The sequence below is a fragment of the Geodermatophilus sp. SYSU D01180 genome (assembly GCF_054050415.1).
In genome coordinates this window covers 1-114,258 of record NZ_JBJGZH010000011.1, presented here as the reverse complement: position 1 = coordinate 114,258, position 114,258 = coordinate 1, and the positions used below count along the sequence as shown (strand labels likewise).

Below are 114,258 nucleotides of genomic sequence, written 5' to 3'. Positions count from 1 at the left end.
CACCGCGGCCGGGACGACGCCGGCGCGGACCGCCTCGCGCGGACCGTGGGCGTCGGCGACGAAGGCCTCCAGGGCGCGCAGCCGCTGGGTGACGCCCGCGGCCACCTGCTCCCACTCGGACCGCTCGAGCACCCGCGGCACGGGGTCGACGGTGAACGGGTGCGCCTCCCCGGCGGGCCCGTGCTCCATGCCGAGGTCGGTGACCGCGCGGGCCACGTCCGCGGCCAGCGCGCCGGGGCCGTACGCGCGGACGGCGGCCAGCGCCGGGGCCGCGTGCGGCCGGTCGGAGCCGTCGGGCAGCAGCGCCTCGTCCAGGCCGCCCTCCGGGCTCACGCGGCCGCCGCCGGGCGGTGCGCGGCCGCGCGCTCGGCGACCGCGAGGGCGGCGCGGGCCACCCACCGGCCCTGCTCCGGGTCGGTGACGTCGAAGCCGAAGGGCGCGTTGGCCTCCAACGCGAGCAGCCGGCCGTCCGGCTCGACGAGCACGTCCACGCCCATCAGCCCGCCGCCGAGCGCGGCGACCATCCGCTGCGCCAGCTGCGCCATCTCCGGGGGCGCCTCGTACACCCTCGGGTACACGGTCCCGTGGGTGACCAGGGCGCCCTCCTCCCGGGACTTCTCGTAGACCAGGGAGGTGGTGGTGGGCGTGGCGAAGACCCGCGCGCACGCCGGCTCGGCGATCCACTCCTGCAGCAGCGACGTGCCGCGCCGGTGCCCGCCGGCCGCCTCGTGCTCCCGCCAGCCGGCCTCGACCGCGCGGGCGGCGTCGAGGTCGCCGACCAGCTCGACGTAGCGGGCGCCGTCGCCGAGGGAGGGCTTGAGCACCATCCGCCGTTCCGGCATCGGCCACTCCCGGACCCGGGCGAGGTCCCACGCGGCCGGCTGCGGCACGCCGGCGGCCGCCCACACGGCGTGGGTCACCAGCTTGTCGGCGGAGGCGACCAGGGAGGTGACGGGGTTGAGCAGGGGCACGCCGGCCGCCTCGAGCAGCGTGGCCAGCGCGAAGGTCGGCGCGTAGGCCACGACCTCCTCGACGAGCACGTGCGCGATCGCGAGGTCGTAGCGGCCCGGCGGCGGGCCGGTGACCGGCCAGTCGTCCGGCACCCGGGCCAGCCGCTCGACCTCCGCGCCCTCCGCCTCCAGCGCCCGCACCCACGCCGCCGCGTAGCCGGCGTCCTCGTACCAGTCCTCGTCGGTGATCACCAGCAGCACCCGCACGCCGCCCTGATGCCCGCGCACCCGGCCCGTCGAACCCCACGGACCCGACGCAGCACGGACGCAACACGCGGGACACCCGCCGGGACACCGGGCGGTCCTACGGTGCCGCGCATGACGCAGGTGCTGCCGGGCCGGTCCCGGGAGGGGCGCTCGGCCGCGGCCCGCCGGCGGCGCTACACCGCCGAGCTCGTCGGGGTCCTGCCGCCGAGCGGGCCCTTCGAGGCCTGGCTCGCGGCCGGCGGCGAGCCGGCGCCGGACTTCGCCCGGCTGCCGGCGCGCACCGGCCTGTGGTCGCCGGTCGAGGGCCTCCCCGGCGGCCGCGCCGACGCCGCCGGGTGGCCGGCCCGGCGCGCGGTGCTGCGCGCCCGCTGGCGGCGGTGGCTGACCGGGGACCTGCCGCCCGCGCCCCGCCGCACGCCCGTCCGCGTCGACCGGGCGCGGACGGCGGGCGGCCTGGAGGTCCGCGAGCTCACGGTCGGCGGGGGGCCGGTCGGTGGGGGATCGGTCGGCGGGGACTGGTCGGTGCGGGCCCGGCTGCTGCTGCCCGTGCCCGCCGCCGGCGTGCGCCGCGACGTCCCGGTCTACCTCCTGCAGTCCAGCCACCTGCCGTGGGCGGAGGCGGCGCTGGACCGCGGGTGGGGCGCCTGCCTGGTCTCGGCCGCGGACGGCGACGACGACACCGAGGACGTCGAGCGGGCCTTCCCCGCGGTCGTCGCCGGCCGGCTGGCCTGGCGGGCGTGGGCGCTGTCCCGGGTCCTCGACGCGCTGCAGGACCAGCCCGGCGTCGACGCCCGCCGGGTGCTGGTCGGCGGGCACAGCCGCAACGGCAAGACCGCGCTGCTGGCCGCCGCGTTCGACGACCGCTTCGCCGGCGTGGTGTCCAGCTCCAGCGGCGTGCTCGGCGCCATCCCCGCCCGGCTGTGCACCGACCGGCACTTCGGCGAGGGCGTGGAGCTGCTCACCCGGCACTACCCGGGCTGGTACCACCCGCGGCTGCGCTGGTTCGCCGGGCGGGAGCACCGCCTGCCCACCGACGCCCACGAGCTGCTCGCGCTGGCCGCGCCCCGGCCGGTGCTGGTGTCGGTCGCGGTCGAGGACCCGGTCGAGCGCGTCCCGGCCGCCCGCGCCGCGGTGGACGCCGCGCGGGAGGCCTGGGCGCTGCTCGGCCGGCCCGACGCCCTCGAGCTGGCGCTGCGCCCGGGCGGCCACCGGGCCGACGGGGCCGCGGTCGCCGCGCAGCTGGACTGGGCGCAGTCGGTGCTCGGCGGCCCGCCCCGCCGTCCCGGGCCCGTCCCGCCGGCGCCGGCGCCGGTCCCGTGGCCGGCCGACCGGGTGCGCCCGGGCCCGCGCCCGGTCCGCGGCGCGGAGCTGCGGGCCGCCGTCCGCGCCGCCCTGGGGTCCGCCGAGGCGACCGCCGGTGGCACACCGGCCCCGGGGGAGGGGGACCTGCGGACCCCGGACGGCGTCGCGGTCACCCTGCTGCGCCCGCCGGGCGGGGGGAGGAGCCGCGGGCTGGTGCTCTGGCTCGGCCCGCCGTGCGCGGCGACCGGGTGGCGGGCCGGGTACGAGCAGGCCGAGCCGCTGCCGGCGCTGCTGGCCGCGGCCGGGTGGGCCGTCGCCTGCCACGACCCGGTGGGCAGCGGCTCGCGGCACGGCGAGCGCCCCGGGCCGGGCTCCTCCCCGCTGGGCCGGATGACCGCCGACGCCGCCGCCGTGGCCGCCGTCGCGGCCGCGGCCACCGGGCACGACCGGGCGTGGGTCGCCGCCTACGGCACCGGCGCGCTGGTGGCGCTGCACCTGTCCGCCCTGGCGGACGTGCCGCCGGCGGGGACGGTGCTGGCCGCCCCGAGCTGCGGCGAGCCGCTGCTGCGCGCCCGTCCCGGGTACACGCTCGCCGACCTGCTCGCGACGACGGCGGACCGGCCCGCGGTCGTGCTGGACCCGGCCTGGGACCCCGAGGCGCCGGCCGGCGCGGTGGCCGCCGCCTGCCGGGTCGCCGGAGTGCCGCGGGTGCCGCTGGCCGACTGGCACCGGCTGTCGGCCGCCACCCGGACGGCGATGGTCGACTGGCTGGACCGGCACGGTCCCCGGCAGGCTCCGTGAGCACGGCCCGCTGACCCGCCGAGGAGGTCCCCCGTGATCGACGACGTCGTCGCCCGCTGGCACCGCTACATGGAGAGCAGGGCACCGGGCGCCCTCGACGAGCTGCTCGCCGACGACGTCGTCTTCCTCTCGCCGGTGGTGTTCACGCCGCAGGAGGGGAAGGCGATCACCACGCGGTACCTGGAGGCGGCGGCCGACGCCCTCGCCGGCGAGGGACCCGACGGGGCGTTCCGCTACACGAAGCAGGTCCTCGCGGGGGACACCGCGGTGCTGGAGTTCGAGACGACCGTCGGGGGCAGGTACGTCAACGGGGTCGACATCGTGCGCTGCGACGACGCCGGGCGGATCGTCGAGTTCCGCGTGATGATCCGCCCGCTGCAGGCGATCCAGGCCGTGCACGAGCAGATGGGCCGGCGCCTGGCCGCGGGCTCGTGACGGACCGCCGCGCCGCCCGGGGACGCCCCGGCGGGCACCGGTGAGCGGGTTCGACGTCGCCCTCCCGCGGCGGGTCCTCTTCGGCCCGGGGCGCGCGGAGGAGCTCGCGGACCTGCTGCCCGCCCTCGGACGGCGGGTGCTGCTGTGCACCGGGCGGGACCCCGGACGGCACCGCTCCCTCCTGGGCGGTGTCGATCCGGTCGCCGTCGTCCCGGTCCCGCACGAGCCGACCGTCGATGCGGTGCGGGCGGCGGCCCGCGAGGCCCGGGACGCCGGTGCCGACGTGGTCGTCGCCATCGGCGGCGGCAGCGTCCTGGACACGGGCAAGGCCGTCGCCGCCCTGCTCGGCAACGGCACCGACCCGCTCGACCACCTCGAGGTCGTCGGCCGCGGGCTGCCCGTGGAGCGGCCGGCCCTGCCCTGCGTCGCCGTCCCCACGACCGCGGGCACCGGTGCGGAGGTGACCGCCAACGCGGTGCTCTCCTCACCCGAGCACGGCGTCAAGGCGAGCATCCGCGGGCCGCACCTGCTCGCGACCGTCGCACTCGTCGACCCGATGCTCACGCTCACCTGCCCGCCGGCGGTCACCGCCAGCAGTGGGCTCGACGCGCTCACCCAGTGCCTGGAGCCCTACGTCTCGCCGCAGGCCACCCCGGTGACCGACGCCGTCGCGGCTGCCGGGCTGCGGCGGGGTGCGCGGGCGCTGCGGACCGCCTACGAGGACGGCGGGGACCGGGCGGCCCGCGAGGAGATGGCGCTGTGCAGCCTGTTCGGCGGCATCGCGCTGGCCAACGCCAAGCTGGGGGCGGTGCACGGCGTCGCCGGCGTCGTCGGCGGCCTGGTCTCCGCAGCGCACGGCGCGGTGTGCGCCGCCCTGCTGGCACCGGTGGTCGAGGCGAACGTCCGGGCACTGCGGGAGCGCGGGCCGGCCTCGCCCGCGCTGGGCCGCTACGCCGAGGCCGCCCGGCTGCTGACCGGGCGGGACGACGCGACCGTCGAGGACGCGGTGGCCTGGCTGCGCGGGACGGTGGCCGCGCTCGGCGTGCCGCCCCTCGGGGCGGTCGGCCTCCGCCCGGCCGACCACGCCGAGGTCGCCGCGAAGGCCGCGCGCTCCAGCAGCATGCGCGGCAACCCGGTGGTGCTCACCGACGACGAGATCGGCACGGTGCTGCGCGCGGCGTCCTGACACCCCGCCCCGGCCCGGATCGTCCGCCGCGGACGAGGTGGCGGCGGGCCGGCCGCGCTGGGGTCGACACCGGGCCCACGACACGGGATCCGCACCGACACGGATCCGCACCCCGGAGGAGCACGGATGTCCCTCCCCAGCACAGGCGTCGGCCGGACGGGCCACGGGGCGGACCCCGCGACGGCGCGGCGCCGCGGCCCCGTCGTCCGGATCGAGCTGCCCCCGCGCCCGGCCCACCGGACCCCCGCGAGGGCCGCGGCCGACCTGGTCCCGCAGGTCCTGGCGGTGCTCGGCGACCTGCCCCGGTTCGTCGTCACCCCGCTGCTGCGCCCCTGGCACCGCAGGTGGGGGGCCACCGCGGAGGAGGTCGCCGCGCCGATGCCCGGCGACGACCTGCTGCCCCGTGCCCGGTACCGGTGCACCCGCGCCGTCACCGTCGCCGCGCCACCCGAGGCGGTGTGGCCCTGGCTGGTCCAGGTCGGCTACCGCCGCGGCGGCTGGTACGCCGACGACCTGCTCGACAACCTCGGGTGGCCGAGTGCCCGGGAGGTGCGCCCGGAGCTCCAGGACCTCCACGTCGGCCAGCACCTGGCCTGGGGGCCCCGCGCCTCGGAGCGGTCGTCGTTCCGGGTCGAGGGCTTCCAGGCCCCGGAGTGGCTGCTGTGGCGGTCGCCCAACCGGACGTGGGCGTGGCGGCTGGTCCCGCTGGCCGGCGGCCGGACCCGGCTGGTCAGCCGGATGCACGTCGTGTACGAGTGGTCGCGCCCCGGGTGGGTCCTGGGCACGGTGCTGCTGTGCGAGGTCGCCGACTACCCGATGATGCGGCGGATGCTGCTCGGGATCCGGGACCGCGCCGAGGCCGGCCGGCGGGGCGGGTCGCGCCGGCCGCCCGCGCGGGTCACCCTGGACGGGTGAAGGTCCTGGTCACCGGTGCGTCGGGGTTCGTGGGCGGCCGGCTGGCCACCGCGCTGGAGCGGGAGGGCCACGACGTCCGGGCCATGACCCGCCGGCCCGAGCGGTACGGGGGAGCCGGCAGCCCGGTCGCCGGGGACGTCGGCGACGAGACGTCGCTCGGGGCGGCGCTCGGGGGGTGCGAGGTCGCCTACTACCTCGTGCACTCCCTGGGCGACCCCGACTTCGAGCGCAAGGACGCCGACGCGGCGCGCGCGTTCGCCCGCGCCGCCGCCGCGGCCGGCGTCGGCCGCATCGTCTACCTCGGGGGTCTGGGCCGGGACGCCGACCGGCTGTCGCGGCACCTGCGCAGCCGGCGCGAGGTCGAGCGGCTGCTGGGCGGCACCGGCGTGCCCGTCACCGTGCTGCGCGCGGGCATCGTCGTCGGCCACGGCGGGGTGTCCTGGGAGATGACCCGCCAGCTCGTGGCCCACCTGCCCGCCATGGTCACCCCTCGGTGGGTCAGCACGCGGACCCAGCCGATCGCGGTCGCCGACGTCGTCCGGTACCTGGTCGGCGTCCTCGACGCACCGGAGGCGGAGGGGCGGGTGTTCGAGGTCGGGGGCCCGGAGGTGCTCACCTACCTGCAGATGCTCACCCGCGTCGCCGACGTGCAGAACCGGCACCTGTTCGTCGTCCCCGTGCCGCTGCTCAGCCCGCAGCTGTCCTCGCGCTGGCTGGCCCTCGTCACCGACGTCGACGTCGCCACCGGCCGCTCGCTCATCGACTCGATGAGCAACGAGGTGGTCGTCACCGACGACGCCATCCGCTCGGTCGTCCCCTTCGAGCCGATGGACTACGACCAGATGGTGCTCACCGCCCTGGTCGAGCGGGCGCGGGAACGCCGGCGACAGGTCGGGGAGCGGCGCGGCGGGTGGCTGAGCCGCGGAGCCCGGCGGTGACGCGCCGCCGGTCGGTCCGGGCACTGGAGGCCGGGGTACGGCGGGTGGCCGGGCCGTTGCTGCGGCAGGTGCCGCGGGACCACTGGGAGACCGATGCAGCGTTCCGGCGCCGCCGGCGGGTCACCGGCGCCGTCGCGGTGGCCGGCGCGTCGCTGCTGGGGGTGTCGCTGTCCACGCCGCCGGGCTCCCCGCGGTTCTACGGGCTGACGCTCGGGGTCGCGGGCACCTGGGTGGCCGGGGGGCTGGCGTCCGGGCCGCTGCACCTGGGCCGGATGTTCGGGCCCGGGGACCGGCTGCAGCGGCCGCTGCTCACGCCGGTCGTCTCGGGGGGCGCCGCCTTCGGTGCGTTCTACGCCGCGGCGCTGGTCGCCCGGCGGATCCCGGTGCTGGAGCGGGCGATCGGATCGGTGCTCCGCTACGCCGACCAGGGGTCGGCCCCGCTCGTGGCCGTCACCACGCTGGCCAACGGCGTGGCGGAGGAGGTCTTCTTCCGCGGCGCGCTCTACGCGGCGGCCGGCGCCGAGCGCCCGGTGCTGGTCTCGACGGCGGTCTACGGCCTGGCCACCGTCGCCACCCGCAACCCGGCGCTCGTGCTGGCCAGCCTGCCGATGGGGCTGCTGTTCGGGATCCAGCGCAGGATCACCGGGGGGATCCAGGCGCCGGTGCTCACGCACGTGGTGTGGTCCAGCCTGATGCTGCGCTGGCTCCCGCCGCTGTTCGCCGACCGCCTCGCGGTGGAGGAGCGGTCGCCGTCGGCCTGACGGCGGCGACCCGGGACGCGGGCGCACCCCGGGCGGGGGCGTTCAGGTCTTGGTCCTCCGGGGGTGCATCAGCCGCTCCATCTCCCGGGTGGCCCGCTGCTTCTCCTTGCGCTCGCTGCGCTTGGCCTTGACGGCCTTGCCCGACTTCTTCGCGGAGTGGTCGTCGTGGGGCGACTTGTCGGCCATCGCGGTGCTCCCTCGTCGACTGCGGGACGACCCTCTCTACATCCGGCCGCCCGGCCGCGCCAGGGAGTCCGGCGCGTCCGCTCGACCCGCTCACCGCCGGACCTCCGGGACGCCGCCTGCCGCGTCCTCCACGGCGCCCCGGCCGTGCTCAGCGCGGCCAGCGCACCTCGATCCGGGTGACGGTGACCTCGATCCACGGCCCGGTGGGACGCGCGGACAGCGCCTCCCGGGCCGCCTGCTCCACCACGTGGCGGGCCGCCTCGGCGGCCCGGGCGGTGACGGCCGCCGCGACCGCCCACGCCGAGGCGGTGACCAGCGACCCGGCGGTCGTGCCGCGGGACAGCGCCGGGAGCAGGGACCGCACCGCGGCCGGCAACGTGCCCCGCGGTGCACGGCGACGGGGCACCCGGCTGCCGTCCGCCCGGTAGATCTCGCTCGGCTCGATCGGCTGCTGCGCGTCCACGGCGTCCCCTCCCGTCCCCGACGCCCGATCCTCCCACCGGGTGCCGCCCGCGACGAGCGGTCCCGGGCGGGGAGCGGACGCCACGGCCACGGGACGGGGCGCTGCCCCCGTGGCGCTGTCGGCATCTCGCGGGGACGGAAGACGTCCCGATCCCCGGGACGGGTCCCTACGCTGGTGCCGTGGGCAACATCGGCAAGGAAGTCCGCCGCATCGAGGTCCTGCCCGTGCCCGAGCCGCCCCTCGAGCCGGCCTCGCCCGAGCGACCCGAGCCGCCCCGGGCTCCATCGCCCGTGAAGTAGCGGCGGTGGATCCCTACGGTGGCTTCGAGCCACGTGTGGGACAGATCAGAGCGCTGCGCACCTTCCGGATCGGTCCGGACGGTGCCCTCTACCCCCTGTTCTCCGACGAGCCCTGGCGCGACGGCGCCAACGAGGCACGCTGCCTGAGCAGGGACCGCCCGCCGCACCCCAGCCCCGCCCCGGACTGCACGTGCGGCTTCTACGCCTTCGGCGCCGAGCAGTGGGCCGGTGACCAGCCGCGCAGCCGCCACGTCCTCGCCGTGGTCGCCTGCTGGGGTCACGTCATCGCGGGCACCCGTGGTCTGCGGGCCGAGTACTGCCGGGTCGAGGCCCTGTGGCTGTCGGGCGCCGTCCCCCGGGACCTCACCGAGCGGGTCCGGTGCAAACACCCCTCCGTGGCGGTCTACGCGGACCGCTCCCGGATGGTCGCGGAGCACCCGCCCACCGACCTGGACTGCTACGAGCGGCCGGGCCGGGGGAGCGGCGGCCCGGCCGGACGCCTGTGGTGGTCGGCGGCGATCGCGGCAGCCGTGCTGGCCGTCCTCCCGGCGGACTGGCTCGGGGGTGCCTCCAGCGCCGCACTCCTGTCGGCCGTCCTGGGAGCGGCCTTCGGGATCGGTGCACTGCCCCTCGCCCGGCGCGGCGTCGACGTCGCCGTCTCCGGCCGGCGCCTGCTGTGCCTGGCGACCTCGATGTGGCTGTTCGCCTCCTTCCTGGGTCCCCTCGGCGCGGTGTTCGTGCGGCTGCCCCTGCTGCAGGCGGCGTCGATCGTCGGGCTGCAGCACGTGTGCACGCTGGTCGAGGGCCGCCGCATACCGGCGCAGATCCCCTGACCGCCCGGCGGCGGGCCGGGGCCGCGTCGTCGCGGCGCCCGTCAGGCCTGCTGGTCGGCGGGCTCGCGCGCGGCGGCAGGTGCCGGGGTCCGCGGCCGCGGCGCCGACTCGGTCGTGACCGCCCGTCCCGCCGTCCGCAGGGCCTCCTCGGCCTCGGCGACGAGGCGGGCGACCAGCTCCCGGGCCGGGACGACGTCGTGGACGAGCTGCACCGACTGGCCGGCGAACGGGAGCAGGTCGTGGCCGCCGCCGGCCCGCACGCGGGCGCGCAGCTCGTGCCCCACGCGCTCGGGGTCGACCGTCTCCGGCGCCCGCTCCAGCCGGGAGACCAGCTCGGTCCGCAGCGCCCGTGGCGCGTACGGCTGGCCGACCTGCGGGAGTGTGAACCGGGGCATCACCCGCTCGCTGTGCGGGACCTTGACCGCGTCGGTGGCGTCCGCGGCCACGATCCGGTCCTTCCACTCCTGGTCGACGCCCATCTCGGGAGTGGCGAGGAAGCGCGTGCCGAGGCTCGCGCCCTGCGCCCCGAGTGCGAGCGCGGCAGCCAGGCCCCGACCGTCGGCGATGCCGCCGGCGGCGACCACCGGCACGTCCCCGGCCAGGTCGACGACAGCCGGCACGAGGACCAGGCTGCTGACCCAGCCGGCGTTGCCCCCGGCCTCCGTGCCCTGGGCGACGAGCACGTCGGCACCGGCCTCCAGCGCGGCCTCCGCGGCCCGCACGTCGCCGATGGACTGGATCCAGCGGATCCCGGCGTCGTGCGCGCGGGCGACGAGGTCGGCGGGGACGCCCATGTGGAAGCTGATCGCCGCAGGGGCGAACTCGAGCGTGGCCGCGAAGGCCTCGGGGTCGAACGGCCGCCCGGTGTGGTTGACCGCGAACGGGCGGTCGGTGGCCTCCCGCACCTGCCGCCACTGCGCGCGCAGCTCCGAGGGCCGGCGCAGCGCCGTCCCGAGGCTGCCGAGCGCGCCGGCCCGGCAGGCCTCCACCGCCAGCGCCGTCTCGTCCCAGGGCCCGAACGGCGCGACCACCACCGGCACGGAGATCTCGAGCAGGTCGCACAACCGGGTCCGCAGCATCGCGAGCTCCAGGACGAGGGCGGGACACGGAGTGTGGCCCCCGGCGGTCGACGGGGCCAGGGTGCCGTGCGCGCCGCGGGCCGAGGTGTCCCGGGTGCCCGGCAGAGGGGAACCTTGGGCCCTGTCACGCGGCCGCCACGTCCCGACACTGGTCCCATGACCACCACGGCGGAGCCGGGGAGCGCCCGGCCCACGGCGATCCCGGTCAGCGCCACGGCCGTCGCCGGACTCCGCGCCGCGCTGCACGGCGAGGTCGTGACCGCGGCCGACGTCGGGTACGACGAGCACCGCAGACTGTGGAACGGGTCGATCGACGGACGTCCCGCCGTCATCGCCCGGTGCACGGGCGCGGACGACGTGCGGGCCGCCATCCGGTTCGCCCGCGAGCAGCAGCTGCCGATCGCCGTCCGGAGCGGGGGGCACAGCTTCCCGGGGCTGTCCACCTGCGACGGCGGCCTGGTGATCGACCTCCGGCGGATGAACGGCGTCCGGGTGGACCCGTCCTCACGGGTGGCGGCCGTGCAGGCCGGGGTGCTGCTGGGAGCGCTGGACGAGCGGACCCAGGAACACGGGCTGGTCGTGCCGGCCGGCATCGTCTCCCACACCGGCCTGGCCGGGCTGACCCTCGGGGGTGGCATCGGCTGGGTCATGCGCCGCTACGGCCTCACCGTCGACTCCCTGCTGTCGGCGGACCTGGTGACCGCCGACGGCGAGGTCGTCCGGGCCGGCGAGGACGAGAACGCGGATCTCTTCTGGGGGTTGCGTGGCGGCGGCGGCAACTTCGGGGTGGTCACGGACTTCCGCTTCCGCCTGCACCCCCTGGGGCCGCAGGTGGTGGCCGGGGCGACCTTCTGGTCCATGGACGACGCCGAGCGGGTCCTGCGCCATTACCGCGACTGGGCGGCCGAGGGTCCCGACGAGCTGATGACGATCGTCGTGCAGCGGCTCGCCCCGCCCCTGCCCGTGGTCCCGCCGGAACTGGTCGGCCGTCCGGTGGTGGCGGTCGCCGCCTGCTACGCCGGCGACGTCGACGAGGGGCAGCGGGTCCTGGCGCCGATGCGGGGCTTCGGGTCGCCGGTGCTGGACGTCGTCGCGCCCAAGCCGTTCGTGGCGCACCAGCAGATGTTCGACCCCTCGTTCCGCCACGGCTGCTGGTACTCCGTCCGCTCCTGCGACGTCGCGGCGCTGAGCGACGACGTGATCGACGTCGTCGTCGAGCACGGCCGCCGGATCACGTCCCCGCTGAGCAGCGTGGCACTGTGGCAGATGGGCGGGGCGGTCGCCCGGGTCCCGGACGAGGCCACCGCCTTCAACGGCCGGTCCGCCGGCTTCACCTTCAACATCAACGGGAACACGGCGGGTCCCGACGGGTTCGAGGAGCAACGCCAGTGGGCGCGTGACTACTGGACGGCCCTGGCCCCGTTCCACACCGGCGTCTACGTCAACTTCCTCATGGAGGAGGGGCAGGCCCGCGTGCGTCAGGCGTACGGGGAGGCCAAGCTCCGGCGACTGACCGCGCTGAAGCGGCAGTACGACCCGACGAACGTCTTCCGGCGCAACCAGAACATCGCCCCGGGATGAGGTGGCGCCCTGACCGTCGACGCCGCGGCCGACGCCCCGCCGGGACGTCGACGAGCGTGGACGGTGATCACGCGACGGCCGTCGGGGAGGCGCCTCGTATCCTCCGCCGGCATGCGGACGCCGGCGTCGGTCGACTCGATCCGGAGCTGGGTGACGGTCGCCGCGGCGTTCGCCGGGATGTTCGCCTCGTTCGGGATCGCCTACTCCTTCGGTGCGTTCCTCGAGCCGATGGCGGAGGAGTTCGGCGCAGGTCGGGGCACGACCTCGGTGTTCTTCGCCCTCACCTCGCTCACGTACTTCGGCCTCGGCGCCCTCAGCGGCATCGCGGTGGACCGCTACGGCCCCCGGCGCGTGCTGCTGGTCGGGGGGGTCGCCCTCGGCGCCGGGCTGGCGGCGACGTCACGGGCCGGTGAGCTGTGGATCGGACTGGTCACCTACGGCCTGGGGGTCGGGATCGGGGTGGCCTGCGCCTACGTCCCGATGGTGGCCGTCGTCGGCGGGTGGTTCGAGCGACGCCGGACGCTCGCGATCGGGGTGGCGGTCACCGGGATCGGCCTGGGCACCCTCACCGTCGCACCGCTGGCCGCCGCGCTGATCGGGAAGCTGGGGTGGCGGGACACCCACCTCGTGCTCGGCCTGGCGGGCGCGGCGGTCCTCCTGGCCTGCGCCGCGGTCGTGACCCGCCCTCCGGTGCAGGCCGGCCCCGCGGCGCTGACGCTGGGCGAGGCCGTGCGCAACCGCGACTACCGGCGGCTGTACCTGGCGTCGGGTCTCACGTCCGTCGCGCTGTTCGTGCCGTTCGTGCACCTGCCCGGCTCCGCCGAGCGGACCGGGGTCGACCAGGTCGCGGCGGCGGCGCTGGTCGGGGTCATCGGCGCCGCGAGCACCGCCGGCCGGCTGGTGCTCGGGGCGGTCGCCGCGCGGACCGGTGCGTTGCGGGCGTTCCGGTGGTGCTTCCTGACGATGGGCGCGAGTTTCGCGCTGTGGGGCCTCGGGGGCGGGTACGGCGTGCTCGTCGCCTTCGCCGTCGTGCTGGGGATCGGCTACGGCGGCTTCGTCGCCATCGGGCCCGCGGTCGTCGCCGAGCGGTTCGGCACCACCCGCCTGGGTGGGCTGCTCGGGGTGCTCTACACCAGCGCCGGGATCGGGTCCGCCGTGGGAGCTCCGCTCGCCGGGGCGGTCGTCGACGCCTCCGGGTCCTACACCCTGGTCATCGCCGGGTGCCTCGTCCTCGGGCTCGCCGGCTGGCTGACCACGCTCGCCGTCGGTCGCTGACGAGCGGCGCGCCGCGCCGTCCGTCCCCGCCCTGCGACGGCGCCGGCACGTCGACGTGCCGTTCCTGACGGGCAGTCCCGACCACCTCGTGCGGGACCGGCTCCGGTCCGGCACGGCCTACAGCGCTCCTCCCCACCTGGTCGGACCCCAGGTCCGGGCCGTCGCCCGGCTGGTGCGGGGGCCGGACGACCGCGCCCGATGGGTGCTCCGGTGGCTCGGCACCGGTCTGACGCCGGGCTACCTGAGCGAGCGGTGCAGCCGCGTCCGGGTGCGCCGGGACGGCGTCGAGCGGATCGAGACACCGGTCGTCGTCACGGGGTGGGGGTGTGCGACGGCGACGGCCGTCCTCGCCCGCCGCTGACCGTCCCCGGGTGGACGACGCGCCGTGCGACGAGCGCCGTCACGGGCGCGCTGACAGGGTGGACGGCATGGCTGGCGTCCCTCCCGTCGTCGTGGTGACCGGTGCGAACGGTCTGGTGGGCACCGCGGTGTGCAGGGCGCTGGTCGAGCGGTCGGCGCAGGTGCGCGCCGTGGTCCGCCGCGCCGGCGGCGCGCCCGCGCTCGACGGCGTCACCGAGCACGTCGGCGACTTCGCGGACGAGTCCCTCGCCCGCGCGGTGACCCGGGGCGCCGACGCGGTCGTCACGACGGTCCACCCGATGGGCTCGCCGCGGGAGGCCCAGCACCGGGTGGGCGTCGAGGGCACGGCGGTCCTCGCCCGGGCCGCCCGCGACGCCGGCGTCGCCCGGCTGGTGCACGTCTCCACGGCCGGGGTCTACGACCGCTCGGCCGGCGTCGGGGACGTCGCCGAGGACGGTCCCCTCCTGCCCGAGGGCAGTGGCGCCTACCCCGACACCAAGAACGCCGCCGACGCCGCGCTGGCGCGGGTCGGCGGGCTCACGACCGTGCTGGTCCGCCCGCCGGCCATCGCGGGCCCCGGCGACACCTCGGTCTGGAACACGCTGCGGCCGCAGGAGATCCGCGACGGCGGGGACCGCCGGGCCAACCCGTCGCAGACCTGGCCCTGGGTGCACGTCGAGGACCTGGCGGCCTTCGTCGCGGACGTCGCCACGGGTGCCGTCGCGACGTCCGACGACCCGGAGCGGGGCCCCGTGGCCGGCGGCACGACCCCGGTCATCGTCGCCGGCGAGCCCGCGACCTGGGGGGACTACCTCGGCACGGTGACCGACGCGCTGGGCGTCGCCCCCGAGTGGACCGACGAGCCGGTGTGGACCGGGCAGCTGCGCACCGACCGCGCGCGGCGCTGGGGCTGGGCGCCCCGGGTCGGCCTGGCGCAGGCCCTGGACGAGCTGCGGCGGGGCCTGGCGCCGCGCGGGTGACCGTCAGCGCGTGGCGACGCGGAAGACCGGCCAGCCGATCTCGGTCCGCCAGGCCGACGGGTCGGGGGTGTCGCGCGGGCCGGTCAGGTAGGTCTCCCGCACCGGTCCGGCCACCGCGAGCGCGTTGGCCACCACCCAGGCACCCAGCTCGCCGTAGGTGACGTCGATGTCGTCGTGCTCGCCGACGTGGGTCGCGACGGCCAGCTCGACGGCCGGCAGGGTCACCGGGTGCACGCGACCGCTGCGCGGGGGCCGCGTCGTCGGCCGGTACACGAGCACGTGCCCGCGGCCGGTCTCGAAGAGCGCGTTGTCGTAGAGCCCGCCCGGCGGCCCGGCCGGTTCGTCGACCACCGCGTCCAGCTCGGCCATGGCGCCCGGGTACCAGCCGAGGACGTCGTCGTGGTCGACGTCGTCCTCGACCGCGGCCACCGTCGCCGCCGGGACCGCCCGCAGCTCGACCTCGAGCGGTGGCGGCTCCGGCCGCAGCAGCCGGCGCAGGGAGGCCACCGCGGCACGGGTGCGGTCGAGCTCCGCCTCGAGCCGGCGCAGGTGGTCGGTGACGAGGCCGGCGCGGGCGCGGGGGTCGGGGGAGCGCAGGATGCGCTGGACGTCGGGCAGGGGGACGTCGAGCTCGCGCAGGCGGTGGATGACCTGGGCGGTCGGGATCTGGTCCGCGCTGTAGTAGCGGTAGCCGGTCGCCTCGTCCACGGCCGCCGGCTCCAGCAGGCCCGCGTCGTGGTACCGGCGCAGGGTGCGCACGCTGAGGTGGGTCAGCCGGGAGAACTCGCCGATCGCCAGCACCGGAGCACTGTGCACCCTCCCCCGGGGGGAGGGTCCAGCCGTTGGCCTTCCCGGTGCGGGAGGGCGCACCGTCGGGGCATGACCGCATCGACCCGCATCCCGCCCGACCAGCTGCCCGCGACGATCCGCGGCTACCTCGCCGCCCACCGCGCCCGGGAGACCGACGCCGCGCTGCGCGCCCTCACCCCGGCCGCCGTCGTCGTCGACGACGGCACGACCTACCGGGGGACCGAGGAGATCCGGCGGTTCCTGTCCGAGGCCGGAGCCGGCTCCAGCTACACCACCGAGCTCGTCGGTGCCGAGCGCGTCGACGACGCGCACTGGGTCGCCATCCACCGGCTGGAGGGCGACTTCCCCGGCGGCGTCGTCGACCTCCGCTACCGCTTCACGATGGACGGCGACCTCGTCGCGGAGCTGGTCATCGCCCCGTGACGACCGCCGTCCGGCGATCACGCCCCGGCGCTCGGCAGGCTGTGCCAGGTGTCGTAGGCGACGGCGGCCGCTCCCTCGGCGTCCCCGGCGGCGCAGAGCCGGATCAGCTCGTCGTGCCGGGTGACCGACGCCCGGCCGCGGAGGGAGCCGAACCGCAACCGCTCCGCGCGGCGCACCGTGGGCGTGAACTGCTCGAGGACGGTCGCGAGCGCCCGGTTGCCGGAGATGCGCACCAGGACGCCGTGCAGCTCGTCGTCGACCCGGAGGGCGGAGTCGACGTCGCCGGCGTCGACGGCGGCGGCGAACCGGCGATTGGCGTCGCGCAGGGCGGCGAGGTCCGCCTCGGTGAGGACGGGGACGGCCTCCCGGACCGCGAGCTCGTGCATCGCCGCCACGACGTCGCGGGCGTCCCGGACCGCGCGGACGTCGAGCGGGCTCACGACCGTCGACCGGCCCGGCCGGGCCAGCACCAACCCGCTGTGCGCGAGGCGCAGCAGGGCCTCGCGGACCGGCGTCCGGCTGACGCCGAGCCAGGTGGCGAGCTCCAGGTCCCTGAGCTGCTCGCCGGGGGCGAAGGTGCCGTCGACGATCGCGTCGCGCAGGCGGCGGTAGACGTCGTCCCGCAGCAGCCTGCGGTCGACGCCGGGGTCCGTCGGGGGGATCGGCATGGGCGGACTTCCTGGGGAGCCGGGCGCACGGGCAGGGGACGAGACGGAACGAGGAAGCGCGGAAAGGAGGCTTTCCGCCGTCGACCGGTAAATGCAATATATCGCATACCGGTTGTGTTGACGGGGCCGCGCACGGGACGTGCGACCGGAGGGGCGACGACGGAGCGCCCGCTGACCGAGAGGGAGCAGCCATGACCAGCAGCACGCTCGAGACCCGCGCCGCCGAGCCCACGGTGGTGCTCGTCCACGGGGCCTTCGCCGACTCGTCGAGCTGGAACGGCGTGATCGCCGAGCTCCGGCGGGACGGCCATCCGGTGATCGGGGTGGCCAACCCGCTCCGCTCGCTGGCCGGCGACGCCGCACTCCTGCGCGACGTCCTGGACGGTGTGGACGGGCCGATCGTCCTCGCCGGCCACTCCTACGGCGGCAGCGTGATGAGCGAGGCGGCCGACGGGCACCCGCGGGTGAGGGCGCTGGTGTACGTCGCCAGCTTCCTGCTCGACGAGGGGGAGAGCACCGGCGACCTGGCCGGGAAGTTCCCGGGCAACGAGCTCGGCCCGGCACTGCGCCCCGTGCCCGTCCGCGGTCCCGACGGGCAGACCGCCGACGACCTCTACATCGAGCAGGACGAGTTCCACGCGGTCTTCGCCGCGGACGTGCCGGAGGACGTCGCCGGGCTGATGGCCGTCACCCAGCGGCCCATCGTCGGCGACGCCCTGGCGGCCAGGGCGACGAAGGCGGCCTGGAAGACCATCCCGTCCTGGACCCTGGTCACGCGCCAGGACCTGGCCGTCCCGGCCGAGGCCCAGCGGTTCATGGCCGAGCGGGCGTCGTCGCACACCGTCGAGGTGGACGCCTCCCACGCCGTGACCGTCTCCCGGCCCGACGTCGTCGCGCGGCTGATCGTCGAGGCCGCCCGCGCGACGGCCGCCTGATCCCACCTCCACCGTCGCCGGGCCCGTTCCGCGGCCGGTCGGCACGGGCCCGGCACCGGTCCGGAGCCGGCGGGACCGCTTCCGGGACCGGGCCTACCGACTGCCTTCTGCGGCGATGAGCTCGGCGACGTCGTCGGGCATCTGCGAGCAGTCGTCGTCGGTGTCCGGCTGGTCCTGGGCGAGCCCCTCGACGCCGGCGTCCTCGACCGGCTGGAAGCCCTTCTCGGCGATGTGCCGCGGCACCCGGTCCTGCGCGTTGATGACGTGCGAGCGCGACAGCCAGCCGAGGCCGTCGTCCACGTCGAAGTCGAGCCCGCCGCCCGGGGCTCGCTGGACGTGTCCCGGAGACGGCAGGAGCCCGACCAGCTGGACGGCCTGGTCGACGGACAGCGTGGACGGCGGGGTGTCGAAGTAGTACCAGCTGGCCGAGCAGATGCCGTAGACCTGCGGGCCGAGCTGGGCGTGGTTGACGTACAGCTCGAGCATCCGGCGGTCGTCGAGCACCAGCGCCAGCTCCATCGACAGGCCGGCCTCGACCGCCTTGCGCCAGGCGCTCATCTCCTGGTTCAGGAAGAGGTTCTTGGCCACCTGTTGCGGGATCGTCGACCCGGACGGGTCCTCCTCCCCGCGCAGGTGCGCCTCGGCGCGGCCGAACAGCTCGTCCCAGGTGAAGGCACCGTCGCGGTAGGGGAGCGGCTGGTCCTCGTGCGCGATGACGGCGGCGAGGAAGTTGCGCGACACGTGCTCGACCGGCACCGACTGCTGGATGGCGCCCCGGTCGTTGGCCAGCATGAACGCCGTCGTCGGCGGGTCGATCCAGCGCAGCGACAGCAGGACCAGCGCCTGGAGCAGGAAGACGATCACCAGGACGAGGCCGGTGCGGCGGCGCCGGCGGCGACGCCGTTCACGCCTCGGGTCGTCCTGGGGTGGGACCTCGTCCCCGCGCGGCCGGGTGCCCGGACGACGGCGCTGGTGCGGAGGCGTGCTCCCCGGATCCGGCGGCGGTGGCGGCCATGAGCGGGATGAGGGAGGCGGCGCGCCCCACGGGCCGGGCTGCGGAGGTCCCGCCCAGGGATCGCCGTACGGCGCGGGCCGGTCGTGGTCGGCCACCGGCCGCGGCATGCGCCGGGTGGCCACCCGGTCGGTCCGCTGCCACTCACCCGGCACGTCAGCAGCCGAGCGGCGGCGGCGCGGCGCGAAGGGCATGAGGTGTCGTCCTCCTGTGACCCGCTGACCGGATCTCCAGAGTACCGGGGGACCGGCGGCGGGCCGATGGTCCGAGAGGTGAGCGCGCGCCGGCGCCCGTCAGCGGCAGCCTCTGCCCGAGTCGCCGTCGGCCTCTGGTCCGGTCTCCACGCCCGCGTCGGCGTCTGAGACGTCGCCCGGCTGTGTCCGAGGGGGCTTGGCCGCGTTCTGCTCGTCGTGGTGCCGTCGAGGTCGAGGTGGCGCAGGCGTGAACGGGGCCTCGATCCAGGTCAGCCAGGACCCGCTGGACGTCGACGGAAGATCCGGCGGTCGCCCACCTGCCGGCCGTCACCGAGGTCCGTGGCCTCGGGAGGCCGCAGGCCCGGCCCACGATCACTCCACGGTTGCTGCGACGACCCGGATGGCCACGCGTCCACGCAGGTGACGCGGCTGACCGCTCGCGCGAGTGTTCCTAGCCGGAGGTCGTGCGAACTTCGTAAGCTCCGGCCAGGGGCCCCATCCGTCCGCGACAGGGGAGGAGCGCCCGCATGCTGTCGGACGCGCGGGAGCTTGCCGCCAACCAGCAGGTCGAGGCGGACGTCTGCATCGTCGGGGCCGGTCCGGCCGGGATCAGCATCGCCCGCGAGCTGATCGGCAACGGCGCTCAGGTGTGCCTGCTCGAGAGCGGCGGCAGGGACGTGGAACGCCGTGCGCAGCAGCTGAACCGGGGCCAGAGCGTCGGCTACCCCATCCATCGGCCGCACCAGTCGCGGGTGCGAGCGTTCGGCGGGACGAGCAGGCGCTGGTTCCGGCCCGGCGACGAGAGCTGGGCCGCACGCCCGCTCGACCCGATCGACTTCGAGGTCCGTCCCGGGATCCGCTATTCCGGCTGGCCGTTCGACCGTGCTCACTTGGACCCGTACTACAGACAGGCCCAGGAGGTCTGCCGGCTCGGCCCGTTCGACTACGACCCGGGTCGCTGGGCCGATCAGGAACGGATGTCGCCCCTGCCGCTGCTCCCGGGCGCGATCGAGACCACGGTGTTCCAGCACGGAACCGACGACTTCGGCGACTACTTCCAGGAACTCGTCCGCGCACCGAACGTCACGCTTCTCCTCCACGCCTCGGTGGTCGACCTGGCCACCGACCGCGATCCGGACTGGGTTGACCGGGTCGAGGTGCGGAGGGAGGACGGCTCGCGGTGCTTCGTGCGGGCACGGCTCGTGGTGCTGGCCGCCGGCGGGATCGAGAACCCGCGCCTGCTGCTGCTCAGTCGACGGACCCACCGCAACGGGCTCGGCAACGACCACGACCTGGTCGGCCGGTTCTTCGCCGAGCGGATGTCGGCCCGCAGTGGGTTCGTCGTCGCGAGCTCGCCCGAGCTGATCGGCCGCGCCGGCTTCTACCCGGTCCACGAGACCGCGCACGGGGTGCGGGTGCAGGGGGCGTTGCGGGTCCGCGATGCCGTGCAGCGGGAACGACAGCTCCTCAACTGCGCGTTCTTCCTGCTGGTCCGGGACCGCGCCATGATGGCCGAGGCCGTGCGGTCGGTCGCGACGCTGGCCAAGGCCCCGCGCCGTCGTCCGTTGACCGGGGAGGTGGCAGGGCACCTGCGCAACGTCGTCACCGGTCTCGGAGACCTCGGTGTCTTCGCTCGCGAGCGCCTGCACACCCTCGACGACGCCCGCGGTGTCCTGGTCCTCCGTGTCCAGGGGGAGCAGGCGCCCAACCCGGACTCGCGGGTGATGCTGGGCACCCGGCGCGACCGGTTCGGCCAGCCCGTCGCCCGGATCGACTGGCGTCCGACCCCCGCGGACCGCGCATCGATAAGAGCATCACAGGAGACCATCGACGAGGCGTTGCGGACGGCCGGGGTGGGCCGAGTCGAGTTCATGCTGGGTGACGAGCACCCGCCGACCCTGCTCGAGGGCAACTTCCACCACCTCGGTACGACGCGGATGCACGCCGACCCAGCCATGGGGGTGGTCGACGCCGACTGCCGGGTGCACGGCGTACGGAACCTGTACGTCGCGGGCAGCTCGGTGTTCCCGACCTACGGATGCTCCAACCCGACGCTCACGGTGGTGGCGCTGGCCCTGCGTCTGGCTGATCACATCAAGAAGCAACTGGCCAGTTCGTCCCGTGGCACCCCAGCAGGGCCATCGTGACCCCGCCACCCCGCAGGTCCAGGGGGAGCCGACAGCGCCGCTGGGCCTTGGTCGCCGGGGCACTCGCGCTGGGCGTGGTGGCCGCGGTCGTCCTGACGATCCGAGCGTCGGACCCTGCACCGCGTCCGCCGCTGGCACCCGCACCGGTCTCGGCGACCCATTCCCCGGTGCCCGCCGCGGCCTGCCTCGACGGAGGCGGTGTGCCGATCGGCGTCGGGGACGATGCCCAGAGTCTGGTCAACGGGCACGGACCTGGCACCACCTACATCGTCGAGTCCGGCATCCACCTGCGGAACTTCAGCGTCCAGCCGAAGTCCGGCGACACGTTCTGCGGGGAGCCGGGCGCCGTGCTCGACGGTGGGCGGAGTCTGCCGTGGGCGTTCTCGGGTGGGGCGACCGACGTGACCCTGGACTCGATCACGGTGCAGGACTACGCGAGCGCCCGGCAGGGCGCCGCCATCCATCCCGAGTCCCGGGCCAGCGGTTGGGTGGTCCGCAACGTGTCGGCCCTGCACAACGCCTGGGCAGGCCTCCTGGTGGCCGACGGCATGACGATCCTGGGTGGCCACTACAACGACAACGACCAGTTGGGCATCGGTGGGAACGCGGCGACCGGGATCGTCCTGGACGGGCTGGACGAGGATCCGGGCACTCTGGACGGGCCGGAGCTGGCCCGCAACCACGCGCTCCACGCCCCCTGCGACTACGAGAGCGGGGGCATGAAGTGGGACGTCGGGCAGGTCACCATCCGCAACGCCCACGTCCACGACAACGACTGCAAGGGGATCTGGGGCGACATCAACGCTCACGATGCTCTCATCGAGAACAACCTGGTCGAGGACAACGGGGCGGAGGGGATCCTCTACGAGATCAGCCAGGATGCGACGATCCGCAACAACCGCATCTACCGCAACGGACTCGACTCCTCGGGTTGGTACTGGGGTGGCGGCATCACGCTGGCCTCCAGCTCCGACGTCGAGGTCTACGGCAACATCCTGTCCGGCAACTTCAACGGGATCACCGGTAGCCAGCAGGACCGGTTCGACTCGACCCCGCCTGCACACCTGCTGACCGGCATCCACGTCCACGACAACACGATCTGTGCCACCGGTGACGGGGGACATCCCACGGGCGTGGGAGCCGACAACGGCGCCGATCTCGATGCGCGGGACATCAGCTTCACCGGCAACACGGTCCAGGAGGCCCCCTGCGACTAGCGGCGGTGGGCAGAGGTCTACCGCAGGACCGAGGTGGCCCGGACAGCGATCTGGGCTTCGTCGTCCTCGACGAGGAGCAGCCGGGGGATCGCCGGGTGATCGGTGGGTCACCAGGTCCACTCCGCCGGCTGTCCACGCCGACGCCTCGCCCGCTCCGCCCGGAACGCGCCGGATGCACGGTCTGTGGGTGGCGCGACCTGCGCACGAACGACGTCGCCTGTCGCTGGACCGGCCGGACTCCCGTCCGTTCTCCCCCTCTCCGCGACTCCCCGGGACGCGCACCGCTGCGCAGTACTGCTCCACCTGGCCGAGCCCGACCGGCGGCGGTCCGGCCTCGCCGACCTCCCGAGGGGCAGTGGCGCAGCGCGCAGGGGCAGCGGGCGCACTGCGGAGAGGATCTCCGCCGGCTGCGCGGCGTCCACGGCGACCTGCTCGACGAGCCCTCTCCGCCGACGTCGCCGCCGACCAGTCCGGCCGAGCGACGCTGTCGCTGTCGCTGTCGCTGCTGCTGCCGCCGCCACCGCTCCATGCGATGTGACGGATCTGCGGCTCTCCCTCGGCGTCTCGCGCGCGAACCTCTGGTCGGCTCTGAGAACTCCGGTCTAGCGTCCCGCGCCAACGAACCCGAGGCGCCTCGAGGCGCCCGAGGCGGGGGAGGCCGGGTGGGATTCACGAGGGACCTTCCGGCGATCAGCATCTTCGGATCGGCGTCTTCTGCCTGGCTCGTGACGCACGGGCACCGCGTCATCAGCGTCGGCATCGATGCGCGCAGGCCGGCCCTGCTCCACCCGGGGCGCCCGCGTCGCGGGGACCGCTCGAGCAGCGGCTTGCCGGAGGAGGACACCGCGCGGCGACGCACCCTCGGCTGGAGTTCAGCCGGACGGCTGCTCGCTCGGCCGCACCGAGGCGCGGATGGAGTCCAGCGCCGCCGACAACTGCGCCAGAGGAAGCGCGGTGGCGTCGGAGCGTGACATGGCGCTGACGGAGAGGGGCCACGGGATGGCGAGATGGGGGTCGTCATGAGCGATGGTCAGATCGTCGCGGGGATCGTGCCGCCGGTCGATCCGGTACGCCGTGTCCGCGGGCTCGGTCAGCGCCTGGAACCCGTGGGCACACCCGGCCGGGACGTACACCGAGTTCTGCCGGTCGCCGTCGAGGACGACCGAGAGCCACTCCAGGTAGGTCGAGGAGCCAGGGCGCAGGTCCACGACGACGTCGAAGACGCGGCCCGAGGAGCAGCGCACCAGCTTGCTCTCGCCGTCGCCCACGCGGACGTGCAGGCCGCGGACCACCCCGCGGTGCGAGCGGGACATGCTGTCCTGCACGAAGCCGTCGGGGTCGATGCCGGCCTCGCGCGCCACGTCGGCGTCGAAGGTCCGGCTGAAGAAGCCGCGGTCGTCGGCGTGCGGCTCCGGCGTGAACTCGACGACGCCCGCGATGCGGGTGGGGGCCCAGCGCATGGCCAGCGAGCATGGCACCGGTCCCGCCGGGCGTCGAGGTCCCGGTCGTGAGCGCGCCGCGCTGCCGGCTGTGCGGGGCCGGGCTCACGCACACCTTCGTCGACCTGGGGATGTCGCCCCCCTGCGAGAGCTACCTGACCGCGGACCAGCTCGACGCCGCCGAGGCCTTCTACCCCCTGCACGTGCGCGTCTGCGGGCAGTGCCTGCTGGTCCAGCTCCCCGCGTACGTCGACGCCGGCGACATCTTCAGCCACTACGCCTACTTCTCCTCCTACAGCGACTCGTGGGTGGCGCACGCCAAGGCCTACGTGGAGGAGGCGGCGGAGCGGCTCGCGCTGGGCCCCGACTCGTTCGTCGTCGAGGTGGCGAGCAACGACGGCTACCTCCTGCAGCACGTCGTCCAGCGGGGGATCCGCGCGCTGGGCGTCGAGCCCGCGGCCAACGTCGCCGAGGCCGCCGTCGAGAAGGGGGTCCCGACCGAGGTGACCTTCCTCGGCGAGGCGACCGGCCGTGACGTCGCCGCCCGGCACGGGGCCGCCGACCTCGTGGTGGCCAACAACGTCTTCGCCCACGTGCCCGACATCGTCGACTTCGCGAAGGGGCTGCGGGCGCTGGTGGCCGACGGCGGGACCGTCACCATCGAGATCCCGCACCTCGCGCGGCTCATCGAGGGCAACGAGTACGACACGATCTACCACGAGCACTACTCGTACCTCTCGCTCCTGACCACCCAGCGGGTGCTCGCCGAGGCGGGGCTGACCGTCGTCGACGTCGAGGAGCTGCCGACGCACGGCGGCTCGCTGCGCACCTGGTCGATGCCGGCGGAGCGGGCGCACGCGCCGAGTGACGCCGTCGCCGCCGTGCTGGCCGCCGAGGAGGCCGCGGGCCTGCACACCCTCGAGGGCCACGCCGGGTTCGCGCAGGCGGTCGCCCGGGTCCGCAACGACCTCGTCGAGTTCCTCGTGGAGCGCTCCCGCCGGGGCGAGACGGTGGTCGCCTACGGCGCGCCGGGCAAGGGCAACACCCTGCTCAACCACTGCGGCGTCCGCTCCGACCTGATCGCGTTCGCGGTCGACCGCAACCCCTTCAAGCAGGGCCGGTTCCTGCCGGGGACGCACATCCCGGTCCACCCGCCGGAGCGGCTGGACGACGCCCGGCCCGACTACGTCCTGATCATGCCCTGGAACCTCAGGGACGAGATCTCCGAGCAGCTGCGCCACGTCCGCTCCTGGGGCGGGCGCCTGGTCGTGGCCCTGCCCCGGCTGGAGGTCCTCCGGCCGTCCGAGGGAGGCACCCCGTGAAGGTCGTCATCTTCTGCGGCGGACTGGGCATGCGGATCCGGACCGGACCGGAGTCCCTGCCCAAGCCGATGATGCCCATCGGCAGCCGCCCGGTGCTGTGGCACGTGATGCGCTACTACGCGCACTTCGGGCACACGGAGTTCATCCTGTGCCTGGGCTACGGCGCCGATGCGGTCAAGGACTACTTCCTCGACTACCGCGAGACCAGCTCCAACGACTTCGTGCTGACCAAGGGCGGCCGGCACGTGCAGATGCTGGCCAGCGACATCAGCGACTGGACCATCACGTTCATCGACACGGGCGTGTCCACCGCGATCGGCGAGCGGCTGCGCCGCGTGCGCCCCCACCTGGAGGGCGACGAGGTCTTCCTCGCCAACTACGGCGACGTGCTCACCGACGCCCCGATGAACGACCTCATCGCCGGCTTCGAGTCCAAGGACGCCGTGGCCAGCCTGCTGGCGGTCAAGCCGCAGGACTCCTTCCACGTCGTGCGGCTGGCCGGACAGGACCGGGTGACCGGGCTGACGCCGGTCGCGGACATGTCCATGCGCATCAACGGGGGCTACTTCATCCTCCGGCAGGGCATCTTCGACTACCTCGACGAGGGCGACGACCTGGTGATGGACGGGTTCACGCGCGCCGCGGCCGACGGGAAGCTGTGCGCCACGCCCTACGACGGCTTCTGGGCGCCGATGGACACCCTCAAGGAGCGGTCGGCGCTGGAGGAGCAGTACCGCAACGGCGTCAGCCCCTGGGCCGTGTGGCGGGACCGCCCCGTGGAGCCGGGCCCGGCGGTGGTGCCCGTCCTGATGGGGGAGCCCAGTGTCGGCGCCCGCTGACCCGACCGCCGGACGCCCCCGGCGCGGTCCGGTCGCCCCGTGATCGGTCTGCTCCCGCCGGCGGGCCGGCTCGACGTCCTGTGCCTGGGCGCCCACCCGGACGACGTCGAGATCGGCTGCGGCGGGACCCTCCTGGCCCTCGCGCGCCGGCCCGGGACGACCGTCACCGGGCTGGTCGTGACCGGCACCCCCGACCGCCGGAAGGAGGCCGAGGCGGCCCTGCCCCGGTTCTTCCCCGGCGCCCGCGTCCGCGTGCTCGACCTCCCCGACGGGCGGCTGCCGGCCCACTGGGGCGCGGTGAAGGAGGCGCTGGAGGAGGCCGCGGTGGAGGCGCGCCCGGACGTCGTGCTGGCGCCCCGCGCCGACGACGCCCACCAGGACCACCGCCTGCTGGGCGAGCTCGTGCGCACCGCCTGGCGCGACGCGCTGGTGCTGCACTACGAGATCCCGAAGTGGGACGGCGACTCCCGCTCGCCGGACGTCTACGTGCACCTGACCGACGACGACGTGCGCCGCAAGGTGGAGCTGCTCCAGGAGTGCTTCCCCTCGCAGTCCGGGCGGGACTGGTGGGACGGCGAGCTGTTCACCGGCGTCATGCGGCTGCGCGGCGTGGAGAGCCGGAACCGCTACGCCGAGGGCTTCGTCTGCGACAAGCTGCTGCTCGGCCTCGACGGGGGGAGCGCGCGATGACCTCCGCACCCCAGGGCGACCGGTCCTTCACCCGGTCGACGGCGATGCAGCAGCGCCTGCACGAGCTCGTCCCCGGCGGGGCGCACACCTACGCCCGCGGCTCGGACCAGTACCCGGAGGGCATGGCGCCGGTCATCGCCTCCGGCGAGGGCGCGCACGTGCTCGACGTCGACGGCAACCGGTACGTCGAGTACGGCATGGGGCTGCGGTCGGTGACGCTCGGCCACGCCTACCCGCCCGTCGTCGAGGCCGTGACGGCCGCCGCGCGGGCGGGGGTCAGCTTCAGCCGGCCGTCGGTGGTCGAGCTGCAGGCGGCCGAGCGGTTCCTCGTGCAGGTGCCGGGCGCGGACATGGTCAAGTTCGCCAAGAACGGCTCGGACGCGACGACGGCGGCGGTGAAGCTGGCGCGGGCGGCCACCGGCCGGGACCTGGTGGCGGTGTGCCGGACGCAGCCGTTCTTCTCCACCGACGACTGGTTCATCGGCACTACCGAGATGGACGCCGGCATCCCGGGCGCGCAACGGGACCTCACCGTCGGGTTCGACTACGACGACCTCGGCTCCCTCGGACGCGTGCTGGACGCGTACCCCGGCCGGGTCGCCTGCGTGCTCCTCGAGGCCGCCACCGGCACGGCCGAGCCCTCGCCCGGCTTCCTGGAGGGCCTGCGCGCGCTGGCTGACCACCACGGGTTCGTCCTGGTCTTCGACGAGATCATCACCGGGATGCGCTGGTCGCGCGGCGGCGCGCAGGCGGTCTACGGCGTCACCCCCGACCTGTCCACGTGGGGCAAGGCGCTGGGCAACGGCTTCGCGGTGTCGGCGCTGGCGGGGAAGCGCGAGCTCATGGAGCTCGGCGGGCTGCGCACCGACGCCGCCCGCGCCTTCCTCCTCTCCACCACGCACGGCCCGGAGACCACCGGCCTGGCGGCCTGGCTCGCCGTGGCCGAGGCCTACGAGGAGCGCGACGTCGTGGCCGTCATGGAGCGGCAGGGCCGCCGGCTCGCCGACGGCGCCAACGCCGCGGCGGCCGCGCTGGGGGTCGCGGACGCCTTCGGCGTCGTCGGCCGGCCGTCGTGCCAGGTGTTCGTCACCCGCGACGCCGACGGGCGGCCCTCGCAGGAGTTCCGGACGCTGTTCCTGCAGGAGATGCTGCAGCGCGGCGTCCTGGGGCAGTCGTTCGTCATCTCGGCCGCGCACACCGACGACGACGTGGACCGGACGGTCGAGGCCGTCGGCGAGTCGCTGACCGTGTACGCCAAGGCGCTGGCCGCCGGCTCCACCGAGGGGCTGCTGCGCGGCCGCCCGGTGGCCCCGGCGCTGCGCCGGTACGCCGCCCCCCGGCAGCTGACCGGACCGGCGGCCCGACGACCCGGAGGTGGGTGCTGATGCGTGTCCTGGTGACCGGCGACCGCGGCTACGTCGGGGCGGTGCTGGTGCCGCTCCTCCAGGAGGCGGGGCACGAGGTGCAGGGCCTGGATGCCGGCTGGTACGACGGCTGCGACTTCGGGTCCCCGCCGCAGGGGTACCCGTCCCGCACCGGCGACGTCCGGGACGTCACCCCCGGCGACCTCGCCGGCCTCGACGCGGTGGTCCACCTCGCGGCGATCTCCAACGACCCGGTCGGGCACCTCAACCCGGAGGCGACCTACTCCGTCAACGCCGCAGGTGCCGCCCACGTGGCCCGCGCGGCCAAGGCGGTGGGCGTACCACGGTTCCTGTTCTCCTCGTCCTGCTCTCTCTACGGGGCGGCCGGGGACGGCGCCGTCACCGAGGACAGCCCGTTCAACCCCGTGACCCCCTACGGCGAGAGCAAGGTGCGCGCCGAGCGGGAGATCAGCGCGCTCGCCGACGACGACTTCAGCCCGACCCACCTGCGCAACGCCACCGCCTACGGGTCCTCCCCGCGGCTGCGCGCGGACATCGTCGTCAACAACCTCACCGGCACGGCGTTCACCCGGGGCGAGGTGCGGCTGCAGAGCGACGGCAGCCCGTGGCGGCCGCTGGTGCACGTGCGGGACATCGCCCAGGCGTTCCTCGCGGTGCTCGAGGCGCCGCGGGAGGCCGTCCACGACCAGGCGTTCAACGTCGGCCGCGACGAGGACGTCGTGCAGATCCGCGACGTCGCCACCGCCGTCGCCGAGGTCTTCGACGCGCCGGTCACCTTCGCCGAGGGCGCCGGGGCGGACAGGCGGGACTACCGGGTCGACTTCACCAAGATCAAGGAGCGGCTGCCCGCCTTCCGGCCGCAGTGGACCGTGCCCGACGGCATCGAGGAGCTCGCGGCGGACATGGGCCGGATCGGCCTCACCGCCGAGGACTTCGACGGCGAGCGCTACGTGCGGTTGCACCGCGTGAACCGGCTGCGCGCCGCCGGGGTGCTCGACGACCTGCTCCGCACGAGGGCGCGGTGACCCTCGCGGACGAGGTGGACGCCCTCCGCTCCGGCGAGCGGGACCTCGCCGCGCTGGGGGAGGGCATGCACGCGGCGATCCGCCCGCTGTACCCGATCTGCCGCAGCATCACCGGCGACGGCGTCCGGGCCACCCTCGACGTCCTCGCGGAGTCCCTCGACCTCGAGCGGCACGGCGTCCCGTCGGGCACGCAGGCGTTCGACTGGACCGTCCCCGACGAGTGGAACGTCCGCGACGCCTACGTCGCCGACCGGTCCGGCCGGCGGGTGGTCGACTTCCGCCGGCACAACCTGCACCTGGTCAGCTACAGCGCCCCGGTGCGCGCCACGATGACGCTCGACGAGCTCCGCCCCCACCTGCACACGCTGCCCGACCGGCCGGCCTGGATCCCCTACCGGACCACGTACTACAGCCGGGACTGGGGCTTCTGCCTCGCCGACGACCAGCTGCGGGCGATGGACGACGGCCCGTACGACGTCGTCGTCGACACGACCCTCGCGCCGGGGGAGCTGACCTGGGGCGAGCTGGTCCTGCCGGGGGAGAGCCCCGACGAGGTCGTGCTCAGCGCGCACGTCTGCCACCCCTCGCTGGCCAACGACAACCTCTCCGGGATCGCCGTGGCGACGGAGGTGGCCCGCACGCTCGCGGCCCTGCCCTCCCGCCGGCTCACGTACCGCTTCCTGTTCGCGCCCGGCACGATCGGGTCGATCACCTGGCTCAGCCGCAACGCCGACGTGCTGCCCCGCATCCGGCACGGGCTGGTCCTCACCGGCCTGGGCGGCACCGGCCCCCTGGTCTACAAGCGCACCCGCCGCGGGACGCGCCCCGTCGACCGCGCCGCCGCGCACGTGGTCACCCGGCACGGCGGCGAGGTCCGCGGCTACTCGCCCTACGGCTACGACGAGCGGCAGTACAACGCCGTCGGCTTCGACCTGCCCGTCGGGCGGCTCTCGCGCACCCCGCACGGCGAGTACCCCGAGTACCACACCTCCGCCGACGACCTGGCGTTCGTGCGGCCCGCGGAGCTGGCCGAGTCCTACACGGCCGTGCTCGAGGTCCTCGACGTCCTGGAGAACGACGACTGCTTCGAGAACCTCAGCCCCTACGGCGAGCCGCAGCTGGGCAAGCGGGGCCTGTACCCGAGCACCGGCGGGAGGCAGGCCACCGACGCCGTCATGGCGATGCTGTGGGTGCTCGGCTACGCCGACGGCGCCACGTCGCTGCTCGACGTCGCCTCCGTCGCCGGCACCGACTTCGCGGGGCTGCGCCGCGCCGCCTCCGCCCTCCTCGCCGCCGGCTTGCTGGTGCGCGCCGCGGCTGCGTAGCCGTGAACAGCCCTGTGCCGGGATGGAGACGGCCGACAGGCCCGTGATCAGCGCCTGCTGACCTCGTCAGCACGTGGGCACCAGGGTCCGGTCCCCGTCCCTCGGCCTCGTGTCCCTGGCGGGACGAGACCCCCGACATCGGCGCCTCCGTCCTCCGCCCGGATGTCGGGTCCACCCAGGCGGCACGAGTGCCGGCGAGATGGTGAGCGAGGTGAGCAGGCATCGATGGCTGGGTGGCCGTCAGGTGCTCGCGCTGCCGTCACGCAGTCGTCGTCCCGGACGTCCATCGGGGTATGCGTGGTCACGCGGGGCCACCTGCCTGCCGTCACCATCTCGTCGGCGGTGTGTCGAGAGCCGCTTCTCCCATCCCGGGGTGGACTCCCCTTCGTGGCTTTCCCTGAACTCCCCGGCGACGCCGGAGGTGATGCTCCGGAGCACCTGACGGCGCAGCGGTTCATCGGTGGTGAGTGGCGAGGCGGGTTGATCGTTCTCGCACTCGTCGTTCGACTCGCCAAGAATGGAAGACATCGTGGGGGCCGCTCGCAGGCCTCGAGCACCGCGCGAACGTGGGGAATTGGGTGTGGACGGAGTTCCGGTCCATTCGTCGGGCTCAGAACGGGTCATCGCTCGAGATCGACTTCTGCGAATCGGGTCGGCGCGAAACGTCCGGCCACGGGTGACCTTCATCCCGGTACGTCGGTGGACGTCGTAACGAAGGCGTGTCCGATGGTCCGGCCGTCGGCCGGGGTGGAGCATCACGGTGATGCCGCGGGCCGCCACCATCCGCACGTAGGAAGGCATCCGCCTGCTGCAAGGGTGCGGTAGGGCTGTCACCCACAACGGCCGACCACGCACTGTGCACCTCGGGTCACCGCTCCACGAGGCGCGTCTCCAGGACAAGGGGCTGAAGTCCTGAACTTCCGGAGCTCCCTGCGCCGCCGCAGCTACATTTCCTTTCACTCCCCGTGGTTGATTTCCGACGGTCCGTGAAACATTGGCACTCCGGGCGCGGCGGCAGAACACGTCCCTTTCACTCGCCGTGGTTGATATTCGACGGTCCGTGAGGTTCGTGAAATCCGTTTGAAACAGCGCGGTGCCTATTGAAACGACCTTGAGCGCATGTCATCGTCACTCGCGCCAAAGGCAGAACGGGGCGGTCCGGTGACCAGGGGCGGCGCTGTTCTGCCCGTCGCCGGCGGTCGGCCCTGCGAGGTCGGTCACGCCCCTATGCCACGGGGGATCCATGAGCGCGTTGCGCCAGTTCGCCGCCTCAGGGGCGGAGTCGAGGGCGGCCCGGCGCGGGGCCGGTCGGCTGCGGTCGGGTCAGGGGAGTCCCGGCGCGGTCGTCGGCGAAGCGGGCGCGGACCGATCAGTCCTCAGCCAGCCACTCGTCGTCCGGTCGTCGCGCAGAGCCTGGGAGCGGCGGTACGTCAGGGCGGTGATCCTCGGCGATGCGGTCGCCGCCCTGGTGGCGGGTCTGACCGCCTACGACATCCGTTTCGGTGATCCCTCAGCCGAGGTCCTGGCATGGGACACCTACATGGCGCTGAGCGTCGGCCTCCCCGTGCTGTGGCTCGCGGCGATGGCGGTCGCCCGGGCCTACGAGGCCCGCTTCCTCTCGGTCGGGTTCGAGGAGTTCCGCCGCGTCCTCATGGCCGCGGTGGTCGTCATCGCAACCGTGGCCACCGCCTCGTGGGCCACGAAGGCGCAGATCGCGCGCGGGTACGTCCTCGTCGCTCTGCCCATGGCAACGGCCCTGACGTTGCTGGGACGGTACCTGGTCCGCAAGTGGGTGCATCGCGAGCGACGCCGTGGTCTCTTCATGAGCGACGTCCTCCTGGTCGGGCACGGGCGGACGGGCGCTGAGCTGGTCCGGCAGATGCGTGGCGACCCCCATCACGGCATGCGGATCGTGGGGGCGTGCGTCCCCGAGCGGGGCGGCTCCGTCGAGTTGACGGCGCTGGGTGTGCCGGTCCTGGGCGGCTTCGAGGACGTCGACCTGGCGGTGCGATCGACTTCTGCAGACGCAGTGGCGGTCCTGCCGTGCCCGGAGATGGATGGTCCCGCCCTCCGGATGCTCTCGTGGAGCCTCGCCAAGTCGGGGATCGATCTGCTCGTCGCCCCGGCGTTGATCGACGTCGCCGGTCCCCGTATCGCCATCCGGCCGGTGTGCGGGTTACCGCTGCTGCACGTCGACGAGCCGCAGCTGTCAGGTGGTCGCCGCGTCGCCAAGGCGCTCCTCGACCGGCTCGTGGCACTGGTCATGCTGATCGTGCTCGCACCGATGCTGGTGGCGATCGCGCTGGCCATCCGACTCGGCAGCCCAGGGCCCGCGATCTTCAAGCAGACCCGGACCGGGTGGCGGGGGCGTGAGTTCACGATGTGGAAGTTCCGCACGATGGTCCGTGACGCCGAGCAGCTGAGGTCCAGTCTCGACGAGCTGAATCAGCACCCGACCGGGGAACTGTTCAAGATGTCCGCCGACCCCCGGGTCACCCGTCTCGGCCGTCTGCTGCGTCGAACGTCGCTGGACGAGCTACCCCAGTTGGTCAACGTGTTGCGCGGCGAGATGTCACTGGTGGGCCCGCGTCCCCTGCCGGTGACCGACCGGCCGTACGACGGCGAGGCACGACGACGGTTGTTCGTGAAGCCGGGCCTCACCGGGCTGTGGCAGATCAGCGGCCGCTCCGACCTCGACTGGGAGGAGTCGGTTCGCCTCGATCTGCGCTATGTCGAGCAGTGGTCGCTCGCTCTCGACGCCTTGATCATCTGGAAGACCATCTTCGCGGTCGTGAAACACCGCGGCGCCTACTAGAGCGCCGGATCCCAGGCTCCGACCGTGACGAAACACGGCGGCCGGCGAATCACCCGACCGATTGCCCGGTCGTCGACCCGCCGGTCGACGACCGGGCGCGAGACAGCAGTTCAGGAACAGGCGAGCACGGCATCGGTGATGGAGGGATGACAGCGATGAAGCGAGTGTGTGTCACCGGAGCGGGGGGGTTCATCGGACACCACCTCGTGACCTTGCTGAAGGCGAAGGGTTACTGGGTGCGCGGGGTCGACCTCGTGTACCCGGAGTACACCGAGGTGGACGCCGACGAGTTCGAACTGCTGGACCTCCGCCGGTGGGACGCGGCCCTGCAGGCAACGCGCGGGGTGGATCAGGTGTACGCGCTCGCTGCAGACATGGGAGGTATGGGGTTCATCTCCACGCACCACGCTGAGATCCTGCACAACAACTCGCTCATCAACCTGCACACGCTCGACGCCGCCCGCATCAACGGGGTGCAGCGGTACCTCTACAGCTCCTCCGCCTGCATCTATCCCGAGTACCGGCAGACCGAGACCGACGTGGTGCCGCTGAAGGAGAGCGACGCCTACCCGGCCCAACCCCAAGACGCCTACGGGTGGGAGAAGCTGTTCACCGAACTGCTGTGCTCCTATTACGCCGACGAGTACCCGATGGAGACCCGCACCGTCCGATTCCACAACATCTACGGGCCGTTCGGCACGTACGACGGCGGCCGGGAGAAGGCTCCGGCGGCGCTCTGCCGCAAGGTGGCGCTCGCCGAGGACGGCGGCAGCATCGAGATCTGGGGCGACGGGGAGCAGACGCGGTCGTTCTGCTACATCGACGACTGCGTCGAGGGCATCTACCGGATCATGCAGTCCGACTATGCGCAGCCACTCAACCTCGGTACCGACGAGATGGTGTCCATCAACGAGCTGGCACACCTCGTCGTCGAAGTGGCCGGCAAGCGGGACATCGGCATGGTGCACGTACCGGGTCCGCAGGGAGTACGGGGACGCAACTCCGACAACTCGCTGCTGCGTGAGGTCCTCGGATGGGAACCGAAGACGTCCCTCCGCGACGGACTGGGCCCCACCTATCGATGGATCGAGAAGCAGGTGGCGGGGGCGTGACCACACCCGACCACCACCGCCTACCCGCGACGAACGGTCCGCCGCGGGTCGATGTGCTCGGGGTGCACATCAGTTGCCTGACGCTCGAATCCGCGGTCGAGGAGGTGTCGAACTGGGTGGACCGCGCCGAGCACCGGTACGTGTGCGTGACCGGCGTGCACGGGGTGATGGAGTGCCAGCGCGATCCGCAACTGCTCCGGATCCACAACCAGTCGGGCCTGACCACACCGGACGGCATGCCGATGGTGTGGTCGGCCCGATGGGCCGGCAGGCGCGAGGTCAGCCGCGTCTACGGCCCGGACCTCATGCTGGCGGTCCTCGCCCGGGCGGTCGACCGCGGCTGGTCGTCCTTCTTCTACGGTGGCGGTCCCGGGACGGCGGAACTGCTCGCCGAGCGGCTCACCTCGCGGTTCCCGGGCCTGCAGGTCGCCGGCACTCTGACGCCGCCGTTCCGGTCGCTCACCCAGCAGGAGGACGAGGAGACCGTCGAGGTCATCAACGACTCCGGTGCCGAGCTGGTGTGGGTCGGCCTGAGTACTCCGAAGCAGGAGCGCTGGATGGCCGAGCACGTGGGGCGACTGCGGGCCAACGCCCTGTTCGGCGTCGGTGCCGCGTTCGACCTGCACGCGGGCACGATCCGCCAGGCGCCAGGCTGGATGCAACGCAGCGGACTGGAATGGGCCTACCGGCTGGGCCGAGAACCGCGGCGCTTGTGGCGTCGCTACCTGCGGAACAACCCGGCCTTCGTGGTGAACGTCCTGGCCCGTCCACCGCGGCCGGCGCACACCACGCCCAGACCCTCTGTGACCGTCGAGTCCGGCGGAGTGCGGGGAGTACCGCGATGAGCGTGACCGGTCGACGATCCGACGCTGGACCTGTCCTGGCGATCGGGGACGTCGTCGAGGTGAAGCCGGCGGAGGAGATCCTCGCGGGGCTCGATGAGCGGGGTGAGCTCGACGCCCTGCCGTTCATGCCGGAGATGCTGCAGTTCTGTGGTCGGCGTTTCGTGGTGCACAAGATCGCCTTCAAGACGTGCGACACGGCCACCTGGACCGGGCTGCGGCGGATGACGGACACGGTGCACCTGGCAGGTGTCCGCTGTGACGGTCAGGCACACGGGGGCTGTCAGGCAGGGTGTCTGGTCTTCTGGAAGACCGCCTGGCTCACCAAGGTGTCCGGGCCGAGCCGGAACGGGCGCGGGGCTGAGCCGCGCGGCCAGCAGTCGGGCGCGCCGGACGGGTCGGCGCCTGAGCCGCAGCCAGCCGGGTGCTCCGGGTGCACGCGGGAACGGCTCACCGAGGTGGCCTTGGGTGCCTACCGCCCGCGGGCCGCCGGGGCTGCCTCCGACCGGCCGGTGTACTCGTGCCAGGCCACCGAACTGACCCGGGCAGCGCCTGTGGGGATCCCGTTGTGGGACCTCAGGCAGTACGTGCAGGACGTCCGCACCGGCAATGCTCCCGCCCGTCAGGTGGTCCGGGGCATCGCGATCGGTGCGTTCAACCGGATGCAGGACCTGACGCGTGACAAGTTGCCCGAGAGACTGAGGATCCAGGGGGGTCAGCGTTATCCCTTCATCCAGGGCACGGCGGAGAAGAGTCCCGACGAGAGGCTCGACCTCCAGCCGGGTGAGTGGGTGAGGATCAAGTCCATCGAAGAGATCAGCGCGACTCTCAACCCCGACAACAGCAACCGGGGACTGTCATTCGACCGTGAAATGCTCAAGTACTGCGGCCGGACGGCGCAGGTGCTCCGTCGGGTCGATCACATCATCGACGAGTCGTCCGGTCAGATGTTGACGATGAAGACGCCCTGCATCGTCCTCGCCGACGTCATCTGCACGGCGGACTATCACCGAAGCTGCCCGCGAGGGATCTACCCGTACTGGAGAGAGATCTGGCTGGAACGAGTTCCCGCCCCCCTCGTGGCATCACGAACAGCAGGAGACGGATCATGAGGATTCGACGTGCAGTCGTCACCGGAGGTGCGGGGTTCCTGGGGTCGCACCTGTGCCACCGGCTCTTGCAGGACGGTTACGAGGTCATCTGCCTCGACGACTTCTGCACCGGCAACTCGACCAATGTGGAGCACCTCCTCGAAGATCGTCGATTCCGGCTCGTCCGGGCCGACGTCACGGACTACATCCACGTCTCGGGCCACGTCGACGCAGTGCTGCACCTCGCGTCTCCGGCCTCGCCGATCGACTACCTGCAACTGCCACTGCACACTCTCAAGGTCGGCTCGATCGGCACCTTGCACTCACTGGGTCTCGCCAAGGACAAGAAGGCCCGCTTCCTGCTGGCCTCGACCTCGGAGTCATACGGCGATCCGCTGGTCCATCCCCAGCCCGAGACGTACTGGGGCAACGTCAATCCCGTCGGTCCCCGCGGCGTCTACGACGAGGCCAAACGGTTCGCGGAGGCGGCGACCATGGCATACCGCAGGGCGCGGGGAGTCGACACTGCGATCGCCCGCATCTTCAACACCTTCGGGCCGCGGATGCGGCCCTGGGACGGGCGTGCCATCCCGACGTTCATCGGCCAGGCGTTGCGCGGCGAGCCGCTGACCGTGGCGGGTGACGGGAGCCAGACCCGGTCGGTGTGCTACGTCGACGACCTGATCGAGGGCCTCATGAGGTTGCTGCACTCCGACCTGGAGGGGCCGGTGAACATCGGCAACTGCGGGGAGATGAGCGTCCTGGAGCTCGCACAACTGATCATCCAGCTCACCGACTCGAGTTCGGAGATCGTCTTCGTGGACCGTCCCCAAGACGATCCCACCGTCCGCCGCCCCGACATCACGCTGGCACGTACCGCCCTCGGGTGGGAGCCCGTGGTGGACATCCACGACGGACTGCGGCGGACCATCGACTGGTTCCGCAGCCAGAGCCTCGTCCTCGAGCCGATGGCGGTCCCTGTCCCGGGACAGCCGGCGGTGTTGGCAGAGCCGGCCGTCCAGCAGGCGGGATGAGAGACGAGATCGACGCGGTGACGGGCCGAGCCCGTCGGCAGGCAGGAGTTCTCAGTGGACGGTGACCGTGAGTTCGCGGGGTCCGCGACGTCTTCGGGAACGGACGGGGACGGCGCCTGGGGCGGTGGTCCGGGGCTCGTCGCTTCGCTGTGGCGGTATCGGCTCGTCATCGTGGCCGTAGCGGCGATCGCCGCCGTCGCGGGGTACGCCGCGTCGCTGTTGCTCCCGACCGAGTACTCGGCGCAGGCCAAGCTGTTCCTGCACGATCCGGGAAGTCCCGCGGTCCTCACCCTGGCCGGGACCTCTCAATCCTCCCAGTCGGGCGACCACGCCGTGTTCATGGCCCAACAGGCCGAGTTCGCCGGCTCCGACGTGGTGTACGGGCGGGCGACACAGCTCCTCGAGCAGCAGGGGACGCCCGACCACACCGGGCGCTCAGTGGAGGTGACGCCCTCCGGCGACCTCGCGTTCCTCACCGTCCGCGCCACCTCGAGCGACTCCGCTGATGCCGTGGACCTGGCCAACGCGATCGGCACCGCTTACCAACAACTCAACAGCGAGCGCATAACCGCCGACTCCGAGAACGCGATCGCGGGGCTGCAGCAGGTCGTGGCCCAGCGGCAGGCCGAGTTCGACGCCCTCCAGGTGGAGATCGCGCGGGCGAGCGCTCCGGAGCAGGTCGCGCTCCAGCGCAAGGCGGTGCACGTGAGCGATCTGATCGGCGCCCTGCAGGTCCACCAGAACGAGATCGCTGCCCAGGCCGCGCTGTACGGATCGGGGGTCGAGGCGTTCGAGGAGGCGGTCCCGCCCGCTTCGTCCTCGCAGCTCTCACCCTCGGTGCTCGCCCTGATGGGGGCGGCAGTCGGGTTCGTCACTGCCGGTGGCTGGGCATGGTGGGCAGCGGGGCGGAACCGTCGCGTGGAGGCGGACGACGACGCCGCGGCGATCCTCGGGGTCCCGCTGCTCGGGGGGACCCCGCGGCTCGGCGGAAAGCTGCGTGGACTAGGGGGACCGTCCTCGCCCCCCGACGCGCTGGATCCGGTCGCCGCTGAGGCATACCACTTCGTACTCACGTCGTTGGAGCACGCCCTCTCCAGGAAGGGCGGCAAGGTCGTTGCCGTGGCCAGCGCAAGGCCCGGTGACGGCAAGACCGTGACCGTCCTCAACCTCGCGCTCGCGGCCAAGCGGGAAGGCCGCAACGTGCTCCTGGTGGACGCCGACGAGCGCACGCGACGGCTGACGCAGCTGTGTCGCGACGGCGGGCACTTCGACGTGATCGGCATGAGCCAGAAGGACGCCGAGGGCCCGGACGTCGCCGAGCAGGTGGCGCTCGCCGGCGAGGCGAGCGCAGGTCCCCCCAGCAAGTCCGTTCCGCAGATCGGGCTGAACGAGCGCAACGGGCAGCACCACCCCGCCGGGTTCTTCCGCTCGAGGGCCTTCGGCAAGCTGATCAGCTTCTCGAGTGAGCCAGCCGACCTCGTCCTGATCGACACGCCGGCCCTCCTCGGTGTGTCGGAGGCGGTGACGATCGCCGATCAGGCCGACGCTGTCCTGCTGGTGGTCAACCGAGGCACCCCGTTGGCCGACCTGCGGCGCGCCCGGGAGCGGCTTGCCTTCACCGACACCCCGCTGATCGGCTACATGCTGAACCGTGGGGCGGCAGGTCATGCCTACGGCACCGGCGCCGTCTGGGGCTCGCGGGCCCGCGGCCTGCTGCACCGGCGGGGCGCGGGAGTCCACAGGCGGCGCCGACCGGTTGACCTCCGCACGAGCGCCCGCCCAACGGCTCGGTATGCGGACAAGAGGGTCGGTTGGAATGCCTGAGGCGGTGCCACGACGACGCCATGCCGACGTCCGGCCGCGCTGCGACCGATGCCGGCCGAGCCGCTACCTGCGCGAGTGGCTCGGTCTGCTCCTGCAGCCGACCGGCGTCCGCACCACCGTCCCGGGCATCCGGTGAGGCCGGACACGTGGACGCGCGAGGAGTCGACGCGGCGAGCGACAGCACCCCCACTGTCGCGGGCGCCAGGAATCTGACCGCTCAGGCCGCGTCCGGCCTGAGCTGGTCCGCTCTGTCCAGCGTCGCACTCGTGGTCGCCAACCTCGGCTACACCGCAACGGTCTCCCGTCTGCTCGAGCCAACCGAGTTCGGGCTCATGGCGATGGCCAACCTCGTCGTGCTGTTCGGGCAGTTCTTCGCTCGCATGGGGCTGGCCTCCGCCCTCGTGCAGAAGCCCGAACTGAGCGAGGAGGAGATCCGCGCCGCATCCACGGCCGGTGTCGTGATCGGCCTGGCCTGTCTGGGACTGGTGTGGCTCCTGGCCCCCGCAGTCGGTGACCTGTTCCACACCCCGCAGGTGGCCCCCGTGCTCCGGGGACTCGGGGTGTCGTTCGTGGTCATGGGCTGGTCCATGACCGGGCTCGGCCTGCTCCGTCGCGAGATGCGCTTCCGTGCCCTGTCGGTGATGTCGATCGGGGCGTACCTGGTCGGCTACATCGTGGTGGGCGTGGGGCTGGCCCTGCTCGGGGCAGGGGTCTGGAGCCTGGTGGCGGCTACCGTCACGTCGACGGTGATCCAGGCCGTGTGGCAGTTCGCCATCCTGCGCCACCCGGTGCGGCCCGTGCTGCGCTGGCGGCCGTACCAGTCGGTGTGTGGCTACGGGGCCCGGCTGCAGGTCGCCCACGTGCTGGACTACGTCGGGGGGAACCTCGACACCTTCACCGTCGCCCGCATCGCCAGCCCGGCCGTTCTCGGTCAGTACAGCCGGGCGTATTACCTGGTGTTCCAGCCGCTGGGCAACTACCTGTCCGCGGCACTGACGAATGTCGCGTTCGCCGCCCTGAGCAGGGTCCAGGAAGATCCCACGCGGTTGCGCCGTGGCTATCTCAGCGTGACGTCGCTCGGCACGCTGCTGGTGTTCCCGCTCTGTGCCGGGATGGCAGTTGCGGCGCCCGATCTGGTCGCGGTCGTTCTCGGACCCCAGTGGGGGCCGGCCGCGGTACTGGTGCCGTGGTTCGCGGTCGCCGCAGGCTGTCACGTCGCCGGCCAGCTGTCGCAGTCCTTGGCCGAGGCGCGGGCAGAGCTGAACCGTTCGATCGGCGTGCAGGTCGCGTACGTCCTCGTGCTCGCCGCGTTCATCCTGGTTGCGTTGCCGTTCACGTCGCGCGGCGTGTGGGTGATCGGCGCGGCGGTCGCGGCTGCCGAGTTGCTGCGGTACCTGGGCTACGTCCTCGTGGCCCGGCGGGTTCTCGAGCTGCCCGCGGCGGACGTGTGGCGGGCCCACGTCCCAGCAGCCTTTGCCAGCGCCGGTGTGGCGCTGGCGATCGCGGGAGTGCATCGAGCAGTTGCCGGGACTTCCGCGGTCGCGGCGTTGAGCGTGGAGATCGTGGCCGGGACGATCATGTTGGCGTTGTGCATCAGGGTGTGTCCGGCGCCTGCTGTTCGAGCTGAGTTGCAGGCCCGGTTGACGGCCGCACGTCTGCTCGGTCCTCCCGGTGCTCGGCGACGGCGGGTGGCGTCACTGGTCCTGGGTCGGTCGGACCAGGCGGTCACCGGGGCGCAGTCGTGAACGTGCTGCTGCTCGGCCTTGCCGGGATGATCGCCGCGGGGTTCGGCCTCGCGCTGCTCGACCTGACCATCAGACGAGCGGAGGTCGGGGCAGCGCTGGTGTTCCTCTCGGCGATCGCCCAGGCGGTCTTCATCTTCGCCGTGCCATCCGTCACGGTGGGCGGGACGCGGGTGGGCATCACCGACCTGGTCGCGGTCGTCGTGCTGGCTGCTGCGTTGGCCAGATGCCTGAGGCTGGGCCGGCTCAGCGCCCCCCAGCGGTGGCTGATCATGCTGGGCATCGCGCTCCTGGTGTCGCTGATGCGCGGCGTCGCCGACTACGGACTCCAGGCGAGCGTCAGCGACTCCCGCCAGTACCTGTTCTTCGTCGGGGCTGCCCTCTACATGGCGACCTTCCGACCCGACACCGCTCTCTACGACCGGATCGGCCGGATCTGGCTGATCGCCGCAGTACTGATGGTGCTGCTCGCCTGGGTCCGCTGGCTCGACGTCTTCGCCGGGATCAACCTCGGCGTCCCGGCCGAACGCCACGGCGTGGACACTGCGATCCGGGTCCTGGACGGCCCGTACACGTTCTTCCTCGCCGGGCCACTGCTCCTGACGCTCCCCTCGCTGCTCACGAGGCGGTCCGGGCAGCGGCGATGGGTCCGCTGGCTGGGAGCGGTACTGCTGGTCATGCTCCTCGCGCTCGACCGCAGGACCGTCTGGTTGACGATCCTGGTCGGCGCGGCGGTACTCGTGTTGCGTGGACGCCGGCTGCGGGCGCGCGCGGTGATGCTCATCGTCGGAGCCGCCATCGTCATCGGCCTCGCCTTCGCCGCGGACGGGCATGCACGCGATCAGGCCCCACCCGGAGGAGTCACCAGCACCGGATCGGTCACCTGGCGGGTCGAGGGCTGGTCGGACCTTCTCGACGGCTGGTCAGGAAGTCCGGTGAACTGGCTGGCCGGTCAACCGTTCGGCAGCGGATTCGTACACACGACGCTCGGTGAGGAGATCGACACCGTACCGCACAACTTCTACATCGAGACGATGATCAGGGCAGGCCTCGGAGGCTTGATCGCCCTCATCGTGCTGACGGTCGGTCTGCTCCGGAAGGTGTGGCGGGTCCCGACCGGGGGCCCGGGGCTGTTCGACCCCAGCGTGCTGCCCGCGCTACTGGCCATGCAGCTGGTCTGGTACCTCATGTGGGTCCCCGGTCTCGAACAGGGGGTCGTGACGGGCATGGCGGTCGCCGTTGCGGCCACGGGCGTCCGCAGGAGTCTGGCAGGCCGACGACGCACGCGGGCGATCTCAGGGCCGCCGCACTCCGGCCGATGGGACCAGGTCCGCACCGCCGCAGCCAGCGCCCCGCCGGGACCACCTCCTGCCCGTCGCCGCCCACCGACAGCACGTCGACCATCGCGCGATGTCGTCGTCGCTGGTGCCCCCGCAGCGGACATCGACGGGGGTGACGCATGACCGGCCCAGACCGAGCCCGACCACACCCGATACGAGCGCCGCGCCCGCGGCGAGAAGGTGATCCGGTGATGCCACCCATCACGAAGCTCCCATCGTCGTCCCTGGTCACGCTCTTCACGCTGCCGAAGCCCTTCGTCGGGCACATCGGGATGATCCAGCGCAACGCCATCCAGAGCTGGACGCGCCTGCACCCGGACATCGACATCCTCGTGTTCGGCAGCGAGCCAGGCACCGCGGAGATCGCGGCCGAGTTCGGGCTCCGACACTTCCCGGATGTCGACGTGAACGAGTACGGCACCCCACGGATGAGCGGATACTTCACGCAGGCGGAAGAGGCCGCACGACATCCGCGCATGTGCTACGTGAACGCCGACATCATCCTCTTTCCCGATCTGCTGGAAGCCGTGGCAAGGGTCGACCTCGCCAAGTTCGTCATGGGCGGCCGCCGTACCGACTACGACATGAAGGAACCGATCGACTTCACCCGTCCCGACTGGGCGGAAGCCCTCCGGGAGGAGGTCGAGAACAACGGGAAGCTGCACGACTTCAGTGGCATCGACTACTTCGTCTATCCCCGCGGCATGTTCGGCGAGATCCCCCAGTTCGCCTTGGGCCGGTGGTATTGGGACAATTGGCTCGTGTACCGTGCGCGACGCCTCGGCGGGGCGCTCATCGATGCAAGCGCATGCGTGACGGCGATCCACCAGAACCACGACTACCGGCACATCGTCGACCTGGAATCGAAGGGCGAGACACGCAATCAGGGCGGTATCGAGTCTTTCGGTAATCGCCTGCTCGTCCAGTCGATCCTGATGACGCTGGAGGACGCGGATTGGCAGCTCGACACATCCGGCCTCTCCCGGATCTTCCGCAGGACCCGCTGGCACCTCCTCAACGAGGCAGCACTCCAGGCGGAGATCCACGAGTTCCCCGCGCCGATCCGCAAGCTGCTCGTGTGGATCGCGCGCCAGCAGTGGGACCGGAACTGGAAGCGGCGCTATGAAGGGCTGCTCGCGGAGCAGCCCGCGTTGGTCGTGCAGGGCGAGAGCTACGCAGTCAGGGGATGAACTCATGATCCAGAGCGTTTCCGTGATCGGGTTGGGCAAGTTGGGCGCCAGCATGCTCGCGGGCATGGCTTCGCGCGGCTTCGACGTCATCGGAGTGGACATCGCGGAGAGTTGCGTGCGTGCAGTCAACGAAGGCCGCGCGCCGGTACAGGAGACCGACCTGGAGAAGTTCATCTCCGAGCATCGTGACAGGGTCCGCGCTACCAGTAGCCACGAAGAAGCCGTGCTCGGCAGCGACATCAGCTTCGTCGTCGTGCCCACTCCGAGCGACAGCCGCGGCGCTTTCGAGTTGCAGTACGCCAGGTATGCCTTCGAGCGGTTGGGCCAGGCGCTCGCGAAGAAGGACGGCTACCACGTCGTCGTCCTGACCAGCACCGTCCTCCCAGGCGCGACTCGATACGGCCTGCTCCCCGTGTTGGAGGCCGCGTCCGGCAAAGAGTGCGGTAAGGACTTCGGACTCTGCTACGGCCCGGAGTTCATCGCCCTCGGCAGCGTCATCCGCGACTTCCTCAATCCCGACTTCTGTCTCGTGGGGGAGTTCGACCGGCGCTCCGGCGACGCGTTGGAGGAGGTGAACCGCAAGATCTGCACGAAGGATCCGGTCGTCCGCCGCATGAGCATCGAGAACGCGGAGGTCGCAAAGATCGCGCTCAACAGCTACGTCACCATGAAGATCTCCTTCGCCAACACCCTCGCGGATCTCTGCGAGCGCATCCCCGGTGGCGATGTGGATGTCGTCAGCGACGCCATCGGCTCGGACACGCGCATCGGACGCAAATACCTCACCGGTGGTCTCGGCTTCGCCGGCCCGTGTTTCCCTCGTGACAACGTCGCCCTCGGCTTCCTCTGTGAACAGGTCGGTGCAGACGGCACTCTCCTCGTCGCCAACCATGGCTACAACAAGTCCATCGCCACCCGCATGACCACGAAGATCGCGCCACTGCTCCGGGCGGGACAGACCGCAGCGGTACTGGGTCTGTCGTACAAGCCGCTCTCCCATGTCGTCGAGGAATCCCAGGGCATCGCCCTCGCGCTTGCCATGGCGGAAGCGGGCATGCGAGTGATCGGCTACGACCCACTGGCGTCGGACGGCGCTCGCAGCGCCTTCCGCGACAAGGCTCTCGTCGCCGAATCGGTCGATGCCGCGCTCGCCGATGCAGCACTCGTCGTCGTGACCACGCCGGATGCTCTGTTCCAAGCCCTGACGCCGGACGACTTCCTCGGCGGCAAGGAGTCGATCACGATCGTCGATTGCTGGCGCTGCCTCGACCCCGCCGTAGCGGAGCACCCACAGATCAACTACGTGCCGTTGGGCCGCTGCGGGGACGGCACCCTTGCGGCGAACGTACTCGAAGCGATCTGGACCAGTTGAGCTCTGTCGTGGTCGACCGATCGCGCCCCCCTCCGTCGGCGGCCGCACAAGGCGCCAGGTCGGAGTCCCCGGAGCGAGTTGCGCACCGCAACTCGCTCTCCTCCGCAGATCGAGCCAGTCAGGGATCAGCATGCACACCAGGAGGTCTGCGGTGCAGGCGAGAGGGCGCGACGAGATCCTCTGGGTGACCAGGGACAACACCGCCCCCCATCCGTACCTCGTGGAGGCCTGCCGGCGCGCCGGGGCCCAGGTCCGGGAGATCCACTGGGCCGAGGAGTTCAACGGTGAGCGGCCGATCGGCCGCTTCGTCGAGCTGGGCCGGCGCACGGGCAGGAAGCACCCGATGAGCTTCAAGCTGGTCAGCCCACACCTGCTGGTGAAGTTCGTACGGGCCGGCGAGGACGTCGCCCTCTTCTACGAGCTCGGCCTCGTGGGCCTCTACGCCGGCCTCTCCAAGCTGGTCCGGCGGCGCGGCTTGATCTCGCTGGTGGAAGGGGACTATCGGCACCTCGGGCGGACCGGCACAGCCGGTGCCAAGGTGATCCTGCGGCGGCTGGCAGCGCGCTCGGTCGACGTCTTCATCGCCAACAACGCGCCGGCCAGGGACTACCTGGTCCAGACGCTGAAGGTGCCGGACTCGCGGATCATCACCGGCTGGTGGCTGGCCGGCTTGCCGACCGACCTGCCCGCCCGCACGCCGATCGGAGTGACGCCACCGCCGGACGGCACGGCGCTGTTCGTCTGCGCCGGCCGGCTGATCCCACCCAAGGGCATCGACCTGCTGATCGAAGCGGTTGCCGTCCACCGACGCGAGACCGGCCCCTGCACCCTGTGGATCATCGGCGACGGTCCGGAGCGCGAGCACCTGACCGAGTTGAGCCGCCGGCTCGGGGTGGAGGACTCGGTGATCTTCCTGGGCACGGTCGACCCCGGCGCGGTCAAGGGCGCACTGGAGTTGTGCGATGCGCTGGTGTTCCCGACTCTCCAGGACCTGGTCGGGCGGGTGGTGGTCGAGGCGCTCGCGGTAGGGGTGCCGGTGGTGCTCTCGCCCATGACCGGCGCGGCTGGCACCGTGGTGCGCGACGGCGTGAACGGGCTGATCGTGGACCCACGGGACCCGCGCGAGCTGGCCGCAGCGCTGGCGCGCTTCGCCGATCCGCAGACGCGGTCGGCCCTGCGCGACGGAGCGCGTCGCAGCAGCGCCATGCTGGCGCCCGACGCGGTCGCCGAGCTGATCCTGCGCGCGGTCGCCCTGGTCCGCGAGCGGCGGGCCGCGCCGACGACGAGCGCGCCGACGACGAGCGCGCCGACGACGAGCGCGCCGTGACGCTGCTCCGGGAGCCGGCCGCACGACTTCCGGACTCCCGCGACCCGGTGTGGGGGAGGCCCCGGGCGGTCCCCGCAAGCCAACGATCGGCGACGTCCGCGGAGCTGTCGTGGTCTCACACCGCCGCGTGAGGGTCCGCAGGGCTGGTCCGGACGGCTGCCGTCGGCGCTCGAGCCGACGATCGACCTTGGTCATCGGCGTAGCAGCTTCGATCGTGGTCGCTGGTCTGGCCGCCTTCGTGTGGCACAGTCGCCGGCCGGGTCCGGCAGACGCAGAGATGATGCGCTTGCAGGAGGCCGCCAGGATCCGGGGCGACGCCGTCGCGACGGCGATCGCCGACGCCGTCGGGCCGTCAGTGGTGCTCGTCGGGCTGCTGGGCGTGGCGCTGGCGTGGCGAGCCAAGCAGTGGGACGCCGTCGCACTTGCCCTCGTCGTCCCCCCTGCGACCCTCGTCGTCGAGTTGTTGCTCAAGCAGATCGTCCATCGCCAGCGACCGGAGGGTGTGGCGCTGCTGTACCCGTCGGGCCATGTCGCCGTCGCGACCGCCGCGGCCCTGACCACCGTGCTGGTGGTCAGGGCCACACCGGCATCGTCGCGGGCGAAGGCGCGTGTCGCGTGGGTGGCGGGCTCGGCTGTGGTCGTCGTCGCGGCGGCGCGACTGGTGCAGACGGTCCACTACGTGACCGACGTCGTCGGCGGCGCCGCCCTCGGGCTCGCCGTGACGTGCTGGGCGGTATTGGCGATCACGACCGTGTGGCGGTCCGGTCCCCTCGGGGTGCCACGGTCGCGGCCTCGGGGACGACGCGGCACTCCCGGTCGAGGACGGGGGGCACGAGCTGATCCGGACCGGAGCTGGTCCGGGTGACGGCGGTCGGCCCCTGGGCTCGACGGCCCCCGGTGTTCCTGGACCGAGTCCACCGCGACGAGACGATCGAGGTGTCGGCCGGCTACACGGCTACCGGCTGCCCGGCCGAGCGTTCCGCCCCGCCGAGTGCGGATCCGACCACGTGACGGCGCCGTGCTGGGTCGTACTCGGGAGACGTCCCGGGCCGACCGCCGCCACGGGCCCGTCAGCGGCCTGCCTCGTCGTGCGCCGGCTCGGTGGCGGCGCCAGGTCTCTCTGGCACGTCGTTCACGCAGCAGGACCTCGTGGTGGGCCGGGGGCCGAGGTGCCGTCCCGGCGGCCGGGCCCCCTTCACCGGCCTCGATGAACCGTCATGCAAGGTGCGGATCCGACTTCCACGCGGGATCGGTAGAATCACGAACGGGGGCCCCTCATGAATCCCTATCACCTGGATGTCGTGGCCGGAGAAGAGGACGACGGCTCGGATTGGGATGCCTTCGTCGCGAATTCGCCTCGGGCCCCGTACCAGCAATCCACCAGTTGGGCCGAGGTGAAGGCCGGTCAAGGCTGGCGTTCAGCCCGGGTCACGGTCACCCGCGACGGCTCGATCCACGGCGGCGCTCAGCTTCTCTACAGACCGCTCCCCCTCCTCGGGGGGATCGGCTTCGTCGCGCGCGGCCCCGTTCTCGCGTCCGGGGATCCGGCGCTCGCCGCGGCAACCGCCGAAGGTCTCAGACGGCTCGCGGCCGCCAGCGGCGTGGCTTACCTCATCGTGCAGCCCCCCAGGCAGCAGGCGGAGATCACGGCAGCCCAACTGCTCGGCGACGGGTACCGGGCTGCGCCGGAGACCCTGGCGCCCCACAACACCACGACGGACGTGCTCGACCTGAGCCAGGGCGAGGAGGCAATCCTGGCCTCGATGCGGAAGAGCACCCGGCGAAGGGTCCGGCTGGCGCAACGACGGCACACGGTCGTCCGCGACGTGGGTACGGCTGATCTGCCGCTCCTGCACTCGCTGTTGACCACCACCGCACGGCGCCGCGGCTTCTCGCCTCCCCCGGCCTCGTTCTTCGAAGCCGCCTGGTCCGTCATGGCCCCCGCCGGGATGCTGCGGATGGCGGTTGCGGAGGTCGACGGGGAACCCGTCTCGGCGTTCCTCTGGGTGGCGTTCGGGGACACCATGAACTGCTGGCGTGGCGGGTGGTCGGGCGAGCATTCCCATCGGCAGCCCAACGTGGCGCTGGACTGGGCGGGGATCCGCTGGGCGGTCGAACAGGGGCTGCGGTGGTACGACTTCCACGGCAAGGACATGTACACGCAAGGGTTCGGTGGAAGCAGGGAAACGTCGCCCGGGCCGCTGGAGCGGGTCACGAACCCGCTGTTGCGTCCGCTGTACCCGCCTGCGTTCCACCGCGTGCTGGACAGCCACGGCGTACGCCAGGTGAAGCAGGTCATTCGCTCCCGCGGCTGGCCACCCTCCCGAAAAGACTGCGCGTCGTTCGCGAGAAGGGGCGACCGAGCCGAGATGGCCGGCCAGACCGGCGGCCAGCACTGATCGCCAGCGCGGCCCAGCAGGTCCCGTCAGGACCGATGGCAGCGCCGCCGACGACGTCAGTGACGTCGTCGACCGTCCGCACCAGACGTGCAACGGCGATGCCAGCACGAGGCAGCCTGCCAGCCATGGAGCTCGGAATCGCGATGATGGCGCCACGGCCCTGGATCAAGCAGCCCAGAGCGGGATGGCCGTCGCGGTCGTGAACGCGAGGCGGACGGGCAGCCACTTGGGCGACGGGCCGAGCGCCTTGACCGCCGGCAGGCGGAACAACCGCAGCACGTCCCTGGCCTCGGCGCGTCGCCGCACCCTCAACCGGCGGTAGGCGCCGGCCAGGATGAACTGGTGGACGTAGTCGGCCTGCCACCGGCGCACCTGGCGCTCAGGAACGACGCCGGAGGCGGCGGCCCGGTCGAACACGGTGCCGAGCACCTCGATCGTGCGGGGGTTCCACATCCCCGTCGTCGCGGCGGCCTCGTGGATCGTGTACGCGCAGGTGGCGATGGGCAGGCAGCGGGCGCCGTGGCGGGAGAACAGCTTGACCCACATGTCGAGGTCGGTCACGTCGCCCACCTCGAGCTCGAAGAGGCCCGCCTCGACGAGCGCAGTCCTGCGTACGACCACCATCGGTTCGCGCACGAAGGAGGAGTTGCGCAACAACCGCCGAAGCGCCTGCCCGGGTGACAGGTACTGCTCACGCTCGAAGGTCTGCTCGCGCTGCTTGGCCCCACTGGCGTCCACGATGTGCGCGCCGAAGACCAGCACCTGCTCGTGCGGTGTCGCCCGACGGAGGACGTCGATCATGGGCTGTCCGCACTCGGGCAGCATGAGATCGTCGTCGTCGAGCTGTTGGACCCACTCGCCGGTGGCCAGCTCCGCCGCCCGGTTCATGTTCTCGACGAGCGTCAGGGCGGGACGGTTCCAGACGTAGCGGTGGCCGCCCGGCCAAGCGCCGAGTACGCGCTCCACCACCCGCCCGCTGGCGTCGGCGTCCGAACCGTCGGAGACCGTGATCTCGACGTGCTCCGCCACCGGTGCCATCGCCGTGACGAGCGAGCGCAGTGCTCGCTCGAGCAGCTCGGGACGGTTACGGGTGGGCATGGTGACGGAGAGGACAGGGCGCGCCACGGGCAGACCTCCAAGCGGGGGCTTGGTGACCGGAAGGCGAAGCGTCGGCGGGGGCGACCATATCGCCCCCGCCTGTGTTCAGGATCTCTCCTCGACTCGTGCGGTCCTGCTGCCGCGTCACGGGCGGGACCGCTCGAGACGGTCAGCCCTCTCCGACCTGGCCGAGGACGGGCACGGAGTGCTGCAGCGCGCCTGCGTCGAGATGAGTGGAGCTCCTGGTGAACGGGCGATCGACCAGGTCCACCCGCATCGGCAGGAGCTCCGGGGTGCGTTCCTTCGTGTACTGACCGAAGACGTTGGTCGGGTACGTGTGACCGCGAAGTCTGACTGACGGATCTGGTGGAGGGAGGACCTCCGGACGCGGAGCGGAGCTGCTGGAGGCGAGCACTGCTCGAAACCGGAGGTCCTCGTGCTCCACGCCGATGCCGCACTGACCCCGCGCCAGCGGCTGCGCCCGGCCTGGCGCACCGTCCAGGAGAAGTGGCCGGTGGCGCGGGCCGCTGAGCGTGTCGGGGTCACGGCGACCACTGCCCGGCGCTGGGCCGATCGCTGCCGCACCGAGGGCCCCGCCGGCATGACCGACCGCTCCGGCCAGCCCCACACCAGCCCCACACCAGCCCGACCGAGACCGAGCCGGCGACGACCAACCGAATCGTGTCGCTGCGGTTGCCCAACCGCTGGAGCCCGGGGACCGGCCGCACCGCGCCGGCTCGCCGCGGCGCCCTCGGACCGGAGGGCGCCCTTCGAGGAACGACAGCGGATCAGCGGGAGATTCGTGGGCGGCGGGGTGCTCGGGTGCACCCAGCGGGGAACCTCCCGTGCGGAGCGGTCAGGCCGGGAGGACGGCGGCGTGGGGGCCGGTCCTGGATCCGTCCGTTCGGTTGTCGGTGACCTTCATCCACAGGCGCCCGTCGGCGGCGTCGACGTCGACGGTGAACGGGGAGCCGCCGGCGTGGCGGACGGCGTTGGTGGCCAGTTCGGAGACCAGCACGGCGACCGTCTGACCGAGCTCTTCGGGTAGGTCTGCGACGGCCTCGGTGGCGAAGCGGCGAGCCGCGGACACCGAGGCGGCCACCGCAGGAGAGGTGCGGCGGGGCGTGCTCAGGCCTCCTCGCGCAGGCCCAGCCGGCCGCCGAGGCCGAGGACCTGCAGCACGCGGCGCACCACCGGGGCGGCGTGCACGGTCTCGACCGGGGCGAAGTGGTCGGCGATGCGCAGCAGCACCGCCACCCCCGACGAGTCGGCGAAGGCCAGGTCGGTGGCGTCGATGTGCACCGGATGGGCGTGGCGGCGGAGCAGCTGGTCCAGCGCCGGGCGGGTGTCCTCGGCACCGGCCAGGTCCGGCTCGCCGCCCAGGCGCACCAGCAGCGGGGCGCCGTCGGCGGACTCGACCACGTCCAGCCGGGCCTGGTGGGCGGTCATCTCGTCCATCGCATCCCCAGCAGCACGGTGTCGTCCTTCCCGCCGTCGGCGGTGAGCGCGTCCACCAGGTCGTCCAGCGCCTGGGGCAGCGGTCGGCCGTCGAGGGCGGCGGTGGCGGCGCGCAGCCGGTCCAGGCCGGTGTCGATGACCTCCCCGCGCCGCTCGACGAGCCCGTCGGTGAACGCCAGCAACGTGCCGGCGGGGGGCATGCGCACCTCGGCCGCTGCCGGCGGGGCGGGGTCGTCCACGCCGATCGGCGGGGTGATGGGCGCCACCAGCGACCGGGCGGAGCCGCCGGCGAGGAGTACGGGTGGGAAGTGCCCGGCGCAGACCAGCCGCAGCCGACCGGTGCCGGTGTCGAGTTCGCCGAGCAGCACGGTGGCGAAGCGGTGGTCGGTGCCGACGTCGAGCAGCCGGCGCAGCTTGGCCAGCACGTCGGTGATGTCGTCGCCCTGCACGAGGTAGGCGCGCACGGCGAAGCGCAGCTCGGCCATCGTGGTGGCCGCGGGCAGCCCGCGGCCGGAGATGTCGCCGACGACGAACACGCAGCACCCGGGTCCGCGGGCGATGACGTCGTACCAGTCGCCGCCGACGTCCAGCCCGTCGACACCGGCGACGTAGCGGGCCGCGACCTCCAGCCCGTCCAGCGGGGGGACCGCGGGCAGCAGCGCGTGCTGCAGCGTGCCGGCGATGCTCCGCTGCTGCCGGTACAGCCGCTCGTTGTCCGCCGCGAGCCGCTCGGCGTCCGCGCGTCGCCGCGCGATGGCGGTCGCGGTCGCGGCCGCGGCGGCGGCCAGGACGACGCCGACGCCGAGGACGATCCACGGCAGTGCCGAGGACAGCGCGCCGGTCAGGCTGATCGGGGAGGCGCCGACGACGGTGATCGCGGTGTCGCCGAAGGGCACCGAGGTGCGCGCGGTGTTCCCGCCGATCGGCACCGGTCCGGTGGAGTACAGCAGGTCTTCGGTGCCGGTGTCGCGGCCGAGGTAGACGCCGAAGTCCAGGCCGCCGAACGCGTCGTCCGACGGGGGCACCTGGATGCGCCGGTCCGGCGGCAACAGCGACTCCGCGTAGACGACCAGCCCGGTGGCGTCGCCGGCGGGGCGCAGCGCGTAGCCCAGCCGGGCCGGCTCGCCGGGCAGGATGCCGGTGACCGCCAGCGTGCCGTCTGCGGGCACGCCGGTGAGGAACGCGGGGAACCCGGCGCCGTCGGGGGCGACCGGATCCGGACCGAGCGCCGCCAGTTGCTCGGTCTGCCCGTTGCCGATGCGCCACAGTGACAGCGACATGCCCTCCGAGTCGGCGACGCGGGCGGTGGCGAAGCGCTGGAACGCGCCGGGATCGGCGTCGGTGGCGGTGGCGACCTGCCCGGCGTCGGCCAGCTGGGTGGTCAGCACCGCGATCTGCGTGGTCAGCACCGTGCCGGCCTGGGCGACCTGCCGGTGCAGCAGATCGGCCTCGGCGCGGGCGTTGACCCGACCGGCCAGCACCGCCAGCACCGCCGTGAGGGCGAGGATCACGGCGGCGACGAGCGCGGCGACCCGCCGTGGGGTGCGGATCATGGTGGGCGCAACGCTACCGCCGACGAGGTCGTCCGAGGCCGCCTTCGGCCTGCTCGTGGCCGCAGGACCTCGCCGGTCTCACCCGGGCGGCGCCGGCCCGTCGCTGCCGTGGCGTCCGCCGCCGTCGCCGCGGGGATGCGGGATCGCCCGCGGTGCGGGGGCGGACGACGTCGATGCGGGCCCACCCCGTCGTGCGCTCCGCGACGGTGGTCCAGCCACAGGCACCGGACAGATGCGCCACCAGCGGCAGGCCCATCGCTCACCTGCAGCAGCCACGAGTGGCTGGTGCGGGTCACCGACACCTCGACCGGGGGCCGGCCGTGGCGCAGCGCGTTCGAGACCCGCTCCTCGAAAGCCAGCAGCAGCCGCTGCAGTGCGCCCTCGCCGGCGCCCGGCGGGCGGGCGTCGTCGTGCAGCGCGGCGTTCACCTGCAGCCGGGCGGTGGTCAGCTGCATCGGTGTCCGGCCGCCAGCGGCCGATCGTGATCGCCCTGGCCCGCACGTCTAGCAGTGATCACCGTGCCCAGGCAGCCGAAGGCACGCGGGGCGGGGAGTGGGTGCGCCGGATCGAGTCGACGCCGTTCTGGAACGGACTGGCCGCTGGTGCCAGCCGCCCAGGTCGACTGCGGGCACCCGCTGCGGGTGGCGCTGCCCGAGGCCCGGCGCCGGGGACCGGCCAGGCGAGGGATCCGCGGGCGACGTGTGAACGCCGGCGCACTGCTGGTCCCGGCGGCCGGGGGAGCGGAGGGCCGGTGCGACTCCGCCACCCGTCAGGGCAAGGTGGCAGGTCGGAGATCGCCGACCGGAGAGGCACCGAGGGTCACGGGCGCACGCCGCCACGGTGGGGGGTGACCACCGCATCGGCGGCGTCGTCCAGCCCGTGGTCGAGCTCGGTCCACACGTGACGGGTGACGGGCGGGCAGCCCCCGTGACGTGACCGCGGCGGGACCCTTCGGCCCCGCCGACCGGGTCCTTCGCCGGTGGGTCACCGGTGCTGGGGCTGCCTAGCGTCGTGCCGGTCAGCAGCCGAGTGGTGAGGTGGTGAGCGGATGACCCGCGCCCTGGTGGTCTACGAGTCCGTGTTCGGTGACGCCCGCACGATCGCGCAGGCGATCGCCGGTGGGCTGTCGGCCTCCCTGACGGCGGACGTCGTCGCCGCAGCGGAGGCACCGGCCGAGCTCGGTCTCGACGTCGGGCTGCTGGTCGTGGGCGGGCCCAACCACGCGTTCGGGATGCCTCGCCCGTCCACCCGCGAGGGTGCGGTGAAGCAGTACGGCGCCGCCATCGCCGACACCGGTACCGGCCTGCACGAGTGGCTGGAGGCCCTCCGGGCACCGGCCGGGATCGCCGCCGCCGCGTTCGACACCCGCGGCAGCGGCCACCCGGTGCTCACCAAGATGGACCACGCGTCGCGGACCGAGGAGAAGCTGCTCGGCGGGCTCGGCGCGCGCATCGTCGCGCCCGCCGAGCACTTCTTCGTCGTCGACACGAAGGGCCCGCTGGCCGCGGGGGAGGAGGAGCGCGCCCGCGCCTGGGGCGCCACCCTGGCCCAGCTGGCCGCCTCCCGGTCGGTGAGCCGCTGAGTGCTGCCCGGGATTCGCGGCTCGCAGCCGCCGACCCACCGGACGGAGGGCGACAGATGACCGTCGTGCAGCAGCCGGGAGTCCGGCGGGACGCCAGGAGCAGCACCGGCAGCCGACCGGGGACGCGGCGGGTCGTCGCCGGGCTCCGGTGGGCCCGGTGACCGACATCCGGGGCGCAGCCGGCGCCCGGCTGCTCGTCCGTCTGCTGCGCGCCGTGCCCACGGGCGCACCCGCCCCGACCACGGGGGGCGCCGGTGTCGGCGTCCCTGCCTGAGCGCGCCGGGACTCGCAGAACCCGACCGCCGCGGCGTCGCCGCCGCCGGGCTGCCGGACCGGCCGGCGTCGACCGCTCCGGTGAGCGAGGCAGACCTCGCGCCGCTGCCGCCGGGTCGCGGCCCGGTACCTGCGGGCGATGGGTGTGATCGGCCGGCCGCGGACCTGGTCGCTGCGGGCGCACTTCAGCGGCCGCTTCCGCCGCGGGCCGGACCAGCCGTGGTTGCCGCTGGACGCCTGGCAGTACAACCCTGGCCTGGAGGTGGCCCGGTTGTTCCGCATGCGGCTGCTGGTCGCGCGGGCGGTGCCGATGTGGGGCTGGGACACCTACCGCGCCGGCACGGGCCGGATGCTGGGCAAGGCACTGGGACTGATCACCGTCGCCGACGGGTCCGGGCCGGAGTTCGACATCAGCGAGCTGGCCACCTGGCTCGACGACGCCGTACTGCTGGCGCCGGGGATGCTGCTACACCCCCCCCACCACCTGGGACGCGGTCGGCGACGACGGTTTCCAGGTCTCGGTGACCGACGCCGGCCGGACGGTGGGCGCGGAGGTGATCGTCGACGGCGACGGCCGGCCGAGGGACTCCCGCACCACGGACCGCTGGGCCGACCTGCCCGGTGGGCCGGTGCGGGCGCCGTGGACCACCCCGCCGGCCGGCGGGACCGTCGTCGACGGGCTGCCCCGGCCCACCGGCGGAGCGGCGGTGTGGCACCTGCCCGACGGCGAGTTCCGCTACGGCGAGATGACCCTTCGCAGCCTCGATCTCGACGTCCCTCCCGGGGGTGAGCACCGTGCGGCCGCTCGCTCTCGGAGGTCGAGCTCGTCCCGCCCGGCCCGGGTCAGCCGCCTGTGCGTGGCCGTCGGGACATCTCCAGCCGTTCGCCACGTTCCCAGCCGGACGGAGGCGTACCCCCACGCCTCGCCGGGCCGGGTCTTGCCACCCGCGGCCAGGATGCGAAGGTCCGGCAGGGGAGGGGGCGACGCGTCCTGAAGCAGTTGTGCCGGATGGCCGGGTGTGACGGACCCGTGGTACGGCGCGCGCCTTGACGGGTGCGGCAGGGGATCCGCAGGCCGGTCACGGCGGTCCCGGCGTCCTCGCCGAGGGATCCCAGCTCCGGAGCTGAAGCACGAGCGGGAACGGAGCGGTCCGGTGTGCCCGCCGTGCGGCGAGCGCGGTCTGGGTCGAGGCCGGGTGGCAACCGCCGTAGGACGTCGCCGGAAAACTAATCCCGAGCTCCTCCGACGGCCTCGGCCATCGCCGTCACCTCGGCGGCGATCACGTCGGGCACCGCCGCCTCCATGTAGTGGGGGGACTCCACCTCGCGCAGCACCCCTGGGGAGAAGCCGGCGACGTAGGCCTCGATGGCGGGCCGGATCGCCGCGTCGTAGCCGGGGTTGCCCTGCTCCCAGCCGAACGGCATGGCCAGCAGGTAGGTGACCGGGATCGCCGGCACCGGCAGGCCCGCGGCCTCCTCGTAGGCCGCGACCTGGTCGAACCGCTCGGCCTCCTCGAAGAACTGCTCGTGCGTCATCGGGTCCGGGAAGAACCGCTCGAGAGCCAGCTCCCCGGGGAAGTTGGCGTCGAGGAGCACCATCCCCACGACGTCGTCAGGATGGGTCGCGGCGTACTGGTAGGCGACCATCCCGCCCCAGGACGCGCCGAGCAGCAGGTAGGGCGGCTCGATCCCGGCGGACGTCAGCAGCGCCTCGAGGTCGGCCACGGCGTCCGCGCCGGTCCCCACGCCCTCGACCTCGTCGCTGCGGCCGATGTTGCGCCGGTCGTAGGCGCAGTACCGCAACGAGTCGGGCATCCGGTTCTCGACGGGGCGGCCGCTGTCGGCGCTCGTGGTCCCGTTGGGGTCGTAGCCGTGGAAGTACACGACGGTGGGCGCGCCCTCGCCGTGGCAGCGCAGGTACAGCTCGTGCCCGCCCGCGTCGAACATGCCCTTGACCTCCCCGGCCGCCACGGAGGTCGACGGCGACGCCGTGGAGGCGGCGGAGGCCGGTGTGGCGGCGTCTCCGGAGCCGCACCCGGCCAGCCACGCGGCCAGCGCCAGGACGGTTGCTCCGAGGGCGCCGCCCGGTCGGGGACGCCGCCCGGTGCTTGCGAGGAGCGGGCGGCGAGGTGGCACGTCGGCGTCGGCCATCGCAACTCCCGGAATCGGAGAGCCGGGGAACCAGCGTGCCAGCCGCCCGGGGGCGCGACCAGGGTCGCAAGTCGCCGGCTCAGCGGGTGGATCGTCGAACCTGCCGGCGATTCCGGTCGGGCCGCGGGCGTCGGCGGTGCCGCTGCCCACCGGCTGTGTCTCGTTCGCTGTCACCTGCCGGGCATCACTGCAGGTCCGCGTCGATCGCCTGTACTCCGCCCGGCTCACCCGCACGCCGGCCCCTGCGCCCGATGGCGACTCCTCAGTTCCCGGCGGGAGCGGGCGGAGGCGCGGGTGGGGCCGGTTCCCCGGGGCCGACGAGTTCCGGCTCGATGAGGACCTCCGGATCGGACCCGTCGGCGTCGATCTGCGCGACGGCCCGGTCGAGGTCGCCGTCCCCGGTCACGTACGTGAACAGGATGCGGCCGTCGATCCCTCGAGCGGCGGATACGAGGACGAGGTATCGCCCCACGGGCGCCGCGACCACCTCCACCGGGGTCGAGCGGCTGGGGTGGGTGCCGGGGGCCCGGCAGCGACGGCCCGTGCGGCCGAAGGGGGCGCCGCCCCCGGCCGCTGCAGATCGGACGCCGTGACGGGTCAGCCGCGGAAGGGTGCGAGCCTGACCGCGAGGTCGAAGGCCCCGTACCGGCGCAGGAACGCCACCCGCCCCCGAGGCACGCGGGCCGCTTCGACGCGCAGCGCGGCGGTGAACTCGCCCGTGAACCCGAGCCGGGGATGCCGTTCGACCACTCCGGCGAGGAGGTCCGGGGGCAGCCGCCAGGCGCGAAACCCGACGACGTCCATGCCGGCGCCCGCGGCCAGCAGGTAGGCCACCGGGCCGTGCGCGAGCGTCACCCCCGGGCTGAGGTGCAGCGTGATGGCGGTGCGCATCGTCTCGGTGGCGGCCGGGGACAGACCGGCCTCGGCGGCGACGTCGCGGGCGATGCGGGCGCTGTTGCGGGTGAAGTCGACGCCCTCAATGGCGGTGGGCAGTCCGGTGTCGTGGAGCAGGGCGGCGGCGAAAAGCAGCTCGGTGTCGACGCTGAGCCCCTCCAGCGCGCCCAGCGCGGCACCGAAGGCGAAGGTCCGGAACGAGTGGTCGAGCAGCGCTGGACCGAGCCGGTGCTGCGCCTCGGCCACGGCAGTCCGGGTCAGCGCCGAGTCCGGCGGGGCCAGCACCGAGGGGTCCACCGGGGCGGCCCGCCGTCCGGAGTTCAGCCGGACCAGCATCGCCAGGCGACCGGCCGCGTTGACGGCGTGGGTCCGGAGCAGGGGGCGCAGCAGGGAGCGGCGCTCGGCAGCGGTGAGCTGTCCACCGGTGCGCTCGACCCAGCTGAGGGTCCCGAGATCAGGCGTGGCGGCGTTCACGGGTGCTCACACCGGTTCGTGCGCCGGGTCCTGCGCCTGCTCTGCATCGGCGGCCAGATAGCGGTGGACGGACCCGACGGTCACCGCGCCCTCGCCGACGGCTCCGGCGACCCGCTTGACCGAGCCGTAGCGGACGTCGCCGGCGGCGAAGACACCCGGGCGGCTCGTCTCGAACGGGTAGGGGTCGCGGACCAGCGGCCAGTCGGCGGAGGGGACGTCGCGGCCGGTGAGGACGAAGCCGTGCTCGTCGAGGCGGAGCACGGGCGCCAGCCAGTCGGTGCGCGGCTCGGCGCCGATCAGGACGAAGACCGCCGCCGCGTCCACGTCCTCCGTCCGGTGCGTCCGCCGGTCCTGCAGGGTCAGGCCGGTCAGCCGGGAGTCGCCGCGGCCGCCGATCACCTGGGTGTGCAGCCGGACCTCGAGGTTGGGCGTGGCCTCGATCTGGTGGATGAGGTAGGCGGACATGCCGGCGGCGAGGGATCCACCGCGCACCACGAGGACGACCCGGGACGCGTAGCGGGCGAGGTGCAGGGCGGCCTGCCCGGCGGAGTTGGCGCCGCCGACGACGTAGACCTCCGCTCCGGTGACCGCCGGTGCCATCACCCCGGCCGCGCCGTAGAAGACGCCGGCGCCGGTGAGCCGGTCGAGGTCGGGGAGGTCCAGGCGGCGGTAGCGGACGCCGGCGGCGAGGACCACGGTGCGGGCCGCCACGCGGCCCCCGTCGTGGAAGCCGAGCACGTGCCGGCCGCCGTCGGTGGTCAGCGTGGTCACCTGGTGGGTGAAGACGAACTCGGCGCCGAGCAGGGTGGCCTGCTGCCACGCGCGGTGGGCCAGCTCCCCGCCGCTGATGCCGGCGGGGAAGCCGAGGTAGTTGCGGATCATGGAGCTGGTGCCGGCCTGCCCGCCGATGGCCCGCTCCTCGACGAGCAGGGTGCGCAACCCCTCGGAGGCGCCGTAGACGGCGGCGGCCAGCCCGGCCGGGCCGGCGCCGAGGACGATCAGGTCGTGGTCCTCGGCGGTGGGCCGGATCCGGATGCCGTGGGAGGCGGCGAGCTCGGTCATCGTCGGCCGGTGGAGCACGGATCCGTCGTGGCGGATCACCGCGGGCAGCCGCCCCAGGTCGACGCCGTGGTCGGCCACGAGCCGGCGGCCGGCGTCGCTGTCGGGCGGGTGGAAGGCGAAAGGCACGCCGTTGACCGTCAGGCCGTCCCGGATGTCGTGGGTGCGGGGGTCCCACTGTTCGCCCACGATCCGGTAGACCACGTGGCCCGGCCGGTGCCCTCGCGACCAGGTGGTGAGGGCCTCCTGCACCCGGGGGTAGAGCCACTCCTCGGGATCGACCCAGCCCTTGACCAGCCACGCGTCGATCTGGCCGAGTGCGCTCGCCCGCTGCAGGGCAGGCAGTTCGCCGAACGGGATCCGGGTGTGGTGCTCGTCCATGTCGAACAGCAGCAGCCGGGCGGTGCCGCGGTGCAGGTCCGTGGCCTGCTGCAGGAGGACGACGCCGTCGTCGTCGGGGAGGTGCAGGTCCGCGGCCACGAGGGCGACCGGTTCCCCGGCCCGTGCCAGGCGCCCGAGTTCGGCGCGCGCGGCTCCGGCGGAGCCGGCGGTGAGCACCCGGTAGTCCCGGCCGAACCGGTGCTCCAGGGTTGCCGCCGTGGTCGCCACGTCCTGTGGATCCCCGCCGACGACCAGCAGCACCGGTCGTCGCGCCCGGTCCGGCGTGGCACCGTTCCCGGGGCCGGTCATGCCACGGGTTCGGTGCGGTCGGGCGCGGGCGCGGCTGCCGGCGACCCGGTCTCCTCGGGTGGGGGTGACACGCGGTCGGTGTCGAGGCGGCGCAGGGCCGGGTTGAGCAGCATGCCGAGGGTGACCGTCAGGTAGACGACGCCGAGGGCGACGATGGTGGGGACCAGGCCGGCACCCTCGATGACGAAGCCGACGATGGCGATGACGATCGGGGCCAGCGACGCCGACAGCGACTGCAGCGCGCCGAACACGCGGCCGTAGACGTCGGCCGGTGTGACGGTCTGCACCACGCTGAAGATCAGCGGCACGATCGGGCCGGCCACGACGGCGCCGAGGAGGGCCAGCGCCAGCATGAGCGCGAACGGCGGGGTCAGCGCCAGACCGCCGTAGAGCAGCACCACACCGCCCGCACCGGCGACGAGGAACGTGAGCCGTCGGGGCATGCGGTGCCCGATCGCGCCGAAGACCGCGGCACCGATCAGGGCGCCACCGCCGATGGCGGAGGTCAGCGCGCCGAGGGCGGTGGGGCTGCCCCAGATGTCGAGCGTGTAGACGGGGAGCACCACCGTGACCAGCGCGCCGTCCAGGGCGTTGGCGACCGCGACGACGGTGACGATCGACAGCAGCAAGCTGTTGGAGAACACGAACCTCAGCCCGACGAGCAGGTCGGCCCGGTAGCTGCGGCCGGTCTGCGCCAGGGCGGCCGCGCCCTCCTCGTGGCTGCGCGGGTGCACGAACAGCGCGACCAGGACCGCGGACGCGGCGAAGGTCACCGCGTCGACGTAGAGCACGTTCTCGGGACCGAACACGGCGATGAGCACGCCGCCGACGATCGGGCCGACCAGCAGAGTGGCCTTCGCGACGGCACGGTCGACGCCGTTGGCCCGCTCGATGGTCGTGCCCGCGCGGTGCGCCAGCCCCGGCATCAGCGCGTACCGGGCAGCGTCGCCGGGACCCTGCATGCAGGTGATGACGAACACCAGGACCAGGATCAGCCAGAACGGCAGTGCCCCGGCGGCGTAGAGCAACGGGATGCCCGCGACCAGCAACGCGCTGGCCACGTCGGTGAGGACGCTGAACCGCTTGAACCCGACCCGGTCGATCAGCGGGCCGCTGAGCACACCGGAGATCACACCGCCGGCGGTCATCGCGGTCGCCACGAGCCCGGTGCGGGCGGCACTACCGGTGGTCTGCAGGATGAACCACGGAACCGCCAGATTGGTCATCGCGCTGCCCAGCGCGGAGATCCCGTTGGCGCCCCACAGGGCGAACATGCCGGTCCGGTCGGCTCGGATCGGCGAGTCGACGGCAGAGTCCTCGTGGGCGGTCATCGGCTCCTCCGCCTTGCACGTGGCGCGGTCGGCGCGGCAGCGGGCCCGCGAGCCTGGGGCCTGTGTGCACCCGGTCTCGCGAACGGGGCGCCCATGATGCCGATCCGCGACGACCGGCGACAGACCCTCCGAAACGGGTCGCGCCAGTGCCACACCGGGCACCAGCGTCGGGATTGCGCGGTGTTCCGTCGCGGTCGGTCTCCCGACCGGGATCTCCCCGTCGACGTGCACCAGCTCCGTCCCTGAGCGCCGGATCCGCGATCGTCGGCCGGCGTGGCGCCCCGGCTCGGCGCTCTTCCCGGTGCTCGCGGAGACAGCGGGGCGTTCCGGAGCCGCCCCGGCACTCCGCCAACAGGGGTGGCTGGAGCAACTACCCGTTGATCAGTCGCCGCGCAGATCCCAGGAGCAGGCAGAGAGGGGTGCTCTCCAGGGCAGGAACGCCCCGAGGAGCCTGGTAGCGCAGGCGAGGGCCGGGGCCGGCAGTCAGGCGGCGGGCGGGACGACCGGCTCGGGCACCAGCACGTGCCGGTCCAGCCGCAACCGGCGCAGCGCCCGCTGCAGGTCCGGCGCCGGCCGGTGCACGATCAGCTGCCGGTCGTGGCGCACCGCGCGGCGGTAGGCGCTGCCGAGCGCGCGGAGGCCGACGGCGTCGACCACGGTGACCGCCGCGAGGTCCAGGTGCCACTCCCGGGGACCAGCGACGAGCAGGGCGGTGACCGCCGCGGCGAGCAGGTGGGTGGTGCGGCGCTCGAGACGGCCGGTCACGCTCAGGCGACCGGTGACGAGGTCCACCTGCACGGTCAACGACGGCGGGCTGGGCTGGGGTGGGCGGGCGTTGATGTGCTGGGACGGCATGGATCCCCCAGGTCGGCGCAGGAACCGGGGCCGCCTGCGGACGTCCGTGGTCGGTGCTCGGGCTGGGCAGACCGACGTCAGGATGGTGAGGCACAACACGGCCGTGGTCAACAGAACCAGTCGAGTCGGGGCTCTCCGTCCTCGACGAGGCCCGTTCGCGGGCGAGGTCGCACCGCGTCTTCGACGACCCGTTCCACACCGTCCACACGGCTCCTCCGGGCGCCGTCACCGACGCCGTGGACGAGGTCCTGCGCTCCGCTGAGGCCGCACTGGGTGCGGCCGTCGCGGGCGACTCGGAGTTGACGGGCAGCGTGCGGAGCAGCGCCTCTCCCGCCGTGGTCATGGGGTCCTCCGGGTCTGACGTCTCGGGCCGACTCAGGTCGCCGGTCAGGCGGCCGGGGACGGGTGGAGGCGGTGGATCGTTCGGGCGCTGCGGGTGACGAGGTAGCCGATCGTCGCCGCCCAGGCCAGCAGCGCGACCAGGGACACCTCGAGGACCGGCATGAGGGCGTCGACGCCGACCAGGGCGGCGCTGCCCACCAGCAGCAGGGGAACGAGGACGGCGGCGGTGAGCTGCAGCCAGCGGGGTGCGGCGCCGGCCCGCGCCGCGGCGGTCGTCGCGACCGCGGCGAAGGCCGCGAGCAGGGCGATCTTCAGCACGTCGACGGAGTCGATGGCGAGCAGCAAGGTGCGGCTGGTCGTGGCGGCGTGCTCGCCGGCGACCGCGGCGACGGCGAGGGCGAACTGCAGGAGGGACAGCGCCGCGGCGGCGAGACCGGTGCCGACCACGGCGCGGCGCAGCCCGCCGCGGGCGCCGGTGATCCGGGCGAGCCCGACGGCGAGTCCGGCGACGGCGAGGCCGGCGGTTCCGTGCACGAGCAGCGCGGAGGAGACCACGGCCGGTCCGTGGTCGGCGTAGAAGCCGGCGATCTGCGCGGGCGGCGCGTCGTGCCCCGGTGCGGCCGGCGCCAGCAGCAGGCCGGTGATCCAGGACAGCACGTAGGCAGCGGCCGCGACCGCGGGGGCGTTCAGGGAACGCGCGGCGACCGGGGTGGGGGCGGTGGTGGGCACGGCGGTTCTCCTCCGGGGTGGGTTGTCACTGGTTCCAGACGGCGAGCAGCACGGCGTTGCCGACGGCGAGCACGGCCACCGTGGCGGTGGTGGGCAGGCGGGCACCGAGCCGTCGGAGGGCGGTGAGGCCGAGGGCGAGGGCGCCCAGCTGGGCGGCGATCCGCACCGGCTGCGGCACGGACGGGCCGTGCACGAGCAGCACCCAGCCGACCGCGACGGCGCCCGGGACCGGTACGACGGCGGCGAGCCGGGCGCTCCGCGACCGGGCGCCTCGCCAGGCGGCGACGGCGACGACGGCCGGCAGGGCCAGCTCCAGCCCGAAGCGCACGGCGAGGTCGAGGTGCTGCGCTGCGGGGAGCATGCGCAGAACGGTGCCGTCAGCGCGCCGCCGGATCGTCGGCGCGCGGGTTGGTCTTCGGCGTCCACCCGTGGGTGGAGACTGTCGCCCGTGCACGGGCAGCGGCGGTGGGTCCTCCCGGTCGGGCTCGCCGTCGTCGCGCTGGTGGTGGTCGCGAACGCCGGGAGCAGTGTCGGGCTCGGGACCTCCGGCGACGCCCTGGTCGTGACGCTGGCGGTGGCGGTCTACGCCGCGGCGGCCCTGGTCTTCCTGCTGTGGTTCGACGCGCCGGTCCGGATCACCGTGGTACTGCTGCTGGTCATGGCGGTGGCCTCGGCCGCCGCCCGGCACGGCGACCCGACCGGCACCGGCGGCATCGGGCTCTACCTCGGCGTCGCCTACGCACCGCTGCGGCTGCCGCACCACACGGCCGTGGCCGTCGCCGCGGTCAGCGTGCTCCTCTTCGACGTCGTGCTGGCGCTCGAGGCGCCGAACGCGGCGGTGTTCATCACCGTGGTGACCGGCGGCGCGGCGCTGTTCTTCCTGTTCGGGCTGCTGCTGCGCAGCGAGCAGGAACAGCGCGCGCGGGCCGACCGGCTGGTCGTGCAGCTGGAACGCAGCCGTGAGGCGGAGAAGGCCTCCGCCGCGCTCGCCGAGCGCACCCGGATCTCGCGGGAGATGCACGACGTCCTCGCGCACACGCTGTCCGCGCTGGTGCTGCAGCTGGAGGCCCTCGCCGTCCGGGCCGAGCGTGCCGCCGACCCCCTGGCCGGCGGCCTGGCCCGCGCGCACGAACTGGCGCGCGGTGGGCTGGTCGAGGCCCGGGAGGCGATATCCACGCTACGGGGGGACGTCGTGCCCGGACCGCACGCGCTGCCGCAGCTGCTCGCGCAGCACGAGGCGGCCACCGGGACGCCGTGCACCCTCGAGGTCCGCGGCGAACCGGTGCCGCTGACCCCCGAGGCGTCGCTGGCGGTCTACCGCACCGTGCAGGAGGCGCTGACCAATGCTCGCAAGCACGCGGCCGGCGCTCCGGTGCACGTCCGGCTGGACTGGCGGCCCGACGGTGCGGTGGTCGAGGTCCACGACCGTGGCGGCCGGCAGCAGGCCGCGCTGCACGAGACCGGCGGCGGGCGCGGCCTGTCCGGCCTGGCGGAACGGGCCGCTCTTCTCGGTGGCGAGCTGGACGCCGGGCCGGCCGAGGAGGGCTTCCGGGTGCGCCTGGAGGTCCCGGCGTGATCCGCGTCCTGGTCGTCGACGACCAGCGCCTGGTGCGCGAGGGGCTGACGGCGCTGCTCGAGCTGGTCGACGACCTCGAGCTCGTCGGCGTCGCCGGGGACGGCGCGCAGGCGGTCGACCAGGTGGCCGAACGGCAGCCCGACGTCGTCCTGATGGACCTGCGGATGCCGGTGATGGACGGTGTCGAGGCCACCCGCCGGATCCGTCGCGACCACCCCGGCGTGGAGGTCGTGGTGCTGACCACGCACGCCGACGACGAGTCGGTCCTCGCCGCCCTGCGGGCCGGCGCCCGCGGCTACCTGACGAAGGACGCCGGGATGGCCGAGATCGCCCGCGCCGTGGCCGCCGCCGACGCCGGCCAGGCGCTGCTCGACCCGCACGTGCAGACCCGGGTACTGCAGGGGCTCAGCGCCGGAGACCGCCCGGCGCCGCTCACCGACCGGGAGACCGAGGTGCTCGCGCGCATCGCCGACGGGCTGTCCAACGCCGAGATCGCCAGCCGGCTGGTCGTCTCCGAGGCGACCGTCAAGACGCACGTCAACCGCATCTTCGCCAAGACCGGCGCCCGTGACCGGGCCCAGGCTGTCCGATGGGCCTACCGGCACGGAGTCGCCCAGCCGTAGCCGGCGGTCGCGGTCCCGCCGCCACACGGACGCGAAGGGGCGGCGCTGGCCCGCCTCGGCGGGACGACGGCCTCGCTGGCCCGCCGCAAGGCGCTGCGCAACCGGCGCCGGACGGCCAGCACCGCGACCGCGCTGGTGATCGGCCTCGCGCTCGTGTCGACCGTCACCGTCGTCGCCTCCTCGATGAAGGCGTCGGTCGCCGACGTCGTCGCCGACAGCAGCCGGGCCGACTCCATCCTCAAGGCCGCGAACCCCGCCGCGCCCGGGTTGCCGCCGGCGCTCGCGGAGGACCTGCGCGGCGTCGACGGCGTCGCGGCGGTCGGGGAGCTGCGGCTGGCCCCCGCCCAGGTCGACGGCGGCACCGCGATGGTCGCCGGGGTGGACCCGGCCACGGTGGAGCAGGCGGCGGACCTGGAGGTCAGCGCGGGGGCGCTCGCCGCGCTCGGCGACGACGCGGTGTTCGTCTCCGACGACGTCGCCGCCGCCCACGGCTGGGCGGTCGGCGACGTGATGGAGGTCGTCCACGCGCACACCGGTGCCCAGCGGTTCGCTATCGCCGGCACGTACGGCAACACCGCGCTCCTCGGCACCGACCACCTGACGACGCTCGGCGCCCACGGCGCCAACGGCGGGGCGGACCTCGACGTCGCCGTTCTCGTGGTCGCCGCCGACGGGGTGGTCCTCGACGAGCTGCGCCCCGATCTGGAGGCGGTCGCCGCGGCCTACCCGAGCGCGCAGCTCGACGACGCGGCGTCGTTCACGGAGGCGCAGGCCGAGACGATCGACCAGCTGCTGGCGATCGTGACCATGCTGCTCCTGCCGGCCGTGGTGATCGCGCTGCTCGGCATCGTCAACACCCTGGCGCTGTCGGTCCTCGAGCGGACCCGCGAGCTCGGGCTGCTGCGCGCGGTGGGCACGACCCGCCGGCAGGTGCGTGCGGTGGTGCGCTGGGAGTCGGTGATCGTCGCCGTCCTCGGTGCGCTGCTCGGCGCCGTCCTCGGGCTCGCGTTCGGGGTAGCGCTCACCCGGGGCCTGGCGGGGGAGGGGCTGTCGGTGGTCGACGTCCCCGGGGTCCGGCTGGCGCTGTACGTGGTCGCGGCCGCGCTCGCCGGGGTGGTCGCCGCCGTCCTGCCGGCCCGGCGGGCGGCGAAGGTCGACGTCCTGCGGGCAGTGGCTGCGACCTGGGCCGCCGGGCGGAGGTCGCGGTGGCGGGAGCCGACGGGCCCCGCCGCCGCGGCACCCCGCTGCAGAGAGGGCCCGCCCACTCCCCGTCCAGCCGGTTCCCCTGCGCAGGGGGAGACCGACGGTGGCTCGCTCGCCGTGTCGCGCACGGCAGAGTGAGCCACCGTGCCCATCGGACGACCGGGGGCGAGTCGAACCGCCGACGTCGACCACCGTGGCACGCGGACGTCCGCGTGGCCTCGAAGGGGTCGCTCCGTGCGGGCGCACAACTCAGGCTTCGACCGGGTAGCAGTCCTCACGGGCCTCGCCGGGCTGGCAGAAGGCGAGGTCGGTCCCGGGTGAGCGGTGCTCACCGGGCACAGCGAGCACCACGGCGACCACCGTCAACGCGACGAGCAACAGCAGGGCGGAGATCCCCGCGTACAGCACTCGGGTCGTCATCACGGTGCCCTCCCGGTCCGGTCGTGCGTTTCCCTCGTCCTCCTGCGCCACTAGCCTCCTGACCGCACGCAGAGGAAGTGCACAGGACGGGTTCAGGACCCGGGGTCGTGCGGCGGGTCGCGCGGTCGTGGTGGTGCCTGATCCGCGGTCCGGGGGAGCCGCACGTGGCACGGGACGCAGAACCGGTCGACCTGCAGGTGCGGATCCTGGGTCCGCTGCAGGTCCTCCGGGACGGGCGGGTCGTCCGGTTGGGAGGTCGGCGCCCGCAGGCGATCCTCGCCCTGCTCACCGTGCACGCCGGCCGGGTCGTTCCCCAGGAGCAGTTGATCGAGCAGGGCTGGAACGGGCGGCCGCCGCGGACCGCGCCGGCCGTCCTCCGCACCTACATCGCCCAGTTGCGGGCCGCCATGGAGCCGGCCGGCGTCCGGCGTCCGGACGACGCCGTGCAGGCGACAGGCTCCGAGCAGTGGCACGTCCTGCTGACCCAGGGACCGGGCTACCTCCTGCAGATCAGCGCGGGACAGGTCGATGCACAGCGGTTCGGCGAGCTGGCCGGCGCGGGACGGCGCGCGCTGGCCGGAGGAGCTCCCGGGCAGGCGGCGGACCTGCTGGGTGAGGCGCTGGCGTTGTGGCGGGGACCGGCGTTGATGGGCCTGGCCGACCTGGGGGCACTGCGCGGACACGCCCACCGGCTGGACGAGGAGCGGTGGCAGGCGGTCGAGGACCGGGTCGAGGCGGACCTGGCCTGCGGCCGGCATGCGTCACTGGTGGGAGAGCTCCACGCCCTGGTGGAGGCCGAGCCGCTGCGGGAACGGCTGACCGGCCAGCTGATGCTCGCCCTCTACCGGTGTGGGCGACAGGTGTCCGCGCTGTCGGTCTACCAGTCGCTGCGCGGGCGCCTCGCCGACGAGCTGGGCGTGGTCCCGGGTGCCGACCTCCAGCACCTCCAGCAGGCGATCCTGCGACACGACCCACAGTTCCGGGCGCCACGCACCCCTGTGGTCCGGCCACAGGTGCCGCGGACACGGCGTTCCCAGCCTGACGAGACGCAGCTGTCCCCGCGCGGCGCCGCCGACGTCGAGCCACGGACGGGCCGGGACCCGGCACCGGCGACCTCGGGGGAGTGGCAGCTCCTCGGCCGGCGGGCGGAGATGTCCCGCCTGGAGGAGGTGCTCGCCTCCGGTGGCAGCGGGGCAGTGGTGGTGGGACCACCGGGGGTGGGGAAGTCACGGCTGTGCGCGGAGTTCGTCCGCAGGCGGTCGCAGGCCGGGCAGCCCACCATCCGGCTGTCGGCGACCAGCAGTGGACGGGAGATCCCGCTGGGGTGCATGGCCCACCTGGTGTCCTCGGCGGTGCAGGGGCGGGAGACCAGCCTCGTGCAGGGCGACCTGGTCCACGCGACGGTCAGCAGCCTCATCGCGAGGACGTCTGGACCCCAGCGACTGATCATCTCCCTCGACGACGCGCACCTCGCCGATCCCGCGACGATCACCGTGCTCGACCAGGTGATCCGCGCGTCGAACGCCTTCCTGCTCGCGACGGAGCGCTGGCAGGACGGCGATCCGCTCGTCGACCTGTGGAAGAACAGGGTGATCGAGCGGATCGATCTCGACCCCCTGTCCGATGCCGACGTCAGCCAGTTGCTCGACGCCGCCCTCGGCGGTCCCTCCGAGACCCGGACACGCAGCCGCATCCTCCGTCTGGCCGGCGGCAGCCCGCTGTACCTGCGCGAACTCCTGGCGGGTGCGCTGTCGTCCGGAGCGCTGCAGCGGCATGCCGGCGAATGGACCCTCAGCGCGGAGTCCAGGCCCTCGGACCGGCTGCTGGACATCGTGGGAGAACGCCTCCGCGGCCTCGCACCAGGAGAGGCTGACGCGCTGGAGGCCGTGGCGATCGCCGAGCCCGTTCCGCTCGAGGTGCTCGAGCGCGTCGCGGCCCCCGAGGCCGTCCTGGGGCTCGAGGTGCACGGCCTGGTCCGCGTCGAGGAGGGAGCGGGCGCAGTCCTGGTCCTGCCGGCCCATCCCATCTACGGCGAGGTGGTGCGGGCCCGCCTGCCCCGGCTGCGACGCCGACATGTCTCCGCCGGGCTCGCCCGAGCCTTCTCCGACTTCCCCCTCGCCGAGGGGTTCGCCGTCCAGCACGCCGTCCTCTGCCTCGATGGCGGCGTCGCCGCCTCCCCGTCTCTGCTGGAACTCGGTGCCCGACGAGCACAAGCGGGCGGGGACCACCGGCTCGCGTCGCGGCTCGCGCATGCGGCGCTGGACGCCGGTGCCGGCACCCGGGCCGCCCTGATCGCGGCCGAGACGGCAGCCGCCCTGGGCCAGGCGGACATCGTCGGTGGCTTCTACCGGCAAGCGGCGCAGCGGGCCGCCTCGGACGAGGACGACGCCGGGATCGTGATCAGCCAGGCCCGCGGCCGGCTCTACGACAACGACGCCCCCAGCGCCTTCCAGCTCATCAAACGCGCACACCAGCGCCTGTCGGCCACGACTTCGGGGCCCGCTCTCCGGGTCGCCAGCGCCGAGGTCAAGGGGTTCAGCGGGGAGTGGGCCGACGCGCGAGACCTCGCGCTCGCGCTGCAGTCGTCGGACGTACCGGTCGACATCGCCTTCGCAGCCGACTGCATCGCCGCGTTCGCCGCCTCCTTCGCCGGCACCCACGCCACGGCGCTCGCCGCGATCCGACGAGCCCGACAGGCGCTGACGGTCGGCCCGGTCTCGCAGCCACAGTTCCTGCAGTGGCTGGAACTGGCCACGTTCCAGGTGCGCGCCTTCGACGGGGGGATCGACCAGGCGGTGCGGGACGCGGCCGCCCACGCGGAGCGTTCCGCGGCTGGGATCGAACACCCCGACTGGGCGGGTGTCTGGTCCTTCGGCGCGGCGGACTTCGCGTGCTTCACGGGATCGGTGACCGCCAGGACGAGGAACCTCGCCGAGCAGGCGGTGGGTCTCCTCCGGCGTCGGGACGCGAGCAACGTCTACTCCCTCGCCGTCTCCGTCGCGGCCCTGACCGCAGCGATGGCAGGCGACACCGCCGAGGGGGAACGCTGGATGGAGCACTACGACCGGGACCTGCGCGCCAGCGAGCAGAAGAGCACGGCACTCGCCGACCGGGCCCGGGCCTGGTTGCTGCTCCGCACGTCCGGCCCGGATGCCGCCGCTCGCCACGCGATCCGTGCCGCTGCCCAGGTCAGCCGGCACGTTCCGCTCTACGCGGCTCCGCTCCTCCACGACGCGGTTCGATTCGGCCGCGCGGACGACGCCGTTGCGGCGCTGCAGGACGCGGCAGGCAGGCTCGACGCCCCCCTGTCGACAGCCATGGCGCACCACGGCCTCGCCGCGCTCGACCGAGACGTCGACCGGCTCCACGCCGTGGCGCGCGAGTTCACCGGGCTCGGCGCGCGGCAACTGGCCGCTGAGGCGCTCATGACCGCCGGTGCACTCGCCCCAGCAGCCGGACACGAGGACGAGATCGCCGCACTGACCACGGAGGAGATCGTCGTGGCGCCGCACAGGACGGAACGGTGATGCCCGGACGCAGCGGCGCGCGACGGTGAACCGGGACCCCGCGCGGAACGGGGAGCGCTGCGGATCCTCTGCAGTGCGCGGCCAGGTGTGCACATGTCTCTCCGCCGTCGCCTCGCTGTCGTCCTGATCAGCGCCACCGGAGCCGTGGGACTCGCGGCAGGCCTCTCAGACGCCACCGGGGTCGCTCCTCGCGGGGACACCGTGTCCGCAGCCGCCGCGAGCGGTGTCACGACGGATCCGGGGACCACACTGGTGGCGGACATCACGACAGCCGCGTTCGCGCTCGCTGCCCAGGGCTGCGGCAGTCGTTGATGCGCTTCGCCCAGACATCGGCGCCGCCCGGGCGAGGGCCCCGCACCACCGCGCCGGAGTCCCGGGCCTGATCCTGGCTGTCCCGCGAGGGGCACGCGGCGTGTGCGGTGGCTACAGGCAGGCGGGCTCCGGACGTGGGCGGCGGCACCACGGAGTCACCGGGCCGCTCGTGCGCGGACGGCTCCGCGTGCTCGTCGCCCGTCCGTTCGTTGCGGGGCCGGCGGTCAGGCGCTACCGGCTCGGGAAGGTGCGGGGTGGCGTCGTGTCATCGGCGGACGGCGGGATCCCGACGGCCTGACCGTCGCGCAGCCGCGTGACCAGGACGGCGAGCTGGGTGCGGCGTTGCCGGCCCAGTTTGAGCAGCAGGTTGCTGACGTGGTTCTTCACCGTCTTCTCCGCCAGGCCGAGGCGGTCGCCGATCTGGCGGTTGGTGAGCCCGTCGCCGATCAGCTGCAGCACGGCGCGCTCTCGTTCGGTGAGGCCGGCCAGTGGATCCGGTCGCCCGGCGCCGGCTCCGGGGTCGAGCAGTGCGGTGACCTCGGGGGCGAACACGGTGCCGCCCGCGGCCACCCGGCGCACGGCCGCCGCCAGGGCCAGGCCGCGCACGTCCTTGACCAGGTAGCCCGACACCCCCGCCTGCACGGCTGCTGCCACCGTGTCCGGGTCGGCGTACTGGCTGAACACCAGGCAGCGCACCCCGGGGACGTCCGCGCGCAGCCGGGTGCAGGCCTCCGCCCCGGTGCCGTCGGGCAGCCGCATGCCGAGCACGGCCACGTCCGGGCGCGTGGCCCGGCCGCGGGTCACCGCCTGGTCGACCGAGGCCGCCTCGGCGACGACGGCGAACCCGTCGTCGCCCTCGAGCACCTGGATCACGCCGCGGCGGACCACCTCCTGCTCGTCGAGCACGAGCACCCGGACGACGGCCGTCTCTGCCGGCACCGGAACCAGCTCCCGAAGTCGAGCGGTGCGGCACGACGGCGTCGTCGCCAGTCGGAACGCCGTTCGGCCGCGCGGGAGTTCGCTCCCCGCCCCGGCACCCTAGAGGCGGCGCTGACTGGGCGGCGGTCCGGGCCGACCGGCCGCTCCCATCGAGACGTCGGGGGATGGGGAGGAGGAGTACCGCTCGATGTCGTAGGCGTCGAGCGCAGCCAGGTACTGCCAGCCCCAGCCCCAGCCCGCTGGCGTGAGGTGGTTGATGCGGAGCTCCTCCAGTTCCACGGAGTGGTCCTCTCGGTCGCTGTGCGGTCGTCGATGCGTGCACCGCGTCCCGAGTAGGCCGTCGGCCCGGAAGTCTCCGGTGATGACGGTTCGCGACGGGATCGATCACGAGGGCTCATGGCTGTGCCTGCTGGCTGTGGCCGCGGTGGATCTCCGCCTGCTGGTGCCGTTCATCGCACTGGCCGAGGAGCTCCACTTCGGGCGGGCGGCATCGCGGGTTCACTCGACCCAGCCGGGCTTGTCCCAGCAGATCAGACGGCTCGAGCGTCAGCTCGGAGTGGTGCTGTTCGGGCGGGACGCCCGTCACGTCCGGCTGACCACCGCCGGTCAGGCATTCCTGACCGGGGCCCGGGAGTCGGTGGCGCCGGCCGAGCGAGCGGCGCTGGAGGCTCGTCGCGTTGCCGAGGTCCCGACCCCGTTGCGGATCGGGATCGACATCGTCTGTCCTCAGCACGTCATCGCGAGGGTCCGCCTCTTCGGCGCGACCCGACCTGATGTCGAGCTGAGGCCTGCACTTCCAGCAGCAGCACGACGTGATCGGCGACCTCCTCGAGAACCGCATGGACCTGGCCGTCGGCTGGGCCGCTCCGCCGGCGGGCGTCGAGTCGATCGAGTCCACCCAGTTCGCCGCAGTGACGCTCCACGGAGTGGTCCGGGCCGATGACGAGTTGGCGACCGGGGAGCAGCTGGCCCGCCGGGATCTGGTGGGCCGCCGTCTGGTGATGTACTCACCGAGTCGCGAGACGCGACCGTTCTACGTTTTCTCCCTCTCCTGCTTCGCCGATTCGCGTGGCCGTTTGCCGGAGGTGACCCACGTACCGGTCCTGGACGACGCCCGACAGGCGATGCTCGACGCCGTCGAGCGACTGGGCGGTCTCACGCTGTCCGTGGCCGGCGAGCCACCCGCCATCGAGGGGCTCCACCTGGCGACGCGCCCGTTCGAGCCGCCGATCGTTGCCCGTGTGGTGGCGATGTGGCGTGGCCGGTCCATGCCGGTTCTCTTGCCGGCACTGTCCCGGTTCACCCAAGCGGCAGAGGAGCCCCCAACCCCCCGAGGTGAGCGCATGACCCTGGGCACGACCTCCAGCCGCTGGGCCTCCCGGAGCGAGCCGAGTGGGCGGCTCCTCAGCCTCCAGGTCACTGGTCGTTCGCCCCGGCCATTCCGCGTAGCCAGGTAGCTCGTTCCTCGGGGCCACGTGACCCGCGCTGGCACGCCGCTGCGGGAGCCGGGAACGAGGAAACCAACCTCGCGGCCCCAACAGGGCCTCCGGCTCAGCCGGCAGCCTCGGAGGAACGGCTTCCCTCGCGTATGGCCGCCCAGGCGCGTGCGAGGTGGCGGGCCCCCGTCGTACCGACCGGATCGAGGAAGAGCCGTCGCACGCCGTCGAGGTGGGTGGGGGTGGCCTCGGCCAACCGGGCCAGCCCGGCGTCGGTGATGGATGCCAGGGTCGCCCGCGCATCGTGGGCTGCCGGGCGGCGGGTCAGCAGTCCGGTGCGCTCGAGTCGCTCGACCAGCCGGGTCAGGCCGCTGCGGCTGAGCATGACCGCGTCGGCCAGGTCGGACATCCGCAGGGCTCCCTCGGGGGCCAGGCTGAGCTGCATCAGCACGTCGTACTCGCTCAGCGAGAGCCGGTGCCGATCCCGCAGCTCCTGGTCGAGAGCCGCCATCACGGTGGCGTGAACCCGCAGGAAGCCGGTCCAGGCCGACCGCTGGTCCGCGCCGAGCAGGTGCCACTCGCGCTGATGGGCCTGCATCGGGCTCCCTAGGATTGCTTGCGCATGCAACTGCGGCGTAGTCTACCGCTCCGTCCGAAGGGGTGGAGCGGCCATGGCGGAAACGCAGATGGCGGAGCGTCGCTCGACCGTGCCGGATGCGCCACCGGTCCTCGTGCTCGGTGCGAGCGGAACGATCGGCTCCGCACTCGTGCGGCTTCGTCGCCTCCACCATCGCGGCGACCGCGAGGGTGGACGCCTGGATGCAGGGTGCCGCGGCCGGGCTGCTGAACACCACGCAGCAGATCGGCGGCGCCGTCGGCCTGGCCACCCTCGCCGCCGTGGCCGCCGCCACGACCAGTCGGCTGGCCGGCGCCACCGCACCGACCGCGGCCCTCAACGCCGGCTTCGACGCGGCGTTCCTGGTCGCCGCCGGGTTCGCCGCCGCCGCGGCCCTGGTTGCCGGCCTCGGACTTCGCGGTCGCGCCGGACTCCCGTCCGCCACCGACCCAGCCCCGGCACCGTGACGGCCCGGGACCTCGCTCGGCCGCGGCGCGACCCCAGGCAGGTCGCCCGCCTCGACCCTCTGGAGTGACCATGACCCGGATCGGCATCATCCTCGGCAGCACCCGGCCCAACCGGAACGGCGAGCAGGTCGCCCGGTGGGTCCTCGACCTCGCCGCGCGTCGTCAGGACGCCGACTACGAGCTCGTCGACCTACGCGACTACCCGCTCCCGCACCTCGACGAGCCGCTGCCGCCGTCTTTCGGCCGGTACCAGAACGACCACACCCGGCGGTGGGCGGCGAAGATCGCCTCGTTCGACGGGTTCGTCATCGTCACCCCGGAGTACAACCACGGCACCTCCGGGGTGTTGAAGAACGCCATCGACTACCTCTACGCCGAGTGGAACAACAAGGCCGTCGGCTTCGTCTCCTACGGCAACGTCGGCGGTGCCCGCGCGGTCGAGCACCTGCGCCTGGTCGCCGCCGAACTCCAGATGGCCGACGTCCGCCAGCAGGTGACGCTGTCCCTGGTCACCGAGTTCGAGGAGTACCGGACCTTCCGTCCCGGTGACCACACCCTCCCCGCGGTCGCCACGCTCCTCGATCAGGTCGTGGCCTGGAGCACCGCGCTCGCTCCGCTGCGCACGCCCGCCGGTGAAGCCGCCGCGTAGAGGGGACCGGCCGGCTCCGGATGCGCGTGCGGGGGTCGGTGCCGGTGGTCGTCGATCGGGCGGTTCGCCGGCACACCCCGAGCGGGGTCGCGGCCGGCCCCGCTCTGGCCGTCATCGCGGCCTGCCTCCTCGAGCACCATCGGCCCCGCTCCGGCAGCCGCCGGGATCCCGTCGAGGGCCGTGGGGTCCGCCGCACCACCGGGGTGCCGCGGGACTCCGGCCGCGGGGGAGGTCGCCCTCGGCGACCTCACCCGGCCCGCCACGCGACCGCCGGCGGGCACTCCCGCCGCGGACCGTCCGAGGAGGTGCGATGAGGGCCGCCGGATCGACCTCCGGTGGCGCCGTCCCGGAGCCGGCGTCCTGGCCGGAGCTGGCCTACCCCGCCCTGGCCGACACCCTCGCCACGTTCCACCGGTGGGCGCGGCTGGTCGGCGAGATCCGGCTGGCCGCGCCGCCGCGGCGCAACCCCGGGTGGACCGTGGCCTGTCACATGACCGGGCGCGGGATCACCACCCGTCCGATGGCGCCGACCCGGCTGCGCGATCGACCTCGACTTCGTCGATCACCGGCTGGAGCTGATGGCGATCGACAGCCGGCGCCGCGCGTCGTCTCTGCCTGGCAGAGCGATGGCCTGGTTCCCGGCTGCACGCCGGCTCAGCAGGTCAACGTCAGGCAACTCCAGCACAGTGGCCACTCCTCGGCGCCGTCGTCGGGCCATGCCCAGTCCGCGGGGTCCAGAAGGGTCACGGGGGCTCGGCAGAGGCTTCTGCCGGTGATGAGCCCGCTCCCGCCGACGGCGTGCAAGCGGCCCGTGGGCATGGCCACCCACTCGTCCTCCCACCGCCGGGGTGCGAGCGCATCGGCGCCGACGACCCACCGTGGCCGCTCCCGCCCGGCGCCCCCGCCGCCGACCTTCACGGCCGGCCGCCGGCGTCGGCGGTTCGGCGCCGGCTCGGGCTCCGCGAGACGCGGTTGGCCGGGGCCGATCCGACCTCGTGCCGCCCGGTCACGGGATCCCCAGCCGCACGCCCTCGGCGGACAGCTGCTGGGCCAGCGCGGTGAGCGTCCGACGGGCGGCGGCGTCCACCGTGGCCCCGGACCGCAGCTGCACGTCGATGCGCCGGCGTCCCAGCCGCTGCAGCGCCACCACGCTGCCGCTGAGCAGGTCGGCGCCCACTCGGTCGAGGTGGCCGCGGACGGCGATGGTGCCCCTGGCCCCGTCCACCGTTGCGGTGAACACCGGTGCCCGGGGTGACGCCCCCGCCGGTACACCGTGGTCGCCGGGGTCCACGGAGTCGCCGGGCGGCGGTGGGCGGCGCTCGGGTGCCACGCCGGTTCTGTCCCCGTCCGCAGCAGTGGCCACGCCCTGCTCGGCGGGGACGGGACGGTGGGGCGGTCGCAGCCGGAGCAACTCCCGTTGCAGCCACGGCGGCGTTCCGACGAGGGCGAGCCGGCGGTTCTGCTGACGGGCCCACCGGCAGGCGCCGGCGATCGCATGCGCTCCGGTGGGCCCGCACGCGGTCAGTTCGCTGAGGTCGACCGTCCACCGGAGGCGGTCGCAGCGGAGCAGGGTCACGAGCGCGTCGTGGAAGAGATGGGTGGTGTTCCGATCCAGCGGTCCGGTCATCTTCAGCTGCCCGGAGACGAGGTCGAGACCGACGGTGAACGAAGGACCCCGCCCGGCAGCTCCCGCGGCGGAGGCAGGCTCGGCAGGCACGCATCACCTCGGCAGTGAGGCGCGTGGCACCGGTGGCCGGGTGCCGGCCACCGAGGGTCCTGCGGCTGCAGGGGGCCGCTGCTGGACCCGGGTTCACGCTAATCCCCGTGCCGGCAGCAGGCGACCGGGCCCGTCGACCCCCGGGAGGGTGGCCACCGCCGGACGGCGCCGACGCGTGTCGGCGGTCGGGTCCATGCCCTGGCGCCGAGACGCGCCGCGGCACCGGCCTGTCCGTCAGGCGCGGGCGTGGCGCCCGGTGCGCTGACAGGGGCGTGGAACGACGCCCGCCGGTGCTGCCGGGGGCGCTGAGGAGGCGCGGAGCCGCACGTCCACGCTGGACGTGATGCGGGCGGGCGTCCTGCCGTCGGCGGGCGGCGGTTCCGTCGGTCCGGCGGTCGCGCAGCCGCGTGGCGAGGACGGCGACCTGGGTACGGCCCTGCAGGCCCGGTTCGGGCAGGAGACCGCTGACGTGGATCGTCACGGTCCTCTCCGCCAGTTCGGCAGCCGGGTGGACCTGCATCGCTCGCCAGAGGCGATCACCCCCCGACCCAGGCGTCGGTGCGCCTCGTGGGCGCGTTCGACCGCCGTCGATGCGGCGTAGCGGGACGGCATGTCGTCGCTGCGCCAGCCGGCCGGCATGCTCAGGTCCCGCTCCTGTCCTCCTCCGGTCAGCCACCGGTGGGCGGAGGTGCGCCGGAACCGGTGCGGGTGGACGCCGGCGAGCCCGGCCTGCGCGGCGCGGGTGTGCAGCACGTCCCGGGCCCCGTCCGGCGTCATCGGCCCACGCTGGCCGAGCAGCAACCGGCGGCGACCGGGCGTAGGGGTGCAGCGCGCGTACCCGCAGACAGCGGTCGAGCGCCTGGGCGGTCTTGGCGCCGAAGGCACCACCCGGGGTCAGGAGCCCCTGCCGGTGACGTAGGCCAGCCCCAGCTCACACAGCTCCGACACCCGCACGCCGGTGTCGGGCAGCAACCGCGGCACCCATGGCCCAACAGCGGGACGAGCAGCCCCCCGATCAGGACGCCGACGACCGGCGGCGCGACCTCGCGAGGCGCAGCGATGACCTCCGACAGCGAGCCGGCGAGTTGAGGAAGCGGCGCGACGAGGTGGAAGCCGCGCTCGTCAGGACGGCCCGGGACATCGCCGTCACGGAGGAGCGGGTCGCCGACACCCTGAACCACATCGCGTCGAGCCGCCCGGAGGACCGCGAGCGCCTGCGGCTCGTGTCGGAGACGCCCGCGGGGTCGCGGAGCAGGAGCATGCTCGGGCCGCAGGGGGAGGGCCGGCAGCCCTGAGCGGCGCGCGACGCCGGCGGTGACGGCCACGCTGGCCCGAGGCCCGGCCCAGCGGGCGGCGCCAGGGGCGGCGCTGCTGGCGGCAGGAGCCCTCCCGGGGTAGGTCCTCCGGCTGCCCCAGGTCGTCGCCCAGCGCCCGCAGGATGGTGCGGGTCTGGCCCATGAGGGCGGCGGCGCGGGTCACCGGGCGCCGGTTCGGCCGGATCAGGCGGACGCAAGGGTTTCCGGAGACGGAGATACCCCGGGGGTGTTCTGTCGGCGGCGGACAGCCGAACGCGGGAGGCCTCGCGCAGGTCACCGAGCGGGTCGGTCGGACCGTGCCGCTGGGCCCGGGTCAGTCGTTCCCGGTGGTGCCGCAGACGTCCGGGTCAGCGCGTCGCGCAGGGCTGCCCGCGTCGAGATGCCGAGCTTGGGGAATATCCGGTACAGGTGGCCGGAGACCGTGCGGGGGGACAGGTACAGCCGGCTCCCGATCTGCTTGTTCGTCAGCCCGGAGGCGGCCAGCGAGGCGATCTGGTGCTCCTGCGGTGTCAGTGTCGCCGCGGCGGACTCGGTGCGGGAACCGTGCACCAGGCCGCTGGCGCGCACCTCCTGCTCCGCACGCGTGGCCCAGGGGTGCGCGCCCAGGCGCTGGAACTGCTCGCGAGCAGCGGTCAGCTGAAGTCGGGCCGCCGAGGCAGCCCGGGTCCGCCGCAGGTGCTCGCCGTAGGCCAGTTGCACGCGGGCCCGCTCGAACGGGAACGCTTCGGCGCCGCGGACGGCCAGGGCCGCGCGGTAGAGATCGCCGGCGTCCTCGCCGGAGGCTGCGAGCGCCGCTGACCCCAGGGCGAGCAGGGCCAGGCGCGGGCGGAGCCGGAAGACCTCGGCCCGCTGCATGGCGGCGACGTGCGCCGCGGCCTCCGCCGACCGGCCGGTGCGGACCGCCGCCTCCACCAGGTCCTTCGCGACCCACATGGCCACGGGGACGTGAGGCGCCAGGAGGCCCGGGGGGCTGATGGCGGTCGTTCGACGGTAGGCCTCCTCGTAGTCGCCCCGACCGAGGGCGGCCAGGGCCCTGGCCCGGTTGGCGAAGTGCTCGAGCACCGTCGCGCCCCGGGGCGCCGCCCAGGCCACGAGCTCCTCGGCGAGGGACCCGGTGGCCTCGTCGTCCCCACGAGCCGCGGCGAGCAGCGCGCGGCAGTAGACGCCGGGCAGGGAGATCAGCTGGTACCCCAGCAGCTCGCTCCAGGCGATGCCCTCGTCGGCCATCCGCGCCGCCTCCTCCCACCGTCCCCCGCGGTAGGCGTCGTGGCAGAGCATCATCAACGCCTGGACGGCGGACGTGGCGGCCCCGCCGTCGCGCCCGTCCCGGACGACCCTGGACAGCGCCGAGCGGCAGGCCGCCACGCGATCGACGTAGAAGGCCGCGATGGCGACGCGCACGATCCGGGTGGGGTCGACCTCGGCAGCGAGCGTGGCGATGAGCCGGTCCAACCGGTCCAGCTCGCTCGACGTCGCGCGGAGGGCGGGAGCGCCGTACAGGTTGCTCGACACCGTCAGGACCGGTGAGACTCCGGGCCCCAGCCGGGTCACCGCCGAGTCGAACGGGCGCCACGGCTCGTCCCGCCCGCTGAAGTGGCAGACCAGCATCAGGCTGTGCAGCGCCTCGTCGACCGCCGGGCCGGTGCGCCCCTGCACCACGGCGTCCTCGATCACCCGGGAGAGCATGGCGTGTGCGGTGTCGACGTCCCCCTCCCCGTTGAGGAGGTGGTAGGCGGCGGCCACCGTGACCTCGAGGGGCTCGGCACTGTCCGGGTCGGCGCGGCGGGCCTCACCGAGCAGGCGGGGGACACTGTCCAGCTTCCCGGCCGTGTCGGCACCGAGATAGGCGGCTGCGGCCAGCCGGCGCGCACGGTCCGCGCCCCGGGGGCTGAGCTCCGCGGCGCGGAGCCGGGCGTGCACGGCCCGGACGACGTCACCCTTGTGCAGGGCCCGGGAGGCGGCCACCTCGAGCAGCGCGGCCGTCGACTCGTCCGGGCCGCCCGCGGCCTCGGCCAGGTGCCAGGCACACCGTTCCGGGTCGTCGGCGTGCAGGTCGGCGAGGAGGGCATGGGTCCGCCGGCGCTCGCCGGTGGTGGCCAGCTCCACCGCGGCCGCGCCGATCAGGGGATGCCGGAGGGCCACCCGGTTGGTGGTCGGGTCGACCCGGACCAGCCCGTCCCGCTCGGCGGGGGCCAGGTCGTCCAGCCAGCCGTCACCGGAGGAGCCCGCGCGCAGCGCCCGGAGGTCTCCGGTCCCGTCCAGGGCGGTGAGCAGGAGCAGCTTGCGCGTGGCCGCCGGCAGCGTGCGCAGGCGGCGGGCGAACAGCCTCTGGAGCTGACCGGTCAGCGGGAGGACGGGCGGCAGGGGGTTCCGCGCCACGCGCTGGTCCTCCGTCATCGTCGCGGGCAGCTCGAGGAGGGCGAGCGGGTTCCCCTGCGCCGCCGCGATGACGTGCCGGCGGACCGGGACGGCGAGATCGGGGAACCGGCTGGCCAGCAGCGTCGTCGCCGCGAGCTCGTCGAGGGGGCGTACCTCGTGCTCCGGCAGGCCGGCGTGCAGCAGGGAGGACTCGGTATCGCTCCGCACCGCGGCGAGGAACCCGACGCGGCTGCCTCCCAGGCGGCGGGCGACGAACCCGAGGACCCGCGCGGTCGAGCGGTCCACCCACTGAACGTCGTCGACGACCACCAGGACCGGTTGCTGCTCGGCGAGGTGGCGGAGCAGGGCGAGCGCGGCGGCGGAGATCACCAGCCGGCCGCCCGTGCGACCGGTGCCCGTGCCGAGAGCGACCGACAGCGCCTCCTGCTGTGGCCGCGGGAGCGCCCGGACCTGGTCGTGCAGGGGGAGGAACAGCTGGTGGAGCCCGGCGAAGCTGACCTCGGCCTCGAACTCGACCCCGGCCGCCCGCAGCACCCGCCGCCCCGCGCCGTCGGCCACTCGGCCGGCGGCGTCGAGGAGCACGGTCTTGCCGACCCCCGGTCCTCCGGTCAGGAGCAGCGCGTCCCCGTGGTGGGCGGCCCGCCCGAGGAAGGCCTCGAGGAGCTGCAGCTCCGCCGTCCGCCCGACCAGGTCGGCGCGCTCGGTGTCGCCGAGGACGGGGATGTCCTCCATCGGACGTCCTCTCGGCTGGGCGCCGGTCAGCACGGGGACGACGCGGCTCCGGTGGTCAGGACGAGCGGCGCCGAGAGTCTCTCCCACGGCACCGGCCGGCGGCCAGCCACCGCCGCACCGCCAGGACGAGTCGGGTGACCGGTGCGCCGGGGACCCTGTCGCCTCCATGCTGCGCCGGCTGTGCCGGATGCCCGAGGAGGAACCGATGTCCGTGCCCGCCGGGACCACGAACGGAACGACGCTACCGGCGTCGTTCGACGCGCTGACCGTGTCGCAGGTGCCCGTGGGCGAGGTGGTGCTGCGGGTGCGGGCCGGCGGGTCGGGGCCGCCGATGCTGCTCCTGCACGGCTACCCCGAGACCCACCTGGCCTGGGGCCTGGTGGCCGGCGATCTGGCCGAGGACTTCACGGTGGTCGCCCCCGACCTGCGCGGGTACGGGGACAGCTCCAAGCCGGCAGCCGTCCCGGGCCACGAGAGCCACGGCAAGCGGGCCATGGCCGAGGACTGCGTCGTCCTGATGCGCCGGCTGGGGTTCGACCGCTTCGACGTCGCCGGACACGACCGCGGGGGCCGGGTCGCCTACCGGATGGCGCTCGACCACCCCCACGCGGTTCGCCGGCTCACCGTGATGGACGTGATCCCGACCGGGGAGGTCTGGGCACGCGCCGATGCCCGCTTCGCCCTCGGCTACTGGCACTGGGCCTTCCTGGCCCAGCCGCACCCCCTCCCGGAGCAGCTCATCGGCGCTGACCCCGAGTTCTTCCTCTTCGACGCCGAGTTCGGCGGGGCCATCCGCCGGTTCCCGCCGGCGGCGGTGGCGGACTACGTCCGGTGTGCTCGGGACCCGGCCACGATCCGGGCGATGTGCGAGGACTACCGCGCCGGGGCGACGTGCGATCGGCAGTGGGACGACGAGGACCACGCGGCGGGCCGCCGGATCAGCTGCCCGACCCAGGTCCTGTGGGCCGGTCGGGGAGCCCTGGCGGCCTGGTACGACACCCTCGCCATCTGGCGCGACTGGGCCACCGACGTGTCCGGACGCGCCCTGGACTGTGGCCACTTCCTGGTCGAGGAACGCCCGCAGGAGGTCCTGGCCGCCATCCGGGAGTTCCACGCGGTGAGGTAGGGCTCGACCGAGTCAGCCGTCTCGTCCCGGATCCCCGCGGGGCCGAGCCGAGCGCCCGACCCGACCGCATCGGCAGGTCGGTTGACCGTTGCTCCGGCCGCGCCCCGGCGGCGAGGGTCCCACCACGAGAGGTCCGGGACGGACGCGGGGATCGCGGCAGCCGAGGGTCGGGAGGAGCGATGGCGGCCGTGATCACCCAGGCGGGCGGGGACGTCGACGACGACCGGGCGGCGGGCGGCCGTCCTGGTCTCGGCTGGCCGCCGACGCCTGGGGTCCGCGGCCGCAGCAGGTGGCCTCGGTCGGCTGTCGGGCCATCGCCGCTGACCGCCGCCCACGACCGCCGTGGTGGTGGCCGCTCGTCCCAGCACCGGGCTCCGTCAACCACCGCATCGGGAGGATCGTCATGACCGACACCACCGCCGCCCCCACCGTCGCCCCCACCGTCGCCCTCGTGCACGGCGCCTTCGCCGACAGCTCCGGCTGGAACGGCGTCCTCGCCGGCCTCACGGCCGCCGGGGGGCGGGCCCGGGCCATCTCCAACCCGTTGCGCGGCCTCGCGCACGACGCCGCCTACGTCGCCAGTGCGCTCGGGCAGATCCCCGGCCCGGTGATCGCCGTGGGCCACTCCTACGGCGGGGCGGTCCTCACCAACGCCGGGACGCGACCGGGCAACGTGGTCGCCCTGGTCTATGTCGCCGCGTTCGCCCCGGACGAGGGGGAGACGCTCGCGGAGATCGAGGACGACTCCGTCGACAGCGTCCTCAACAGCGCTCTCGTCCAACTCCGGTACCCCACCGGTCAGGGGAGCGAGACCGAGGTCGAGTTCGCCATCGATCCGGAGAAGTTCCACGACGCCTTCGCCGCCGACGTGCCACTCGCGGACAGCGCGTTGATGGCCGCCACCCAGCGGCCGGTGGCCATGCGGGGGTTCACCGAGTCGACCCGTGCGCCGGCCTGGAGAGCCCTGCCGTGCTGGGCGGTCATCCCGACCGGCGACAAGGCCGCGGGCAGCGACGTCGTCCGGAACATGGCCCGGCGGGCCGGCATGACCATCAGCGAGGTGGAGGGCTCGCACGTCGCCTTCGTCACCAAGCCGCAGCCGGTGATCGACGCGATCCTGCAGGCGATGGGGGCCGTGGGGCACCGTGTCGCCGGCCGCGCCCCGGCAGAGGTCTGAGCCGTGTCCGAGCCCGGGCCGCCCGTGCTGTCGGTACCGGACGACCTGGCCGCCAAGCTCCGGCGCACCGAGGTGCAGCGCGGCCCCTCGTCGATCCCCGGGCGGGAGATCGTCCAGGTGCTCACCGAGATCCCGGTGGGCGTGGAATCGGGCTGGCACACCCACCCCGGGGAGGAGGTGGGCTACATCCTCGCCGGGACGGTGGAGATGCGGATCAGGGACGCCGACACAGTGATCCTGCAGGCCGGCGACGGCTTCCTCATCCCACCGCGGACTCCGCACAACGCCCGCGACATCGGCCAGGGCACGGGACGGATGCTGTCCACCTACATCGTCGAGATCGGACAGCCCTTGGCGACCTTCGCCGGCTGATCCGCTGCGGACCGGCTGACGGTCTGCTCGAGCAGGAGCGACCGTCGGTCCCGGGCAGCCCCGTGTCCCGGCGCCGGCCGGGGAGGCGGACAGGACGGTGCCGGGATCCCGACCAGGTTCCCGCCGGGTCGCAGAATCGCCGGCCGATCCCATCGCTCATCCCGATGTCGGGCTGCGCGCATTCGCTCGGCGCGAGGCTCGCGGTCGCCCGGCAAGGTCTCGGGAGCGCTCACTCGGAGGGCGCGTGGCCTCCGCCCCGGCTCGTCGCCCTCGGGAGACGCGCTTCCATCGGCGGCGGATCGGACCGGACTGCGGCGGAGAGCGTGGGGCCTGAGCTGCGCGAACAGGACAGGCGCGAGCCGCGCCGGACGGCTCGGGTGTGGCTGGGGTTTCCGGCCCTGAGGAGCTGCCGGCCGGGTGGGTGTCCGGTTCGGCTCGTCCGTCCCGGCGCCGTGCTCCCTGAGACTGACGACATCAGTGATCCGGCCGCCTCCGCTCACCGGAGGGATTCCGGAGGAACGCGCGTGAGCCTGTCCGGGGGGGTCTCAGACCGCCCCTCGTCGATCCGGATGGCCACAAGTCGCTTCTCGTCCACAGGCTGCCGCCAGGGCGTTCATCGGTCCCCTACCGGCGGTAGACCCCGGGAGGGGAACTGTCCGGGGGAAGGCCGTGACGGCGGGTGTCTCCCGGGCGGCAGCGACGGAGGTCGATGGATGGCCGGGCCACGGCGGCGCCAGAAGGGCGACGGTGGGATCAGCGAGTACCGGACGAGGGCCGGCCCGCGCTTCCTGATCGAGTACGCCGTGCAACGGGAGGACGGAACGCCACGGATCGTCCTCAAGCATGGGTTCGTGCACAGGAGAGATGCCGCGGGCGCCCTGCGTGCCGAGCTCCGCAAGCCCGGATCGGGGGAGTGCGTCGAGCCGTCCCGGCAGCGCCTGGACGCCCATCTCGCCGAGTGGATGCAGACCCAACGGCTGAGTCCTTCCAGGCGCGCGTCGTACCTGAGGGACATCCGGCTGCACATCGACCCGCACCTCACAGCCCATCGGATCGCCCGCCTCACCGGTCGATGAACGACACCTGGATGCGCGAGCTGGAGCGACCGGCCGGGCCGACGGCACAGGCGGCCTCTCGCCCCGGACGGTGCGCTACGTGTTCACCATCCTGCGGCCGGCCCTCGGTGACGCGGTCACGCAGGGACGGCTTCCGGTCAACCCGACCGACCGGTCCACGCCACCGAGCCCGGCCGAGGCCCGACCGCCGGAGATGCAGGCCTGGACCGCGCCCGAGCTCGCCCGGTTCCGCCGCCGGGCCGACGACCAGGATCCCGACCTGGCCATGGGCCGGCGGCTGCTCGCCGCCACCGGCCTGCGTCGCGGGGAGGCGCTGGCCCTGCGGTGGCGCGACGTCGACGTGGAGGCCGCGCGGATCGCGGTGCGGCGCAGCGTCGGGGTGGTGAAGGCGAGGAGCTGGTCGAGGGCCCCCACCAAGACGGGTCGGTCCCGGGTCGTCGACCTCGACGCCGGCACGGTGGCCGCGCTCCGCGCCCACCGGGCGGCTCGAGAGCGCCGGTACCCCCGAACGGTTCTCCCGGCGCTTCACCGCCCAGGTGGCCCGGGCCCGCAAGGCGGTGGGGGAGGACCAGTTGCCGGTGATCCGGCTGCACGACCTGCGCCACACGCACGCCATGTTGCTGCTCGCCGACGGTGTGCCGGTGGAGGTCGTCTCCAGGCGCCTGGGGCACGCCAGCGCCACCATCACGCTCACCGTCCACCAGCACGTGCACCCCGGCATGGGCCGCGAGGCCGCCGGCCGCTTCGCCGCCCTGCTGGACGGCTGACACCAGGCGATAGGTGTCAGAGAGGTGTCACGAGGGCCCCGGAGGCCCGGACGCGACAGCGCCCCGGGCTCCTGACCTGCAGGAACACCGGGGCGGTGCTGTGTCCGAGGGGGGACTTGAACCCCCACGCCCGATAAAGGGCACTAGCACCTCAAGCTAGCGCGTCTGCCATTCCGCCACCCGGACGAGTGCGGGGCCAAGACTACCCGACGCCCTGCGTGGCCCGGCACGGGTACCCCGCCGTGTCGCATCGCCCGGTCGTCCGTGCCCAGCGGGGCCGCGGCGGGCCCGTAGTGTCGCCGGGGTGGAGAACCGAGGTCCCGTCCAGGCCCAGGCCGAGGTCGCCGAGCTGCTCAGCGAGCTGATCCGGATCGACACGACCAACACCGGCGACACCGCCACCGGCGCCGGCGAGCGGGTCGCCGCCGAGTGGGTCGCCGGCAAGCTGGACGAGGTCGGCATCGCCTCGGACGTCTTCGAGTCCGAGCGCGGCCGGGCCAGCCTCGTCGCCCGCATCCCCGGCGCCGACCGCAGCCGCCCCGCGCTGCTCGTGCACGGGCACCTCGACGTCGTCCCCGCCGACCCGGCCGAGTGGAGCGTGCACCCGTTCTCCGGCGAGGAGCGCGACGGCTACGTGTGGGGCCGTGGCGCCGTCGACATGAAGGACATGGACGCGATGGTCCTGGCGCTGGTGCGCGAGTGGGCCCGCACCGGCGTGCAGCCGCCGCGCGACGTCGTCCTCGCCTTCGTCGCCGACGAGGAGGCCGGCGGCCGGCTCGGCGCCCGCTGGCTGGTCGACGAGCGCCCCGACCTGTTCGCCGACTGCTCCGAGGCGATCAGCGAGGTCGGCGGCTTCTCCATCACCGTCCGCGACGACCTGCGCCTCTACCTGGTCCAGACGGCGGAGAAGGGCCTGGCGTGGATGCGCCTGACCGCCGGCGGCCGGCCCGGGCACGGCTCGTTCGTCCACGAGGAGAACGCCGTCACCCGGCTGTGCCAGGCCGTCGCGCGGCTGGGCTCCACCCGGCTGCCCACCGTGCTCACCCCGCCGATGCGCCAGTTCCTCGCCGCGGTCGAGGAGGCCTACGGCATCGAGATCGACCCGGACGAGCCGGAGGAGGCGCTGGCCCGGCTGGGCAGCATCAGCCGGATGATCGGCGCGGCGCTGCGCAACACCGCCAACCCCACGATGCTCACCGCCGGCTACAAGACCAACGTCATCCCCGGGACGGCGAGCGCCATCGTCGACGGCCGCTTCCTGCACGGCGAGGAGGAGGAGTTCGAGCGGCAGCTGGCGAGCCTCGTCGGCGAGGGGATCCAGCGCGAGTGGATCGTCCACGACCAGGCCGTGGAGACGACCTTCGACGGCCCGCTGGTCGACATGATGGCCGCCGCGCTCACGGCCGAGGACGACGGCGCGCGGCCGGTGCCGTTCACCATGAGCGGCGGCACCGACGCCAAGAGCTTCGAGCGCCTGGGCATCCGCTGCTTCGGCTTCTCCCCGCTGCGGCTGCCCGCCGACCTCGACTTCGCCTCGCTGTTCCACGGCATCGACGAGCGGGTGCCGGTGGAGTCGCTGCGCTTCGGTGTCCGGGTGCTGGACCGCTTCCTGCGTGGTGTGTGATGCGGGGGTGACCTCTCCCACACCTCCCGGCCCCGGTTCCGTCGCGCTGATCACCGGAGGGACCGGCGGCTTCGGCCGCGCCCTCACGCAGAAGCTGCGCGAGCGGGACGTCACCGTCGTCGCCGCCGACCTCGACTCCGAGCGCAACCGGTCGGTGGCCGAGGAGCTCGGCGCGCACTTCGTCGCCCTGGACGTCACCGACCGCGCCGCCAACGAGGCCGTCGTCGCGCAGGTGGAGGCCGAGCACGGCCGGCTCGACGCCGCCTACCTCAACGCCGGCATCTCCGCGGCCAAGAGCGACGACGCCCTCGACCTCGACGAGTTCATGCGCGTGGTCGACATCGACCTGTTCGGCGTCGTCTACGGCGTGCAGGCCGCGCGCCCGGCGATCAAGCGGGCCGGCGGCGGGGCGATCGTGGTGACGGCGTCGCTGGCGGGCCTGTCGCCGATGCCCACGGACCCCGGGTACAGCGTGGCCAAGGGCGGCGCGATCGCGTTCGTCCGGTCGATGGCGCCGCGGCTGACCCGCGAGGGCATCACCATCAGCGCGATCTGCCCCGGCTTCGCCGACACCGCGATCATCGACCGCATCCGGCACGAGTTCGAGGCCGCGAACTTCCCGGTCATCCCGGCCGCCGAGGTCGCCGACGCGATGGTCATGGCCTGGACCTCGGGCGAGCCGGGCGCCGCGTACGTCATCCAGCCCGGCGTCGGCACCGTGCCCTACAGGTTCAAGGGCGTGCCCAGCGCGAAGACGGCGACCGGCGAGACCGCCGTCGTCCCGGAGGCGCTGCGCCCGCCGTCCATGCTCTGACTCCTCCTGCCGGGGGCCGGTGACCGGCGTCACGCGGCCTCTGGCAGGGTCGGCGCATGCGTGCATGGCGGGTACACGAGCTGGGCGACCCCTCGGAGGTCATGCGGCTGGAGGACGTCGAGGAGCCGACCCCGGCCGAGGGCCAGATCAAGGTGCGGGTGCGCGCGGCGGCGCTGAACTTCCCCGACGTCCTCATGGCGCAGGGGAGGTACCAGGAGCGCCCGCCGCTGCCCTACACGCCCGGCGTCGAGCTGTGCGGCGAGACCGAGGACGGGCGGCGGGTCATCGGCGGCCCGGCCGGCGGCCCCGGCGCCTTCGCCGAGTACGCGCTGATGAACGCCCGCGACGCCTGGCCCGTGCCCGACGGCCTGTCCGACGAGAAGGCCGCCGCGCTGTACCTCACCTACCAGACCGGCCACGTCGGCCTGCACCGCCGGGCACACCTGCAGGCGGGGGAGTGGCTGCTGGTGCACGCCGGCGCGGGCGGGGTCGGCTCGGCGGCGATCCAGCTGGGCAAGGCCGCCGGCGCCAAGGTCATCGCCACCGCCGGCGGGGCGCACAAGGTCGAGGTCTGCCGCGAGCTCGGCGCCGACCACGTCGTCGACTACACGGCCGAGGACTTCGTCCCCGTCGTCAAGGAGCTCACCGGCGGGGAGGGCGCCGACGTCGTCTACGACCCGGTCGGCGGCGACGTGTTCGACCGGTCGCGCAAGTGCATCGCCTTCGAGGGCCGGCTGGTCGTCGTCGGGTTCACCAGCGGGCGGATCCCCGAGGCGCCGGCCAACCACGCGCTGGTCAAGAACTACAGCGTCGTCGGTCTGCACTGGGGCCTGTACAAGAAGAAGGACCCGGCCGTGATCGGGCAGACCCACGACGAGCTGGTCCGGCTGGTCACCGCGGGCGCCATCGACCCGCTGGTCGGCCAGGTCCTGCCGCTGGACCGGGCGCCGCAGGCGCTGGCCGCGCTGGCCGACCGCGGGACCGTCGGCAAGGTCGTGCTCGTCCCCTGAGGACGCGACAGGGCGTGCTCCCCACCCGGGGAGCACGCCCTGCGTCGTCTGCGAGCCGGCTACGTGACCGGCATCGGCAGGTAGGACAGCCGCGCCCGGCGCCGCAGGACGACCTTGCGGGTGCCGTCCGCGTGCAGCTGGAGGCGGGCCAGCTCCCACCCGCCGACGTCGGATTGGAGGCTCAACATGGTGGCCGCTGCGGAACGGGACGTGCCCGGGGGGATCCGCAGCGGCGCGTACTCCCAGTCGGCGAGGTCCACCCGCCCGATGTTGCCACGCTGGACACCCGCCGGTCACCCGGGCGCCCGCTCCCGGACTGCCGCCGCCGGGGACCGGCGGCAGGATGGACCGCGACCCGATCCGCACCGAGGGAGGACGACGTGACCGATCCCGGTTCCGCCACCGACGCCGACCGCGCCGAGCAGGAGGCCCTCCTCGAGCCCGCGGCCCCCGCCGGGGCCGGCGACGCGGGGCCGGTCGGCGACCTCGACGCGAACGAGGCCGACGCGCTCGAGCAGCAGCTGTCGACCGCGCCGGGCTCGGCCGGCCCGCTGCGCCCCGTCGGCGACGTCGACGCCAACGAGGCCGACGTGCTGGAGCAGGAGGCGGACGTCCCCTTCGACGACGACGACCGCACCGCCTGACCGGAGCAGACCCCCGGCACGGCGATCGTGGTGCCCCCACCGGTGACCCACCACGCCGACCACGCTCGCCGCCTGGGCGCACGAGCACCTGCGCCTGCTGCTCGCTCAGGCGCCGTCGAGCCCCGGGTAGTCCGCCCCGGGCGCCTCGGCGGGCGGCTGCAGCAGGGTCACGGTGGCCCACCCCTCCTGCAGCAGGGCGTCGTCGGTCCCCGGCTCGGGTCCGTCGGGGGTCTCGTGGAAGGTGAGCGTCACGAAGTCCTCGCCGGACTCGCCGACCCCGACCTGCACCGCGCCGAAGGTCGCCAGCCGGGCCGGGCGCAGGCCGCGCAGCCGCCCGGGCGGGACGTCGGGGACGTTGACGTTGACCACGACCGGCCCGGGCGCGAGCCCGAGGGTCCACCGCAGCGCCCGGCGGGCGACGTCCTCGGCGGTGGCCCAGGCGTGCTCCGCGGTCGGGTCGGCGGTGCCGGCCAGCGACACCGCCAGGGCCGGCAGCCCGTGCGTGGCGCCGGTCAGCGCGGCGCCCACGGTCCCCGAGTGCAGCACCGCCGTCCCGGTGTTGGGGCCCCGGTTGACGCCGGAGAGCACGAGGTCCGGCCGCGGCCCGAACGCGCCGCGCACCCCGGCGAAGGCGATGAGCGCGGGGGAGGCCTCGACGGCCAGGGTGCGCACGGCGCCCGCGCCGGCCGGCCGGTGCTCCCGGACCGCCAGCCGGTTGCCCTGCAGCAGCGCGGTCAGCGAGGCGGCGGACCCGCTGTGGTCCTGGTCGGGCGCGGCCAGCGTCACCTCCAGGCCCGCCTCCGCCGCCACGCGGGCCAGCAGGTGTACACCCGGGCTGTCGATCCCGTCGTCGTTGGTCACCAGTGCGTGCACGCGGCCCCCTCCCGGTCGGCTCGGCGCCCACGTGCCCCGCGGGAGCGTCCGGCACACCCGTCCGGGGTGGCCGCGTCCCCGGGCGGGCGCCCGCCGGGCATGCTCGCCGGGTGCCCCTCGTGCTGGTGTTCCTGCTCCTCGTCGCGCTGGTGCTGCCGCTGCTGGCCTGGTCGCTCGCCGGCCGCCGGTTCTGGGCGGACCTGCGCGGCCCGGGCACCCGCGACCTGCGCGCCGAGGTGGTCGCCCGGCACGGGCTGAGCGGCGCCGAGGCCGACACCGTGCAGACGGCGGTGACCCGCGGCCGGCCGGTGGACGACGCGCGGCTGCGCCCGGCGGCCGCCGACTGGGCCGGCACCACGCTGACCGTCCTCGACGAGCAGCACGCCGCGCACGCCGGGCGCGACCGCGCCGCCTCCGTCGTCCTCGGCCTGGCCGGGCTGTGCCTGCTGGCCGCGGTGGTGCTGGCCGTCGTGCTCGACGCGGGCGGGGTGGTCTACCTGCTGGTGGTGCTCGCCGCGGGGGCGATCGGCAACCTGGCGCTGCTCCCGGCGACGGTCCGGCGCAACCTGCGGCGGGCGCGCGCCGCCAACGGGGGATGACGTCCCGCTTCCCTCCGCCGGCGGGTGTGGTTAGGCTTCCCTTACCGTCGTCTCGAAGGAGAGCCATGACCACCTGCCCGGGTTCTCCGGCGCTCTCCGTCGCCGGCGCCCCCGAACGGGCCCGCACCGCCGCGACCCGCAGCGCCGCGGCGCTGTGCGTCGCCGGCCGCGAGCCCAGCCGCCCCCTCGCGCACGCCACCACCGCCGCCGGGCAGGTGCTCGTGCTCGTCCCCGCCGACGGTGAGGTCGCCGCCGCGCTGGAGGGCGCGCCGGACCGGGACGTCTCGGCGCTGCTGATGGTCAGCGACCGCGCCCCGGTGCCGCTGCGCGACCCGGTGCGGGCGACGCTGTGGCTGGCCGGCTGGCTCACCCCGGTGCCCGAGATCGACCGGCGTGCGGCCGCGGTCGCCTTCGCCGAGGTCCGGCCCGAGGGCGCGCTGCTCGACGTCGGGACGTCGGCCACGCTGCTGCGGCTGGACCTCGCCGAGGTCGTGCTGCGCGAGGGCGACGCCTGCACCGAGGTCTCGCCGGGCGAGTTCGCCGCCGCCCGCCCCGACCCGCTCGCCGCCGTCGAGGCGCGGATGCTGCAGCACCTCGACCGCGACCACCCCGACGTGCTCGCCGTCCTGCGCAGCCGGGTGCCGGCCGGGCCGGGGGAGACGGTGCGCCCGCTGGGCGTCGACCGGTTCGGCTACCGGCTGCGGGTGGAGCGGCCGGGCGGGCACCGCGACGTCCGGGTGCCCTTCCCGCGGCCGCTCACCTGCCCCGGCCAGCTGCGCGCGGCGACGTCCCAGCTGCTGTGCGCCCTCCGCGCGGGCCTCGCCCGCCGCGACTAGTCCTCCGGGTGGCAGAAATGGCCATCTCTGCCACCCGACTCAGGCGTCCAGGTTCTCGCGGAGGAGGGTGGCCAGGCGGGTGCGCCGCGGGCGGACGTCGACCTCCCGCACCGCCCGGGCCAGCGCCGCGCCCGAGGCGTGCACGATCGACAGGTGCTGCTGCGCCCGGGTGAGCGCGGTGTAGACCAGCGGCCGCGACAGCATCCCGCCCGCCTCCGGCGGCAGCACCACGACGACGCCCGGCCACTCCGAGCCCTGCGCGCGGTGCACGGTGATCGCCCAGCCGTGCCGCAGGTCGGGCAGCGCGTCGCCGGTCACCGTCACCGGGCCGGAGGAGAAGTCCACGGTCAGCGAGCCCTCGCCGGTGCCGGTGACCACGCCGACCTCGCCGTTGGCGAACCCGATCGGCTCGAGGTCGAGGTGGTTGGCGGTGGCCACCACCCGGTCGCCGACGTCGAAGCCGAACACCGTGCCGTCGCCGGGGTTGAGCCGCTCCTTGAGCGCCTTGTTCAGCTCGATCGTCCCGGCCGGGCCGCGGTGCACCGGCGTCACCACCTGCACGTTGCGCGGGTCGATCCCCAGCGCCCGCGGGATCGAGTCGGTCACCAGCTGCACCACCCGCCGGGCCGCCTCGCCGCTGCCGGTCGCCGGCACGACGACGACCTCGCGGTCGGGGGAGTCCACCGGCGGCAGCTGCCCGGTGCGGACCGCACTCGCCAGCCGGGCGATCGCACCGCCCTCGGCCTGCCGGTAGAGCGTGGTCAGCTCGGTCACCGGGACGACGCCGGAGTCGATGAGGTCGCCGAGCACGTGGCCGGGGCCGATCGAGGGCAGCTGCGCGGGGTCGCCGACCAGCAGCAGGTGGGTGCCGTCGGGGCAGGCCTCGACCAGCGCCGCGGTCAGCTCGACGTCGAGCATCGACGCCTCGTCCACCACGACGACGTCGGCGTCCAGCGGCCACTCCTCGTTGCGGGCGAACCCGCCGCCGAAGCCCTGCGCGCCGAGCAGCCGGTGCACGGTGACCGCCGGGTGGTCGGTGAGCTCCTCCAGCCGCTTGGCCGCCCGGCCGGTGGGCGCGGCCAGCGCCACCTCGGTGCCCTTGGCCCGCAGCAGCCGCACGATCGCGGCCACGGTGCGGCTCTTGCCGGTGCCCGGCCCGCCGGTGAGCAGCGAGACGCCGGCGCCGAGCACCTGCGCCACGGACTGCTTCTGCGCCTCGTCGAGCCCCTTGGACACCGACCGGACGGCGGCCGGGTCGGCGATCCGCTCGGCGGTGGCGGCCAGCCGGGCCACGCCCTCGGCGACGGCCTCCTCGGCCATGCCGAACCGGGCCAGCGACAGCATCCGCAGCGCCGGGTCGGGCTCGGGCAGCTCGTCGAGGTCGGCGTCCTCGTCGAACTCCGGCTCCGGCGGCTCGTGGTCGAGCACCTCGCCCGACTCGACCGCCGCGACGATCGCCGCCGCCGGGTCGGTGACGCCCTCGGCGCGCAGCGCGGCCACGACCAGGTCGGCGGGCAGCACGGTGTGCCCGTCGCGCGACGCCGTCCGCAGGGTCATGACGACGATCGCGCGGCCGCGGCGGGAGTCCTGCCGGTCGGCGCCGGGCAGCAGGGAGATCGCCAGCCGGTCGGCGTCGGTGAGGCTGACGCCGTGCAGGCCCAGCAGCGCCCACGGGTCGTCGCGCAGGCGCCGCGCGGCGTCGTCACCGAGGGCGTCGGCGGCCGAGGACGCCAGCTTCGCCTCCAGCCCGGCCCGCACCAGCAGCTCGACCACGCCGTAGGTGGGCTGCGCGGACAGGAACGAGGAGAACAGCCGCTCGGCGCGCTGCTTGCCGACCCGCGGCATCTTCAGCAGCTTCGCGGCGGTGACGTCGTCGGGGGAGGTGATGCCGGCGGCGGGCAGCTCGGCGGCCGCGCGCTTGCCCAGGCCCGGCCACAGGCCGGCGGCGACGAAGGCGGCGAAGACGGGGTCGGGGGCGGGAGCGGTGCTCACGGAGATCGTGGTCATCGGGCGGTGCGCTGGTCCGGGTAGGAGAAGTGCGGCGCGGAGACGTCCTCCAGCGCCGTGCGGATGGCCGCGGGCAGCCGGACGCTCTCGGCGTCGAGCGAGGCCTGCAGCTGGACGGCGGTGCGGGCGCCGACGACGGGCGCGGCGACGCCGGGGCGGTCGCGCACCCAGGCCAGCGCCACCGCCAGCGGGGTGGTGCCGAGGCCGTCGGCGGCGGTGGCGACCGCCTCGACGATCCGGTCGGCGGTGGCCGAGCGCAGGTCGTCGACGAACCCGGCCCACTGCGGCGAGGCCCCGCGCGACTCCGGCGGGGTGCCGGTGCGGTACTTGCCGGTGAGCAGCCCCCGGCCCAGCGGGGACCAGGCCAGCACGCCCAGCCCCAGCGCCTCGGCGGCGGGGACGACCTCCCGCTCGACGCCGCGCTGCAGCAGCGAGTACTCGACCTGGGTGCTCACCAGCGGCGTGCGCCCGGGCCAGGCGCGCTGCCAGGTGGCGGCCTGCGCGGTCTGCCAGCCGGTGTAGTTGCTCACCCCGACGTACCGGACGCGGCCGCTGGCGACGGCGGCGTCGCAGGCGGCGAGGGTCTCCTCGACGGGGGTGTGGTCGTCCCAGGCGTGCAGCTGCCACAGGTCGACGTGGTCGACGCCCAGGCGGGCCAGCGACGCGTCGAGGGCGGCCAGCAGGTGCCCGCGGGAGGCGCCGCGGCCCAGCGGCCCGGGCCCGGTGCGGCCCACGGCCTTGGTCGCCACGAGCACCTCCGACCGCGGGACGACGTCGGCCAGCAGCCGGCCCAGGGTCCGCTCGCTGTCGCCGTCGCAGTAGACGTCGGCGGTGTCGACGAGCGTGCCGCCGGCGTCGACGAACGCGGTGAGCTGCAGCGCCGCCTCGTCCTCGTCGGTGTCCCGGCCCCAGGTCATGGTGCCCAGCGCCAGCCGGGAGACGACCAGGCCGCTGCGTCCCAGCGCCCGTTGTTCCACGACCGGCCAACCTACCGTCGCGGGCCGACACCGGCCGGTGGGCGCGGCGGTGTGAGGACGGCGACCCGCGTGGTGCCCGGCCGGTCCCGGGGGGACCGACCTAGGCTGTCCTCCCGTGCTCCGACGGAACCCGCGCACCGCGTCCCGCCCGACCCCCGGACCCCGGGGCTGAGCGGCGGTGGGGTGGTTCGAGGCCGTCGTCCTGGGGCTGGTGCAGGGGCTGACGGAGTTCCTGCCGATCTCCTCCAGCGCGCACCTGCGCGTCGTCGGGGAGGCCGCGGGCTGGGGTGACCCGGGCGCGGCGTTCACCGCGATCACGCAGATCGGCACCGAGGCCGCGGTGCTCCTCTACTTCCGCAAGGACATCGCGCGGATCGTCGTCGCCTGGCTGCGGGCGCTGCGGCACCGGTCGCGGCGGTCGGACCCCGACGCCCGCATGGGCTGGCTGATCATCGTCGGCAGCATCCCGATCGTCGTCCTCGGCCTGCTGTTCCAGGACGACATCGAGACGACGTTCCGCGACCTGCGCATCGTGGCCATCTCGCTGGTCGCGTTCTCGCTGGTCCTGTACTGGGCCGACCGGGTGGGCCGCAAGAGGCGCGAGCTGGCCGACCTCAGCGTCCGCGACGGGCTGCTGTTCGGCCTGGCCCAGGCGATGGCGCTGGTGCCGGGCGTGTCCCGCTCCGGCGGCACGATCACCATGGGCCTGTTCCTCGGCTACACCCGCGCGGCCGCCGCCCGGTACTCGTTCCTGCTGGCCATCCCGGCGGTGCTCGGGTCCGGCTTCTTCCAGGTGTACGAGGCGCTCACCGGCGACGTCGCGGGGGAGACCGTCGCCTGGGGGCCGACGATCCTGGCCACGGTCATCGCGTTCGGCGTCGGCCTGTCGGTGATCGCCTGGCTGCTGCGCTACCTCGACCGCGGCACGTTCACGCCGTTCGTCGTCTACCGCGTGGTGCTCGGCCTGGCCCTGCTCGCCCTGGTCGGCGTCGGGGTGCTCGCCCCGCGCTAGCGCCTAGGCTCGGGCGTCGTGACCACCGTCATCCTCCTGCGGCACGGCCGGACGACGGCGAACGCCGGCGGCGTGCTGGCCGGCTGGACCCCGGGCGTGCGGCTCGACGAGACCGGGCAGGAGCAGGCGGCCGCGGTGGCCCGGCGGCTGGCGCCGGTGCCGCTGGCCGCGGTGGTCAGCAGCCCGCTGGAGCGCTGCCGGCAGACCGCCGAGGCCGTCCTCGCCGACCGCGACCTGCCGCTGCAGGCCGACGACCGGCTCGGCGAGGCCCGCTACGGCGACTGGACCGGCCGGCCGCTGAAGGAGCTGGCCGAGGACCCGATGTGGAAGGTCGTGCAGCAGCACCCCTCCGCCGCGGTCTTCCCCGGCCCGGAGGGGGAGGGGCTGGCGCAGACCCAGGCCCGCGCGGTGGCCGCCGTCCGCGAGTGGAACGCCCGGCTGGGACCCGACGCGTTGTGGCTGGCGTGCAGCCACGGCGACGTCATCAAGGCCGTCCTCGCCGACGCCCTCGGCCTGCACCTGGACGCCTTCCAGCGGATCGTCGTCGACCCGGCGTCGATCTCGGTCGTCACCTACACCGAGACCCGGCCCTTCGTCGTCCGGATGAACGACACCGGCGGCGACGTCGCGGCGCTCCTCCCGAAGGAGGGCGAGGCCGACTCCGACGCCGTGGTGGGCGGCGGCGCCGGGGCGGCCACGACCTGAACGCAACCGTCCGCCTCCCCGCGTAACCTGGGCGCGTGCCTCGCCAGGTCTTCCGCTTCGACCGCCCGTCCCGGTTCGTCGCCGGCACGGTGGGCCAGCCCGGGGACCGCACCTTCTACCTGCAGGCGTCCGACGCCGAGGGGCGCGTGGTCAGCGTCGCGCTGGAGAAGTCGCAGGTGCAGGTCCTCGCCGAGCGCATGGACGAGCTGCTCGACGAGATCGCCACCCGCCCCGGCACCGCCGTCCCCGCCACCGCTGACGTCGACGACCTCGAGCCGCTCACCGCGCCCGTCGACGAGGAGTTCCGCGTGGCCGCCATGGGCCTGGCCTGGGACGGCGAGGCGCAGGCCGTCGTCGTCGAGGCCGTGGCCGCCACCGACGAGCCGGTCGACGAGGAGACGATCCTGTCCGACGCCGAGGAGGGCCCCGACGCGCTGCGGGTGACCATCACCCCCGGCGCCGCCCGCTCGTTCGTGGCCCGTGCCCGCCGCGTCGTCGCCGCCGGCCGGCCCGCGTGCCCGCTGTGCTCCCTGCCGCTGGACCCGACCGGGCACGTCTGCCCCCGGCAGAACGGCTACCGCCGCTGATCCGCGGACGACGGCGATGAGCGAGCCCGCGGAGGACCTCCGCGCCCCGGCCACCGCCGCCGAGGCGCGTGTCCTGCTGCGCGAGGGCGAGATCGACGTCGAGGGCCGCATGCTCGACGCGAGCAACGTGACGCTGTTCGGCACCGTCCGCACCGGCACGCTCGAGGCCGAGTGCGTCTACAAGCCGGTCGCCGGCGAGCGGCCGCTGTGGGACTTCCCCGACGGCACCCTCGCCGGGCGCGAGGTGTCGGCGGCGCTGGTCAGCGAGGCCACCGGCTGGGACATCGTGCCGCCCACCGTGCTGCGCGAGGGCCCGTTCGGCCCCGGCATGGTGCAGCTGTGGATCGACGGCGACCCGGACGTCGACCTGGCCGCGTTCGTCCGCTCCGACCACCCGGGCCTGCGGCGGATGGCGGTGTTCGACGCCGTCGTGAACAACGCCGACCGCAAGGGCGGGCACATCATCCCGACGACGTCGGGCCACGTGTACGGCGTCGACCACGGCATCTGCTTCTCCACGGACCCGAAGCTGCGCACCCTGCTGTGGCGCTGGGCGGGCAAGCCGCTGCTGCTGGAGGCGCTGGCGGTGCTCGAGCGGCTGGCCGACGACCTGCGCGGCGACCTCGGCGAGGCGCTGCACGAGCACCTGACCCGCCGCGAGGTCCGGTGCACGCAGCAGCGGGTGGCCGAGCTGCTGCGCACGCAGGTGCACCCCGAGCCGTCGGGGGACTGGCCCGCCCTGCCCTGGCCCCCCTTCTGACCCGCCGCGCCCGCTGACGGTGTGCGCCGACGCCGCATCCCGGGCGCCGGGACGCGGCCTCGGCGCACACACCCGGGACCGACCGGCCCCCGTGGGCTCAGGACAGGTCGACCGCGGCGATCATCGCGGCCGCCTGGAGGCCGTCGCCGTCGACGGTGAGCACCTCCAGCGGCACCCGCCGCCAGCAGGCCAGCAGCAGGTCCCCGGCGGTGCCGCGCAGCGTGGCCACCGGCTGCGGCCGGGTGCCGGCGAACAGCGTCCGCTCCACACCGGCGTCGACGGCGTGCAGCACCACCGGGTGCGCGCCCTCGGGCGGGCCGTCGGGCAGCGCGCCGGGCACCATCACCTCCAGCCACTCGTCGATGCCGTCGAGGCCGACGTCGGGAGGGATGGGCCGGACGTCGCCGAGCACCTGCTCGACGTCGACGGTGTGGACGACGGCCTCCTGCACCTGGCGGCGGAGCACGAAGCCGACGTCCTGCCGCGGCGCCCAGGTCCACACCCGCTCGGCGGGGTCGGCGCCGGCCAGCGCGGCCTCCAGCTCCGCGGACTGCCCCGCCGCCCAGCCCAGCAGCTCGTCGTCGGGACGGCGCCGCGGCTCCACGTACCCGCCGGGGTCCTGGGCGCGGGTGCGGACCACCCAGGCCCAGAAGTGCTGGACCGTGCCGAGGTGCCAGACCAGGTCGGCCAGCGTCCAGCCGGGACACGCGGCCACCGGGGCGGTCCAGCCGCCGGCCAGCACGGCCTCGGCGGCGGCGTCGGCGAACCGGGCGTCGGTGCGGCGCAGCACCGGCAGGTAGCCCGACAGCTCCATCGCGGCCTCCTCGCGCGGGGACGGGCCCCGACGCTAGCCCGTCAGCGGGCCCACAGGGCCGGCACCGGGCGGGGCGCGGCCCGGCGCAGCAGCAGCGCCGCGGCGGTGCGCTCGTCGAGCACCAGGTCGGTGACCAGCCCGCCGGCGAGCGCCGCGGCCAGCGCGGTGACCTTGTTGACGCCGGCCACCGCGCACACCCGCCGCGGGATGCGGCGCAGCGCCGGCGGGACCAGCCCGCTGGTGCGCGCGTTGATCGGGATGCCCTCCCAGGTCCCGTCGCCGCGCAGGAACACGGTGCACACGTCGCCGACCACCGAGGCCGCGGCGAGGTCGGCGCGGTCGGCGGGGCCGAGGTAGCCCTCCGCCCAGACCCGGCTCGGCACCGGGCCGGCCATCGCGCCGACGCCGAACAGCGCGACGTCGGCGGACTGCTGGATCGCCAGCACCCGGCGCACGCTGCGCTCGCGCCACATCGCCTGCCGGGTCTCGGACCGGTCGAAGAACGCCGGCACGGGGAAGTGGTGCACCTGCGCGTCCCAGGCGGTGCCGAACCGGCCGAGGACGTCGCTGCCGTAGCCGACGCCGCTGCTGTGGGTGTTCATCGCCCCGTTGAGCTGGACGACGTGCGCGTCCCGCAGCGGGCGGGCCCGCAGGTGCTGGCCGACGGCGCTGGTGGTGGTGCCCCACGCCAGCCCGAGCGTCATCCCGTCGCCCATCGCCTCGTCGAGGACCGCCGCGGTCCGGTCGGCGACCAGTTGCAGCCGGGCGACGTCGGGGGCGTCCTCGGGCACCGCGACCACACGCGCCGTGACGCCGAACCGGGCGCCGAGCTCGCCCGCCATCGAGGCTGCACGTCCGTGCACGGCGCTGACCGAGACCGTGACGATGCCCAGCGCCCGCGCGGCGTCGAGCATCCGGGACACCGTGGACCGCGAGACCCCCTCCTCGGCGGCGATGTCCTCCATCCGCACGCGGTCCAGCCAGTACCGGCGGGCCACCCGCTCGAGGTCCTCGTCGGCCGGCACGCCCCGCTCCCTCCCGGCGCGGGCGACCCCGCGCACCGGCCCCACGCTAACGCCGTCGTGCACGGACGTGCAGGTGGTTGCCCTGCGCGGCCAACAGGTGCAGGTTGACCCTCGTCCCCGGGTGCCGGCACCCCGCCGGCGCCCCGCACCGCCCCCGCACCACCTCAGGAGTGCCCGGTGTCCACAGCCCTCTCGCCCGAGGTCCGCACCTCCGCCCTCGACCGCATGTCCCGCGACGTCCTGGACGTCCTGGTCATCGGCGGCGGGGTCACCGGGGCCGGGGCCGCGCTCGACGCGGCCAGCCGCGGCCTGACGGTCGGCCTGCTCGAGCAGCGCGACTGGGCCTCGGGCACCTCGAGCCGGGCCAGCAAGCTGGTGCACGGCGGGCTCCGCTACCTGGAGATGCTCGACTTCGCGCTGGTCCGCGAGGCGCTGCACGAGCGCGGCCTGCTCGTCGGCCGGCTCGCCCCGCACCTGGTGCACCCGGTGCCCTTCCTCTACCCGATCCGGCACCGCGTGTGGGAGCGCGCCTACATCGGCGCGGGCATCGCCCTCTACGACACCCTCGGCGGCCTGCTCGGCCGCCGCGACGGCCACGGCGTCCCGCTGCACCGGCACCTGTCGAAGAAGGCGCTGCACCGGGTGGCGCCCTCGCTCAAGGACGACGTCGCCGTCGGCGCCATCCGCTACTGGGACGCCAAGGTCGACGACGCCCGCCTCGTGCAGGTGCTGGTGCGCACCGCGGTCGGGCACGGCGCGCTGGCCGCCAGCCGCACCCAGGTCACCGGCTACCTGGAGGAGGACGGCCGGGTCGCGGGCGTGCGCGCGGTGGACCTCGAGACCGGCCGCGAGCTCACCGTCCGCGCCCGCCACGTCGTCGGCGCCACCGGGGTGTGGACCGACCAGACGGAGGAGCTCTTCCGCGCCCAGGGCCTGACCGTGCGCGCCTCCAAGGGCGTGCACATCGCCGTCCCGCGCGAGGCGATCGCCGGCGAGGACGGCTTCATCCTGCGCACCGAGAAGAGCGTGCTGTTCATCATCCCGTGGCCGACGCACTGGGTGATCGGCACCACCGACACCCCGTGGGACCTGGCCAAGGACCACCCGGTCGCCTCGGCCGCCGACGTCGACTACCTGCTCGACCACGCCAACGCGGTGCTCGACCGCCCGCTCACCCGCGACGACGTCCTGGGCGTCTACACCGGCCTGCGCCCGCTGCTGCAGCCGGTCGACGAGGAGGCCGGCGGGACGACCCGGGTCTCCCGCGAGCACACCGCCGCCACCGTGCGGCCGGGCCTGACCATGATCGCCGGCGGCAAGTACACGACCTACCGCGTCATGGCCCGCGACGTCGTGGACATGGCGCTGCGCGACCGGGCGCCCGGCGAGGACCCCGACGCGCCGATCCCCGCCTCGCTCACCGAGGAGCTGCCGCTGGTGGGCGCCGACGGCTACCGGGTCCGCTGGAACCGCAAGGCGCACCTGGCCGCCGCGCACGGCTGGACCGAGCAGCGCGTGGAGCACCTGCTCGACCGCTACGGCAGCCTGGTCGACGAGGTCCTCGCCCTGGTCGACGCCGACCCCGAGCTCGGCCGCCCGCTGGAGGGCGCGCCGGACTACCTGCCGGCCGAGGTCGTCTACGCCGTCACCGCCGAGGGCGCCCTGCACCTGGAGGACGTGCTCACCCGCCGCACCCGGCTGTCCTACGAGCAGGCCGACCGGGGCACCGCCTCGGCCCGCGCCGCGGCCGACCTCATGGCGCCGCTGCTCGGCTGGGACGACGCCCAGCGGGAGCGGGAGATCAGCACCTACCTGGCGCGGGTGGAGGCCGAGCGCGCCGCCGAGGCGATGCCCGACGACACCTCGGCCGAGCAGGCGCGGCTGCGCGCACCGGAGATCCGGCCCTTCGCGGACGCCCCCTGAGACCGCGGGCCGGCGGGGCGTCCCGCCGGCCCGACCCGACCGCCGCTGCCGGAGAGGAGGTGGACAGAGGGCTCGGCACGACCCGCCCGCACCGGGCGGGCCCCATCACGGCACAACCGGACACAGAGAGGTGTCTCAGCGTGTCACTGACCTCCGTCTTCTTCTCCGAGGTGCTCGGCACCGCGATCCTGCTGCTCTTCGGCGTCGGCGTCGTCGCCAACGTCCTGCTCACCGACTCCAAGGGGCACGGCGGCGGCTGGCTGCTCATCAACTTCGGCTGGGGCCTGGGCGTCTTCGCCGGCGTCTACGCGGCCTACCGCAGCGGCGCCCACCTCAACCCGGCGGTCACCGTCGGGCTGTGGGCCTTCGGGGCCGACGAGTACGCCCCCGGCGTCGACGTCACGTTCGGCAGCACCCTGGTCTACTTCGCCGGCGAGTTCGTCGGCGCGTTCCTCGGCGCCGTCGTCGCCTGGCTCGCCTACCAGAAGCACTACGCCCGGCACGACGAGCCCGGGGAGATCCTCGCGACCTTCTCCACGGGCCCGGCGATCCGCGCCCTCCCGTGGAACGCGCTCACCGAGGCCATCGGCACCTTCGTGCTCGTCTACATCATCCTGAAGTTCGGTGACACGCCGAGCCAGATCGGGCCGCTCGCCGTCGCCCTGCTGGTCGTCGGGATCGGCAACTCGCTCGGTGGGCCGACCGGCTACGCGATCAACCCGGCCCGCGACCTGGGGCCGCGGATCGCGCACGCCGTGCTGCCCATCCCGAAGAAGGGCGGCAGCGACTGGGGCTACGCGTGGGTCCCCGTCGTCGGCCCGCTCGTCGGCGGCGCCCTGGCCGGCCTGGTCGCCCAGGGCTTCTGACCGCCCGGCCCGCCGGCCGCCGGCACCGCCCGCCCGCCCGCCCCCGACCCCTGCACCGTCCGCCTGCAACGTCGCACCCGGAGGAACCGTGAGCAGCTACATCGCCGCCATCGACCAGGGCACCACCAGCACCCGCTGCATGGTCTTCGACCACGACGGCGCCGTCGTCGCCGTGGCCCAGAAGGAGCACGCGCAGATCTTCCCGCGCGCCGGCTGGGTCGAGCACGACCCGGTGGAGATCTGGAGCAACGTCCGCGAGGTGGTCGGGCAGGCGCTGGCCCGCGCCGACCTGGTCGGCTCCGACCTCGCCGCCGTCGGCATCACCAACCAGCGCGAGACCACCGTCGTGTGGGACAAGAACACCGGCGAGCCGGTGTACAACGCGATCGTCTGGCAGGACACCCGCACCGACCGCATCGTCACCGAGCTCGGGGAGCTCGGCGGGGGAGCGGACCGGTACAAGGCGAAGGTCGGCCTGCCGCTGGCCACCTACTTCGCCGGGCCGAAGGTGACCTGGATCCTCGACAACGTCGAGGGCGCCCGCGAGCGCGCCGAACGCGGCGACCTGCTCATGGGCACGATCGACAGCTGGCTGCTGTGGCAGATGACCGGCGGCACCGACGGCGGCCTGCACATCACCGACGTCAGCAACGCCTCGCGCACCATGCTCATGGACTACAGCACCCTGGCGTGGGACGAGTCGATCGCCGCCGACATGCGCATCCCCGTGTCGATGCTGCCGGAGATCCGCTCGAACTCCGAGGTCTACGGCGAGGGCCGCAAGGCCGGCGCGCTGGCCGGCGTGCGGATCGCCGGCTCGCTCGGTGACCAGCAGGCGGCCACCTTCGGCCAGGTCTGCTTCCAGAAGGGCATGGCCAAGAACACCTACGGCACCGGCAACTTCCTGCTGCTCAACACCGGCGAGGAGGCGGTGTCGTCGCGCAACGGCCTGCTGACGACGGTCTGCTACCAGATCGGCGGCCGCAAGCCCGTGTACGCGCTGGAGGGCTCGATCGCCGTCACCGGCTCGCTGGTGCAGTGGGTGCGGGACAACCTGCGGCTGATCGGCGGCGCCGGGGAGATCGAGGCGGTGGCCCGCTCGGTGGACGACAACGGCGGGGCCTACTTCGTGCCGGCGTTCTCCGGCCTGTTCGCCCCGCACTGGCGCTCCGACGCCCGCGGCGCGCTGGTCGGGCTCACCCGCTACGTCAACCGCGGCCACCTGGCCCGGGCGGTGCTGGAGGCCACGGCCTACCAGACCCGCGAGGTCGTCGACGCCATGAACGCCGACTCCGGGGTGGCCCTCACCGAGCTGCGGGTCGACGGCGGCATGGTGGTCAACGAGCTGCTCATGCAGTTCCAGGCCGACATCCTCGGCGTCGACGTCGTCCGGCCCCGGATCGCCGAGACGACGGCGCTGGGCGCGGCCTACGCCGCGGGCCTCGCGGTCGGGTTCTGGGCCGACGAGGAGGAGCTCAGCAGCCACTGGGCCGAGGACAAGCGGTGGCGCCCGGAGATGGACCAGGCCACCCGCGACCGGTACTACCGCAAGTGGCAGAAGGCGGTGAGCCGGACCCTCGAGTGGGTCGACGACGACGACCAGTAGGCGACCGGGCCCGCGGGCGCCGTTCCCCGGGTGGGGACGGCGCCCGCGGGCGCGCCGGGTGCGCAACTAGGCTCGATGACGTGCTCAGCTGGCCCGCCCCGCTCCTGCCGACCCTCCCGGGCCCCGGTCCGGTCCTGCGGCTCTACGACACCGCGCGCGGGCAGGTCGTGGACACCGAGCCCGACGCCGTGGCGCGGATGTACGTCTGCGGGATCACCCCCTACGACGCCACCCACCTCGGCCACGCCGCCACCTACCTGGCCTTCGACCTGGTCAACCGGGTGTGGCGGGACGCCGGGCACGCGGTCCACTACGTGCAGAACGTGACCGACATCGACGACCCGCTGCTCGAGCGCGCCGAGCGCGACGGCGAGGACTGGCTCGTCCTCGCCATGCGCGAGACCGCGCTGTTCCGCGAGGACATGACCGCGCTGCGGGTGCTGCCGCCGGAGGACTACGTCGGCGCGGTGGCGGCGATCCCGATGATCGTCGGGCACGTGGAGACGCTGCTCGACGCGGGCCTGGCCTACGTCCTCGACGACGGCACCGGCGACGTCTACCACGACGTCGCGCAGGCACCGGGCTTCGGCGAGGAATCCGGCTACGACGAGGCCACCATGCTCGCGCTGTCCGCCGAGCGCGGCGGGGACCCCGACCGCCCCGGCAAGCGCAACCGGCTCGACCCGCTGCTGTGGCGCGGCGCCCGCGAGGGCGAGCCGTCCTGGCCCGGCCCGCGCGGCGTCGAGGGCCGGCCCGGCTGGCACGTGGAGTGCGCCGCGATCGCGCTGGACACCATCGGCATGGGCTTCGACGTCCAGGGCGGCGGCAGCGACCTGGTCTTCCCGCACCACGAGTACTCCGCCGTCCACGCCGAGGCGCTCACCGGGACCAAGCCCTTCGCCCGGGCCTACGTGCACGCGGCGATGATCGGCCTGGACGGCGAGAAGATGAGCAAGAGCCGCGGCAACCTGGTGTTCGTCTCCAAGCTGCGCGGCCAGGGCGTCGACCCGATGGCCATCCGGCTGGCGCTGCTGTCGGGCCACTACCGCACCGACCGGGCCTGGACGCCGGACCTGCTGTCCGCCGCCGAGGCGCGGCTGGCCACCTGGCGGCGGGCCGCCGCCCGCGACGCCGGCGCCCCCGCCGCGCCGGTGCTGGCCGCGCTGCGCGAGCGGCTGGCCGACGACCTCGACAGCCCCGGCGCGATCGCCGCCGTCGACGCCTGGGCGGCCGCCACGCTGGCCGGGGAGGGCGAGCCCGACGACGGCGCCCCCGCCGTGGTGGCCGACGCCGTCGACGCGCTGCTCGGCATCGAGCTCGACCCCGCGCTGCAGGAGGGCTGATGGGCGGGGGCTTCTGCTTCACCGACCGCGCCGCGCGCGAGCGGGAGGAGCAGGGCCTCGCCCCGGCCGCGGCCCGGTCGGCGGCCACCCGCGGCCGCGCCGTCGACGAGCCGGAGGACCCGCTGCGCACCGCCTTCGAGCGGGACCGGGACCGCATCCTGCACGCCAAGGCCTTCCGCCGGCTCAAGCACAAGACCCAGGTCTTCCTCAACCCCGACGGCGACCACTTCGTCACCCGGCTCACCCACACGCTGCAGGTCACCCAGGTGGCCCGGGCCATCGCCCGCGCGCTGGGGCTCAACGAGACCCTCGCCGAGGCGATCGCGCTGGGCCACGACGTCGGCCACTCGCCGTTCGGGCACATCGGCGAGGACGCCTTCGACCCCTACGTCCCCGGCGGGTGGCACCACGCGGCGCAGGGCGTGCGGATCGTCGAGGTGCTCGAGCACCTGAACCTCACCTGGGAGGTGCGCGACGGCATCCGCGCGCACAGCTGGAAGATCGCCCCGCCGCCGGCCACGCGCGAGGGGGAGTGCGTCCGGTACGCCGACCGGATCGCCTACCTGTCCCACGACGCGCTCGACGCCGTCCGCGCCGGGGTGCTGCGGGTGCCCGACCTGCCCGCCCGCGCCTGCGAGCTGTTCGGCGAGCCGGGCAGCGCGATGGTGGGCGCGATGGTCGACGCCGTCGTCGCCGGGTCCCTCGCCGACGGCGGCCGCGTGGTCATGGCGGACGGGCCGCTGGCCGCGATGGACGAGCTGCGGACGTTCATGTTCCGGCGGGTCTACCTGTCCGAGACCGCCGCGGGGCAGAAGCAGCTGGCGGTCGACGTCATCCGCCGGCTGGTCGACCACCACCTCGCCGCGCCCGGCCTCATCCCGGCGTCCTACCGGGACACCGAGGCCGACGTCGTCACCCAGGTCGTCGACTACGTCTCGGGGATGACCGACCGGTACGCGCTGGCCACCCACGACCGGCTCTTCGGCGACGACGCCGCCGCCCGCATGGCCCCGCTGCTGCGCCGCGGGTGAGCGTGCGGATCGGGGTCGCCGGCGCCCCCCGCGCCTGACGCCGGGCCGTTGCCGGGACTGCCCGTGCACTGCCGGTGCTGCAGGACCGGCAGCGCGCGAGGGACGCCCGCACTGCCGCCGTCGCGACCGTTATCCCGAACTTCGTCGCCGCCTCGGCCGGGCGGCGCCGCCACGGGGCGGAGCCGATGCCGGGGGGGCGCTCAGTTGGGGGAGGAGCCGCGACGGCGGAGGTAGCGCTCGAACTCGCGGGCGATCTGGTCGCCGTCGGCCTGGGACAGGTCGCTCTCGGTGGCGCGCTCCTCGAGCGAGCGCACGTACTCGACGACCTCGGCGTCCTCCTGGGCCATCTCGTCGACGGTCTTCGCCCACTCGTCGGCCTGCTGGGGGAGCGCGCCGAGCGGCACGGCAAGCTCCAGCACCTCCTCGACCCGCTGCAGCAGCGCGACGGTGGCCCGCGGCGAGGGCGGCTGGGAGACGTAGTGGGGGACCGCCGCCCAGAAGCTCACCGCCGGCAGGCCGGCCTGCACGCACGCGTCCTGGAAGACGCCGAGGATGCCGGTGGGCCCTTCGTAGCGGGAGGTCTCCAGGCCGTAGGTGCGCGCGGACTCCTGGTCGTAGGCCGAGCCGGAGACCGGGGTGGGCCGGGTGTGCGGCGTGTCGGCGAGCAGGGCGCCCAGCGCCACCACGGTCTGCACGCCGAGCTCCTCGCACAGCTCGATCAGCTCGGCGCAGAACCCGCGCCACCGCATGTTGGGCTCGATCCCGCGGATCAGGACGACGTCGCGGTCGCTGCCCGGCGGGCGGGCCACGGAGATGCGCGTCGTCGGCCACTCGATGCGCCGGCTCACCCCGCCCACCAGCGAGACGGTGGGCCGGTTGACCTGGAAGTCGTAGTAGTCCTCGGGGTCGAGCGCCGCCAGGGGGGTGGCGTCCCAGATGAGCTCCAGGTGCTCGAGCGCCCCGGTGGCGGCGTCCCCGGCGTCGTTCCAGCCCTCGAAGGCGACCACCGCCACCGGCCGGTTCAGCTGGGGCAGTTCCTCGGGAGCTGACTTCGGGTCGATCACCCCTGCGAGCCTACGTCGGTCGGGCCGCCCGACCGGGGTGCAGCGGGATGGGAAGATGTCCCGGACGTCCCGGGTTGCTCCCCGGACCACCCGGCTCCGGTGTGGGGCACGCTTGCACAGGAGTTCCCGGCACCGTCCCGAACGCACCCCGAGGATGCCCGTGACCGACGCCCCCGACCTCCGGCCCGACGCGACGGCGGAGCTCACCGCCCTGATGGAGCAGCGGATCCTCGTGCTCGACGGCGCGATGGGGACGGCGATCCAGCGGGACCGCCCGAGCGAGGCCGGCTACCGCGGGGAGCGCTTCGCCGACTGGCCGGTCGACGTCCAGGGCAACAACGACCTGCTGGTGCTCACCCGGCCGGAGCTCGTCGCGGGCATCCACCGCGAGTACCTCGACGCCGGCGCCGACCTGATCGAGACCAACACCTTCAACGCCAACGCCGTCTCGCTGGCCGACTATGGCATGGCCGGGCTCGCCCGCGAGATCAACGTCGCGGCGGCCCGGCTGGCCCGCCGGGAGGCCGACGCGGCCACCGCGCGCACCCCGGGCAGGCCCCGGTACGTCGCCGGCGCGCTGGGCCCGACCACCCGGACGGCGTCCATCTCGCCTGACGTCAACGACCCCGGCGCCCGCAACGTCACCTTCCCCGAGCTGGTCGACGCCTACCTGGAGCAGGCCGGCGGCCTGGTCGACGGCGGCGCGGACCTGCTGCTGGTCGAGACGATCTTCGACACGCTCAACGCCAAGGCCGCGATCGTCGCGCTCGAGACGCTGTTCGAGCAGCGCGGCCGCCGCTGGCCGGTGATGATCTCCGGCACGATCACCGACGCCTCCGGCCGGACCCTGTCGGGGCAGACGACCGAGGCGTTCTGGCACTCGGTCCGCCACGTGCGGCCGCTGGTGGTCGGGCTCAACTGCGCGCTGGGCGCCGCGGAGATGCGGCCCTACGTCGCCGAGCTGGCGCGGATCGCCGACGCGTTCGTCTCCTGCTACCCCAACGCCGGGCTGCCCAACGCCTTCGGCGAGTACGACGAGGCGCCGGCCGACACCGCCGGCGTGCTGCACGGCTTCGCCGAGGACGGCTTCGTCAACGTCGTCGGCGGCTGCTGCGGCACCACGCCCGAGCACGTCGCGGCGGTCGCCGCGGCCGTGGACGGGCTGCCGCCGCGCACCCCGCCGGTGGTCCGCCCGGCCCTGCGGCTGTCGGGGCTGGAGCCGCTGACCGTCGACGCCGACTCGCTGTTCGTCAACGTCGGGGAGCGCACGAACATCACCGGCTCGGCCCGCTTCCGCCGGCTGGTCCGCGACGGCGACTACCCGACGGCGCTGGCCGTCGCCCGGCAGCAGGTCGAGGCCGGCGCGCAGGTCATCGACGTCAACATGGACGAGGGCATGATCGACGGCGTCGCGGCGATGACCCGCTTCACCCGGCTGATCGCCGCCGAGCCCGACATCTGCCGCGTGCCGGTGATGGTCGACTCCTCCAAGTGGGAGGTCATCGAGGCCGGCCTCCAGCAGCTGCAGGGCAAGTCGATCGTCAACTCGATCTCGCTGAAGAACGGCGAGGCGGAGTTCGTCGAGCAGGCCCGGCTGTGCCGGAAGTACGGCGCGGCCGTCGTCGTCATGGCCTTCGACGAGGACGGGCAGGCCGACACCCTGGAGCGCCGGCAGCGGATCTGCCGCCGGGCCTACGACATCCTCGTCGACCGGGTCGGCTTCCCCGCCGAGGACGTGATCTTCGACCCGAACGTCTTCGCCGTCGCCACCGGCATCGAGGAGCACGCCCGCTACGGCCTGGACTTCATCGAGGCCACCCGCTGGATCAAGGAGAACCTGCCGGGCGCGCTGGTGTCCGGCGGCGTCTCCAACGTCTCGTTCTCCTTCCGCGGCAACAACCGCGTCCGCGAGGCCATCCACGCCGTCTTCCTCTTCCACGCGATCGCCGCCGGCATGGACATGGGCATCGTCAACGCCGGCGCGCTGGAGGTGTACGAGGAGGTCCCCGAGCGGCTGCGCGAGCGGATCGAGGACGTCGTCCTGGCCCGCCGGCCCGACGCCACCGAGCGGCTGCTGGAGATCGCCGGCGACTACGCCGCCTCCGGCGCGGCCGAGGAGGCCGCCGCCGAGGAGTGGCGGGCGCTGCCGGTCGGGGAGCGGATCACCCACGCGCTGGTGAAGGGCATCGACGAGTTCGTCGAGGCCGACACCGAGGAGCTGCGGCTGGAGATCGCCGCGCGCGGCGGCCGGCCGATCGAGGTCATCGAGGGCCCGCTGATGGGCGGGATGAACGTCGTCGGCGACCTGTTCGGCGCCGGGAAGATGTTCCTGCCGCAGGTGGTGAAGTCCGCGCGGGTGATGAAGAAGGCCGTGGCCCACCTCGTGCCCTTCATCGAGGCGGAGAAGCAGCCCGGCGACGCCGACCGCACCAACGGCACGGTGGTCATGGCGACGGTCAAGGGCGACGTCCACGACATCGGCAAGAACATCGTCGGCGTCGTGCTGCAGTGCAACAACTACGACGTCGTCGACCTCGGCGTCATGGTGCCGGCGCAGAAGGTGCTCGACACCGCCAAGGAGGTCGGTGCCGACGTCATCGGCCTGTCCGGGCTGATCACCCCGTCGCTGGACGAGATGGTCAACCTGGCGGCGGAGATGGAGCGGCAGGGCTTCGAGGTGCCGCTGCTCATCGGCGGGGCGACGACGTCACGGGCGCACACCGCGGTCAAGGTCGCGCCGCGCTACCACGGGCCGGTCATCTGGGTGAAGGACGCGTCGCGGTCGGTGCCCGTCGTCGCGGCGCTGCTGTCCGACGAGCAGCGCCCCGGCCTGCTGGCGGCCACCGACACCGAGTACGCGGCGCTGCGCGAGCGGCACGCCGCGCGCACCGACACCCGCACGCTGCTCCCGCTGGCCGCCGCCCGCGCCGCCGCGCCGGCGCTGGACTGGTCGGCCTACACCCCGCCGCGGCCGCGGATGCTGCTGCAGCAGACCCGCGACGTGTGCGCCGGGCCCGCCTGCGACCACGCGCACGGCCACGCCGACGTCGGCTACACCCGGGTGCTGCGCGACTACCCGCTGGAGGAGCTGCGCGGCTACATCGACTGGCAGCCGTTCTTCACCGCCTGGGAGATGCGCGGCCGGTTCCCCGACCTGCTGCACAACCCGGCCACCGGCGACGCCGCCCGGCGGCTCTACGCCGACGCGCAGGCGATGCTCGACCGGATCGTCGCCGAGCGCTGGCTCACCGCCTCCGGCGTGTTCGGGCTGTTCCCCGCGGCCCGGGTCGACGGCGAGGACGTCGAGGTCTACACCGACGAGTCCCGCACGCGGGTGCGCGCGGTGCTGCACCAGCTGCGGCAGCAGACCGAGGGCCGCGACGGCGCCCCGCGCAAGTCGCTCGCCGACTTCGTCGCGCCGAAGGAGACCGGGCTGCGCGACCACGTCGGCGCCTTCGCCGTCACCGCCGGGCTGGGCTCGGCCGAGCGGGTCGCGGCGTTCAAGGCCGCCCACGACGACTACTCGGCGATCCTGCTCGAGGCGCTGGCCGACCGGCTGGCCGAGGCGTTCGCCGAGCGGCTGCACGAGCGGGTGCGCCGGGAGTTCTGGGGCTACGCCGCCGACGAGCGGCTGGACAACGACGCCCTGATCGCCGAGCGCTACCGCGGCATCCGGCCCGCGCCCGGCTACCCGGCCTGCCCCGAGCACACCGAGAAGCAGACCATCTGGGAGCTGCTCGACGTCGAGGCCGCGATCGGGCTGCAGCTGACCGAGTCGATGGCGATGTGGCCGGGGGCCGCGGTCAGCGGGCTGTACTTCTCGCACCCGCAGGCGCGGTACTTCAACCTGGGCCGGCTGGGCCGCGACCAGGTCGAGGACTACGCCCGCCGCAAGGGCTGGACGCTCGCCGAGGCCGAGCGCTGGCTGGCGCCCAACCTGGGCTACCGCACCGACGAGGAGTAGGAGGACCCCGCTGCCCCCCACGCCTCGCAGGCTCGGCGTGGGCCCCTGCAGCGGGGCCGTTCCAGCTCGTCACCGGTCGGGGACGGTGATCTTGTACTGGGCGATCTTGCGGTAGAGGGTCGCCCGGCCGATGCCGAGCTCCTCGGCGACCCGGGTCATCGTGGTGTCCGGCTCGGTCAGGCACCGCACGATCTCGTCGCGCTCGAGCCGCTCCAGCCGGGACAGCGGCCGGGCGCCGCCGTCGAGCACCTCCGGCGCCAGGTGGTGCACGTCGACGACGTCGGCGCGGGTCACCGCCTCCCGCACCACGCGGCGCAGCTGCGCGACGTTGCCCGGCCAGCCGCAGGCGGCCAGCGCCCGGGCCGCGCGCGGGGTGAACGCCACGTCCCGGTGCCGCTCCTGCCGCGCGGTCCAGGCCGCCAGCGGCAGCACGTCGTCGGTGCGGTCGCGCAGCGGCGGGACCTCGACGACGGCGTCGGCCAGCCGGGCGATCGGCTCGGGCAGCGCCGCGTACTCCGGCGCGGTCAGCACCGCCGGTTGCGGGCGCCCGACGCGGCGGGCCGAGGCCAGCACCTGCGCCAGCTCCCCGGCGGCCCAGGCCGGCAGCCGGTGCAGCCCGGAGACGATCACGCAGGTGTCGGCGTCGCGGAGCTCGGGGGTCCACAGCTCCAGCCACGGGGCGACGTCCCCGGCCTCCGGCGCGCGGGCCTGCAGCAGCCGCTGCCGGCGGGGCAGCCGCCGCCGGGCCAGCGCGGCCGCCGTCGCCTTGCCCGCCCCCTCCTCGCCGACGACGACCGCCAGCCGGCCCGCGGACACCGCGACCGCGGCCCGGTCGACCGCCGCCCGCCACGCGGGGGAGACGCAGGGGTCGCCGTCGTCGGGGGCGAGCGAGCCGCCGACCACGCGGAACACCTCGCCGCGCGGCGCGGGGCGCAGCAGCCGGCCGCCGGAGCGCACCGCCATGAGCGCGCTGGTGGCGCTGGCCGCCGTCTGGGCCAGGCCCAGCAGCAGGTCGGAGGAGGAGGCCGACCAGGTGGTCAGGTTGATGCTGCCGGCCAGCTCGCCGGTGACCGGCTCGAGCACGGGCGCGGCGGCGCAGGTGTAGCCGCGCAGGTCGGTGACCCAGTGGTCGGCGGCCCGCACCAGCGACGGCGCCCGGTCGGCCAGCGACAGGCCCAGGCCGTTGGTGCCGGCGTTGCGCTCGGCGTAGGAGAAGCCCGGCGCCAGGTGCACCCGGTCCAGCGCCCGCTGGATCGCGGTGTCGTCGCCGAGGCGGGCCAGCACGAAGCCGGCGGGGTCGGCGACCATCAGGCTCACCGGCTCGTTGGCGATCGTCGTCTGCAGGTCGGTGAGCACCCGGCGCGCGCACTCGTACAGCAGCGAGCCGGTGTCCGGCGTCCCGGTGAACACCGGCACGACCTCGTCGGGCGGCACGCCGTAGCCCTGGCTGCGCCGCCACGACGCGCGCACCCGCGGGGCGCTGCCCCGGCCGGCCGGCGCGGGGTCGGGCAGCGGCTCCGGTGGGCCGACCAGCTCGTCCACGGTCACCTCCGGACGGCAGGACGCCTGTGTCCCGTGTCACGGGAAGGTACCCGCCGGGAGAGCGCGTGCGGCGTCTCAAAGTGGGACACCGGGACCGTTCGCGGCGGCCGCGTCCCGCCCTAGCGTCGGCGGCGAGCACGTGACCCAGCTCACGACCGGAGCCGACGGAGGCCGACGGATGTACACCAGGGACGGCGAGCAGTACTACGTGGTGGACGCGCACATCGCGCTGTGGGACGCGCGCCCGGAGAACCAGCGCAACGTGCACGGCAAGCAGTTCATCGACTGCTTCTACGACTACCACCGCAACCTCAGCCCGGAGTCCGAGACCTGGGGCTACGAGGAGTACCTGTACCAGGGCGGCGAGCGGCTGATGCGGGACGTGTTCGTCGACGGCATCGTCGACCACGCGATCTTCCAGCCGGCCCGGCTCGCGGAGTTCTACCACCGCGGCTTCGGCCGGACCGAGGAGGCGTTCGCCCTCGCGCAGGCGCACCCGGACAAGCTGACCTACAACCACTACTGGGACCCGCGCGACGGCGAGAACGGCCTGGACGTGCTGCGCGCGAACGCCGAGCGGATGCACCTCACGGGCGTGAAGCTCTACACCGCCGACTGGCACGGCGAGTCCCGGGGCTGGAAGCTCACCGACCCGATGGCCTACCGCTACTTCGAGCTGTGCCGCGAGCTGGGCATCCGCAACATCCACATCCACAAGGGCCCCACGATCCGGCCGCTGGACCGGGACGCCTTCGACGTCGCCGACGTCGACCACGTGGCCAGCGACTTCACCGACCTGACCTTCGTCGTGGAGCACTGCGGGCTGCCGCGGCTGGAGGACTTCTGCTGGATCGCCACCCAGGAGCCCAACGTGTACGCGGGGCTGGCCGTGGCCATGCCGTTCATCCACACCCGGCCGCGCTACTTCGCCCAGATCATGGGCGAGCTCGTCTACTGGCTCGGCGTGGACCGGATCCTGTTCTCCAGCGACTACGCGCTCTGGACGCCGAAGTGGCTGGTCGAGGCGTTCGTGGACTTCCAGATCCCGGAGGACATGAGCCCGGAGTACGCGCCGATCACCACCGAGGAGAAGAAGAAGGTGCTCGGCCTCAACGCCGCGCGCCTCTACGACCTGCCGGTGCCCGAGCACCTGCAGGTGCCGCCGGCCGACGAGACCCAGACCGGGCCGCGCGAGCCGGCCGCGGCCGACCTCGCGGGCGTCCGGTGACCGCCGTCCTGCCCGACCTCGCCGGGGCGGTGCGCGCGGCCCTCGGGACCGTCGTCGACCCCGAGCTGGACGAGCCGATCACCGACCTGGGGTTCGTGCGCTCGCTCGCCGTCGACGGCGGGACCGTCGAGGTGCACCTGCGGCTGCCGACGTCGTTCTGCGCGCCGAACTTCGCCTGGCTGATGGTGTCCGACGCGCACGACGCCGTCAGCGGCGTCCCCGGGGTGTCGCGGGGGGGGGGGGGGGGGGGGGGGGGGGGGGGGGGGGGGGGGGGGGGGGGGGGGGGGGGGGGGGGGGGGGGGGGGGGGGGGGGGGGGGGGGGGGGGGGGGGGGGGGGGGGGGGGGGGGGGGGGGG

At 74.3% G+C, this 114,258-nt stretch carries 100 protein-coding genes, 1 tRNA gene and 8 pseudogenes (1 of these 109 only partly in view); 72 read left to right on the top strand and 37 right to left on the bottom strand.

Annotated elements, in window-relative coordinates; translation table 11 throughout:
- On the bottom strand, positions 1–333 hold the 5' portion of the coding sequence (locus ACI8AA_RS12485) for a circularly permuted type 2 ATP-grasp protein (RefSeq protein ID WP_457044724.1). Its footprint begins 1,026 nt before the window's first position; only the first 333 of its 1,359 coding nucleotides appear in the window; its start codon is at positions 331–333; its stop codon lies off the left edge, out of view.
- A complete protein-coding gene (locus ACI8AA_RS12480; protein ID WP_457044723.1) occupies positions 330–1,238 on the bottom strand; it encodes an ATP-grasp domain-containing protein in 909 nt (302 codons plus the stop codon). Before ACI8AA_RS12480 ends, ACI8AA_RS12485 begins: the two co-directional genes overlap by 4 nt.
- Before the next feature lie 90 nt (positions 1,239–1,328).
- On the opposite strand from ACI8AA_RS12480, the gene ACI8AA_RS12475 reads away from it, so the two are divergent.
- The 6 genes from ACI8AA_RS12475 to ACI8AA_RS12450 all read left to right on the top strand — a co-directional run bounded on the left by ACI8AA_RS12475 (position 1,329) and on the right by ACI8AA_RS12450 (position 7,555).
- The gene (locus ACI8AA_RS12475) at positions 1,329–3,320 is read left to right on the top strand and encodes a glucuronyl esterase domain-containing protein (RefSeq protein WP_457044722.1); all 1,992 of its coding nucleotides are present in this window, start codon (positions 1,329–1,331) and stop codon (positions 3,318–3,320) included.
- A 33-nt stretch (positions 3,321–3,353) separates the two neighbouring features.
- The gene (locus tag ACI8AA_RS12470; RefSeq protein ID WP_457044721.1) at positions 3,354–3,755 is read left to right on the top strand and encodes a nuclear transport factor 2 family protein; all 402 of its coding nucleotides are present in this window, start codon (positions 3,354–3,356) and stop codon (positions 3,753–3,755) included.
- Positions 3,756–3,795: 40 nt separating this feature from the next.
- Entirely contained in the window at positions 3,796–4,941 is a 1,146-nt protein-coding gene (locus ACI8AA_RS12465; protein ID WP_457044720.1) for an iron-containing alcohol dehydrogenase, read from the top strand.
- Between the two features lie 126 nt (positions 4,942–5,067).
- Positions 5,068–5,856, top strand: coding sequence for a hypothetical protein (locus ACI8AA_RS12460; RefSeq protein ID WP_457044719.1), 789 nt, complete (start codon positions 5,068–5,070; stop codon positions 5,854–5,856).
- Positions 5,853–6,794, top strand: coding sequence for an NAD(P)H-binding protein (locus ACI8AA_RS12455; protein WP_457044718.1), 942 nt, complete (start codon positions 5,853–5,855; stop codon positions 6,792–6,794). The genes ACI8AA_RS12460 and ACI8AA_RS12455 overlap by 4 nt, the downstream gene beginning before the upstream one ends.
- Positions 6,791–7,555 (top strand): CPBP family intramembrane glutamic endopeptidase, encoded by a 765-nt coding sequence (locus ACI8AA_RS12450; RefSeq protein WP_457044717.1) that lies wholly within the window; start codon positions 6,791–6,793, stop codon positions 7,553–7,555. The genes ACI8AA_RS12455 and ACI8AA_RS12450 overlap by 4 nt, the downstream gene beginning before the upstream one ends.
- 42 nt (positions 7,556–7,597) lie before the next feature.
- Here ACI8AA_RS12450 and ACI8AA_RS12445 read toward each other — a convergent pair whose 3' ends face one another.
- A complete protein-coding gene (locus tag ACI8AA_RS12445) occupies positions 7,598–7,741 on the bottom strand; it encodes a hypothetical protein (RefSeq protein ID WP_457044716.1) in 144 nt (47 codons plus the stop codon).
- Between the two features lie 148 nt (positions 7,742–7,889).
- Positions 7,890–8,204: a hypothetical protein gene (locus ACI8AA_RS12440; protein ID WP_457044715.1), complete on the bottom strand. Its 315-nt coding sequence runs from the start codon at positions 8,202–8,204 to the stop codon at positions 7,890–7,892.
- 334 nt (positions 8,205–8,538) lie between these two features.
- Here ACI8AA_RS12440 and ACI8AA_RS12435 point away from each other — a divergent pair, with 334 nt between their 5' ends.
- On the top strand, positions 8,539–9,336 hold the full coding sequence (locus ACI8AA_RS12435) for a hypothetical protein (RefSeq protein ID WP_457044714.1): 798 nt from the start codon (positions 8,539–8,541) through the stop codon (positions 9,334–9,336).
- Positions 9,337–9,377: 41 nt separating this feature from the next.
- Here ACI8AA_RS12435 and ACI8AA_RS12430 read toward each other — a convergent pair whose 3' ends face one another.
- Positions 9,378–10,415, bottom strand: coding sequence for an NAD(P)H-dependent flavin oxidoreductase (locus tag ACI8AA_RS12430; protein ID WP_457044713.1), 1,038 nt, complete (start codon positions 10,413–10,415; stop codon positions 9,378–9,380).
- Positions 10,416–10,571: 156 nt separating this feature from the next.
- Between ACI8AA_RS12430 and ACI8AA_RS12425 the strand changes: the two genes are divergently transcribed.
- The 4 genes from ACI8AA_RS12425 to ACI8AA_RS12410 all read left to right on the top strand — a co-directional run bounded on the left by ACI8AA_RS12425 (position 10,572) and on the right by ACI8AA_RS12410 (position 14,611).
- Entirely contained in the window at positions 10,572–11,996 is a 1,425-nt protein-coding gene (locus ACI8AA_RS12425; protein WP_457044712.1) for an FAD-binding oxidoreductase, read from the top strand.
- A gap of 111 nt (positions 11,997–12,107) precedes the next feature.
- Complete coding sequence (locus ACI8AA_RS12420) at positions 12,108–13,271, top strand: MFS transporter (RefSeq protein ID WP_457044711.1); 1,164 nt, start codon at positions 12,108–12,110, stop codon at positions 13,269–13,271.
- 55 nt (positions 13,272–13,326) lie between these two features.
- The gene (locus tag ACI8AA_RS12415; RefSeq protein ID WP_457044710.1) at positions 13,327–13,632 is read left to right on the top strand and encodes a hypothetical protein; all 306 of its coding nucleotides are present in this window, start codon (positions 13,327–13,329) and stop codon (positions 13,630–13,632) included.
- Between the two features lie 67 nt (positions 13,633–13,699).
- Entirely contained in the window at positions 13,700–14,611 is a 912-nt protein-coding gene (locus ACI8AA_RS12410) for an NAD-dependent epimerase/dehydratase family protein (RefSeq protein WP_457044709.1), read from the top strand.
- Positions 14,612–14,614: 3 nt separating this feature from the next.
- Here ACI8AA_RS12410 and ACI8AA_RS12405 read toward each other — a convergent pair whose 3' ends face one another.
- Positions 14,615–15,412 carry a MerR family transcriptional regulator gene (locus tag ACI8AA_RS12405; RefSeq protein WP_457044708.1) on the bottom strand — a complete coding sequence of 266 codons (798 nt, stop codon included), beginning with the start codon at positions 15,410–15,412 and terminating at the stop codon, positions 14,615–14,617.
- Between the two features lie 78 nt (positions 15,413–15,490).
- On the opposite strand from ACI8AA_RS12405, the gene ACI8AA_RS12400 reads away from it, so the two are divergent.
- Positions 15,491–15,844 carry a nuclear transport factor 2 family protein gene (locus tag ACI8AA_RS12400; protein WP_457044707.1) on the top strand — a complete coding sequence of 118 codons (354 nt, stop codon included), beginning with the start codon at positions 15,491–15,493 and terminating at the stop codon, positions 15,842–15,844.
- Positions 15,845–15,861: 17 nt separating this feature from the next.
- Here the strand turns inward: ACI8AA_RS12400 and ACI8AA_RS12395 are convergent, their stop codons facing one another.
- The gene (locus ACI8AA_RS12395; RefSeq protein ID WP_457044706.1) at positions 15,862–16,512 is read right to left on the bottom strand and encodes a GntR family transcriptional regulator; all 651 of its coding nucleotides are present in this window, start codon (positions 16,510–16,512) and stop codon (positions 15,862–15,864) included.
- Positions 16,513–16,703: 191 nt separating this feature from the next.
- Between ACI8AA_RS12395 and ACI8AA_RS12390 the strand changes: the two genes are divergently transcribed.
- Positions 16,704–17,447: an alpha/beta fold hydrolase gene (locus ACI8AA_RS12390; RefSeq protein ID WP_457044705.1), complete on the top strand. Its 744-nt coding sequence runs from the start codon at positions 16,704–16,706 to the stop codon at positions 17,445–17,447.
- Positions 17,448–17,540: 93 nt separating this feature from the next.
- Here the strand turns inward: ACI8AA_RS12390 and ACI8AA_RS12385 are convergent, their stop codons facing one another.
- Entirely contained in the window at positions 17,541–18,311 is a 771-nt protein-coding gene (locus ACI8AA_RS12385) for a transglycosylase domain-containing protein (protein ID WP_457044704.1), read from the bottom strand.
- Positions 18,312–19,180: 869 nt separating this feature from the next.
- Here ACI8AA_RS12385 and ACI8AA_RS12380 point away from each other — a divergent pair.
- Together ACI8AA_RS12380 and ACI8AA_RS12375 are read left to right on the top strand one after the other, a co-directional pair.
- Positions 19,181–20,800, top strand: a complete 1,620-nt coding sequence (locus ACI8AA_RS12380; RefSeq protein ID WP_457044703.1) for an FAD-dependent oxidoreductase — start codon at positions 19,181–19,183, stop codon at positions 20,798–20,800.
- Positions 20,801–20,877: 77 nt separating this feature from the next.
- Positions 20,878–22,017 (top strand): right-handed parallel beta-helix repeat-containing protein, encoded by a 1,140-nt coding sequence (locus tag ACI8AA_RS12375; protein WP_457044702.1) that lies wholly within the window; start codon positions 20,878–20,880, stop codon positions 22,015–22,017.
- Between the two features lie 872 nt (positions 22,018–22,889).
- On the opposite strand, the gene ACI8AA_RS12370 is transcribed toward ACI8AA_RS12375, so the two are convergent.
- Positions 22,890–23,477, bottom strand: a complete 588-nt coding sequence (locus tag ACI8AA_RS12370) for a dTDP-4-dehydrorhamnose 3,5-epimerase family protein (RefSeq protein ID WP_457044701.1) — start codon at positions 23,475–23,477, stop codon at positions 22,890–22,892.
- Between the two features lie 47 nt (positions 23,478–23,524).
- Here ACI8AA_RS12370 and ACI8AA_RS12365 point away from each other — a divergent pair, with 47 nt between their 5' ends.
- From ACI8AA_RS12365 to ACI8AA_RS12275, 19 genes are all read left to right on the top strand, one after another.
- Positions 23,525–24,778, top strand: coding sequence for a class I SAM-dependent methyltransferase (locus ACI8AA_RS12365; protein ID WP_457044700.1), 1,254 nt, complete (start codon positions 23,525–23,527; stop codon positions 24,776–24,778).
- A complete protein-coding gene (locus ACI8AA_RS12360; protein WP_457044699.1) occupies positions 24,775–25,617 on the top strand; it encodes a sugar phosphate nucleotidyltransferase in 843 nt (280 codons plus the stop codon). The genes ACI8AA_RS12365 and ACI8AA_RS12360 overlap by 4 nt, the downstream gene beginning before the upstream one ends.
- A 39-nt stretch (positions 25,618–25,656) precedes the next feature.
- Positions 25,657–26,307, top strand: a complete 651-nt coding sequence (locus ACI8AA_RS12355) for a PIG-L deacetylase family protein (protein WP_457044698.1) — start codon at positions 25,657–25,659, stop codon at positions 26,305–26,307.
- The gene (locus tag ACI8AA_RS12350) at positions 26,304–27,692 is read left to right on the top strand and encodes a glutamate-1-semialdehyde 2,1-aminomutase (protein WP_457044697.1); all 1,389 of its coding nucleotides are present in this window, start codon (positions 26,304–26,306) and stop codon (positions 27,690–27,692) included. The genes ACI8AA_RS12355 and ACI8AA_RS12350 overlap by 4 nt, the downstream gene beginning before the upstream one ends.
- Positions 27,692–28,717: an NAD-dependent epimerase/dehydratase family protein gene (locus ACI8AA_RS12345; RefSeq protein ID WP_457044696.1), complete on the top strand. Its 1,026-nt coding sequence runs from the start codon at positions 27,692–27,694 to the stop codon at positions 28,715–28,717. Before ACI8AA_RS12350 ends, ACI8AA_RS12345 begins: the two co-directional genes overlap by 1 nt.
- Complete coding sequence (locus ACI8AA_RS12340) at positions 28,714–30,042, top strand: DUF4910 domain-containing protein (RefSeq protein ID WP_457044695.1); 1,329 nt, start codon at positions 28,714–28,716, stop codon at positions 30,040–30,042. Before ACI8AA_RS12345 ends, ACI8AA_RS12340 begins: the two co-directional genes overlap by 4 nt.
- A 1,438-nt stretch (positions 30,043–31,480) precedes the next feature.
- The gene (locus ACI8AA_RS12335; protein ID WP_457044694.1) at positions 31,481–32,857 is read left to right on the top strand and encodes a sugar transferase; all 1,377 of its coding nucleotides are present in this window, start codon (positions 31,481–31,483) and stop codon (positions 32,855–32,857) included.
- A gap of 146 nt (positions 32,858–33,003) precedes the next feature.
- The gene (locus ACI8AA_RS12330) at positions 33,004–33,969 is read left to right on the top strand and encodes an NAD-dependent epimerase/dehydratase family protein (RefSeq protein ID WP_457044693.1); all 966 of its coding nucleotides are present in this window, start codon (positions 33,004–33,006) and stop codon (positions 33,967–33,969) included.
- Positions 33,966–34,814 (top strand): WecB/TagA/CpsF family glycosyltransferase, encoded by an 849-nt coding sequence (locus tag ACI8AA_RS12325; RefSeq protein ID WP_457044692.1) that lies wholly within the window; start codon positions 33,966–33,968, stop codon positions 34,812–34,814. The genes ACI8AA_RS12330 and ACI8AA_RS12325 overlap by 4 nt, the downstream gene beginning before the upstream one ends.
- Complete coding sequence (locus ACI8AA_RS12320; RefSeq protein WP_457044691.1) at positions 34,811–35,923, top strand: hypothetical protein; 1,113 nt, start codon at positions 34,811–34,813, stop codon at positions 35,921–35,923. Before ACI8AA_RS12325 ends, ACI8AA_RS12320 begins: the two co-directional genes overlap by 4 nt.
- Entirely contained in the window at positions 35,920–36,936 is a 1,017-nt protein-coding gene (locus tag ACI8AA_RS12315; protein ID WP_457044690.1) for a UDP-glucuronic acid decarboxylase family protein, read from the top strand. The genes ACI8AA_RS12320 and ACI8AA_RS12315 overlap by 4 nt, the downstream gene beginning before the upstream one ends.
- A 54-nt stretch (positions 36,937–36,990) precedes the next feature.
- Positions 36,991–38,760 (top strand): Wzz/FepE/Etk N-terminal domain-containing protein, encoded by a 1,770-nt coding sequence (locus ACI8AA_RS12310; protein ID WP_457044689.1) that lies wholly within the window; start codon positions 36,991–36,993, stop codon positions 38,758–38,760.
- Between the two features lie 20 nt (positions 38,761–38,780).
- Positions 38,781–40,505, top strand: a complete 1,725-nt coding sequence (locus tag ACI8AA_RS12305; RefSeq protein WP_457044688.1) for a lipopolysaccharide biosynthesis protein — start codon at positions 38,781–38,783, stop codon at positions 40,503–40,505.
- Positions 40,502–41,965: an O-antigen ligase family protein gene (locus tag ACI8AA_RS12300; RefSeq protein ID WP_457044687.1), complete on the top strand. Its 1,464-nt coding sequence runs from the start codon at positions 40,502–40,504 to the stop codon at positions 41,963–41,965. Before ACI8AA_RS12305 ends, ACI8AA_RS12300 begins: the two co-directional genes overlap by 4 nt.
- 65 nt (positions 41,966–42,030) lie before the next feature.
- Positions 42,031–43,032 carry a hypothetical protein gene (locus ACI8AA_RS12295; protein ID WP_457044686.1) on the top strand — a complete coding sequence of 334 codons (1,002 nt, stop codon included), beginning with the start codon at positions 42,031–42,033 and terminating at the stop codon, positions 43,030–43,032.
- Between the two features lie 4 nt (positions 43,033–43,036).
- Positions 43,037–44,404 (top strand): nucleotide sugar dehydrogenase, encoded by a 1,368-nt coding sequence (locus ACI8AA_RS12290; protein WP_457044685.1) that lies wholly within the window; start codon positions 43,037–43,039, stop codon positions 44,402–44,404.
- A 184-nt stretch (positions 44,405–44,588) separates the two neighbouring features.
- Entirely contained in the window at positions 44,589–45,731 is a 1,143-nt protein-coding gene (locus ACI8AA_RS12285) for a glycosyltransferase family 4 protein (protein WP_457044684.1), read from the top strand.
- A gap of 214 nt (positions 45,732–45,945) precedes the next feature.
- Positions 45,946–46,596, top strand: a complete 651-nt coding sequence (locus ACI8AA_RS12280; protein ID WP_457044683.1) for a phosphatase PAP2 family protein — start codon at positions 45,946–45,948, stop codon at positions 46,594–46,596.
- A gap of 412 nt (positions 46,597–47,008) precedes the next feature.
- Entirely contained in the window at positions 47,009–48,130 is a 1,122-nt protein-coding gene (locus tag ACI8AA_RS12275; protein ID WP_457044682.1) for a lipid II:glycine glycyltransferase FemX, read from the top strand.
- Between the two features lie 165 nt (positions 48,131–48,295).
- Here the strand turns inward: ACI8AA_RS12275 and ACI8AA_RS12270 are convergent, their stop codons facing one another.
- A complete protein-coding gene (locus ACI8AA_RS12270) occupies positions 48,296–49,255 on the bottom strand; it encodes a glycosyltransferase family 2 protein (RefSeq protein ID WP_457044681.1) in 960 nt (319 codons plus the stop codon).
- A gap of 409 nt (positions 49,256–49,664) precedes the next feature.
- Here ACI8AA_RS12270 and ACI8AA_RS12265 point away from each other — a divergent pair.
- Positions 49,665–49,868: pseudogene (locus ACI8AA_RS12265) on the top strand (leucine zipper domain-containing protein); the annotation flags it as partial.
- Positions 49,869–50,084: 216 nt separating this feature from the next.
- On the opposite strand, the gene ACI8AA_RS12260 reads toward ACI8AA_RS12265, so the two are convergent.
- Genes ACI8AA_RS12260 through ACI8AA_RS12250 form a run of 3 tightly spaced genes read right to left on the bottom strand, consistent with a single transcriptional unit; the run spans position 50,085 to position 52,239 of the window.
- Complete coding sequence (locus ACI8AA_RS12260; protein ID WP_457044680.1) at positions 50,085–50,330, bottom strand: ATP-binding protein; 246 nt, start codon at positions 50,328–50,330, stop codon at positions 50,085–50,087.
- A 26-nt stretch (positions 50,331–50,356) separates the two neighbouring features.
- A complete protein-coding gene (locus ACI8AA_RS12255) occupies positions 50,357–50,677 on the bottom strand; it encodes an STAS domain-containing protein (RefSeq protein ID WP_457044679.1) in 321 nt (106 codons plus the stop codon).
- Complete coding sequence (locus ACI8AA_RS12250) at positions 50,674–52,239, bottom strand: PP2C family protein-serine/threonine phosphatase (RefSeq protein ID WP_457044678.1); 1,566 nt, start codon at positions 52,237–52,239, stop codon at positions 50,674–50,676. The genes ACI8AA_RS12255 and ACI8AA_RS12250 overlap by 4 nt, the downstream gene beginning before the upstream one ends.
- Before the next feature lie 1,048 nt (positions 52,240–53,287).
- On the opposite strand from ACI8AA_RS12250, the gene ACI8AA_RS12245 reads away from it, so the two are divergent.
- The 3 genes and pseudogenes from ACI8AA_RS12245 to ACI8AA_RS12235 form a co-directional block, all read left to right on the top strand.
- Positions 53,288–53,821 (top strand): hypothetical protein, encoded by a 534-nt coding sequence (locus tag ACI8AA_RS12245; protein WP_457044677.1) that lies wholly within the window; start codon positions 53,288–53,290, stop codon positions 53,819–53,821.
- A gap of 403 nt (positions 53,822–54,224) precedes the next feature.
- Positions 54,225–54,557 (top strand): annotated as a pseudogene (locus ACI8AA_RS12240) (DUF6544 family protein); the annotation flags it as partial.
- A 25-nt stretch (positions 54,558–54,582) separates the two neighbouring features.
- Positions 54,583–55,089: pseudogene (locus tag ACI8AA_RS12235) on the top strand (DUF6544 family protein); the annotation flags it as partial.
- Positions 55,090–55,321: 232 nt separating this feature from the next.
- Here the strand turns inward: ACI8AA_RS12235 and ACI8AA_RS12230 are convergent.
- The 7 genes from ACI8AA_RS12230 to ACI8AA_RS12200 all read right to left on the bottom strand — a co-directional run bounded on the left by ACI8AA_RS12230 (position 55,322) and on the right by ACI8AA_RS12200 (position 62,980).
- Entirely contained in the window at positions 55,322–56,065 is a 744-nt protein-coding gene (locus tag ACI8AA_RS12230) for an alpha/beta fold hydrolase (protein ID WP_457044676.1), read from the bottom strand.
- A 777-nt stretch (positions 56,066–56,842) separates the two neighbouring features.
- Positions 56,843–57,613: an HD domain-containing protein gene (locus ACI8AA_RS12225; RefSeq protein WP_457044675.1), complete on the bottom strand. Its 771-nt coding sequence runs from the start codon at positions 57,611–57,613 to the stop codon at positions 56,843–56,845.
- A 6-nt stretch (positions 57,614–57,619) separates the two neighbouring features.
- Positions 57,620–59,281, bottom strand: coding sequence for an FAD-dependent oxidoreductase (locus ACI8AA_RS12220; protein ID WP_457044674.1), 1,662 nt, complete (start codon positions 59,279–59,281; stop codon positions 57,620–57,622).
- A gap of 77 nt (positions 59,282–59,358) precedes the next feature.
- Entirely contained in the window at positions 59,359–60,693 is a 1,335-nt protein-coding gene (locus tag ACI8AA_RS12215) for an MFS transporter (protein WP_457044673.1), read from the bottom strand.
- 483 nt (positions 60,694–61,176) lie between these two features.
- Positions 61,177–61,548, bottom strand: a complete 372-nt coding sequence (locus ACI8AA_RS12210) for an STAS domain-containing protein (protein WP_457044672.1) — start codon at positions 61,546–61,548, stop codon at positions 61,177–61,179.
- Positions 61,549–61,935: 387 nt separating this feature from the next.
- Positions 61,936–62,619: a hypothetical protein gene (locus tag ACI8AA_RS12205; RefSeq protein ID WP_457044671.1), complete on the bottom strand. Its 684-nt coding sequence runs from the start codon at positions 62,617–62,619 to the stop codon at positions 61,936–61,938.
- A gap of 25 nt (positions 62,620–62,644) precedes the next feature.
- Positions 62,645–62,980, bottom strand: coding sequence for a hypothetical protein (locus tag ACI8AA_RS12200; protein ID WP_457044670.1), 336 nt, complete (start codon positions 62,978–62,980; stop codon positions 62,645–62,647).
- Between the two features lie 87 nt (positions 62,981–63,067).
- Here ACI8AA_RS12200 and ACI8AA_RS12195 point away from each other — a divergent pair, with 87 nt between their 5' ends.
- The 3 genes from ACI8AA_RS12195 to ACI8AA_RS12185 are packed head-to-tail and all read left to right on the top strand — an operon-like array spanning position 63,068 to position 66,159.
- Positions 63,068–64,195 (top strand): sensor histidine kinase, encoded by a 1,128-nt coding sequence (locus tag ACI8AA_RS12195; RefSeq protein ID WP_457044669.1) that lies wholly within the window; start codon positions 63,068–63,070, stop codon positions 64,193–64,195.
- On the top strand, positions 64,192–64,818 hold the full coding sequence (locus ACI8AA_RS12190; protein WP_457044668.1) for a response regulator transcription factor: 627 nt from the start codon (positions 64,192–64,194) through the stop codon (positions 64,816–64,818). Before ACI8AA_RS12195 ends, ACI8AA_RS12190 begins: the two co-directional genes overlap by 4 nt.
- A gap of 45 nt (positions 64,819–64,863) precedes the next feature.
- Positions 64,864–66,159, top strand: coding sequence for an ABC transporter permease (locus ACI8AA_RS12185; RefSeq protein ID WP_457044755.1), 1,296 nt, complete (start codon positions 64,864–64,866; stop codon positions 66,157–66,159).
- A 111-nt stretch (positions 66,160–66,270) separates the two neighbouring features.
- Here ACI8AA_RS12185 and ACI8AA_RS12180 read toward each other — a convergent pair whose 3' ends face one another.
- Positions 66,271–66,441: a hypothetical protein gene (locus tag ACI8AA_RS12180; RefSeq protein ID WP_457044667.1), complete on the bottom strand. Its 171-nt coding sequence runs from the start codon at positions 66,439–66,441 to the stop codon at positions 66,271–66,273.
- Between the two features lie 77 nt (positions 66,442–66,518).
- On the opposite strand from ACI8AA_RS12180, the gene ACI8AA_RS12175 reads away from it, so the two are divergent.
- The gene (locus tag ACI8AA_RS12175) at positions 66,519–69,968 is read left to right on the top strand and encodes a BTAD domain-containing putative transcriptional regulator (protein ID WP_457044666.1); all 3,450 of its coding nucleotides are present in this window, start codon (positions 66,519–66,521) and stop codon (positions 69,966–69,968) included.
- A gap of 543 nt (positions 69,969–70,511) precedes the next feature.
- Here the strand turns inward: ACI8AA_RS12175 and ACI8AA_RS12170 are convergent.
- The gene (locus tag ACI8AA_RS12170; protein WP_457044665.1) at positions 70,512–71,219 is read right to left on the bottom strand and encodes a response regulator; all 708 of its coding nucleotides are present in this window, start codon (positions 71,217–71,219) and stop codon (positions 70,512–70,514) included.
- A 99-nt stretch (positions 71,220–71,318) separates the two neighbouring features.
- Positions 71,319–71,498, bottom strand: coding sequence for a hypothetical protein (locus ACI8AA_RS12165; protein ID WP_457044758.1), 180 nt, complete (start codon positions 71,496–71,498; stop codon positions 71,319–71,321).
- Here ACI8AA_RS12165 and ACI8AA_RS12160 point away from each other — a divergent pair.
- Positions 71,476–71,769 (top strand): annotated as a pseudogene (locus ACI8AA_RS12160) (LysR family transcriptional regulator); the annotation flags it as partial. The gene ACI8AA_RS12165 and the pseudogene ACI8AA_RS12160 overlap by 23 nt on opposite strands.
- A gap of 262 nt (positions 71,770–72,031) precedes the next feature.
- Positions 72,032–72,676 (top strand): hypothetical protein, encoded by a 645-nt coding sequence (locus ACI8AA_RS12155; protein WP_457044757.1) that lies wholly within the window; start codon positions 72,032–72,034, stop codon positions 72,674–72,676.
- A gap of 94 nt (positions 72,677–72,770) precedes the next feature.
- Here the strand turns inward: ACI8AA_RS12155 and ACI8AA_RS12150 are convergent, their stop codons facing one another.
- Positions 72,771–73,253 (bottom strand): MarR family winged helix-turn-helix transcriptional regulator, encoded by a 483-nt coding sequence (locus ACI8AA_RS12150; protein ID WP_457044664.1) that lies wholly within the window; start codon positions 73,251–73,253, stop codon positions 72,771–72,773.
- A gap of 221 nt (positions 73,254–73,474) precedes the next feature.
- Between ACI8AA_RS12150 and ACI8AA_RS12145 the strand changes: the two genes are divergently transcribed.
- From ACI8AA_RS12145 to ACI8AA_RS12135, 3 genes and pseudogenes are all read left to right on the top strand, one after another.
- Positions 73,475–73,738, top strand: a complete 264-nt coding sequence (locus ACI8AA_RS12145; protein WP_457044663.1) for a hypothetical protein — start codon at positions 73,475–73,477, stop codon at positions 73,736–73,738.
- Positions 73,739–73,808: 70 nt separating this feature from the next.
- Positions 73,809–74,387, top strand: a complete 579-nt coding sequence (locus tag ACI8AA_RS12140; protein WP_457044662.1) for an NADPH-dependent FMN reductase — start codon at positions 73,809–73,811, stop codon at positions 74,385–74,387.
- A 310-nt stretch (positions 74,388–74,697) separates the two neighbouring features.
- A pseudogene (locus ACI8AA_RS12135) lies at positions 74,698–74,901 on the top strand (DUF5996 family protein); the annotation flags it as partial.
- Between the two features lie 492 nt (positions 74,902–75,393).
- Here the strand turns inward: ACI8AA_RS12135 and ACI8AA_RS12130 are convergent.
- The 3 genes and pseudogenes from ACI8AA_RS12130 to ACI8AA_RS12120 all read right to left on the bottom strand — a co-directional run bounded on the left by ACI8AA_RS12130 (position 75,394) and on the right by ACI8AA_RS12120 (position 76,881).
- Positions 75,394–75,612 (bottom strand): hypothetical protein, encoded by a 219-nt coding sequence (locus tag ACI8AA_RS12130; protein ID WP_457044756.1) that lies wholly within the window; start codon positions 75,610–75,612, stop codon positions 75,394–75,396.
- 195 nt (positions 75,613–75,807) lie between these two features.
- Positions 75,808–76,014 (bottom strand): annotated as a pseudogene (locus ACI8AA_RS12125) (STAS domain-containing protein); the annotation flags it as partial.
- A gap of 567 nt (positions 76,015–76,581) precedes the next feature.
- Positions 76,582–76,881 (bottom strand): hypothetical protein, encoded by a 300-nt coding sequence (locus ACI8AA_RS12120; RefSeq protein WP_457044661.1) that lies wholly within the window; start codon positions 76,879–76,881, stop codon positions 76,582–76,584.
- Positions 76,882–77,087: 206 nt separating this feature from the next.
- Between ACI8AA_RS12120 and ACI8AA_RS12115 the strand changes: the two genes are divergently transcribed.
- Positions 77,088–77,399, top strand: a complete 312-nt coding sequence (locus tag ACI8AA_RS12115) for a hypothetical protein (RefSeq protein ID WP_457044660.1) — start codon at positions 77,088–77,090, stop codon at positions 77,397–77,399.
- Positions 77,400–77,693: 294 nt separating this feature from the next.
- On the opposite strand, the gene ACI8AA_RS12110 is transcribed toward ACI8AA_RS12115, so the two are convergent.
- A complete protein-coding gene (locus tag ACI8AA_RS12110; RefSeq protein ID WP_457044659.1) occupies positions 77,694–80,531 on the bottom strand; it encodes an AAA family ATPase in 2,838 nt (945 codons plus the stop codon).
- Between the two features lie 205 nt (positions 80,532–80,736).
- Between ACI8AA_RS12110 and ACI8AA_RS12105 the strand changes: the two genes are divergently transcribed.
- The 6 genes and pseudogenes from ACI8AA_RS12105 to ACI8AA_RS12080 form a co-directional block, all read left to right on the top strand.
- Positions 80,737–81,657: an alpha/beta fold hydrolase gene (locus tag ACI8AA_RS12105; RefSeq protein ID WP_457044658.1), complete on the top strand. Its 921-nt coding sequence runs from the start codon at positions 80,737–80,739 to the stop codon at positions 81,655–81,657.
- A 403-nt stretch (positions 81,658–82,060) separates the two neighbouring features.
- Complete coding sequence (locus ACI8AA_RS12100) at positions 82,061–82,834, top strand: alpha/beta fold hydrolase (RefSeq protein WP_457044657.1); 774 nt, start codon at positions 82,061–82,063, stop codon at positions 82,832–82,834.
- A gap of 3 nt (positions 82,835–82,837) precedes the next feature.
- A complete protein-coding gene (locus ACI8AA_RS12095) occupies positions 82,838–83,206 on the top strand; it encodes a cupin domain-containing protein (RefSeq protein WP_457044656.1) in 369 nt (122 codons plus the stop codon).
- Between the two features lie 713 nt (positions 83,207–83,919).
- Positions 83,920–84,282, top strand: coding sequence for a hypothetical protein (locus ACI8AA_RS12090; protein WP_457044655.1), 363 nt, complete (start codon positions 83,920–83,922; stop codon positions 84,280–84,282).
- Between the two features lie 193 nt (positions 84,283–84,475).
- Positions 84,476–84,748 (top strand): annotated as a pseudogene (locus tag ACI8AA_RS12085) (tyrosine-type recombinase/integrase); the annotation flags it as partial.
- Between the two features lie 64 nt (positions 84,749–84,812).
- Positions 84,813–85,049: pseudogene (locus tag ACI8AA_RS12080) on the top strand (tyrosine-type recombinase/integrase); the annotation flags it as partial.
- 101 nt (positions 85,050–85,150) lie between these two features.
- Here ACI8AA_RS12080 and ACI8AA_RS12075 read toward each other — a convergent pair.
- Positions 85,151–85,235 (bottom strand) — tRNA-Leu (locus ACI8AA_RS12075).
- A 118-nt stretch (positions 85,236–85,353) separates the two neighbouring features.
- Between ACI8AA_RS12075 and ACI8AA_RS12070 the strand changes: the two genes are divergently transcribed.
- From ACI8AA_RS12070 to ACI8AA_RS12060, 3 genes are read left to right on the top strand one after another with little or no spacing between them, the layout of a single operon-like run.
- Positions 85,354–86,673 carry a M20/M25/M40 family metallo-hydrolase gene (locus ACI8AA_RS12070; protein ID WP_457044654.1) on the top strand — a complete coding sequence of 440 codons (1,320 nt, stop codon included), beginning with the start codon at positions 85,354–85,356 and terminating at the stop codon, positions 86,671–86,673.
- Positions 86,674–86,680: 7 nt separating this feature from the next.
- Positions 86,681–87,487 carry an SDR family oxidoreductase gene (locus ACI8AA_RS12065; RefSeq protein ID WP_457044653.1) on the top strand — a complete coding sequence of 269 codons (807 nt, stop codon included), beginning with the start codon at positions 86,681–86,683 and terminating at the stop codon, positions 87,485–87,487.
- 56 nt (positions 87,488–87,543) lie between these two features.
- Positions 87,544–88,497: an NADPH:quinone oxidoreductase family protein gene (locus ACI8AA_RS12060; protein ID WP_457044652.1), complete on the top strand. Its 954-nt coding sequence runs from the start codon at positions 87,544–87,546 to the stop codon at positions 88,495–88,497.
- Between the two features lie 59 nt (positions 88,498–88,556).
- On the opposite strand, the gene ACI8AA_RS12055 is transcribed toward ACI8AA_RS12060, so the two are convergent.
- On the bottom strand, positions 88,557–88,757 hold the full coding sequence (locus ACI8AA_RS12055) for a DUF5703 family protein (RefSeq protein ID WP_457044651.1): 201 nt from the start codon (positions 88,755–88,757) through the stop codon (positions 88,557–88,559).
- Positions 88,758–88,877: 120 nt separating this feature from the next.
- Here ACI8AA_RS12055 and ACI8AA_RS12050 point away from each other — a divergent pair, with 120 nt between their 5' ends.
- The gene (locus ACI8AA_RS12050) at positions 88,878–89,141 is read left to right on the top strand and encodes a hypothetical protein (RefSeq protein WP_457044650.1); all 264 of its coding nucleotides are present in this window, start codon (positions 88,878–88,880) and stop codon (positions 89,139–89,141) included.
- Positions 89,142–89,246: 105 nt separating this feature from the next.
- On the opposite strand, the gene surE is transcribed toward ACI8AA_RS12050, so the two are convergent.
- Complete coding sequence (gene surE, locus ACI8AA_RS12045; protein ID WP_457044649.1) at positions 89,247–90,014, bottom strand: 5'/3'-nucleotidase SurE; 768 nt, start codon at positions 90,012–90,014, stop codon at positions 89,247–89,249.
- Positions 90,015–90,124: 110 nt separating this feature from the next.
- On the opposite strand from surE, the gene ACI8AA_RS12040 reads away from it, so the two are divergent.
- Entirely contained in the window at positions 90,125–90,613 is a 489-nt protein-coding gene (locus tag ACI8AA_RS12040) for a hypothetical protein (protein WP_457044648.1), read from the top strand.
- Between the two features lie 65 nt (positions 90,614–90,678).
- Positions 90,679–91,449 carry a DUF2470 domain-containing protein gene (locus ACI8AA_RS12035; protein WP_457044647.1) on the top strand — a complete coding sequence of 257 codons (771 nt, stop codon included), beginning with the start codon at positions 90,679–90,681 and terminating at the stop codon, positions 91,447–91,449.
- A gap of 39 nt (positions 91,450–91,488) precedes the next feature.
- Here the strand turns inward: ACI8AA_RS12035 and ACI8AA_RS12030 are convergent, their stop codons facing one another.
- Positions 91,489–93,456 carry an AAA family ATPase gene (locus ACI8AA_RS12030; protein WP_457044646.1) on the bottom strand — a complete coding sequence of 656 codons (1,968 nt, stop codon included), beginning with the start codon at positions 93,454–93,456 and terminating at the stop codon, positions 91,489–91,491.
- A complete protein-coding gene (locus ACI8AA_RS12025; protein WP_457044645.1) occupies positions 93,453–94,433 on the bottom strand; it encodes an aldo/keto reductase in 981 nt (326 codons plus the stop codon). Before ACI8AA_RS12025 ends, ACI8AA_RS12030 begins: the two co-directional genes overlap by 4 nt.
- Positions 94,434–94,611: 178 nt before the next feature.
- Here ACI8AA_RS12025 and ACI8AA_RS12020 point away from each other — a divergent pair, with 178 nt between their 5' ends.
- The 4 genes from ACI8AA_RS12020 to ACI8AA_RS12005 are packed head-to-tail and all read left to right on the top strand — an operon-like array spanning position 94,612 to position 97,497.
- A complete protein-coding gene (locus ACI8AA_RS12020; RefSeq protein ID WP_457044644.1) occupies positions 94,612–95,445 on the top strand; it encodes an undecaprenyl-diphosphate phosphatase in 834 nt (277 codons plus the stop codon).
- An 18-nt stretch (positions 95,446–95,463) separates the two neighbouring features.
- Positions 95,464–96,150, top strand: coding sequence for a histidine phosphatase family protein (locus tag ACI8AA_RS12015; RefSeq protein WP_457044643.1), 687 nt, complete (start codon positions 95,464–95,466; stop codon positions 96,148–96,150).
- Between the two features lie 35 nt (positions 96,151–96,185).
- Positions 96,186–96,737, top strand: coding sequence for a DUF3090 family protein (locus ACI8AA_RS12010; RefSeq protein ID WP_457044642.1), 552 nt, complete (start codon positions 96,186–96,188; stop codon positions 96,735–96,737).
- Between the two features lie 16 nt (positions 96,738–96,753).
- Positions 96,754–97,497: an SCO1664 family protein gene (locus ACI8AA_RS12005; RefSeq protein WP_457044641.1), complete on the top strand. Its 744-nt coding sequence runs from the start codon at positions 96,754–96,756 to the stop codon at positions 97,495–97,497.
- Positions 97,498–97,594: 97 nt separating this feature from the next.
- On the opposite strand, the gene ACI8AA_RS12000 is transcribed toward ACI8AA_RS12005, so the two are convergent.
- Positions 97,595–98,311: a maleylpyruvate isomerase family mycothiol-dependent enzyme gene (locus ACI8AA_RS12000; RefSeq protein ID WP_457044640.1), complete on the bottom strand. Its 717-nt coding sequence runs from the start codon at positions 98,309–98,311 to the stop codon at positions 97,595–97,597.
- Positions 98,312–98,352: 41 nt separating this feature from the next.
- On the bottom strand, positions 98,353–99,372 hold the full coding sequence (locus tag ACI8AA_RS11995; protein ID WP_457044639.1) for a sugar-binding transcriptional regulator: 1,020 nt from the start codon (positions 99,370–99,372) through the stop codon (positions 98,353–98,355).
- Between the two features lie 141 nt (positions 99,373–99,513).
- On the opposite strand from ACI8AA_RS11995, the gene ACI8AA_RS11990 reads away from it, so the two are divergent.
- The 5 genes from ACI8AA_RS11990 to ACI8AA_RS11970 all read left to right on the top strand — a co-directional run bounded on the left by ACI8AA_RS11990 (position 99,514) and on the right by ACI8AA_RS11970 (position 106,105).
- Positions 99,514–101,259, top strand: coding sequence for a glycerol-3-phosphate dehydrogenase/oxidase (locus ACI8AA_RS11990; RefSeq protein WP_457044638.1), 1,746 nt, complete (start codon positions 99,514–99,516; stop codon positions 101,257–101,259).
- Between the two features lie 140 nt (positions 101,260–101,399).
- Entirely contained in the window at positions 101,400–102,125 is a 726-nt protein-coding gene (locus ACI8AA_RS11985) for an MIP/aquaporin family protein (protein ID WP_457044637.1), read from the top strand.
- Between the two features lie 88 nt (positions 102,126–102,213).
- Positions 102,214–103,731: a glycerol kinase GlpK gene (gene glpK / locus ACI8AA_RS11980; RefSeq protein WP_457044636.1), complete on the top strand. Its 1,518-nt coding sequence runs from the start codon at positions 102,214–102,216 to the stop codon at positions 103,729–103,731.
- Between the two features lie 80 nt (positions 103,732–103,811).
- Positions 103,812–105,074, top strand: coding sequence for a cysteine--1-D-myo-inosityl 2-amino-2-deoxy-alpha-D-glucopyranoside ligase (gene mshC / locus ACI8AA_RS11975; protein ID WP_457044635.1), 1,263 nt, complete (start codon positions 103,812–103,814; stop codon positions 105,072–105,074).
- On the top strand, positions 105,074–106,105 hold the full coding sequence (locus ACI8AA_RS11970) for an HD domain-containing protein (RefSeq protein WP_457044634.1): 1,032 nt from the start codon (positions 105,074–105,076) through the stop codon (positions 106,103–106,105). The genes mshC and ACI8AA_RS11970 overlap by 1 nt, the downstream gene beginning before the upstream one ends.
- 200 nt (positions 106,106–106,305) lie before the next feature.
- Here ACI8AA_RS11970 and ACI8AA_RS11965 read toward each other — a convergent pair whose 3' ends face one another.
- The gene (locus tag ACI8AA_RS11965; RefSeq protein WP_457044633.1) at positions 106,306–107,169 is read right to left on the bottom strand and encodes a PAC2 family protein; all 864 of its coding nucleotides are present in this window, start codon (positions 107,167–107,169) and stop codon (positions 106,306–106,308) included.
- A 160-nt stretch (positions 107,170–107,329) separates the two neighbouring features.
- Here ACI8AA_RS11965 and metH point away from each other — a divergent pair, with 160 nt between their 5' ends.
- A complete protein-coding gene (metH, locus tag ACI8AA_RS11960) occupies positions 107,330–111,133 on the top strand; it encodes a methionine synthase (protein ID WP_457044632.1) in 3,804 nt (1,267 codons plus the stop codon).
- A gap of 69 nt (positions 111,134–111,202) precedes the next feature.
- Here the strand turns inward: metH and ACI8AA_RS11955 are convergent, their stop codons facing one another.
- Positions 111,203–112,681 carry an AAA-type ATPase lid domain-containing protein gene (locus ACI8AA_RS11955; protein ID WP_457044631.1) on the bottom strand — a complete coding sequence of 493 codons (1,479 nt, stop codon included), beginning with the start codon at positions 112,679–112,681 and terminating at the stop codon, positions 111,203–111,205.
- Between the two features lie 172 nt (positions 112,682–112,853).
- On the opposite strand from ACI8AA_RS11955, the gene ACI8AA_RS11950 reads away from it, so the two are divergent.
- Complete coding sequence (locus tag ACI8AA_RS11950) at positions 112,854–113,903, top strand: amidohydrolase family protein (protein ID WP_457044630.1); 1,050 nt, start codon at positions 112,854–112,856, stop codon at positions 113,901–113,903.
- On the top strand, positions 113,900–114,258 hold a 359-nt coding region (locus tag ACI8AA_RS11945), incomplete at its 3' end, for an iron-sulfur cluster assembly protein (protein ID WP_457044629.1). The genes ACI8AA_RS11950 and ACI8AA_RS11945, both read left to right, overlap by 4 nt.

What these genes read in the sequence shown, in the direction of transcription:
- ACI8AA_RS12475 (WP_457044722.1), top strand. Translation starts at nt 1,329, where the DNA reads ATGACGCAGGTGCTGCCGGGCCGGTCCCGGGAGGGGCGCTCGGCCGCG.
- ACI8AA_RS12460 (WP_457044719.1), top strand. Translation starts at nt 5,068, where the DNA reads ATGTCCCTCCCCAGCACAGGCGTCGGCCGGACGGGCCACGGGGCGGAC.
- ACI8AA_RS12445 (WP_457044716.1), bottom strand. Translation starts at nt 7,741, where the DNA reads ATGGCCGACAAGTCGCCCCACGACGACCACTCCGCGAAGAAGTCGGGC.
- ACI8AA_RS12430 (WP_457044713.1), bottom strand. Translation starts at nt 10,415, where the DNA reads ATGCTGCGGACCCGGTTGTGCGACCTGCTCGAGATCTCCGTGCCGGTG.
- ACI8AA_RS12425 (WP_457044712.1), top strand. Translation starts at nt 10,572, where the DNA reads ATGACCACCACGGCGGAGCCGGGGAGCGCCCGGCCCACGGCGATCCCG.
- ACI8AA_RS12420 (WP_457044711.1), top strand. Translation starts at nt 12,108, where the DNA reads ATGCGGACGCCGGCGTCGGTCGACTCGATCCGGAGCTGGGTGACGGTC.
- ACI8AA_RS12410 (WP_457044709.1), top strand. Translation starts at nt 13,700, where the DNA reads ATGGCTGGCGTCCCTCCCGTCGTCGTGGTGACCGGTGCGAACGGTCTG.
- ACI8AA_RS12400 (WP_457044707.1), top strand. Translation starts at nt 15,491, where the DNA reads ATGACCGCATCGACCCGCATCCCGCCCGACCAGCTGCCCGCGACGATC.
- ACI8AA_RS12395 (WP_457044706.1), bottom strand. Translation starts at nt 16,512, where the DNA reads ATGCCGATCCCCCCGACGGACCCCGGCGTCGACCGCAGGCTGCTGCGG.
- ACI8AA_RS12390 (WP_457044705.1), top strand. Translation starts at nt 16,704, where the DNA reads ATGACCAGCAGCACGCTCGAGACCCGCGCCGCCGAGCCCACGGTGGTG.
- ACI8AA_RS12380 (WP_457044703.1), top strand. Translation starts at nt 19,181, where the DNA reads ATGCTGTCGGACGCGCGGGAGCTTGCCGCCAACCAGCAGGTCGAGGCG.
- ACI8AA_RS12370 (WP_457044701.1), bottom strand. Translation starts at nt 23,477, where the DNA reads ATGCGCTGGGCCCCCACCCGCATCGCGGGCGTCGTCGAGTTCACGCCG.
- ACI8AA_RS12350 (WP_457044697.1), top strand. Translation starts at nt 26,304, where the DNA reads ATGACCTCCGCACCCCAGGGCGACCGGTCCTTCACCCGGTCGACGGCG.
- ACI8AA_RS12345 (WP_457044696.1), top strand. Translation starts at nt 27,692, where the DNA reads ATGCGTGTCCTGGTGACCGGCGACCGCGGCTACGTCGGGGCGGTGCTG.
- ACI8AA_RS12330 (WP_457044693.1), top strand. Translation starts at nt 33,004, where the DNA reads ATGACAGCGATGAAGCGAGTGTGTGTCACCGGAGCGGGGGGGTTCATC.
- ACI8AA_RS12320 (WP_457044691.1), top strand. Translation starts at nt 34,811, where the DNA reads ATGAGCGTGACCGGTCGACGATCCGACGCTGGACCTGTCCTGGCGATC.
- ACI8AA_RS12315 (WP_457044690.1), top strand. Translation starts at nt 35,920, where the DNA reads ATGAGGATTCGACGTGCAGTCGTCACCGGAGGTGCGGGGTTCCTGGGG.
- ACI8AA_RS12305 (WP_457044688.1), top strand. Translation starts at nt 38,781, where the DNA reads ATGCCGACGTCCGGCCGCGCTGCGACCGATGCCGGCCGAGCCGCTACC.
- ACI8AA_RS12290 (WP_457044685.1), top strand. Translation starts at nt 43,037, where the DNA reads ATGATCCAGAGCGTTTCCGTGATCGGGTTGGGCAAGTTGGGCGCCAGC.
- ACI8AA_RS12275 (WP_457044682.1), top strand. Translation starts at nt 47,009, where the DNA reads ATGAATCCCTATCACCTGGATGTCGTGGCCGGAGAAGAGGACGACGGC.
- ACI8AA_RS12255 (WP_457044679.1), bottom strand. Translation starts at nt 50,677, where the DNA reads ATGACCGCCCACCAGGCCCGGCTGGACGTGGTCGAGTCCGCCGACGGC.
- ACI8AA_RS12250 (WP_457044678.1), bottom strand. Translation starts at nt 52,239, where the DNA reads ATGATCCGCACCCCACGGCGGGTCGCCGCGCTCGTCGCCGCCGTGATC.
- ACI8AA_RS12245 (WP_457044677.1), top strand. Translation starts at nt 53,288, where the DNA reads ATGACCCGCGCCCTGGTGGTCTACGAGTCCGTGTTCGGTGACGCCCGC.
- ACI8AA_RS12215 (WP_457044673.1), bottom strand. Translation starts at nt 60,693, where the DNA reads ATGACCGCCCACGAGGACTCTGCCGTCGACTCGCCGATCCGAGCCGAC.
- ACI8AA_RS12210 (WP_457044672.1), bottom strand. Translation starts at nt 61,548, where the DNA reads ATGCCGTCCCAGCACATCAACGCCCGCCCACCCCAGCCCAGCCCGCCG.
- ACI8AA_RS12200 (WP_457044670.1), bottom strand. Translation starts at nt 62,980, where the DNA reads ATGCTCCCCGCAGCGCAGCACCTCGACCTCGCCGTGCGCTTCGGGCTG.
- ACI8AA_RS12180 (WP_457044667.1), bottom strand. Translation starts at nt 66,441, where the DNA reads ATGACGACCCGAGTGCTGTACGCGGGGATCTCCGCCCTGCTGTTGCTC.
- ACI8AA_RS12150 (WP_457044664.1), bottom strand. Translation starts at nt 73,253, where the DNA reads ATGCAGGCCCATCAGCGCGAGTGGCACCTGCTCGGCGCGGACCAGCGG.
- ACI8AA_RS12145 (WP_457044663.1), top strand. Translation starts at nt 73,475, where the DNA reads ATGCAGGGTGCCGCGGCCGGGCTGCTGAACACCACGCAGCAGATCGGC.
- ACI8AA_RS12140 (WP_457044662.1), top strand. Translation starts at nt 73,809, where the DNA reads ATGACCCGGATCGGCATCATCCTCGGCAGCACCCGGCCCAACCGGAAC.
- ACI8AA_RS12120 (WP_457044661.1), bottom strand. Translation starts at nt 76,881, where the DNA reads ATGACGCCGGACGGGGCCCGGGACGTGCTGCACACCCGCGCCGCGCAG.
- ACI8AA_RS12115 (WP_457044660.1), top strand. Translation starts at nt 77,088, where the DNA reads ATGGCCCAACAGCGGGACGAGCAGCCCCCCGATCAGGACGCCGACGAC.
- ACI8AA_RS12110 (WP_457044659.1), bottom strand. Translation starts at nt 80,531, where the DNA reads ATGGAGGACATCCCCGTCCTCGGCGACACCGAGCGCGCCGACCTGGTC.
- ACI8AA_RS12105 (WP_457044658.1), top strand. Translation starts at nt 80,737, where the DNA reads ATGTCCGTGCCCGCCGGGACCACGAACGGAACGACGCTACCGGCGTCG.
- ACI8AA_RS12100 (WP_457044657.1), top strand. Translation starts at nt 82,061, where the DNA reads ATGACCGACACCACCGCCGCCCCCACCGTCGCCCCCACCGTCGCCCTC.
- ACI8AA_RS12090 (WP_457044655.1), top strand. Translation starts at nt 83,920, where the DNA reads ATGGCCGGGCCACGGCGGCGCCAGAAGGGCGACGGTGGGATCAGCGAG.
- ACI8AA_RS12060 (WP_457044652.1), top strand. Translation starts at nt 87,544, where the DNA reads ATGCGTGCATGGCGGGTACACGAGCTGGGCGACCCCTCGGAGGTCATG.
- ACI8AA_RS12035 (WP_457044647.1), top strand. Translation starts at nt 90,679, where the DNA reads ATGACCACCTGCCCGGGTTCTCCGGCGCTCTCCGTCGCCGGCGCCCCC.
- ACI8AA_RS12030 (WP_457044646.1), bottom strand. Translation starts at nt 93,456, where the DNA reads ATGACCACGATCTCCGTGAGCACCGCTCCCGCCCCCGACCCCGTCTTC.
- ACI8AA_RS12005 (WP_457044641.1), top strand. Translation starts at nt 96,754, where the DNA reads ATGAGCGAGCCCGCGGAGGACCTCCGCGCCCCGGCCACCGCCGCCGAG.
- ACI8AA_RS12000 (WP_457044640.1), bottom strand. Translation starts at nt 98,311, where the DNA reads ATGGAGCTGTCGGGCTACCTGCCGGTGCTGCGCCGCACCGACGCCCGG.
- ACI8AA_RS11970 (WP_457044634.1), top strand. Translation starts at nt 105,074, where the DNA reads ATGGGCGGGGGCTTCTGCTTCACCGACCGCGCCGCGCGCGAGCGGGAG.
- ACI8AA_RS11950 (WP_457044630.1), top strand. Translation starts at nt 112,854, where the DNA reads ATGTACACCAGGGACGGCGAGCAGTACTACGTGGTGGACGCGCACATC.